Here is a 115,343-nt window from a genome sequence, read left to right as displayed (position 1 = left end):
CTCCTCCGCACCTTCCTCGCCGTCGCCGAGCACGGCAGCTTCACCGCCGCCGCGCGCTCGCTCGATCTCCGCCAGTCGACGGTGAGCCAGCACATCCGTCGGCTCGAGGATCTCGCCGGGCGGCGGCTGATCGATCGTGACACGCACCGCGTCGCGCTCACCCCCGACGGCGAGGCGCTGCTCGACCAGGCCCGCGCGGTACTGGCGGCGAGCGAGCGGCTGACCCGGCACCTCGCCGCGGTGCCGCTGCGTGGGCGGCTGCGGCTCGGCGCGTCGGAGGATTTCGTGCTCTCGGCGCTGCCCGACGTGCTCGCCGGCTTCGCGCGCCGCCACCCGGAGGTCGACCTCGAACTGCGCGCCGGGCTGAGCGAGCACCTCTACGAGGCGTTCGACTCGGGGCAGCTCGACCTCATCTTCGTCAAGCGCCGCAACGGCGACCGGCGCGGCACACTGGCGTGGGAGGAGCCGATCGCCTGGGTCGGGCGCGAGGGCTGGCGCGTCGAGGCCGAGGCCCCGCTGCCGCTGCTGCTCTACCCGCCGCCGAGCGTCACCCGCGCGCGCGCGATCGCCACGCTGGAAGAGGCCGGGCGGACGTGGCGCGTCGCCTTCACCAGCGCGAGCCTCACAGGGCTGAGCGCGGCGGCGCGCGCCGGGCTCGGCGTGATGCCGCACTCGGCGCGGCTACTGCCCGCGGGGCTCGCGGTGCTGCCGCCAGGGGAGTCGCTGCCGGCGCTGCCGACGATGGAGTTCGTGGTGATCGCACCGGGGCACGACCCCGCCACGGCGGCGCTGGCGGCGGCGATGCTCGGTTGGTCGCGCGGGGTGCGGTGAGGATGGCGCGATGACGCTGGCGTCGTAGGGCTAAGCTGTTCCCCGGCGAAGGCCGGGGCCTAGTCGGGATGGCCGTTGTGAAGACACCCGACGTCTCCCACCTGGGCCCCGGCCTTCGCCGGGGAACAGGTAAGCGCACGTCGGTCGCTAGAGACACCGCCGCCGCCGTCGGCCGGGCGGCTGCGCCCTCCTCGCCGTGCGGTCAGAGACCGACGACGCCGCCGTCGGTCTTGGTGATCACGATCGTCGCCGAGCGCGGGCGCGTCGGGGTGGTCACCGCGCCGGCCTGGTTCGCCGGCCAGCTCGACGTGATGTTCGCCGGGCCGCCGTTCTCGCCCGGATGCTGAATGTTGACGAAGAGCGAGCGGCCGTCCGGCGTCGAGGTGATGCCGGTGATCTCGCACTCCTTCGGCCCGACCAGGAAGCGCTTGAGCTTGCTGCCCGGCGCCGCGCCGATGCGCGTGGTGGTCGTGCTGGTCGTGGTGGTGTTGGCCGCCGTGGTCAGCGTGTTGTTGACCACGCGCGTGCCGCCGTCGCCGACGCTGCCCGGCATCGCCGCGAGCAGCATGCAGTTGGTGACGTCGGTATAGGCGCCGTCGTCGGTCTCGATCCACAGCACCGGCGCGACCTGCCCGCTGGCGTTGCTCGGCAGGCCGAACCACAGCCCGTCGGGCGAGGAGAAGTCGTTGCTGGCGTCGAGGCCCGAGAGGTTGATGTTGGTCGGGTCGAGGTCAGCGCCCGAACCGAAGGCGTAGATGTCCCAGGTGAAGCCGGTCGCCTCGGTGGTGTCGCCGGTCTCGCGCAGGCGGATGACATGGCCGTTGGCGTTGCCGCGCGTCGCCTGCGCGCTGGTGGGCGGGTCGGCGTTGACGACGTCGCCCTGCGGCAGCTTGGGATCGGTGTAGGCGCGCGGGTTGGCGGCGTCGGTGGTCGCCGGGGTGCGCGACGAGTTGTTGGTCAGCGTGCAGTACATCTCGCCGTTGACCGGGTTGACCGCGGTCCACTCCGGCCGGTCCATCCGCGTCGCGCCGAGCACGTCGGCGGCGAGGCGCGCGTTGATCAGCACGTCGGCCTGATCGGCGAAGGCGTAGCTGGCGTTGGACGCGGTCAGGCCGTTCTGCCCGAACGTCAGCGGCAGCCAGGTGCCGCTGCCGTCGGCGTTGAAGCGGGCGACGTAGAGCGTGCCGGTGTCGAGATACTTGTCGCCGGTGGCGAGACGGTCGCTCGGCGTCGCGTCGGCCGCGACCCAGGGCGTCGCCGAGACGAACTTGTAGATATACTCATTCTGCGCGTCGTCGCCCATGTAGAAGGCGGGGCGCACGCCCGCGACGACGCGGCCGGCCATGCAGCCTTCGTGGTTCATCCGGCCGAGCGCGGTGCGCTTCCGCGGCGTGGAGGTCTGCGTGTAGGGGTCGATCTCGACGACCCAGCCGAACTGGAAGGGCTCGTTGCGGAAGTCAGCGGTGCCGTCCGCGGCGGCGCTGGCGCCGGCGGTGGCGTTCCAGCGCGCGAAGACGGTGCTCGCCGCGTCGGACGGAGTCACCGTGGTCCAGCCGTAATTGCCGGCGCGGCCCTCGCTGATGCCGTAGCGGGTGAGCGACACGTTCTGCTTGGCGTTCCCCGCGGCGGTGCGGACCGCGGCGTCGCCCGCGGTGCGGCGGAAGTAGCCCGCCCAATTCTCCTCGTTGGTGAGGTAGGTGCCCCAGGGCATGTAGCCGTTGGCGCAGTTGTTGATCGTGCCGCGCCCGGTGGTGCCGTTGGCCGAGTAGAGCGTGCGCAGCGCGGCGTTGCCGCGCACCGGCCCGTTGAACTGCACCGGCGTGTTGGGCGTGATGCGCCGGTTGAGCGCGCTGCCCTGGACGTAGCTCCACGCGCCGGTGTTGCTGGCGCGGGTGACCTCGATCACCGAGACGCCGTGCGCCTCGATCTCCTTGATCGCCTCGGCCTCGGGGCGCGGCGACGGCGACGGGCCGTTGGCGTGAAGATAGGCCTGGGTGATGTTCTCGTGGTTGAGCACCAGCACGCCGCGCGTGTTGTTGGTGGTGTCGGGCGCGTTGCCGCTCGCGGCGAGGCCGAAGAACGACATGCCGTCGTGATGGTCGCCGGCGCGCTGCGCGAAGTTGGTATCGGTGCCGTTGTTGGCATAGGCCGCGACGCCCGCCGCGATCGGGTCGCCGAGGCGGTACAGCACGGTCACCTGATAGTCCGACGGTACGGTGACGACGTCGTTGAGGTTCTTCGCCACCGCGGTGAAGGCGAGCGTCGCGGGCAGCACGGTGACGGTCGAGCGCGCGCTGCTCGAGCCGCTGCCGCCGCTGGCGGTGAACTCGAACACGAGCGCGGTCGACTGGGCGACGTTGGGCGCGGTGAAGGTGATCGAGTTGCCGCTCGCGATCACCGGTACGGTCGGGCCGCTGACCTGGGTGAACTTGGTCGTGCTGGCATTGTCGGTCGCGGTGGCGGTGAGCGTCACCACGCGGCCGCCCTGCGTCTGGACGTTGACGCCGTCGGACACGGTGATGACGTCGTTGCCATTGTCGTCGCAGCCGGCGAGCAGCGCGCCGCCGAACACCGCGGTGGTCATCGCGCTCATCCCGCCCATCATCTGGCGGCGCGAGTAGCGACGCGCGACGAGATCGGCGAGGTGCGGGTTGCGGGTCGGATTGGTGTCGACGTCACCGTCGTCATAGGACGCGGTGGCGAGGCTGAGCTGCTGGTCGGTCATGACGCTCCCTGGGCGCTGTCTGCTTGTGCCGACGCTCTTTGGCCGCGCTCCAAGGCACCGCCACGACAGTTTGATGAGAGCGAGATGACGTGGGTGTTACGCCTACGTGACAGCGGCGACGTGCTTGACTGGCGCGCGCGATCCGCTATGTGCCGCCCCGCGCGTCCCGCCCCCGGGCGATGACGCACCGTCCGAGACAGCGGGTGGCCCCAGGGCCTTAATTCCCCGCCGAGGCGGGGACAGGACCAACGCGGCCGCGGTGCGCCTCTCGAGGGCACGTGCTGCCGCTGCCCGCACGGGCTCCCATTCCCCATCGCTGGACTTTATCGCCGGGCGCCTGCGCACGGCGGTTCGTACCCGGACAGGCGGCCCCGGCCTCCTGTCCCAACGTGGAGAATGGCATGGATCGTAGTCAGAAGACCGCGGCCGTCGCCGAGCTGAACGATACCTTCTCGAAGGTCGGCGTGGTGGTCGTCACCCGCAACCTCGGGATGACGGTGGCGCAGTCGACCGACTTGCGCAACCGGATGCGGGACGCCGGCGCGAGCTACAAGGTCTCGAAGAACAAGCTTGCCAGGATCGCGCTCGACGGCACGGACTATGGCTCGCTCAGCGATATGCTGACGGGTCCGGTCGGCCTGGCCTCCTCGACCGACCCGGTCGCGGCGGCCAAGGTGGCGGTCGATTTCGCCAAGACGACCGACAAGTTCGAGATCGTCGGCGGCGCGATGGGCGCGACGGCGCTCGACCTGGCCGGTGTGCAGGCGCTGGCGACGCTCCCGTCGCTGGACGAGCTGCGCGCCAAGCTCGTCGGCCTCATCGTGGCCCCGGCCACGAAGATCGCGACGATCACCCAGGCACCGGCCGCGCAGATCGCGCGCGTCCTCTCCGCTTACGCGGAGAAGGAAGCCGCCTGATCGGGCAGCTGACCGGCATTTGTTTGTGAACATGGGGCACCTGTCCCCGCTTGATAGGAAGTATGATCATGGCAGACCTGAACGCGCTGGTTGACCAGCTGAGCGAGCTGACCGTCCTCGAGGCCGCCGAGCTCTCGAAGCTGCTCGAAGAGAAGTGGGGCGTCTCGGCCGCCGCGGCTGTGGCCGCTGCCCCGGCCGCCGGTGGCGCGGGCGCGGGTGCGCCGGCCGCCGAGGAGAAGACCGAGTTCGACGTGATCCTGACCGGCGACGGTGGCAAGAAGATCAACGTCATCAAGGAGGTCCGCGCGATCACCGGGCTCGGCCTGACGGAGGCGAAGGCGCTCGTCGAGGGCGCGCCGAAGCCGGTCAAGGAAGGCGTGAGCAAGGACGAGGCCGAGAAGGTCAAGAAGCAGCTCGAGGAAGCCGGCGCGACCGTCGAGCTCAAGTAAGCCGATACCGGATCTCGCGGGTTCGCCCGCGGGTCACGGGCTCAGCAGCAGCGGGGCGGCCTTCCTGGCGGAAGGTCGCCCCGTTCGCGTTGGTGGGGTGTCACGGGGGGACGCGCCGCCGTCCTCGTGCGGTCGAGGGGCCCTGCGCGCCGCCGTCGCGCCCCTCCCCCGTCATCCCGGACGTCGTTCGGGATCACCGGGCCGCAGGAGCAGGTCCCGCGGCGTGCGCGGAGGATGTATCCCGGATCACGTCCGGGGTGACGGCCATGGCTTGGAGGTCGCCGCGCGAGCTCGCGACCGTGGGCGCGACCGCTGCGCACGACCGCGATCAGCGTCAGCGCCGTACCGGCTCGCCGTGTGGCCGCGCGCCGAGCGTCTCGTGCATCCGCGCGGGCGCATCGAGCCAGAACGGCGCGAGCTTCGACGCGCCGTCGCGCTCGACGCCGACCGCGAACGCCGCCGCACTCTGCGCCTCCCCCGCTCCGCTGGCATAGCGCACGTCCACCACCGCGACGGGCACGAACATCGCGCGCCCGCCCATGTCGATGGGTCGGATCGCGGACCGCGGCAAGGTCAGTAGCAGCCGCAGTGCACGCGCCTCGCCTGGCGCGAGCGCGAACGGTGCCACCGCGGGGCGCACACGGGGCTCGGCGAACAGCGCGTCCAGTTCCGCCTGCTGGTCGCGGTGCGCGCTCAGCAGCCGCGCCGCGACGTGTATCGCGTCCGCCGGCGCGTCGCCGGTGTTGACGATCTCCAGCTCGGCGTCGAGCGTCGCGGTGAGCAGGTTGATCCCGCCCCGCCGCGGGCGCAGCGCCAGCGCGAGACGCGCGCGCGCCGCGGCGGACGCGGGCCGGGGGGCGCCTGACGCGGGATCGGTGGGCGATGCCCGCTCCGAGGCGGACGGCGGGTGAGCGCCGGCCTCGGCTGCCGCCGGGGCGGCGGCGACCTCGTCGGCGTCCACCTCTTCCCTGTGTGAACGGCGCCGCCGCCACAGCAGCAGCGCGACGCCGCCCAGCAGGATGAGCCCGGCCGCGATCAGCCAGTCGGCCCGCCACAACGGCGCCGGCGGGCCGGAGGCGGGAGGAGGCACTGGTACGATGCTGGTCGCCGCGGCGCTGGGCAACGCCGTCGGCGACGGTGTCGCGACGGCGGCCGCGATGGCCGGTGTCAGCGACGGACTTGGTGCGGCAACCGGCGCGGCGACGGCGCTTGGCGCACTTCCGGCCGGTGTCGCGGCGCCGCGTGGGATCGGGGTCTGGGCGGCGCGCGGGGTCGCACTCGCCCGCGGCGACGGCACGGGTGTCGCGCGGGCGGTGGGCGCCGGGCGCGGTGTCGGCGCGACTCGCACCGGCGCGACCACCGCGGGGGCGCTCGGCGTCGCACCGGGGCCCGGCGGCAGCGACCAGGTGATCGGCGGCGGTACCGCCGAGTCGGCGGGCGGGACGGTGGTGACGGGCGCCGGCGTCGCCTGCTGCGCCGACGCAGGCAGAGCGAGCGGCGCGGCCGCCAGCAGGACGAGGAGGTTACGCGTGGACATCGCCGCATGCGCTACCGCGCTCACGGGCGAGGTCAACCGCCCTGCCCCGGGCCGCCGCGCCGCCCCCGCCCGGTTGACGCTCCAACACGACGAGCCTATATCCCGCTCACTTCCTTCGATCTCGGGACATGGCACGCCGTCGCGCAGCGGGCCATACGTATGGGTCGAGGGGTTCAGGACGCTGAAGGTCGCCGTCTCCCGCTTGGCTGGGATCAGACGCGCGGCCTTTCGCCGTTCGGTTCCATGCGCCCGTATATTCTGGCTGACGAGGCACACGCTCCTATGGCAACCAAGGCGATCGACGCGGGCTCCGCGCGCTCCGACCGGCTCAGCGGCACGCGCAAGCGGCGCATCCGCAAGGTCTTCGGCAACATCCACGAAGTCGTGCAGATGCCGAACCTGATCGAGGTCCAGCGCGAGAGCTACGAGCAGTTCCTGCGCTCGGATCCCTCGATCGGCTATGTCTCGGGTCTCGAGAAGACGCTGCGCAGCGTGTTCCCGATCCGCGACTTCGCCGGCACCGCCGAGCTCGACTTCGTGACCTACGAGCTCGAGCCGCCGAAGTTCGACGTCGAGGAGTGCCGCCAGCGCGGCATCACCTATGCCGCGCCGATGCGTGTCACGCTGCGCCTGATCGTGTTCGAGGTGGATCCCGATACGGAGACCCGCTCGGTGCTCGATATCAAGGAGCAGGACGTCTACATGGGCGACATGCCGCTCATGACCGAGAACGGCACCTTCTTCATCAACGGCACCGAGCGCGTGATCGTGTCGCAGATGCACCGGTCGCCGGGCGTGCTGTTCGACCACGATCGCGGCAAGACGCACGCGAGCGGCAAGTATCTCTTCGCCGCGCGCGTCATCCCCTATCGCGGCTCGTGGCTCGACTTCGAGTTCGACGCCAAGGACATCGTCAATGTCCGCATCGACCGGAAGCGCAAGCTGCCGGTGACGGCGCTGCTGTACGCGCTCGGCCTCAACTCGGAAGAGATCCTCAACCACTTCTACAACCGCGTCACCTACGTGCGCGGCGAGGGTGGCTGGCAGATCCCGTTCGCGGCGGAGAACTGGCGCGGCGTGAAGCCGACGTTCGACCTGATCGACGCCGCCTCCGGCGAGGTGGTGTTCGCCGCGGGCACCAAGGTGACCCCGCGCGCCGCCAACAAGGCGGCCAAGGACGGGCTGCAGACGCTGCTGATCCCCACCGAGGAGATCTACGGCCGCTACTCCGCCTACGACCTGATCAACGAGAAGACCGGCGAGATCTACGTCGAGGCCGGTGACGAGATGGGGCCGGAGAGCCTCGAGAAGCTCGACAAGGCCGGGATCGACCGGATCGAGCTGCTCGACATCGACCATGTCACCACCGGTCCGTGGATCCGCAACACGCTCAAGGCCGACAAGGCCGAGGAGCGCGAGCAGGCGCTGTCCGACATCTATCGCGTGATGCGCCCCGGCGAGCCGCCGACGCTCGAGACCGCGGAGTCGCTGTTCGCCGGCCTGTTCTTCGATCCGGACCGCTACGACCTGTCGGCGGTGGGCCGCGTCAAGCTCAACATGCGCCTCGACCTCGACGCCGAGGACACGGTGACGACGCTTCGCACCGAGGACATCCTCGCTGTCGTCAAGACGCTGGTCGACCTCAAGGACGGCAAGGGCGAGATCGACGACATCGACAATCTCGGCAACCGCCGCGTCCGCTCGGTCGGCGAGCTGCTCGAGAACCAGTATCGCGTCGGCCTGCTGCGCATGGAGCGCGCGGTGAAGGAGCGCATGTCGTCGGTCGACGTGTCGACGGTGATGCCGAACGACCTGATCAACGCCAAGCCCGCGGTCGCGGCGGTGCGCGAGTTCTTCGGCTCGTCGCAGCTGTCGCAGTTCATGGACCAGACCAACCCGCTCTCCGAGGTGACGCACAAGCGTCGCGTCTCGGCGCTCGGGCCGGGCGGTCTGACGCGTGAGCGCGCCGGCTTCGAGGTCCGCGACGTCCACCCGACGCACTACGGCCGGATCTGCCCGATCGAGACGCCGGAAGGCCCGAACATCGGCCTGATCAACTCGCTCGCGAGCTTCAGCCGCGTCAACAAGTACGGCTTCATCGAGACGCCGTACCGCAAGGTCGTCGACAACAAGGTCACCGGTGAGGTGGTCTATCTGTCGGCGATGGAAGAGGCCAAGCACACGATCGCGCAGGCCTCGGCCGACCTCGACGCGGACGGCCGGCTGACCGAGGAGCTCGTCTCCGCGCGTCAGGCGGGCGAGTTCCTGATGGCGCTGCCCGAGACGATCACGCTGATGGACGTGAGCCCCAAGCAGCTCGTGTCGGTCGCGGCGTCGCTGATCCCGTTCTTGGAGAACGACGACGCCAACCGCGCGCTGATGGGCTCGAACATGCAGCGCCAGGCGGTGCCGCTGGTCAAGGCCGAGGCGCCGTTCGTCGGCACGGGCATGGAGGAGACCGTCGCGCGCGACTCGGGCGCGGCGATCGCCGCCAAGCGCGCCGGCGTGGTCGACCAGGTCGACGCCAGCCGCATCGTCATCCGAGCCACGGGTGACGTCAGCGCGACCGAGTCGGGCGTCGACATCTACACGCTGATGAAGTTCCAGCGCTCGAACCAGTCGACCTGCATCAACCAGCGCCCGCTGGTGAAGGTGGGCGACGTGGTCAACGTCGGCGACGTCATCGCGGACGGCCCGTCGACCGAGTTCGGCGAGCTGGCGCTGGGCCGCAACGCGCTCGTCGCGTTCATGCCGTGGAACGGGTATAACTACGAGGACTCGATCCTCATCTCCGAGCGGATCGTGAAGGACGACGTGTTCACGTCGATCCACATCGACGAGTTCGAGGTGATGGCGCGCGACACCAAGCTCGGGCCCGAGGACATCACCCGCGACATCCCCAACGTCGGCGAGGAGGCGCTGCGCAACCTCGACGAGGCGGGCATCGTCTACATCGGCGCCGAGGTGGAACCGGGCGACATCCTGGTCGGCAAGATCACGCCCAAGGGCGAGAGCCCGATGACGCCGGAGGAGAAGCTGCTCCGCGCCATCTTCGGCGAGAAGGCCAGCGACGTGCGCGACACCTCGCTGCGCCTGCCGCCGGGCGTCGCCGGGACGATCGTCGACGTGCGCGTGTTCAATCGCCACGGCATCGACAAGGACGAGCGCGCGATGGCGATCGAGCGCGAGGAGATCGAGCGCCTGAAGAAGGACTCGGACGACGAGCGCACCATCCTCAACCGCGCCACCTGGTCGCGCCTGCGCGAGATGCTGCTCGACCAGGTCGCGACGGCGGTGCCGAAGGGCCTGAAGAAGGGCGCCACGATCGACATGGACCTGCTGGACAGCGTCGACCGCCACGAGTGGTGGAAGTTCGCGGTGCAGGACGACGCGGTCCAGGCCAACCTGGAAGCGGTCAAGGCGCAGTATGACGAGGCCGCCAAGAAGATCCGCGACAAGTTCGAGGATCGGCGCGAGAAGCTGGAGCGCGGCGACGAGCTGCCGCCGGGCGTGCTCAAGATGGTCAAGGTGTTCGTCGCGGTGAAGCGCAAGCTTCAGCCGGGCGACAAGATGGCCGGCCGCCACGGCAACAAGGGCGTGATCAGCCGCATCCTGCCGGTGGAGGACATGCCGTTCCTCGCCGACGGGACGCCGGTGGACCTCGTGCTCAACCCGCTGGGCGTGCCGTCGCGCATGAACGTCGGGCAGATCTTCGAGACCCACCTGGGCTGGGCCGCGCGCGGCCTGGGCCAGCAGATCTCGCACGCGCTCGAGGACTGGCGCGAGGCCAACCCCGACGCCACCGCGGGCGAGATGCCCGCGGCGGTGAAGGAGCGGCTCGAGACGGTCTACGGCGAGCATTATCTCGACGACATCCGCGCCCGCGACGGCAACGAGATCGTCGAGCTGGCGCAGAACCTGAAGGCGGGCGTGCCGATGGCGACGCCGGTGTTCGACGGCGCGGTGGAAGCCGATGTCGCCGAGATGCTGGAGCTCGCCGGGCTCGATCGTTCGGGCCAGTCGGACCTGTTCGACGGGCGCACCGGTGATCAGTTCGACCGCAAGGTGACCGTGGGCATCATCTACATGCTCAAGCTGCACCACCTCGTCGACGACAAGATCCACGCACGCTCGATCGGGCCCTACTCGCTCGTCACCCAGCAGCCGCTGGGCGGCAAGGCGCAGTTCGGCGGCCAGCGCTTCGGCGAGATGGAGGTGTGGGCGCTCCAGGCCTATGGCGCCGCCTACACGCTGCAGGAGATGCTGACGGTGAAGTCCGACGACGTCGTCGGCCGCACCAAGGTCTACGAGGCGATCGTCAAGGGCGACGACACGTTCGAGGCCGGCATCCCCGAGAGCTTCAACGTACTCGTCAAGGAGATGCGCTCGCTGGGTCTCAACGTCGATCTCAAGACGATGGACCTGGGCGTGGACGAGGACGGCGTCGCGATCGCGGCGGAGTAACGCTTCCTGTCCCCCTCTCCTTCGGGAGAGGGGCTAGGGGTGGGCCGTGCCGCGCACGCCCGCCCGCCGACGGCCCCCACCCCAACCCCTCCCCTGAAGGCGGAGGGGCTAAGGAGTGAAGAGATGAACGAACTGACCAATTTCGCCAATCCGCTCGCCAAGCCGGAGACGTTCGACCAGATCCAGATCGGGATCGCCTCGCCGGATAAGATCCGCAGCTGGTCGTTCGGCGAGATCAAGAAGCCCGAGACGATCAACTATCGCACATTCAAGCCCGAGCGTGACGGCCTGTTCTGCGCGCGCATCTTCGGTCCGATCAAGGACTATGAGTGCCTGTGCGGCAAGTACAAGCGCATGAAGTACAAGGGCATCGTCTGCGAGAAGTGCGGCGTCGAGGTGACCGTCTCGAAGGTCCGCCGCGAGCGCATGGGCCATATCGAGCTGGCCGCCCCGGTCGCGCACATCTGGTTCCTGAAGTCGCTGCCGTCGCGCATCGGCCTGTTGCTCGACATGCAGCTCAAGCAGCTCGAGCGCGTGCTGTACTTCGAGGCGTATATCGTGATCGAGCCGGGCCTGACCCCGCTCGAGAAGTACCAGCTGCTCACCGAGGACGAGCTGCTCGAGGCGCAGGACGAGTATGGCGAGGACGCCTTCTCGGCCGGCATCGGCGCCGAGGCCGTCCGCATCATGCTCGAGAGCCTCGACCTCGAGGGTGAGAAGGTCGCGCTGCTCGAAGAGCTGGCGACCACCAAGTCCGAGCTGAAGCCCAAGAAGATCATCAAGCGGCTCAAGGTCGTCGAGAGCTTCCTCGAGTCGGGCAACCGGCCCGAGTGGATGATCCTCGAGGTGATCCCGGTGATCCCGCCCGAGCTGCGTCCGCTGGTGCCGCTCGACGGCGGCCGCTTCGCCACGTCGGACCTCAACGACCTGTACCGCCGCGTCATCAACCGCAACAACCGGCTGAAGCGGCTGATGGAGCTGCGCGCGCCCGACATCATCGTGCGCAACGAGAAGCGCATGCTGCAGGAAGCGGTCGACGCTTTGTTCGACAACGGCCGTCGCGGCCGCACGATCACGGGCGCCAACAAGCGTCCGCTGAAGTCGCTGTCCGACATGCTCAAGGGCAAGCAGGGTCGCTTCCGCCAGAACCTGCTCGGCAAGCGCGTCGACTATTCGGGCCGCTCGGTGATCGTGACCGGTCCGGAGCTGAAGCTGCACCAGTGCGGCCTGCCCAAGAAGATGGCGCTCGAGCTGTTCAAGCCGTTCATCTACGCGCGCCTCGACGCCAAGGGTCTGTCCATGACCCTGAAGCAGGCGAAGAAGTGGGTCGAGAAGGAGCGCAAGGAAGTCTGGGATATCCTGGACGAGGTGATCCGCGAGCATCCGGTGCTGCTCAACCGCGCGCCGACGCTCCACCGGCTCGGGATCCAGGCGTTCGAGCCGGTGCTGATCGAGGGCAAGGCGATCCAGCTCCACCCGCTGGTCTGCTCCGCGTTCAACGCCGACTTCGACGGCGACCAGATGGCCGTGCACGTCCCGCTGTCGCTCGAAGCGCAGCTGGAAGCGCGCGTGCTGATGATGTCGACCAACAACATCCTCAGCCCGGCCAACGGCAAACCGATCATCGTGCCCTCGCAGGACATGGTGCTGGGCCTCTATTACCTGTCGATGGAGAAGCAGGGCGAGCCCGGCGAGGGCATGCTGCTCGGCGACATGGCCGAGGTGCACCAGGCGCTCTACGCCGGCGCGGTGACGCTCCACTCGAAGATCATCAGCCGCGTGCCGCAGACCGACGAGAACGGTAAGCAGTATCTCAAGCGCTTCGAGACCACCCCGGGCCGCATGCTGCTGGGCGAGACGCTGCCGAAGAGCCACAAGGTGCCCTTCGACGTCGTCAACCGGCTGCTGACCAAGAAGGACGTCGGCGACGTCATCGACGAGGTGTACCGCCACACCGGCCAGAAGGAGACCGTGCTGTTCGCCGACGCGATCATGGCGCTCGGCTTCCGCCACGCGTTCCGCGCCGGCATCTCGTTCGGCAAGGATGACATGATCATCCCGGGCGACAAGGAGCAGCTGGTCGACGAGACGCGTGACCAGGTGAAGGACTATGAGCAGCAGTATCAGGACGGCCTAATCACGCAGCAGGAGAAGTACAACAAGGTGATCGACGCCTGGAGCCGCTGCGGCGACCAGGTGGCAGCCTCGATGATGAACGAGATCAAGGCGGTGAAGGTCGACCCGGAGACGGGCCGCGAGAAGCCGATCAACTCGATCTACATGATGGCGCACTCGGGTGCGCGTGGCTCGCAGGCGCAGATCAAGCAGCTCGCGGGTATGCGCGGCCTCATGGCCAAGCCGTCGGGCGAGATCATCGAGACGCCGATCATCTCGAACTTCAAGGAAGGCCTGACCGTCCTCGAATACTTCAACTCGACCCACGGCGCCCGTAAGGGCCTCGCGGACACCGCGTTGAAGACCGCCAACTCGGGATATCTCACCCGCCGCCTCGTCGACGTGTCGCAGGACTGCGTCATCATCGAGGAGGATTGCGGCACCGAGCGCGCGCTCGAGATGAAGGCGATCGTGCAGGGCGGCTCGACGATCGCGTCGCTCGGCGAGCGCATCCTCGGCCGCACCACGGCCGAGGACGTGGTCGACGCCAAGACGGGCAAGGTGGCGATCCCGATCGGCACGTTGCTCGACGAGCCGATGGTCGCGCAGATCGAGGCGCTGGGCATCCCGTCGATGAAGATCCGCTCGCCGCTGGTCTGCGAGAGCAAGGTCGGCGTCTGCGGCAAGTGCTACGGGCGTGACCTCGCGCGCGGCACGCCGGTCAACATCGGCGAGGCGGTCGGTGTGATCGCGGCGCAGTCGATCGGCGAGCCGGGCACGCAGCTGACGATGCGGACCTTCCACATCGGCGGCGCGGCGCAGCTCAACGAGCAGTCGAACCTCGAGGCGCCGGTCGACGGCACGGTCGAGTTCCGCGACGTGCGCGTGATCGAGGACCAGCGCGGCCGTCGCGTCGTGCTGAGCCGCTCGGCCGAGATCGCGATCGTCGACATGGACGGGCGCGAGCTGGCGGTCCACAAGATCCCGTACGGCGCGTACGTGATGTTCGACGACGGCCACATCGTCTCCAAGGGCGACCGCATGGCCGAGTGGGATCCGTTCACCATGCCGGTGATCACGGAGACCGGCGGTACCGTGAAGTTCCAGGACCTGATCGAGGGCAAGACGCTCACCGAGCAGGTCGACGAGGCGACCGGTATCGCGCAGCGCGTGGTGACCGAGTATCGCGCGACCACCAAGTCGAAGGAGGATCTGCGCCCGCGCATGACCCTGCTCGACGAGGGCTCGGGCGAGGCGGCGCGCTACCTGCTGGCGCCGGGCGCGGTGCTGTCGGTGGAGGACAATGCGACGGTGCAGGCGGGCGACGTGCTCGCCCGTGTGGCGCGCGAGTCCGCCAAGACGCGCGACATCACCGGCGGTCTGCCGCGCGTCGCCGAGCTGTTCGAGGCGCGCAAGCCCAAGGAGAACGCGATCATCGCCAAGGTCTCGGGCCGTGTCGTGTTCGGCAAGGACTACAAGGCGAAGCGCAAGATCGGCATCCAGCCCGAGGACGGCGGCGAGGTCGTCGAGTATCTCGTGCCCAAGTCGAAGGTGATCGACGTTCAGGAAGGCGACTACGTCAAGCGTGGCGACAACCTGATCGGCGGCAGCCCCGACCCGCACGACATCCTCGAGGTGCTCGGCATCGAGCCGCTGGCGGAATATCTCGTGTCGGAGATCCAGGAGGTCTATCGTCTCCAGGGCGTGAAGATCAACGACAAGCACATCGAGACGATCGTCCGCCAGATGCTCCAGAAGGTCGAGATCACCGAGAGCGGCGACACCACGCTGCTCGTCGGTGAGCAGGTCGACCGCGAGGAGATGGACGCGATCAACGAGAAGCTGGAGGACGGCCAGGCGCGCGCCGCGGGCAAGCCGATCCTGCTGGGCATCACCAAGGCGTCGCTGCAGACCCGCAGCTTCATCTCGGCGGCGTCGTTCCAGGAGACCACCCGCGTCCTCACCGAGGCGGCGGTCCAGGGCAAGCAGGACACGCTGATGGGCCTGAAGGAGAACGTGATCGTCGGCCGGCTGATCCCGGCGGGCACCGGCGCGGGCATGAACCGCCTGCGCGTGGCGGCCTCGTCGCGTGACGCCGCGCTGCGCGTCCAGCAGCGCAAGCTGCAGGAGGCGATGATCGCGGCGGGCTCGGCCGGCACCGCGTCGCAGACCCGCGCCGCCGAGGTCGCGCGCAGCCCGCGCGACGACGCCGGCACCGGCAGCGATCCGCTGGCGGCGGTGGTGCCCTCGGGCACCGGTTCCGACGCCGACGCGGGCGAGTATCTCAACGAGGAGTGAGGCGCTCAGGGCCGCGCCGCGCGTCGCCCGGTGACCTGATCAAGCCGCCGCCCGGCGTGCCGGGCGGCGGCTTCTTTTTTACGCCCCGTCGCGGCTGCCCGGCCCCGGAGCGTCCTAGGATGAGAGGGTTACCCTCGAGGAGCCCGCGCGTGACCCACCAACCGCCCCGCCCGGCGCACGCCGAGGATGTGCTCGCCGACGGCGTGGACCGCGCCGACCGGGATCGGCTCGGCGCGCGGGAGGGAACGGTCGCGGCGTTCCTCCGCGACACCCGCCGCTGGGTGGAGCCGGACATCGCGCCGGCGGAGCGCACGCTGCTGACCGGCACGATCGCCGCGGCCGTACCGGTGCTCCGCGCGCTCGGGCTGTTCGACCTATTCGAGGCGCGTGATCCGGCGCTGCGCGCGCTGATCGACGCCTGCTGATCCATGCCGGTGCGGCGCGGCCAAGCGGCACGACAGGCGCCGCCTGATCCCGACGACGAGTCACCGCCACCTGCACCGCCGACGCCGCGCCGCCGGCGCCACCGCGCGCGACGCCAGCCCGCCCGTACCAAGCGGCTCGTGCTCGCGCTGTCGACGCTGGCGGCGGCGCTGTCGATCGTGATGCTGTCGACCAGCCCGCTCGAGTGGATCGGCGGCGGTGACGATTTGGCGGCAGCACCTTCCTGTGCGGTGCTGGGAGCCCGCGACCCCGCCCGACCGCTGCTCGCCGTTCTCACGCTGGTGCCGGTGGTGGCGCTGCTGCTCTGCGCCTGGCGCCGTCCACGTTCGCGGATGAGCCTGCTGCTGAGCGGCGCCACGCTGCTGCTATGGCTCTATCGTTTCCACTTGCGCGCGGCCGCCTGCTGATCGGCGAAGGGCTTGACGGCGCGTTAACCGCTCGGCCTGCAAGGAGAGGCGGTGTCCGCCGCACCGTCACTTCCCCCCACGCCGGCACCGGCGCGCCGCGCCGTCGCGCGGCTGCTACTGGCGGCGACGTTGTCGCTCGTCGCGATCGGCCTGCTCTCCCCTGCCCCGCCCCTCCCGCGCCCCGCCGCCTCCGCGGCGCGCGGTGACGCCGCGCTGTACCGTGCGATCGACGGTCGCCTCGCCGCCGGCCAGCGCTATTACCCCGCCGCCGCCGCCGAGCATCGCGCGCGCGACTTCCCGCTCCGCCCCTTCGTGGCGGTGCGCATGCCGACGCGCGCCTGGTTCTATCGCCTGGTCGGGGCCGAGGCGGCGCTGCAGTGGCTGCGCGCGCTCGCGCTCGCCGTCGCGGTGGCCACGGCTTACCGGCTGCGCGCCGCGGTCCGCTCGCGCGCGCTCTGGGGAAGTGCGAGCGCGATCGCCGCAGCCTCGACGCTGCCGCTCGCCAACCCCGTCGTCGCGCTCTGGCCGGAGTGCTGGGCGGGGCTGCTGGTCGCGCTGTCGCTCGCGCTGCGCGACGATCGCCGCTGGCGCCTTGCCATGCTGGTCGGGCTGGCCGCCGCGCTGGTGCGCGAACTCGCCCTTCCCTATCTGGCGGCGATGGCGCTCGCCGCCGCGCTCGAGCGGCGCCGCGGCGAGGCGCTGGGCTGGACCTCCGCGATGGCCGTGGCCGCGCTCGCGCTCGCCGCGCATGCCGCCGCCGTGGCGACGGTGCTGCGCCCGGATGATCCCTCGTCGCAGGGCTGGATACGCGCGGGTGGCTGGGCATTCGACCTGGCGATGGCGCGCGCGACCACGCCGCTCGCGCTCGCCCCCGCCGCCGCCACGCTGCTGGTGCCGCTCGCCCTGTACGGCTGGGCGAGCGCACTGGGCGGCCATGCGCGGCGAGTCACGCTGGCATTGGTCGCCTGGCTGGTGCCCGCGCTGCTGGTCGGCCGGCCCGACAACGCCTATTGGGGACTGCTGCTCGCGCCCGTGTGGCTCGCCGGTCTGCCGCTCGCACTGCCGGCGCTGATGACGGCGGTTGCACGCCCTGCAACGGCGAATCAACAGCTTGCATTTGCGCGCTTACCTCTCGTTGACCAGATCACGGTTAGTGCTGCGGCGCAGCATAAGCCATGAGGGTCAGCCATGTTCTCGCTCGTCTATCTTATCCTCAGCCATCGCCGCGCCGAGCGCGCGCGCGCCGTGGTGCCGATCAGCACGCCGCTCGCTGCGCCCCGCCCGGTGAACGAGCCGTACCGTTTGGCCGCCTGAGCGGACGCGGGGACGCTGCTCGGCCCAGTAGGAGCCGAAGTGCAGGTCCCAGATGCCCGGGCGAAAGCGGTCCAGCCCGGATCCGGGATAGAGCGTGAACTCGCCGAAATACGGCTGCCCGTCGACGTCATAGAGGTCGACTCGCGCGAAATCGTGCGGCGCGCCGAGCGTCTCCGCCGCCGCGATCATCCGCTCGAGCGATGCCGGCGGCGCCACCGAACGCGGGTCGGCGGGGAACTCGAAGGCCAGGTCGAGCCGCCGCCACGCGCGATCGAACATGACTCGCCGATGGCGGTGCTCGCGGTCCAGGTCGACCTGGATGAACTCGACCCGTCCACCGAAGACGAAGAACTTATAGTCGACGGGTAGCACGCGGCCGCAGCCGATCAGCGGCTCGACCAACAGCTGCGGCGCGATCTCCGAGTAGAGCCACTCGTGGAGCAGGGGCGCATAGGGGCGGCGCAGCCAGCGCGCGGCGCGCCGACGCACCGCCGCCCAGTCGAGCGGCTCGCCGACGCGGACGAACACGCTCTGCTGGCTCGCGTGCGAGGATTTGAGCACGAAGGGGCGCGGCCAAGGCGGCGCCTCGGGCAGCGCGGTGCCGTGCCACAAAGTCGGGATCACCCACGGGTCACCGAGCACCGCGGCGACATGCGCCTTCACGGCCACCTTGTCGGCGAGCGCGGGCCAGCGCGGGTCGCGTTCGAACAGCTTGCGCGCGTAAACCAGTTCGCTGAAGCGACGCGGCGCCGCGAGATCGGGGAGCCGGCCGAAGCGCCAGAGATAGATCAGCCGCGGAAGCACATGGGCCGCGCGGTGCGGGCGTGGTGGCTCGACGGATGACACGCTCGATCCCGGACTGCGGAACTCACCCGGCGGTACTCAGCCGCGGCCGTGGGAGCAAGCGCCGAGCGACGCCACGCTGGCGCAGCCGGACGCGGCCACGGACGATCAGCCCCGACAACAAGCGCCCGGCGCGGGGACGCGCCGGGCGGAGGTTGGTCTAGGGAGCACTAGACGGTCTCGTGCGGCGCCGCGGGTCGGGCGCCGAAGCTCGGATCAGAGCGTGTTGCCTGCGGTGGCGCTCACGTTCTCGCCCGTCGCGTTGGCGGGCAGCGCACCCAGGTCGGCGCCGTTGCCGACCGAGCCGAAGTTGGCGTCCGCGGGCAGTTCCTCGTTGAGCACCGTCTCATTCGCCAGCGTGTCGTTGGCGGCGGTGTCGTTGCTGGTCTTCGAACCGCAGGCGGCGAGCGCCAGCGCCAGGCTCATCCCGGTCACACCGGCGACGATCTTCTTCATCAACTCCGATCCCCTTCAATTAGGCGGCGCCTCGCGCCGTCACCGCCAATCTACACTGCTCCGATCGGAAAACAATAGGGTAGATGCGGCGGGTGACCCACGTAGGCGAACGGCGCCGCGGCCACGCGCGGAACAGCCTTCCGCGCGGGACAGGCGGGCCACGGTCCTCATTGTAGGACGAGGTCAGGGGAGGAGGAACGTGCCCTCGATCACGGTGACGCAGTCGCCGCGCAGGATCACCCGGTCGCCGTCGAGGCGGCAGCCGACCCGCCCGCCGCGCGCGCTCGCCTGGTACGCGCCGAACGTGTCGCGGCCGAGTCGCTCGGCCCAGAAGGGCACCATCACGGCGTGCGCGGAACCGGTCACCGGGTCCTCGGGGATGTCGAAAAAGTCGGTGAAGACTCGACTTACCACGTCGGCGGTCTCGCCGCGCGCGGCGACGATATGAACGAACGGTCCGAGCGCCTTGATCGCGCGACCGTCCGGCGCAGCGGCGCGCACCGCCGCTTCGTCGGCCACGATCACGAGCGCATAGCCCTTCTCGTGCCACAGGGTCTCGACCGCATCGACGCCGAGCGCCGCGACGATCTCGGGTAGCGCGCGCGGTGCCGGCTTCCACGCCGGCAGCGCCATCGCGTAGCTCGCCCCCACCGCGCCTTCCGCGCGGGCGACCTCGAGCACGCCTGCCTGGCGCGTGCGGAAGCGCACCGAGTCGCGGTCACCGTCCGACGAGAGCACGAAATGGCCGCTCGCCAGCGTGGCATGGCCGCACAGCGCCACCTCCGCGGCCGGGGTGAACCAGCGCAGCTCGAAATCGCTGTCGCCGCTCGCGTCCGGGACGAGGAAGGCGGTCTCGCTGAGGTTGTTCTCCTCCGCGATCTGCTGGAGCAGCCGGTCCTCGGGCCAACTCGTCAGCGGCATCACCGCCGCCGGATTGCCCGCGAAGGCGGCGTCGGCGAAGGCGTCGATCTGGGCGAAGGGGATGCGCATCAATAACCTACTCGCTTGCCGAACCAGTGCGGCGTGACATCTGCCTCGACCAGCGGATTGTCGGTGTCGACGTGGCCCTCGGGGTCGAGATGGATCAGCGTCTCCACGCGCGGGAAGGTCTGGCGCAGCGCCACCTCCACCCGCTCGACGATGTCATGCGCGTCGCGCACGGTCAGGCTCGGATCGACCTCCATGTGGAACTGCGCGAAATCGTGGCTCCCGGCGCGGCGCGTGCGGAAATCGTGGATGCCGCGGATGCCGGGCTGGCGCGCGGCCACCTCCATGAAGGCGGCGCGCTGGTCCTCGGGCCATTCCTTGTCCATCAGCATGTCGATCGCCTGGCTCGACGCCTGGAACGCGCCCCAGGCGAGCCACAGCGCGATGGCGATGCCGAACACCGGGTCCGCCCCCGACAGGCCGACATATTGATCGAGCACCAGAGCGGCGATCACCGCCACGTTGAGCAGCACGTCGGACTGGTAATGGACGTTGTCCGCCAGGATCGCGACCGAGCCGGTGCGCCGGATCACGCTGCGCTGATAGGCGAGCAGCGCGAAGGTGGCGAGGATGGCGAGCACCGAGACGCCGATGCCCAGCCCCGCGTCCTCGTTGGCGGCGGGTGCGGAGAAGCGCTGGATCGCGCGCACCGCGATGCCGATCGCCGAGGCGGTGATCAGCACCACCTGGAACAGCGCCGCGAGCGCCTCGGCCTTGCCGTGACCGAAGCGGTGGTCATGATCGGCGGGCTCGGCGGCGAGCTTGACGCCGTACAAGGTGACGAGGCTGGCGAGCAGGTCGAGCCCGGTGTCCGCCAGGCTGCCCAGCATCGCGACCGAGCCGGTGTGCCAGGCGGCATAGCCCTTCACCACCAGCAGCGAGGTGGCCATCGCCACGCTGGCGAGCGCGGCGCGCATCGCCAACGGGATGGCGCGGCGGCGTTCCTCGTTGGTCATGGGAACAGCAGCCCCTCGTTCCAGCCGTCGCCCGCTCGGGTGAACAGCCGGCGCTCGTGCAGCCGGTGCGCGCGGTCCTGCCAGAACTCGATCTCCTCCGCGGCGACGCGATGGCCGCCCCAGAACGGGGGGCGCGGCACGTCCTGGCCGTCGAAGCGCGCGCGCATCGCCTCGACGCGCGCCTCGAAGGTGGCGCGTGAGTCGAGCGGGCGCGACTGGTCCGAGGCCCAGGCGCCGAGCTGCGAATCCCGGCCGCGCGTGGCGAAATAGGCGTCGCTCTCGGCGTCGCTGACGCGAGTCACCGCGCCGGTGACGCGCACCTGACGGCGCAGCGACTTCCAGTGGAAGAGCAGCGAGGCCTGTGCGTTGGCGCCGATCTCCTCCGCCTTGCGGCTGCCGCGGTTGGTGTAGAACACGAAGCCGTCGGGGCCGTGCCCCTTGAGCAGCACCATGCGCGCCGACGGTCGCCCGTCGGCGTCCGCGGTGGCGAGCGCCATCGCGTTGGGGTCGTTGGGTTCGCTCTGTTCCGCCTCGGCGAGCCAGCGGTCGAAGAGCGCGATCGGATCGTCGGCCATGCCGCGCATCTAGGCGAAATGGGCCGTGATTTCCACGCCCGATCGGGCGTGGCGCAGGATGAGGGAACCCGTCTGCCAGCAAATGATTGAATCGCCTCCGGAACAAGGGAAGCGACATGGCCGCGCGGGCATATTGGCAGGGACAGATCCGGCTCGCGCTGGTGTCGATCCCGGTGGAGATCTACTCGGCGACCAAGTCGGGCGCGCAGGTCAGCTTCCACCAGATCCATGAACCCTCGGGCAAGCGGATCAAATATGAGAAGGTGGTGCCGGGCATGGGTCCGGTCGACACCGACGAGATCGTGAAGGGCTTCGAGGTGGAGAAGGGCGAGTACGTCCTGCTGGAGCAGGACGAGATCGACGCGGTCAAGCTCGAGTCGAAGAAGACGCTGGAGCTCACCCAGTTCGTCGACGCCAGCGACATCGACGTGCTCTACTACGAGAAGCCCTATTTCGTCGTCCCCGCCGACGATCTCGCCGAGGAGGCGTTCATCGTCCTGCGCGAGGCGCTGCGGCGGACCAAGAAGGTCGGGCTGGGCCAGCTGGCGATGCGCGGGCGCGAATATGTCGTCAGCCTGAAGCCGTGCGGGCGCGGCATGGTGCTCGAAACATTGCGCTACGCCGACGAGGTCAACAAAGCGCAGGGCTATTTCCGCGACATCCCCGACGAGAAGCCCGACCCCGAGCTGCTCGACCTCGCCGAGGCACTGATCGAGAAGAAGAGCGGCGCCTTCGACCCGCAGGACTTCCACGACCGCTACGTCGACGCGCTGCGCGGACTGATCGAGCGCAAACGCAAGGCGCACGGGCGCAAGATCATCGAGGACAAGGAGGAAGGCAGCGCGCGCTCGGGCTCGAACGTGGTCGATCTCATGGCGGCGCTGAAGAAGTCGATGGAGGGCTCGCGCGGCGCGGCCAACGAGAACGCCGGCACGAGCAAGGCCGCGGCCAAGCCGGCGGCGAAGCGCGCGCCGGCGAAGAAGCCGGCGGCGCGCAAGCCCGCGGCCAAGAAAAGCGCGTGAGGGTCGCTCTACTCCTCCGTCATCCCGGACTTGGTCCGGGATTCACCCGTCCGCGCGAGCATCCCCTTCTGAGTACGCCGCGCGGTGGACCCGGGACCAGGTCCGGGCTCACGGCGGTCGTGGCGAACACGAGGGGCGACGGTGCGGAGAAGGTCGCGTGACGAGGAAGAAAGACCAGGGTACCCCAGCCGCCGCTGCCGCCTCCCCCGCCGACCCGCTCGCGCGCTACAACGCCAAGCGCGACTTCAGCCGCACAGCCGAGCCCGCCGGCACGCTGGCACCGGGTAACGGCAACAGCTTCATGGTGCAGAAGCACGACGCCACGCGCCTGCACTGGGACTTCCGCCTCGAGCTCGACGGCGTGCTCAAGAGCTGGGCGGTCACGCGCGGCCCGAGCCTCGATCCCGACGAGAAAAGGCTCGCGGTGCGCACCGAGGATCATCCGCTCTCCTATGCCACGTTCGAGGGGACGATCCCGAAGGGCGAATATGGCGGCGGCACGGTGATGCTGTGGGACCGCGGCACCTGGTCGCCGATCGCGGGCAAGAGCGCGCGCGACCTCGACAAGGGCCACCTCCACTTCGTGCTCGACGGCGAGCGGATGAAGGGCGAGTGGCTGCTCATCCGGCTGCGCCCGCGTGGCAAGGAGAAGAACGAGAACTGGCTGCTGCGCAAGATCGACGACGCTCATGCCGGCGGTACCGACACGCTGGTCGAGACCGCGCTGACCAGCGTCGCCACCGGCCGCACGATGCAGGAGATCGCCGAGGGCGCGCCGCCGCACGAGGACGCCGCGGCGACAGCGAAGCCTGTCAGGGCGAAGCCGGCCAGACGCACGCGCAAGGCAGCCCTGCCCGCTTATGAGCCGCCGCAACTCTGTACCTTGGTCGACTCGGTGCCGAGCGGCAGCGACTGGATCCACGAGGTGAAATACGACGGCTATCGCGCGCTGGTCGCGGTCGCCGACGGGCAGGCCAAGGTCTACACGCGCAACGGCCTGGACTGGACCGACAAGTTCGCCGGCGTCGCCGCGGCCGCGGGCGCGCTCCCGGTGGGCAGCGCGCTGATCGACGGCGAGATCGTCGCCTTCAAGGACGGCCGTCCCGATTTCTCGACGCTCAAGGACGCGATCTCGGGCGGCGGCGCGATGACCTTCTTCGCCTTCGACCTGCTCGAACAGGACGGCGAGGACCTGCGCGGACTCGCCAACGTCCAGCGCAAGGAGCGGCTGCGCGCGCTGGTCGGCGCGGGCGAGGCGCGGCTCCAGTTCGCCGAGCACGTCACCGGGGCGGGCGAACAGTTGTTCGAGACGATGTGCCGCGAGGGTTTCGAGGGTGTCGTCTCGAAGAAGGCCGACGCGCCCTATCGCGGCAAGCGCACGCAGGCGTGGCTCAAGGTGAAATGCACGCGCCGGCAGGAGTTCGTCATCGTCGGCTGGACGCCCTCGGAAAAGCGCCGTGGCTTCCGCTCGCTGCTGCTCGGGGTCAACGAGGGCGGCGCGTTGCGCTACGCCGGCAAGGTCGGCACCGGCTTCTCGGGCGCGCTGATCGAGGAGCTGACCGCCAAGCTAGAGACGCTCGAGCGCAAGACGCCGACGGTCGCGGCGCCGCGCGCGGCGGTACGCGGCGCGCGCTGGGTCAGCCCGAAGCTCGTCGCCGAGATCGCCTTCACCGAGACCACCCCCGAGGGCGTGCTGCGCCACCCCAGCTTCCTCGGGCTGCGCGGCGACAAGAGCGCCGCCGAGGTGGTGGTGGAGCGGCCCGCGCCCGCGCCGAAGGTCGCCGCGGCGCCGACCACGTCGATCAAGGTCTCCAGCCGCGACCGCGTCATCTTTCCCGAGAGCGACGTGACCAAGGGCGACCTCGCCGACTACTATCTCGCCGTCGCCGGCATCATGTTGCCCTGGGTCGGCCATCGCCCGGTCAGCCTCGTGCGCTGCCCGCAGGGTCGCGCCAAACACTGTTTCTTCCAGAAGCACGACGCGGGCTCGTTCGGCGACACCGTCCACCAGGTGCCGATCCGCGAGAAGGACGGTTCGACCGAGAACTACCTCTACGTCGACTCGGCCGACGGCCTCGTCGCCTGCGTCCAGATGGGCACGATCGAGTTCCACGGCTGGGGCTCCTCCGTCGCGGCGCTGGAGCGGCCCGACCGCATGGTGTTCGACCTCGACCCCGACGAGGACCTCGACTTCGCCGACACCAAGCGTGCCGCCGAGCACCTCAAGGAGCAGCTCGCCGAGCTCGGCCTGACGAGCTTCCCGCTGCTGTCGGGCGGCAAGGGCGTCCACGTCGTGGTGCCGCTGACGCCCGCGGCGGAATGGCCCGCGGTGCGCGACTTCGCCGAGCGGTTCGCGCGCGCGCTGGCGCAGGCAGAGCCCGAGCGCTTCGTCGCCAACATGAGCAAGGCAAAGCGCAAAGGCCGGATTTTCATCGACTATCTGCGCAACCAGCGCGGCGCGACGGCGATCATGCCCTATGCCGCGCGCGCGCGCGCCGGCGCGCCCGTGGCCGCGCCGGTATCCTGGACCGAGCTGCGCGACCTCGACACCGCGGCGCGCTGGCACGTCGGCGATGCGGCCGAACTGATCGCGCGCGCCAACGGCCGCTCGCTCAAGGGCTGGGGGGTGGCGGACCAGGTACTGCCCGAGGTGTGAGGAGGTGGCGGCTGACTTCTCCCCGACACGGGGGGATCGGAGACCCTGACGGGTTCTCGCGCCGCCGCTACAATGACGCCATGTCGCTTCTCGCTCCCCTCCCCCCCGACGCGTCCGCTGCCGCCGCGACGCTCCCGCCCAGCTGGGTCGGCACGGTGCAGGGACGGCTCGCCGCCGACGCCGCGCTCCACGCGCTGAGCGACCGGCTCGCGTCCAGCGACAGCGCCACGTCGGTGCTCGACGATTGGTGCGCCGAGCATCGGATGGCCGCCGATCCCAAGATCAGAGCCGAGCGGATCCGCGGCGACGAGCGCCCCGCCCCGCCCGAGATCCGCGCCCTGCTCAAGGTCTCCGCCACCGAGCGGGTCGGCTACCGCCACGTCCGGCTGCGCTGCGGGCAGCACGTCCTGTCCGACGCCGACAACTGGTACGTTCCGGCGCGGCTCACGCCCGACATCAACCGCCAGCTCGACACCGGCGACACGCCGTTCGGCCGCGCCGCGCAGCCGCTCCGTTTCCGGCGCTACACGCTGTCGAGCCGGCACCTGTGGTCACCGCTGCCGCGACGCTGGGAGGCGCTACCCTCCTGGCGCTGGCCGCGCCGCGCCGAGATCGACGTCGCCGACACGGTGATCGAGAACCGCGCCGTGCTGCTCCTCCCCGACGGCGCGCCGATCAGCGCGGTGGTGGAGCGCTATACCGGCGCGGTGCTTGCTTATGCCGCGCCGCCGGTCGCGCGCTGAATCATCGCGCCGCGGCTTTGCACTGCACCGCGGCATCGCCTAGGGTCGCCCCTGCCCGCGCACGGAGGACCGAGTGGCGACCCAGCCTGCCCTGTTCGATGCCGGGACCAACGCCCGCCGCTGGCTCGACGATTACGCCGGCGGCGCGGACGACGCGATGCGCGCGGGCGATGCCGCCGCGGCGCTGGCGATGCTCGAGGAACTCGCCGCCCTCGCGGGCGACGACCTCGGCCACGCGCGCGAGCGCGTGCAGCGCCACGCCGCCGACATCGGCACCGGCTTCCGCATCATCGGCGAGGACAGCGAGCGGCCCTGGCCGGTCAGCCCGATCCCGCTGCTGCTCGACGCCGGGGAGTGGACGCGGATCGAGCGCGGCGTCGCCCAGCGCGCCGACCTGCTCGAGACGATCCTCCAGGACCTGTACGGCGCGGCGCAGCTGGTCGAGCGCGGCCACCTGCCCGCCACGCTCGTCACCGGCAGCCCCTATTTCCTCCGCCCGCTCGTCGGCCTGGCGCCGCCGGGCGGCTATCACCTCCGCTTCGTCGCGGTCGACCTCGGGCGTGGGCCGTCGGGCGAGTGGCGCGTGCTCGCCGACCAGCTGCGCGCGCCCACCGGCGCGGGCTATGCGCTGGAGAACCGGCTCGCGGTGAGCCGCACGCTCGGCGGATTGCAGGGCCGGCTCAACGTGCGCCGCCACGCGCCCTTCTTCGCCGCCTTCCGCGACGGGCTCGCCGCCGCGTGCCGACGCAGCGACCCGCGGATCGGTCTGCTCACCCCCGGCCGCTACAATCCCAGCTACCCCGAGCAGGCGCATCTCGCGCGCTACCTCGGGCTGCTGCTGGTCGAGGGCGACGATCTGGCCGCGCTCGAGGACCGGCTCTACGTCCGCACGATCGGCGGGCTCAAGCGGGTCGACGCGTTGTGGCGGCGGCTCGATCCGCGGCTGCTCGACCCGCTCGCCTTCGACTCGCACTCGCGCATCGGCGTGCCCGGCCTCATCGACTCCTGGGCGGCGGGCAACGTGGTGCTCGCCAACGCGCCCGGCGCCGGCGTGCTGGAGAGCGCCGCGTTCGGCGCTTTCCTGCCCCAGCTCGCCACCCGCCTCACCGGCGCTGACCTGATCCTGCCCAACATCGCCACCTGGTGGTGCGGCCAGGATCGCGAGGCGCAGCACGTCGCCGCCGAGTTGCCCTCGCTGCTGCTCTCCTCCGCCTTCGGCGCGCGCACGCTCGGCCTGCCCGGCGAGGCGCCGGTGGCGGGCGCCGACCTCTCCGAGGCGCAGCGTGCCGCGCTGCTGCGGGCGATGGCGGCGCGGCCGCAGGACTATGTCGGGCAGGAGATCGTCCGCCTCTCGACCATGCCGGTGGTGATCGCCGACCGGATGGAGCCGCGCCCCTTCACGCTGCGCGTCTTCGCCGCGCGCGACCGCGACGGGCGCTGGCAGGTGATGCCCGGCGGCTTCGCCCGGATCGGCGCCCACCCGGACCCGCGCGCGGCGGTGATGGGCGAGGGCAGCTGGTCCGCCGACGTCTGCGTCCACGGCCGCGATCCGGTCGCGAAGGTGTCGCTGCTGCCCGCGATCGACACGCTCCACGTGCGCCGCAACCCGGGCACGCTGCCGAGCCGGGTCGCGGACAATTTCTTCTGGCTCGGCCGCTACCTCGAGCGCGGCGAGGCGATGCTCGCGGTGATCCGCGTCATGCTGGGCAACTCGATCGACGCCGACGCCGGCGCCGCGCTCGGCACCGCGACGGTCGGCAAATTGGTCAACGAGCTGGTCGGCGCGGGCGCCGCCCCCGCGCCGCCGTCGCTGCGCCGCGCCGACCTCACCCAGTTCGCGCGCACCGCGATGGAGGCGCGCGCCGACGGGTGGCAGTCGGTCGCCGCGATCAACGCGCACGCGCAGCGGATCGCGGGCGGCTCGCGCGACCGGCTCTCCGCGGACATGATCCGGCTGCTCGACGCCCCCTTCCCCACCCACCGCGGGCTGCTCGACCGCGCCGGCTCGCTCCAGCGCCGCTACGCCGCGATCGCGGGGCTCTCGGCCGAGCATATGGGGCGGACCGCGGCGTGGCGCTTCCACGACCTCGGGCGTCGCATCGAACGCGCGCAGGCGATCGCGCGCGCCGCGCGCGTGTTCGGCGCGACCGGCGCCTCGCTCGACGACCTCTCGACGCTGCTCGACCTCGGCGACAGCCAGATCAGCTACCGCCAGCGCTATCTCACCGGGATCGCGCGCGTGCCCGTGCTCGACCTGGTGGTGCTCGACCCCGGCAACCCGCGCGCGCTCGCTTTCCAGGTGGAGGCGATCCGCGACCATCTCGCGCGGCTGCCGGTGCTGGAGGACGACGGCATGGCCGAGGCGCAGCAGATCGAGGCGACCGAGCTCTACGCGATGGTCGCGCCCGAGCAGGCCGCGACGCTGACGGGCGAGTTGCTGCTCGCGGTCGAGCAGCGGCTCGGGCGGCTGTCCGACGCGGTGGCGCGCCGCTACTTCCTGCAGGGCGCCGAGCCGCTGCGCGCGGGCGGGCTGACGCTGGCATGAGCGACGTGCTCGCGCCCGCGCCGCTCGCCGCCGACGCGGGACACGCCATGCGCTACGACATCGTCCACGTCACCCGCTTCGACTATGGCAACGCGGTCAAGTTCGCGCGCTGCAACCTGCGGCTGCGCCCGATCGACTGGCCGGGGCAGCGGGTCGAATCCTACGCGCTGACGGTCGCGCCGGCCGGGCGTGTCCAGCCGGCGCGCGCCGAGGCGGGGCTGGCGCATGTCGCGCGGCTGGTGATCGAGGAGCCGGTGCGCTCGCTGACGATCGAGAGCCGCGCGCGCGTGACGATCGATCGCACCGTGCCCGTGCCGCAGGCGGACGACCCGTCGCTCGCCGAGGTGGCGGCGCTGGCGCGCGCCTCGAACGACCTCTCCGCGGCCGGGCCGGCGGCCTATCTCTTCCCCTCGCCGCTGATCCCGCTCGATCCCGCCATCGCGGATTATTGCCGCGCCGATCTCGCACCCGGGCGCAACGCGCTGGAGGCCGGGATCGCGCTGGCGCGGCGGATCCAGCGCGACTTCGTCTTCGATCCCGCCGCCACCTTGGTCGACACGCCCCCGCACGAGGCGTTCCGCCAGCGCCGCGGCGTGTGCCAGGATTTCGCGCAGGTGATGATCACCGGACTGCGCGCCGCCGGTCTGCCCGCGGCCTATGCCTCGGGCTACATCCGCACGCTGCCCCCGCCCGGGCAGGAGCGGCTGGTCGGCGCCGACGCCACGCACGCCTGGGTGTTGCTGTGGTGCGGCCCCGCGCGCGGCTGGATCGGGCTCGATCCCACCAACGGCATCTGGATGGCGAGCGACCATGTCGTGGTCGCGATCGGGCGCGACTACGCCGAGATCGCGCCGGTGGACGGCGTCGTGCTCGGCTCGGGCGCGCAGGCGATGGACGTCAGCGTCGACGTCGCGCCGCTGGCGGACTGAGACCCGGGCGCGGTGCCGGGCGAGCGCCGCGCCCTTCGACCCGACGTGGCGATTCGCGCGGGTCGGCGCGCCGCTCAGCGGTCGAGCGTCGCCTCGAGCCGCGCGATCGCGCCGGCGAGCTGCCGAACGCTGAGCGGCGCGGCGAACTCGATCGCGAAGGCCCCTTCACCGGTCCAGGCGAGCTTGCCGCGCACCACCAGTTCGGCGTCGATCACCACCTCGATCGCGCTGCCGGCATCGGGCGGCGGCGCACCGGCGATGCGCACGCCGCCGAGCCCCAGATCGATCGCACGATGCTCGGTGAGCCGCGCGCCGCTGACGAGCTCGACCGGACCGTCGTAGCCGAAGCGCGGGCTTCGCGGCGTGGCGGCGACCGCGCGCAGCGTCTCGTCGCCGAGCGGCTCGTCGAAGGTGAGCCCCACCATCGGCTCGCGCACCCATCGCACCGTGGCGGCGCGCGCGATCAGCCCGCGCGTCTCGATCGTGACCGCGGTGCCGAGCGCGGGCGGGGTGTCCAGCTCGATCCCGGCGCCGCCCGGCCCGAGGTTGCGCACGGTGCAGACGTGCTGCTGCCCCGCGACGATGAGGCGACCGAGCGCGTAGAGCGTGCGTTCGCGCGGTGCGGCGCGCTGCTCCTCGCCTTCGCGCGACGGCACCTGATCGGCCCCCTGGGTCATCCTGTCCTCCGTCGTGCGCCAGTGCGTCGCGTGATTGGTCATCCTGCCCGCCCATCAAGGATCCGACGCTGTCGCGACCGAACGTCAGTCGCGGCGTCAGCTACGGCCCCCGCCCCGTGTCACGTTCCTGACCGATGGTCCGGTCACGACCGCCGCCAACGTTATAGCCCGCGCTGCTGCACAGGTCACGTGTCAGTGTCACGCCTCGGCGCGGCGCCCGCCACGATCCACTCGCCGGGGAGGCAGGATCGGTTCGCCTCGGCTCGCCACCTCCCACAGGCGTACGACGGGCCCGATCGACCGGAGCTGGCGTCCACGCCACCGGATCGTCGGACGCGGCGGCGGCGCGCGCCGCTTCCACCTTGCCTCGCGCGAGCGGCGCGTCCAGCATCCCGCCCGATGGATGCGTCCGTTCGGGGGCGTCACCGGGGGTGAGATGATGACCGATGCGCCCGCGATCCTGGTCGGTTGGAAACGTGACCGCACGCGTCACGGCTTCGTGGTGACGCTCCAGCTGGCGCACTCGGCCGAGGCCGTGCGGCGTCAGGACTACGAGCGGGTCAGCCTGGTGGTGAACGAACGCCAGCTGCGCTCGCTCACCCGCGACCTCGTCCGCGCGCTCGACGACCGCGGGCTCGACACCTTCCACCGCCCGACCGGCTGGCGCCGCTGGGCGGCGCTGCTACGCAAGAGCGGACGCCGCTGACGCCGTCGGCGGAGACTCTCTCCTCGTGGAGAAGGATCTCAGCCCTATTTCCCCGATCCCGGCGCGGCGTCGTGCAGCGGCGCGTGAATGCGCGCGAACGTGGCCGGCGGCAGCTTGCTCTCGGCGCGATCGTAGGTGAGCAGGCCGTTGATCTCGCCTTCGACGTCGGTGGTCTGGGTGTAGACCGCCGCGCTCAGCCCGAGCTCGCGCGCCTGGCGGATCACCTCGTCGTACTTGCGCTGGTAGCGCGCCTGATAGTCGGCCTTGTCCTTCGCGGTCTGATAGCCCCAGTTGTTGCGCGCGGGGAACCACAGATGCCCCGGCACGGGCAGGCCGATGCCACCGAACTCTCCGATGACGATCGCGCGGTGCGTCTGGTGCGTCGGCGCCTTGGGCACGTCCTCGTAGGTGTGGATGTCGTACAGGTCGGAGCCCGCGTCGCCGGTGTCGAGCCAGCCCGATACCTTGTTGACGAGCCGGCTGGGATCGAGCTCGTGGACCATCTTGGCGAGCCGCGTCGAGGCATACTGTCCCCAGCCCTCGTTGTTGACCACCCAGGTCACGATCGAGGGATGGTTGCGCAGGTCGCTGATCATCCGCGTGAGCTCATATTCGAACGCGTCGGTGGTCTCCTGCGGCATCAGCGCCTCGCCCTGCGACGAGGGGCGGACGAACTGATCGAGGCTCTCGTCTTCCTCGCCCGAGGGCATGTCCTGCCAGATCAGGATGCCCATCCGATCGGCCTCGTAGTAATATTGCGCCGGCTCGACCTTGATGTGCTTGCGCAGCATGTTGAAGCCCGACTTCTTGAGATAGTCGATCTCGAACCGGATCGCCTCCTCCGATGGCGGTGTGAGCAGCCCGTCGGGCCACCAGCCCTGGTCGAGCGTGCCGTTCTGGAAGAGCGGCCTGTTGTTGAGCATCATCACCGGCTGGCCAGGTAGGGCGCCCGCACCGATCGAGCTCTTGCGCATCGCGAAATAGCCGTCGACCGTGTCGCGCGCGCCGCCCTGCACCGCCGCGCTGCGATAGAGCGCCGCCTCCTGCGCGGTGAGGATCGAGTCACCGCGCTGGCGATGCGGGCTGTTGTCTGGCCCGGTGTACGGGCTGCGCACCTTCACCAGCTCGACCTTGAGATCGTAGAGGAACGGATCGTCGGGCGACCACAGATGCGCGTCGGGGATCGCCAGCGTGGCGGGGCGATTGCCGCGCACCAACGCGGACGCCACCGTGCGGCCCTTCTGCGAGGCGGTGATCCGCACCGCGTCATCGTCCGCGGCGCTATGGTTGAGCGCGACGTCGACCGAGAGCGTGCCGCGGTCGATGTCGGGGGTGATCTTCATGTCCTCGACGTGGAGCGCGGGCACGGGCTCGAGCCACACGGTCTGCCAGATGCCGGTGACGGGCGTGTACCAGATGCTGTTGGGCTTGAGCACCTGCTTGCCGCGCGGCTGCGCGCCGGTCGAGGTCGGATCGGTGACCTGCACCACCAATTCGTTGTCGCCGGGCTTGAGATAGTCGGTGACGTCGAGGCTGAAGGCGTCCGATCCGCCGCGATGTGAGCCGACGAGGCTGCCGTTGACCATGATGCTGGCCTCATAGTCGACCGCGCCGAAGTGGAGCAGCACGCGCTGTCCCTGCCAATCGGCGGGCACCGCGAAGCGACGTTTGTACCACAGCCGGTCGTCGGGCGTGACTGAACGCGCCACGCCCGACAGGCGCGACTCGACCGCGAACGGGACGAGGATCTTGCCGTCCATCTTCGCCGGCTGCGGCGCCGCCTTGGGGCGAACCGCATAGTCCCACTGTCCGTTGAGGTTGAGCCATTTGGCGCGCTTCATCTGCGGGCGCGGATAGCTGCGCCAGGCGTTGTCCGGGGTGACGGCGCGGCCCCAGCGCGTGACGAGATCGCTGGTGTAGACCTTGCCCGCGGGTGCGGCGGGAGCGGTCTGTGCCGCCGCCAGCGGGCAGGTCGCCGCGCCAGCGAGCGCCGCGACGATGATGGCCAGCTTGCTCATGTCTCTCTCCCTGCAGGGCGTTCCGCCCGTCTTGTCAGAGCGATGGCACAGGCGATCCGATAAAGGAAAGCGAATTGTCAGATTATAGGCGCCGTGCTCCTGCGTCGGCGCAACCTCGGGACGCGGTCAGAACAATTTGATCTCTGCCAGTCGCATCGTATGGGCCGCCGGCACGTCGAACAGCACGCGGACGCGGCTGGTGGTCAGCGGCTGCCATATCGCGTGGGTGATGCCGTTCGCCAGCGGCGCGGTGCCGCGCACCGCCACGTCGCGCCAGCGCGCGCCATCCCAGGCCTGCACCTTGTAGCTGCGCGGCGCGGCGACCTGCGCACCGTCGGCGAAGAAGGCGAGCTCGGCCCGCTCGAGTCGGGTCGGCCGACCGAGATCGACCGCGAACCACTGCGCGCCGCCGCCGTCGGAGGACCAGCCGTTGGGCAGTTCGGGGAAGAACCACACGCGCCCGTCGACCGCGTCGTGGAGGTTCTCCGCCGCGGTGCCGCTCGACGCCGAGGGCCTGGGGAACTGCCCTCGGACGAGCTGAACCGCTCGGTCGATCGGGCGCGCGACCGGCGCGGGCGCGGCGCGCGATACCGCCACCGTCAGCCGTCCGGCCGAGGCGCGATGCGCCACGCGGCGGCCGTCGAGCTCCACCGTCAACCCGCGCTCGCCGTAGTGGCGCCCGTCGACGTCCCACGTCACGCTCAGGCGGTGGCCGTGGTAGGGCACGTCCTGCGCGCGGAACCAGGCAAGCGCCTGCGGGTCGCCGACGGCGGGCAGCAGCGGGTTGACGACGACCGTGTCGTCCGCCTGCGCACGGATCCCGACCAGACCGCCGAGCACGAGGTCGACGAAGCCCGAGTGGAAATAATGATGGCTGCGCGCGAGCCCGACGATCGGCCGCCCGGTGTCGGGATGATAGTCCTCCTCCAGGTCGAGCCGGTCACCCTGGTAGTGCAGCGCGGCATATTGCCGGAGGAGCCGCAGATAGTCCGAGCGGGTCACCACCGTCTGGTCGTAATGGTCGAGCAGGTTGGCCATGCCGAGCAGCAGCTGCGTCGTCTGGAACGGCCAGCTCGGCCCGTTCCACTGACACTCGGGCGCGTTCCCCTCGTAGCGATACTGGCGCATATAATGAGCGTAGCTCGGCTCGACGGTGCGCGGTCCCGCGGCGCCGCCGAGCTCGTCGGGTGACAGGACGTGGCGCCAGGCGGCGGCGAAGCGCGCACTGTCGTCGGGTAGGTCGAACGTCCACGGCACGTAGCCGACCAGTTCGCGCCCGCGGACCGGCGCCCAGTAGCGGACGTAGCGATTGCTGACCTTGTAGCGGTCGACGAAGTGGCCGAGCGTGGGGCTCCACAGGTCACGCTGCACCAACGCCTTGATCGTCGCGGCGCGCGCGGCGAAGTCGGCGCTGGCGGTCCGGTCGCCCGCCAGCGCGTACAGCTGCGACAGGGCGCGCGCGTTGGCGAACATATAGCTGTTGATCGAGGGACGGAACGCATCGCCGCCGCGGAACCCGTCCGTGCCGCCCGAGGCGTCGATCGAGGCGATCGTGTACTCGGTCGCGTCGAGCAGCGGCTCTACCCAGTAGAGCCGCCTGGCCCGGTCGCGGTGATCGTCCCAGGCGTCGTACAGCCGTCGCATCGCCGCGAGATGACGCGTCGCCGCCGCGCGATCGCCGTCGACGAGATACCGGCGCCACACGGCGTCGGCCATGTAATCGGTGAAGTGGCGGTCGTTCCCGCCGGTGTACATGTGCGCGATATAATCGTCGGCGTAGCGCCGGTCGTGCAGCCAGCGCCCCTCGCCGAGGTGGAAGCCGGTGGCGTCGTTGAGGCTGGCCCAGGGCTCGAGCTGCCACGGCACATCGTCGAGGAACTCGGTCGAGATGTAGCCGCGCTCGCCGAGGTCACGCTGGTGCGCGCGGTACAGCTGCCAGCGGTAGTAGTAGACCGAGTCGAGCCGGGAGTCCGCCGACTCGAAGAGGGGAATGCGCTGCTGGTACCAGGGCGCGTCGTTGCCGTAGCGCTCGCGCGCGACCCGCTCGGCGTCGATCGCCTGCGCCGGTGCGGCGAACAGCAGCGCGGCGGCAGCGAGCCGGCGTGCGGTGCGGATCATTCCCTCTCCCCTGTCCCTGCGACCGTGATGACAGCGGCTCACCGCGGTGCGCAAGGCGCTGATGTCGCGAAATCGACAGGAACCCACGCAGATCAACGCACGGACGCGGTGCGCATGTCAGGTTGCGCGCATGTTTCCGGACGCTTCCCCGCCCGCGCGGCCGCTGATCCTGCTCGCCGAGGCCGAGCCCTTCCGCGCCGATTACCTGCGCCACGCGCTGCACGACGCCGGGGCACAGCTGCTCGGACCGGTGCGCGCGGTGGTCGAGGGACTGGCGTTGCTCGCCAACCTCCGCGAGCGACCCGCCGCGGCGATCGTCAACCTGCGGCTGGGGGATGGTGCCGCGCTACCGCTGCTCGACTCGCTGGAGGATATGGCGGTGCCGCTGCTGCTGATCGGCGAGGCCGGGATGACGCCGCCGCCGCATCTGGCCGCGCGGCCGTGCCTGCTCTCGCCCTTCGCCTCGTACCAGATCGTCGCGGCGGTGCGCGCGCTCTCGGTCCCGCTGGCGCCGCCGCTGCGCGTCAGCCCAGCGCTGGCCGAGGGAGTCCGGCATGGCTGACGCCACCGAGCCGACGCCGGGCGCCTCGGCGCTGCTGATCATCGACATGATCAACGACCTCGATTTCGACGGCGGCGAACAGCTCGCGCCAGCGGCCGAGGCGGCCGCGCAGCGCATCCGCACGCTGCGCGACCGTGCCGACGCGGCCGAGGTACCGGTGATCTACGTCAACGACAATTTCGGCCAGTGGCATTCGGAGCGGTCGAGCATCGTCGACCATTGCCGCCGCGCGGGGAGCCGCGGCACCGCGCTGATCGACGCGCTGCGCCCACGCGACCGCGACTATTTCGTGGTGAAGCCCCAGTTCTCCGGCTTCTACGCGACCAACCTGCCTGTGCTGCTGCCGCAACTCGGGGTGCGCCGGCTGATCCTCACCGGGGTCGCCGCCGACATCTGCGTGCTCTTCACCGCCGCCGACGCGCATATGCGCGACTACGACCTGTGGGTACCCGAGGATGCGGTGGCGAGCGAGCGGACCGAGCATCTCGACTGGGCGCTCGAGCTGATGCGCAAGAGCATGTGCGCCGAGACCGCGGCGAGCGGCGCGCTGAGTCTGGCCGCGTGGCTGGCGCGAGCCGACGAGTGACACGCCCCCCAAAGGGGGGACCGCTGCGCAACGATCCACCGGGCCCGTTCCCTGTCCGTGTGCCGGCAGAGGCCGGAACCCCGCGCTGAGCAGAGCCGCGCCTCGTCGTGCGCCGCGCCGGGCTCCTGCCGGCGCGCGAGCGCCCAGAACAGTCCCGCGACCTTCCCCGAATGCCGGGGCATCGCGGCTCAATAGTTCGGCCACAGCCCTGGCGTCGCGATCTCCAGCACATGCCCGTCGGGATCGTTGAAGTAGACGCTGCGGCCACCGGCCGGCCAATGGATCTCGCTGAGCTCCCGCACGCCCCGCTCGCGCAAGTGATCGCGCCACGCGTCATAGTCCGGCGCCGCGGTCTTGAACGCCATATGGAGCGGGCCGGCCCCGTCGTGCCCGGGGATATGGCCCTGCGGTGTGTCCTCGCCCGCGGTGGACTGACCGCGCGCGAAGATCAGCAGCACGCTGCCGCCGCCGGCGTCGAACGCGGTGAGCCGCTCCTCGTCGCGCAGGATCGCCAGCCCCATGACGTCGCGGAAGAAGGCGATCGAGCGCGCCTTGTCGTCGACATAGAGTGCGGTCTCCAGCACCCCGTTGAGCTGCGGCATGGTCGTCTCCCGTGGCGCGGCGCTCAGGCGCCGCCGGTCCGCTCAACGACCAGCCCCACGGCGGCGATCCGCTCGACCTGCTCATAGCCGGGCTGGTCGAGATCCTCGCTGAAAATGTCGGGGTCGAGCTCGCGATAGTCGAGCCGCACGCCGATCGCGGGCAGGCGCTCGCGCAGCGCGTCGCGGAGCACGTCCCGTCCGTCGACGATCGACACACCGGTGTGGAGGATCAGCCGCCCGCCCGGTGCGAGCAGCGCGAGCCCCTGCACCACCCATTCGAGCGACAGCCGCGCGCCGTACAGGTCGCCGCCGTCGCGGTAGGCGCGTCTGCCCGAGTCGATCATGAACGGGGGATGGGTCACGATCAGGTCGAAGCCGCCGGTCAGTTCGCTCGGCGTCTGCACCTGCTCGGTCGCGTGGGTGACCTGGGCATGTTCGGCGTTGACGCTGGCGAGCGCGAGCGCGCGCGGGTTGACGTCGGCGAGCGTCAGATGCGCGCGGTCGAGCAGCGAGGCCGCGACGATGCCGCCCACGCCCGCGCCCGCGCCATAGTCGAGCACGCGGGTGGCGCCCGGATCGAGCCGTGCCGCGATCAGCTGCGCGAAGCGATGGCTGTCGGGGCCGAGAAAGACCGAGTCGGGTGCGTCGGTGGGAAAGGCCGAGTGGAGGAACAACCGCCCTTCCACGCGCGACACCCGCAGCAGAGGACGCAGGCGCCCGTCGGGCTCGATCGCCACCGCACCGGCGGCGCGCAGACCGGCGAGCAGCTCGGGATCGAGGGCGTCGCGCTCGAAGCGCCGGCTCCAGCCGAGCACGTCGCGGGCGTCGCGACCGAGCCGCTCGGGATCGCGCATGAGTACACGCGCGTGGGTCCCCGGTGTGGCGGTGACATGATCATAACCGCGGGCGTCGAGCAACCGCAGCAGCGCCAGCAACGCGGGACGACGCTCGGCCGCGGCCCAGGGCGCGGCGGGCCGCTGATCGAGTTCGCTTACTTCGTTTAACATGTTGAGTTCTCCCGGTTTTCTGATGCCGAGAGAACGAGCGCACACCGACCGATGTCCGCCCGTCTTCACTTGAGTGAGCCTGTTTTCCCGCGCGCGCTCAGGCCGCGCGCGTGAGCGTCGCTGCGCGCGCGTCGGCCTGCTCGGCGAGTGCCTGCTTGAGCGGGCGCAGCAGCAGCAGCCGGCGCACCCGCGGCTCCTGGCCCGCGTGACCATGCCGCACGCGCCACTCGCCGGTGGCGCGGTCGATCAGCAGGTCCAGCGCGGCACGGACCAGGTCGGGCGCGTAGGTAAGCGTCGTCGCGTCGCGCGACGGCGGCCGGTCGGCCGCGAACAGGTCGTCGGCGACGACCACCAGGGTCGCGGGGGCGCGGCCCGGCGGGCGCGGTGGCGCGTCGCTCCACGATGCCTGGAGCCGCAATCGCGGGCGCGTGGGTGCCGAGCCGTTGCGGCGCGGATCGCCGTCGAGGTCGATCACCGCCCAGGCCTCCGGCGAGTCGGTGTCGCGCTCGCCGAAGACCAGCGGGATCGCGCGCTGCGCACAGGCCATGGCGAGATGCGGCGCGAGCGCGTTGTCGCGGCCGAGCACCAGCAGCGGCGGCACCGCGACCTCGCTGGCGTCACGATATGGTCGCTGCGCGGTCATCGCGGCGGGGCGCGGCACCGCGGCGTAAGCGAGCCGGTCCGCGCGCCGCCACCAACCCGGCACGTGCACCAGCGGGTCGCGCTCACCGCCCGACACCAGCGCGCGCAGCAGCGGCACCATCGCCGTCGCGCGCGGCACCCCATCCGAGACGTCGTAGACGCCCGGCTCGTACAGCCCGCTCCCGGTCAGCAACGTGTTCCAGCCCTGGCTCCCGAGCAGCGACCAGCACGTCACAGCGCGCAGATCGACGCCGTCCCGGCGCAGCGCCAGCGCATCGTCCCAGGCCTCCGCCATCCAGCGCATCTGCTCCTCGCGCGTGCAGCCGTTGTGCACTTCAGTCACCGCCAGCGGCAGGCGGTAGCGAGCCCAGGCCTCCCGCAGCACCCCGGCCAGCCCCGGCGCCCCGGGCTCAAGCACACGCACCGCCTCGACGTCGGCGAACCGCTGGCGATCGTTGCCGCCATGCGTGTGCGCCGGGTAGCGCTCGACGCGATGGTCGAGGAAACGGTCGCTGGTGAGATAATGATTCACCCCGATCACGTCGGGGGGGCACGGCGCCGCGGCGAGCGCGTCGAGTCGCGCGGCGAGACCGGAGTCGCTCAATCGAGCGTAGAGCGGGTGCGCCGGCCCGACCCGTCCACACAGCAGATCCCACGTCGCCCAGCGCCGGACGTTGTCGAAGGCGACCTGGTCGCGTGTCGCCACGGTGCCGAAGCTGCGCCCGAGATCCTCGGTCTGGATCAGCTGCGCGCGCGGGTTGACCGAACGGATCGCCGCCATCGCGCGCGCGGTGCCTTCGACCTGGTTGACGAGCGCGCGCCAGAAGTCGCCCTCGTCGCGGCGATGCGGGTACCAGTGGCCGTAGAGCGCCGCGAAGCGCGCGGTGGTGAGCGGCTCGTTCACCGGGGTCCATCGCTCGATCCAGGGATAACGCGCGGCCGTGGCGCCCGCATAGTCCGCGAGCAGCCTGGGAAAATCCTCGTCGAGCAGATCGGTGTAGCGCGGCCCGGAACCGTGATGAACCAGCCCCGCGATCACGCCGACGCCGCGCGCGCGGCACCGCTCCAGCCGCTGGTCATACCAGGCATAGTCGCGCGATCCCGGCCTCTCGGGCGCGACGGTCTCCCAATGGATAGGGTAGCGGAGGGCGCGGACGCCGAGATCGGCGACGAGGTCGACGTCGTCGGGACGGTCGCGATGGCCGAGCAGCGCGAATTGATCGACGTAATGGTCGCCGACGCGATTCACGGTACACTCCAGGCCGCCCCATAGCTCGAGTTCGCGCACGCTCCGCTCCTCTGCCCGATCGTGCCGCCAACGTCCGGCTCCGCGCGCCGTTGCCTCGCCGATGCAAAATCCTTGCCGCGGGTCCAAAGCTAAACTTAGGTTTGTCAGATACTTACACTGGAACATGCGGCTATGTTGCTGAGTTTCCCAATGTGTCCGCAACACCGGGAGACTCCTCCGTGACCCTGCCCTCGTCCCCCCTGCCGCACCAGGACAGCCGTGCGACCGCCAGCGACGACAAGGGCACGCTGATCTGCTTCAGCCACCTGCGCTGGGATTTCGTCCTCCAGCGGCCGCAGCACCTGATGAACCGCTTCGCGCGCGCGCGACGGGTATTGTTCTGGGAGGAGCCGATCGTCGCCGCGGCGGATGCCGCGCCGCGCGTCGAGCAGCGCCGCTGCGCCGACACGGGCGTGACCGTGTGCACCCCGCACCTTCCCGCCGGGCTGGACGGCGACGCGGTGTGCACCACGCTGCGCGGCCTGCTCGATGCCCTGATGGCGTCGCCGCGCGGGCCGGTGGTGCGCTGGTATTACACCCCGATGATGCTGCCGTTCTCGGAGCATCTCGCCGCCGATTGCGTCGTCTACGACTGTATGGACGAGCTGTCGCAGTTCAAGAACGCGCCGCACGACCTGCTGCCACTCGAGCAACGGCTGCTCGACCAGGCCGATCTGGTCTTCACCGGCGGGCACAGCCTCTACGAGGCGAAGCGCGCGCGCCATGCCGCGGTACATGCTTTCCCCTCCAGCGTCGACGTCGCGCATTTCGCCGCCGCGCGCTCGCCCGGCACGGTGCCCGCCGACCAGAGCGACCTGCCCGCGCCGCGGCTCGGATTCTACGGCGTGATCGACGAGCGGATGGACCTGGACCTGCTCGCCGCGCTCGCCGACGCGCGCCCCGACTATCAGATCGTGATCCTCGGGCCGGTGGTGAAGATCTCACCCGACGATCTGCCGCGGCGAGCCAACCTCCATTATCCCGGCGGTCGCGGCTATGCCGAGCTGCCCGACTACCTGCGCGGCTGGGACGTGGCGCTGATGCCCTTCGCGATCAACGAGGCCACGCGCTTCATCAGCCCGACCAAGACACCCGAATATCTCGCCGCCGGTCGTCCGGTGGTGTCCACCCCGGTGACCGACGTGGTGCGCAGCTACGGCGACGTGCCGGGCGTGTTCGTCGCGGCCGACGCGGCGGAGTTCGCGGCGATGTGCGACGCCGCGCTCGAGCTGGCGCGTGCGCCCGAGCGATGGCTGCCCGAGGTCGACGCCCTGCTGGCACGCGGTTCGTGGGACCAGGTGCAGCGCGACATGGCGGCGCTGATCGACGAAGCAGTCGCGCGCGGCAGCCATGTCCAGCCGATCGTCTCGCCGCTGGCCTGGCCCGTGACGACGCGCGAGCGCTACGACGTGATGGTGGTCGGCGCGGGGTTCGCCGGCGCGGTGATGGCCGAGCGGCTCGCCGCCGGTTCGGGCAAGCGCGTGCTGGTGGTCGATCGCCGGCCGCACGTCGCCGGCAACGCCTATGACCATCTCGACGCCGGCGGCGTGCTGATGCATCAATATGGCCCGCACATCTTCCACACCAACTCGGGCGAGATCGTCGACTATCTGTCGCGCTTCACCGACTGGCGGCCGTACGAGCATCGCGTCCTCGCCGACGTGCGCGGCACATTGGTGCCGATGCCGATCAACCGGACCACGCTCAACGCGCTCTACGGGCTGGAGCTGGAGACCGAGGCGGAGGCCGCCGCTTTCCTCGCCAGCCGCGCCGAGCCGGTCGATGTCGTGCGCACCTCGGCCGACGTGGTGATCTCCGCCGTCGGTCGCGACCTCTACGAGACCTTCTTCCAGGGCTACACGCGCAAGCAATGGGGGCTCGACCCGTCCGAGCTCGACAAATCCGTTACCGCGCGCGTGCCGACGCGCACCAACACCGACGACCGCTATTTCACCGACAGCTTCCAGGCGATGCCGCTCGACGGCTACACTCGCATGTTCGAGCGGATGCTCGATCATCCGAACATCGACGTGCTGCTGGGCGTCGATTACCACGAGGCGCGCGACGCCTACCCACACGACCACCTCGTCTTCACCGGGCCGATCGACGAATATTTCGGCTACCGCTACGGCAAGCTGCCGTACCGCTCGCTGCGTTTCCAGCACGAGACGCTGGCACAGGAGTGGCACCAGCCGGTGGCGGTGGTGAACTATCCCTCGCCCGACGTGCCGTACACGCGCGTGACCGAGTACAAGCACCTCACCGGGCAGCAGGCGCCGAACACCAGCATCACCTACGAATATCCCAGCGCCACCGGTGACCCCTATTATCCGATCCCGCGCGCGGAGAACCAGGAGCTGTTCAAGAGGTACGAGGCACTCGCCATCGCCGAGGCCGGGGTGAGCTTCGTCGGGCGGCTCGCGACCTATCGCTACTACAACATGGATCAGGTCGTCGGGCAGGCGCTCGCCACCTATCGCCGGCTGGCGGAGCGCTGGCGCGAGCCCGACGCGCCGCGGGTGGAGCCGCTGCTCCGCCCCGCGGCGGCCTGATCGGCTAGCTCAGAGCAGCAGGCGCAGCGCCAGCGAGGTGGTGCGCCCGTTGACCGAGCGGGCGCGGACGATGCCGCCGGCCGGGATCGTCCCGTTCTCGGACTCGGTGAAGCCGAGCTGGTCGAGCAGGTTGTTGCTGTTGACCCACAGCTGCAACCGCTCGCCGAGGTGCCAGGTGGCGAACGCACCGACCGTGGCGAACCCGGGCAGCTTCAGCCGGTTCTCGTCCTGCGCGAAGCTGCTGGTCGTGCCGACGACGTTGGCGCCGAGCTCGATCGGGCCCAGCGTCAGCTCGGGGGTGGTCTGGAAGATGAAGCGCGCCTGCCGCCGTGGCACGTGACCGACCGTGCTCGGGTCGATCTGGTCGATCGCGATCCTGCTATCGGTGAGGGTCGCGCCGGCGGTCAGGCTGAACACCCAACCGGTGAGCGCCCCCTCCGCCTCGACCCCGTGTGCACGATAGACCCGGTCGATGAACGAGCCGGGGGTGGTGATCTGCGCGTTCTGCTCGCCGGTTCGTGCCCAGAAGCCGGTGAGATCGAGTCGCACGCCGTCGTCGCGGTACTTCAGCCCTCCCTCGACCTGCTCGACCCGGTCGACCGCGGCGCGGCGGTTGGTCAGCGCGCCGGTGGCGACGTCCAGCCCTGGGCCGAACAGCAGCCGGTCCGAGTTGGTGCGGGCGCCGCGGCTGTAGCGCGCGAACAGCGCGAAGGGCTCGGCGACGCGCCAGTTGATGCCGGTCGAGTAGGACAAATAGCGCCAGCCGTAGAAGACCGGCGCCGGGCTGCCGAGCGGCAGCACCGCGACGCGCCGTTCCGCCGCCGCGATCGTGCCGTCGCCGTTCATGTCGCGCGCGGTGAGCGTGGGCCGTCCCCCGCCCAGGTCCGATCCGTAGATCAGTCCGGCGGCGTCGCCGAAATCGTAGCGCAGGCTGCCGCCCAGCGAGACGCCACCCAGCCTGTAGTTGAGCGAGCCGAACGGCGCATTGGTGTGATAGTCGACGCGGTGGCGGCGGCGACAGCAGTCACCGAAGAAGCTCGCGCCGTAACCGTAGAAGCCGTCCTGCGTCACCGCCACGCTCCGCGAGTCATACAGGTCGATCATCGTCGCCGTGCCGCGGCCGCGCAGCTCGAGCAGGTCCGACGTCCACAGCCAATCGGTGTGGACGTCCTGGCGCGAACGGTAGAAGCCCAGCGTGCTGGTCAGCTCGCCGCCTCCGACCGGATCGACGCGGCTCGCGCGCAGATCGTTGAACAGATTGCCGAAGCTGTTGATCTTGGCGTCGAAGACGATGTTCTCGACGAGCAGGCCGTTGCCGGCACCGAGCTGGCCGCGCCGGGTGATCTTCTGGCCGGGCTGCGCCCCCGTGGCGTAGCGCAGCGTCGCGCCGGCGCCGCCGAGCGCCGCGGCGACGTCGCTCGCGGCGGCGATCGCGGCGGGGAAGTTGGCGATGAAGCGGCCCGCGATGCGGGTGAAGCGGAAGCGGTCGATCACCGTCCAGCCGGCGAGCGTCGCCTGCGCCTCGAGCCCGATCGCGCCGACCACCGGGTGCATGCCGTCGCGCAGGTCGTGGACGCTGCGGCGGTTGGCGCCGTCCAGCGTGACGTTGCGGAGCGCGTAGCGCGACGAGAGCGCGTCACGGCCGATGTCGAAGCCCGGCAGGCTCTCGTAGTGCGGGTCGGCGTCGCTGCCCGTCACGCGCACCGGGTTGGGCATGTAGCTCACGGCGCGGTCGTCGAGCGATTTGCCGTAGAGGCGCACGTAGCCGCCGTCGAACTCCTTGGTGAGGTTCAGCTTGATCTGGCCGCCGCGGTTGCCGTCATAGCCGATCCGCCGCGGCCCCTCGCCCCGGCGGACGAAACCGCCGACGTGGAAGCGCCAGCCGCGGCCGAGCCGCCCGCCATAGTCCATGTCGAGGCGATGCTCGCCATAGTCGAGCCCGGTGAGCAGCTGCACCGCGCCCCCCTCGGTCTCGCCGGTCTTGGAGATCAGGTTGATCACGCCGCCGGGCGAGTTGGACGCGAAGGTCGAGGCCGAGCCGCCGCGCACTGAGTCGACGCTGGCGACGCCCAGATCGGCGCGCAGGAAGATGTCGGCATTGCCGAAGACCAGGTCGCCGTATTCGACGACCGGCAGACCGTCCTCCTGGAGCTGCAGGTATTTGCCCCCGCCGGTCGCCATCGGCAGGCCGCGGATCGAGAGATTGGCGTTGCCCTCGCCGCCCGAGCTCTCCGACCGGATGCCGGGGATGTTGCGGAAGATCTCGGCGATCGAGCGTGGCGCGATCTTGTCGATGTCGCTGGCGAGCAGCTGGCTGGTCGAGACCGCGGTGTCGAGCCGGTCGCGGCCGCGCGCCACCGCGGTGACGACCACGTCGCGCCGCGGCGGCGCCTCGGCGGGAGTCGTAGCGGCCTCGTCACGGCCGCCCGTCGCGGGCGCCTGCTGCGCGGCGGCGAGCTGCGGCGCTGTTGATCCCAGCGGCACGCAGGTGAACAGAAGCAAGGTCTTGATATGCACGAAGCGCCCCTTTTTATCTGGCGCCCCTATGATAAGTCGGATCCCTGGTGGTGCTGCGGCAGCGAAGATCGCACCAGATCAGATCAAAAAACGAAGGCTTTGATTATCGGGCCATTTATTTCCTCCAACGCCACGATGAATCGCCGATCTGCGCCAGCACTGGCTCTGCGAACACGGATACTGCGCCATTAACGCCCTGCTGCCGGCGTCGTCAGCCCCTGACCCACGTCGAGCGATCCAGGCCTCTGCGTCCGCAGAGGCACGCCGCTGGTTCACCAGCCGAACTACGCGCAGCCGACGCGACGGGGCGCGATCACTCCTCGCCGGTCGCGCTCGCCGCCCGGGCACGGTCGGGCGTGGTGCCCTCGCCCGCGAACGGAGTCAGGCGGAAGGTCACGCGCGTCGGCTCCAACCGCGTCAGATACTGCGGCATCGGCAGCCCCGCCTGGCTCCACTCGGTGTTGCCGCCGACGCCCCATTGCGCGGAGTCGATCAGCAGCGTCACCTGCCCGTGCGGCACCACGTCGGTCGACTTCCACGTGCCCGGTGTGTGGCGGTCGAGATCGGCATAGGGGAAGGCCAGCGCGTTCATCATCAGCGGCTGGTCACCCTGGACGCGCACGCCGCGCCCGCCGCCCGACAGCTCCATCCAGCGCACGTCGACCTTGTTGCCGGTCTCCTGCGGGCGGATGAAGTCGTGGTTCTGCTCGGCGATCCTGCCGCGCCAGAGCCCGATCGGCGCCGAGGTCTTGCGGTCGACATAGCTCTCGTGCGGCCCGCGGCCGTACCACTCCACCTCGGTCACGTCGGTCGGCATCGCGAAGGCGAGCCCGACGCGGAACGGCGCGGGCAGGTCGGCCTTCACCGGCGTGAACCGCCCGTCGACCGCGACGCTGCCGTCGGCCGCCATGGCGTAGCGCGTGGTGAAGGTCGCGGCGCCGTCGCCGAGCGCATAGTCGACCGTGACCTCGGCGCCGGCGTCGGTGCGCGCGCTGCGCACCGCGGTGACCCGCCGCGTGTCGCTCATCGCCTTCCACATGGCGAGCTTGCGATCGGTGCCGATGCCGATGTCATTGTCGGTCACCGCGCGCCAGAAATGCGGCGCGCCGCCGCTCGCGAGCGTGCGCCCGCCCTGCGCATAGTCGCGCACCAGCCCGGTCGCGCGATCGATCGTGAGCGTCGCGCCGTTCGCCGACAGCGTCACCGCGCCGCCCGCCTGCTTGAGCGCCACCGCCCCCGCGGCCGCCGCCGGCGCGCTGGCCGCGCCCGGCTGGACCTGGAACTGCTCGAAACCGAGCAAGGTACCGCCTCCCACGCCGGGGATCGCCCCCTCCCTGGCGCGGACGTTGACCGTGACGAAATACTCGGCGCCCGCACGGCGCTGGTAGCCCGTGAGCGGCAGCGTGATCGTCTCCGCGCCCCGCGCAGGGGTGGCGAGCGGCGCCAGCACGCCCTTCGCGACCGGCACCCCGTCCTCCTCCAGCTCCCAGTCGAAGCTGAAGCCCGACAGGTCACGGAAGTCGTGGCGGTTCCGGACCGTCACGCGCCCGCTCGCCGCGTCGAAGCCGTCGAACTGCGCCGGCGCATAGACCTTGCGCAGCTCGTACAGCTGCGGGTTGGGCGTGCGGTCGGACTGGAGCAGGCCGTCGCCGAACTCGATGTCGCCACCCGGGTTGGGGCCGTACTCGCCGCCGTCGCCCCAGTAACGCCGTCCGTCCTTGGTGTAGCGGTACATCGACTGGTCGACCCAGTCCCACACGAAGCCGCCCTGCAGCTTGTCGGGGTGGGCGTAGATCGTGTCCCAATATTCCTTCAGGTTGCCACCGGTCTGGCCCATCATGTGCGCGTACTCGCACTGGATCATCGGCTGCTTGAAGCGCCAGTTGACGGCATAGTCGCGCATCTTCTCGACCGTGTCGTACATCGGCGCGTAGATGTCGGCGAAGTAATTGGGGCGATGGTCGTGGACGCCCTCCCACGTGCCCCAGCCGAGATAGCTGAGCAGCCGCGACGGGTCGCGCTGCTTGGCCGCGGCGGCGCCCGCCTCGAAGTTCGGCCCGATCCCGGCCTCGTTGCCGAGCGACCAGAAGATCACCGAGGCGTGGTTCTTGTCGCGCTCGATCATGTTGGTGACGCGGCTGACATGCGCGTCCTTCCACGCCGGGTCGAAGCCGATCTGGAGTTTGGCGCGATCGTCGGGGTGGTTGTTGCCGGCCTCCATGTAGGCGTGGCTCTCGACGTTGGCCTCGTCCATCACATAGAGCCCGTAGCGGTCGGCGAGCTCGTACATATACGGGTCGTTGGGATAGTGCGACATGCGCAGCGCGTTGACGTTGTTGCGCTTCATCAGCTGAACGTCGCGCTCCATCGAGGCGCGCGTGATCGTGTGGAAGGTCTCGGGGTCGTGCTCGTGGCGGTTGACGCCGCGGATCGTGATCGGCCTGCCGTTGACCGTCACGCGCCCGTCGATGATGGCGACGGTGCGGAAGCCGATCTGGCGCGCGCTCGACTCGATCAGCGCGCCCTTGACGTCGTACAGTTCGACCAGCAGGGTGTAGAGGTTCGGCGTCTCCGCGGTCCACGGCCGCACGTTCGCCACGGTGCCGCTCAGCGTCGCCTTGCGCTCGCCCGTGCCCCCCGCCACCGCGGCGCGCGCCTGTTGGAGCACGCGGTCGCCCTCCATCAGCACGTAGCGCGCGCTCGTCGCGGCGGCGCCGGTGACCGCCACCTCGACCGCGAGCGTGCCGTCGCGATAGGCGTCGTCGAGCCCGGCGTGGACGAACACGTCGCGCACGCGCGTCTTCGGCGCGGCGAGCAGGTAGACCGAGCGCTCGATCCCCGAGACGCGCCAGAAATCCTGGTCCTCGAGGTAGCTGCCGTCGGACCAGCGGTGGATCTGGATCGCCACCGTATTGCGCCCCGGCTTCACGAAGCGGGTGACGTCGAACTCGCTCGGCAGCTTCGAATCCTCGGAATAGCCGACCTTCTCGCCGTTGACCCAGATCTCGTAGGCGGAGCCCGCCGCGCCGATGTGGAGGATCACGTCGCTGCCCTGCCAGCTCGCGGGCAGCTCGACGTCGCGGCGGTACGAGCCGACCGGGTTGGTCGCGTGCGGGATCAGCGGGCGGTTGGCGGGAAAGGGATAGGTGACGTTGTTGTAGCGCGGCTGGTCGAAGCCCTGCGCCTGCCAGTCGCCGGGGACCTTGATGTCCTTCCACCCCGCCACGTCATAGCTCGGTTGCTCGAACCCCGCCGGCAGGTCGTCCGAGCTGGGCGACAGCGCGAACTTCCACGTGCCATCGAGCGCGACATAGCGCGCGGAGCGCGCCTCCGCGCCCGCCAGCGCGAGCGCGCGCGTCTCAAACGGGAAGCCGGTCGCGTGCGCGGGCATCTTGTCGCGCGCGTTGACCGCGGGGTTCTCCCAATCGGGGCGGGACGGATCGACCTGTACCGGCTGCACCTGCGGCAACCCCTGCGCCGCGGCCCCCGATCCGAGCGGCATGAGCAGCGACGCGGCGGCGACGCCGGCGAGCAACAGCGAGCGCATTCCCTCTTTCCTCCCCTGCGGGCAGCCTTCCGCCACCCTGCTATTGTCTGACGATAATACCACCCGACGCGGGCACAAGCGCTCTCGCGCAAGTCGCTGATGTTCAGCGCAAACCATTGCTGCTGGCAGGAAGGACTCGGACGGCGGGAGAGAGTGTCACGCCAGTTTCACGCGCGCTTCCTAGGGCCGCGCGCATGATCCGTCTCGTCCGCGCGCTCGCGCTCGCCGCTGTCCTTTCCGCCCCCGCCGCCGCGCGCGACGCCGCGCCGCTGCGGCTCAACGACCTGCAGGTGATCGGCACGCACAACAGCTACAAGCGCGCGATGCCCGCCGCGACGATGGCGCGGCTGCGCGCCGCCGACCCGAAGCTCGCCGACGCGCTCGACTATGCACACCGCGACCTCGGCGAGCAGCTCGACAAGGGCGCGCGCCAGCTCGAGATCGACGTCAACTACGACCCGCAGGGCGGCCATTATGCGCGCGGCTCGGACGATCCCGCGCTGCGCCGGCCGGGGTACAAGGTGCTCCACATCCCCGGCATCGACAATTCGTCGAGCTGCGTGCTGCTGACCGACTGCCTGACGATCATCCGCCGCTGGTCCGACGCGCACCCGCGCCACGTACCGATCATGCTGATGTTCAACATCAAGGACGAGCAGAACGCGGCGCGGGGCGGGATCGACTCGGTCGTGCCCGACGCCGCGGGCTATGACGCCCTCGACGCCGAGGTCCGCGCAGTGCTGCCGCCGGCCAAGCTGATCACCCCCGACGACGTCCAGGGCCGCTTCCCGACGCTGCGCGAGGCGGTGCGGGCGAACAATTGGCCGACGCTCGAGCAGGCACGCGGCAAGATCCTGTTCGCGATGGATGAGACACCCGCCAAGGTGGCGCTGTATCGCGGCGGACGGCGGTCGCTGGAGGGACGCGTGTTCTTCATCAACACCGACGAGAACTCGCCCGCGGCGGCCTATCTGACGCTCAACGAGACGATGGCGGACGCCGCGCGGATCCGTCGCGACGTCGCGGCGAACTATCTGGTGCGCACCCGCGCCGACGCCGAGACGCGCGAGGCGCGGACCGACGACACGCGCCGCCGCGATGCCGCGCTGGCGAGCGGGGCGCACTATGTATCGACCGATTATCTCTGGCCCGACCCGCGCTTCACCGGCGGCTATCACGTGGCGCTGCCGGGCGGCGGTGTGGCGCGCTGCAACGCGGTGCGCCGGCCGAGAGGGTGCACGATCGACGAGCGGTGAGCATCGAGCCGGACGCGCCAGCGGCGGCAGCTTTCCGGCCACAACCTTAACTCATTTCACGCATCCACGGTGCGGCGCACTCAGGCGCGGGGGGTCCGCGGGCCGGTAAATCCTGAAACAAGGTCAGGATGACGCTCGCCCTTGGCCGGTGTTTCGTTCACCCTCTCGTGCGACTAACGCAACCTTCACCAATCCTTGGCTATGCCACGCGGCGATGACCGCGCATTTCCTCATCCAGGTCGACGTGCCGCGCGCGCTGGTGCGCATCACCATGTCGGGCTTCTTCGACGCCGCCGCGATCGCCCGCTTCGTCGCCGCGCGTGACGCCGCCCACGCGCTGCTCACCTGCGGCGCCAACGCGCACGTCACCCTCGTCGACATCCGGGACATGGATATCCAGGCACAGGGCAGCGTCGCCGAGTTCCGCGCCGTGCTCGCCGACCCGCGTCACGCCTCGCGGCGCCTCGCCTTCGTGGTCGCCCGCTCGCTCGCGCGATCGCAGATCCGCCGCGCCGCGGCCGAGCGCGCGGCCTGCTATTTCGAGACGGTCGAGCAGGCCGAGGCGTGGCTGCTCGGCGCGGAGTCGGCGGCAGCGTAGCGGCGGGCGCCGGCCCGACTCACATGCCAGCGCCGCGGCGCAGCGCCAGCGCCATCGCGGACCAGTCGATGTCCTCGCCCTCCGCCGCGATCGTGCCGCGCAGATGGTCGCGCACGATCCCCAGCAGCGGCATCGGCACGCGGTAGGCGGTCGCCGCGGCGTCGGCGAGCGTCATGTCCTTCAGCCCGAGTGGTGCCGGGAAACCGGCGGGGCGGAACTCGTCCCGCACCAGCAACTCGCCGTAGGTGCGATAGACCGGCGCGCCGAACAGCGTCTCGGTCAGGATCTCGAGCAGCGCGGCGCGCGCCACGCCGCCGCGCTCGGCCAGCGTCATCGCCTCGGCCATCGCCTCGACGGCGGCCATGATCATGAAATTGCCGCTGAGCTTGACGAGGTTGGCGGCAGGGGCGCGCTCGCCGACGCGGAAGGTGCGCTGCCCGATCGCGTCGAACAGCGGCTGCGCGCGGTCGATCGCGGCGTCCTCGCCGGCCGCCACGACGAACAGCTTGCCCGCCTCGGCTGCCGGTGGTCGCCCGAACACCGGCGCCGAGACATAGCCCCCAGCCCTGGACTCGGCGGCGAGCCGCTCCGCCAGCGCGACCCCGATCGTGCTGTGCGAGACGTGGAGCGCGGGCGCCGCGGCGATCCCGTCCTCGCCCCACACGACCGCCTCGACCGCGCGATCGTCGGCCAGCATCGTCATCACCACCTCGCCCTGCGCGGCGTCGGCGGGCGAGCTGGCGGCACGCGCCCCCGCCTCGGTCAGCGGCGCCGCCTTGTCGGCGGAGCGGTTCCACACGCTGACCTCATGCCCCGCCTTCAGCAGGTTGCGCGCCATCGCGCCGCCCATCTGACCCAGACCGATGAACCCGACCTTCATGCGCTGACTCCCTCGCTCGGCACCGGCGCCGCGTCGGGGATCAGCCCGTCCGCGCGCAATTCACTCCACAGCGCCGCCGGCAGCGGCGTCGTCATGAGCCGCGCATTCTCGCGCACCTTCTCGGCGCGCTTGGCGCCCGGGATCACCGCGGCCACAACGTTGGGAGCGGCGCAGAACTGGAGCGCGACGGCGCGTAGGTCGGCGCCGTGACGCGCGCACACCGCCGCGATCCGGTCGCGCCGCTCGATCATCTCGCGCGGCGCCTCGGCATATTCGAAGGTGGTACCGCCCGCGAGCAGCCCCGAATTGTACGGGCCGCCGATCACCACCGCGGCGTCGCGCTCCTCGCACAGCGGGAAGAAGCGGTCGAGCGCCGGCTGGTTGAGCAGGCTGTAGCGCCCCGCCAGCAGGAAGACGTCGGGGTCGGCCCGTTCCAGCGCACGCAGGCACGGCTCGACGAGGTTGACGCCCAGCCCCCAGCCGCGGATCACGCCCTGGTCGCGCAACGCGGCGAGCGCGCGGAAGGCGCCGCGCTCGGCGAGCGCGAACTGCTCCTCCCAGGCGTCGCCGAGATGGTCGGCGGCGAGGTCGTGGACGAAGGCGACGTCGATCCGCGCCAGCCCGAGCCGCTGCAGGCTGTCCTCGATCGAGCGCAAGGTGGCGTCATAGCCGTAATCGGGCTCGACGCGGAACGGCAGGCCGTGCCGGAACGGCGGGTTCTCGGGCCGGCTAGAGTCGGGGCGGAGCAGCCGACCGACCTTGGTGGACAGGACGAACTCATCGCGCGGATAGTCGCGCAGCACCGCGCCGAAGCGGTGCTCGGACAGGCCGCTGCCGTAATGCGGCGCGGTGTCGAAATAGCGCACGCCGCTGTCCCAGGCGGCGCGCAGCGCATCGGTCGCGATCGCCTCGTCGACGACCTCATACATATTGCCGAGCGGCGCGCCGCCGAAACCGAGGGGACCGGGTGGGTGGAAAGGCATGGCGGCTCCTGCGAATCGCTGGGAGAGTACATGACCAACCACCACCCTGGCGTCCGCCGAGGTGGGTGCGGGAGGTCGGGTACCAGCTCCGAGACTGTCCAAGCGCGACGCATCCCGACGCGTTCCGCCGTCCACCGCTGCTCGCCATCGTCCCGCCGCGCCTTTTCCGCCGCGACCCACCGCTTTGCGCTGTCCTACATGGAACAGGCATGGAACATGGGATCGGCGACGTGACCCGATTCGGTGATCTCGCCCGCTGAGATGGAGGTAAGCCGCCCGCCATGCGCCGACCCGTCCCGCCCACCGCCGCGCTCGCCGCCGCGCTGCTGCTCACCGGCTGCGCGACCAACGCCCTGCGCGCCCAGGCGGCGACCGATGTCGCCGCGCGCGGGCGCGAGGCGCTCACCGCCACCGCCGCCTATCTCGACTCGGTCGAGCAGCGCCGGCGCGAAGCCGCCGCGGCGCTGGTCGCCAGCGACCCCAGCTGCCTGCCCGCCACGCCGCTGCGCCTCCAGGTGCCGACCGGCGCCGGTGCGTCGCCGGCGCCGCTCTGCCCCGAGGGCGACACGCCAGCGCCCGGCTATGCCGCGCTCAGCATCGACGTCGGCACCAGCCCGCGCGCGCTGCTCGAACCGCGCGTCGCGCTGCTCGCCGCGGTGGGCGACTATGTCGAGGCGCTGGCGACGGTCGTCGCCGCCCCCACGACCGACGTCTCCGCCGAGCTGACCGCCTTCGCCGAGCGGGTCGGCCGCGTCGCGGCCGCGGCGGGCGTGGCCGACGCCGATCCGGCGGCACCGCGCGGCCAGGGGCTAGTCGCGCTCGCCGCCTTCGCCGCCGAGCTCGCGCGCGAGGCGCGCACCGCCGGCAAGGTCCGCGCGCTGGTGGAGGAGCGCGGCGATGCGGTCGACCGCGCGTTGGCCGAGCTGCGCGGCGAGGTCGAGGGTTGGGGCCGTACCGCCGCCCGCAGCGCCGACGACCTCTACGGTAACGCCTTGTTCCGCACCTATCTGCGCCACCGCGCCGACCTCACCGCCGAACAGCGCGAGCAGCTCGCCGCGCGCGTGTTCGCCGCACGCGAGGCGGCGCGCACCGGCCCGGCGCGCGCCGCGGCGGTGGCGGACGCGCTGGCGCTGGCGTCCACCGCCCAGGCCGATCTCCGCGCGGCGCTGTCGGGGCGACTGACCCCCGCGCAGCGCAGCGCCGCGGCCAAACTCAACCTCGACCGGATCGCGCGCGCGCTCGCACTGGTCGCCACCGTCGCGCGCCCGCTGTGAGGAGGACGGCATGACCCGCTATGCCGAGGCGCTCGCCGCCACCGACGCGCTCGCCGAGCAGGTGCAATCCTACGTCGCCGACGGGCGCTTCCTGCCGCGCTATTTCGACCGGCTGTTCGGGCTGCGCACCGCCTTGGGCGACGCGCTCGACCATTTCGCGGCGACACTGATCACCGTGCCGGGCGACGCCGCGGTGTTCGCCGCGGTGCTCGACCGCTCGATCGAGGCGCGGCGCGAGGGCGAGCGGCTGATGCCCACCGACGTCGCGGTGGAGCGCTACGCCGCCGCGGTATCGCGCGCGACCGCCGCGCTGCGCGCCGAGCCGCCCGGGATCGCCGCCCCCGCCCGATCCGCCGCCCTCTTGCGCGGGGCACTGCGGCTCGACCGCGCCCGCGACGAGCCGACGCGGCAGGTTCTCGCGCCGCTCCCCACGGCGGCGCCGATCGAGCCATATTACACCAGCGTGGCCAAGCTCTTCCCGGTCGAGGCGGTGGCGCTCTACCCGCTCGCCACGGGCATCGCGGGCGAGGACCGATCGGTGCGGCTGATCCTGATCGCGGTGATCGGCGTCTTCGTCGTCGCGCTGCGCTGGTTCGGCACGCAGGACAGCGGCGGCCAGCCCGACGCCGCCGCGATCGCGGTCGCGCTGGCCTCCTTCCTGCTCTACGCCGCCGCGCTCGGCGGGTTCGGCTACCTGCCCGGTGGCGCCGAACAGACGCGCCAGCTGCTCGCGTTCGTCACCATCATCTGGGTCGCGCTCGCGCCGCTGTGGCTGCGCCGCGCCCGCCGCTGATCTGCCAAGGAGAGACGCCGATGTGCACGCTCACCCACCGCCACTCGCTCCACTGCATCCTTCCCCCCTACATCCTCTCGCGCATCGCCGAGCACGGTCCGCCCGAACTGCGCGGCACGGCGATCCGCGCGCTGCTGGTCGATCCCTCGATCCGCATCGTCCGCGCCACCACCGCGGGGCCGGTGCTGGGCAGCGTCGCGCGGCTGCGCAGCGCTGCCGGCAACATCCTCACCCCCAGCCCGCTCCGCACGATCCGGGACGCCCAGCACAGGCCCGAGGCACCCGGCGCCACCGTCGTTCGCCGCGAGGGCGACGCGCCCACCGGCGACCCCGCCGCGGACGAGGCCTATGACGGGCTCGGCGCCACCTTCGCGCTCTATTGGGAGGCCTATCAGCGCAACTCGATCGACGACGCCGGCCTGCCGCTCGACGCCACCGTCCACTATGACCAGGACTATGACAACGCCTTCTGGGACGGCACGCAGATGGTGTTCGGCGACGGCGACGGGGAGCTGTTCAACCGCTTCACGCTCGCGCTCGACGTGATCGGCCACGAGTTGACCCACGGCGTCACCGAGAAGGAGGCGGGGCTCGCCTATTTCAACCAGTCGGGCGCGCTCAACGAGAGCATCTCGGACGTGTTCGGCTCGCTGGTCAAGCAGAAGGCGCTCGGCCAGGACGCGGCCGCGGCCGACTGGCTGATCGGCGAGGGGCTGTTCACGCCCAAGGTGAAGGGCAGCGCGCTGCGCTCGATGAAGGCGCCGGGCACGGCCTACGACGATCCCGTGCTCGGCAAGGATCCTCAGCCCGCGCACATGGACGACTTCGTCCGCACCAACCAGGACAATGGCGGAGTCCACATCAACTCGGGCATCCCCAACCGTGCCTTCTACCTCGCCGCGTCGGCGATCGGCGGCAATGCCTGGGACCGCGCCGGCACGATCTGGTATAATGCGCTGCTCGACCCCAATGTCAGGGCCAACACCGACTTCGCCGCGTTCGCGCGGGTGACGGTGGACGTGGCCGGGCGATTGTACGGCGCGGGCAGTGCCGAGGCGAGCGCGGTCGGTACGGCGTGGAGCGATGTCGGGGTGAGCTGATGGCGGACGGGTCGGGGTGCGGCGGCGAGGCGCGGATGCGGGTGGAGGGCGGCTTCGCGCATCTACCGGGCCGCGCCACCGACTCGTGCGTGCCGCTCGAGCGGCTGCCCGGTGACGAGCGCGCCGCGTTGGCGCGGCTCGCCGACGAGGCTGCCTTCTTCGACTGCACGCCCCAACCCGCCGCACCGCGCCCGGACGCGCGCACCTATACGATCGGGCTGACGATCGACGGGCGCAGCCGCGAGTTGCGGGTGGCGGAGCCGATCCGCGACCCGAAGCTCGCCGAGCTCGTCTCGACGGTGCGTCGTCTCACGCGCGAGCGCGGCGGCGCCTGATCGCGCCGCCTAGGCGACGGTCGCGACCCGCTCGTCGCGCGCTCTCTCCGAGCGGCGGCTGCGCGACGCCATCGCGACCCAGGCGGCCTCGGCACGCAGGCAGCGGTCGCGCACGTTGTCGAGCGTCGCCGCGTCCGCTTCCTCGCGGCAGCGCGCGGCATTGGCGGTGAAGGTCTCGCTGTCGCGCATGATCGGCTCCTCCTCGCCGGTGCGGGAGAAGCCCCGTGCCGGGGCGGATGCGTCGGCCGCGACCACCGGCAGCGAACACACGCTGGCCCATCGTCGTGACTGTCGTTCGCGTCCGCTCGACCCATCAACGCGCCAGCGCTGGATCCGGGCGCATCGGCACGGAGATAAGTCACCCGCCGCGGCGCCCCTCACCTGCCGCGCTGCTGCGCCGCCTGCTCCACCGCCGCCAGCAGCGTGGCGCCGCGATAGGGCTTGCGCAGCAGCTCGACGCCATCGGGCAGCGCGCCATCGTCCTCGACGTGACCGGTCACCATCAGCACCGCCGCGCGCGGCCATTCGGCGCGCACCTGCTCGACCAGCTCGGCACCCGAGCGACCGGGCATGATATAGTCGGTCACGACCACGTCGACCGCCCCGCGCGTGGCCAGCAGCGCCAACGCCGCGTCCACGTCCGCCGCCTCGAGCACCGCGTGACCGGCCTCGGCGAGCACCTCGGCGCTGGCGCGGCGCACGCGGTGGTCGTCGTCGACCAGCAGGATCGTCAGCGTACCTTCTTGCGTCACCGCGGCGGCGGTCGGCGGCGTGACCGGCGCGCGCGCGCTGCACGGCAGCAGGATGCGCGCGCTCGTCCCGCGGCCCGGCGCGCTCTCGAGCACGAAGGCGCCGCCCGACTGCGAGGCGAAGCCGTCGACCATCGACAGGCCCAGGCCGGTGCCCTTGCCGATCGGCTTGGTGGTGAAGAAGGGATCGATCGCGCGCGCGATCGTCGCCGCGTCCATGCCGCTGCCCGTATCGGAGACGGTGATCGCGACATAGTCACCCGCGGCCAGGCCCGCGGTGTGGCGCGGCTCCGCGCGCGCGACGGAGAGGCGCAGCTCGCCGCCGTCGGGCATGGCGTCGCGCGCGTTGATCACGAGGTTGAGGATGGCGAGTTCGAGCTGCCCGCGATCGGCCTCGGCGGCGCAGCGCTCGGGCGCGACCGCGACCGTCATCGTGATGGCGGAAGGCAGCGATTTCTCGATCAGGTCCATGAGCCCGTCGACCAGCGCGGCGAGCTCGACCGGCTCGGGCGACAGCTGCTGCTGGCGCGAGAAAGCGAGCAGCCGGCTGACCAGCAGGCGCGCGCGCTCGGCGCCGGCCATGGCGACGTCGACGTGGCGCGTCGACGCGGCGTCGGCGGCGTGGCGCCGCAGCTGCTCCAGGCTGATCATGATCGGCGTTAGCAGGTTGTTGAAGTCGTGCGCGACGCCGCCGGTCAGCCGGCCGAGCGTCTCCATGCGCTGGCGCTGCAGCTCGGAGGCGTCGCGACTGCGCTGCTGGCGCAGCTCGACCGCGAGCAGCCGCGCGAGCAGCCCCAGCAGCAGGATGCACAGCGCCGCCGCGGCGAGCAGCAGCAGCACGGCACGCCGGACCGGGACGAGGAACGCCTGCGCCGGCGCGGTGATGCGGATCGACCAGCGTGCGCCGCTCACCGGCATCCACAGCTCGACCGGGCGCGGGTCGATGTGGATGAGCGGCGCGGCGCCGCGCGGCACCAGCAGCGCGGGGCCGGCGGCGGTGATGACCGAGGCGGTCCAGCCCGGCGCGAGCGGCTCGACGCGGAGCAGCCGCTCGAGCCGCGCCGCGGGTACCAGCGCCGCCACGACGTAGCGCACGTGCCCGGCCCGGCCGACCGGCGCGGCGACCGGGAAGGCTCGCACGCCGTCGGGGGCGGTGAAGAAGGTGCCGACCTGCGGTTCGCCCTGGTCGCGCAGCCGCCGCAGCGCCGCGGCGTCGAAGGCGTCGAGCGGTGACGCCGCGCCATCGGCGCGCAGGGTGCTGAACAGCACGCGCCCGGTCGCGTCGGTCAGCGCGATCGCGTGCCAGTCGCGCTGGTTCGCCAAGATGCGGTGCGCCAATGTCGCGAACCGCGCCACATCCGGCGCGCCGCCGTCGAGCGCGGGCGATTGCGCCACCATCTCGACCGCGGCGAGGTTGCTGCGCAGCGTCTGCGACACCAACGCGGCGGCGAGGTTGGCGTCGGTGCGGCCGCGCGCCGCGACCGCCTCGCGCTCGCTGCGCAGCGTCAGCGCGCCGAAGGTGCCCCCCAGCGCCACGATCGGGATCACGCCCGCGAGCACGAGTAGAGCGAGCGAGCGCCTCATGCGTCGATCCTCCCCACGCGCGCTCGGCCCCCTGTCTCGCACGGGCGCGCCCGATCGCACCCGCTTCTTTCTAGGCTACTGACTTATCCGAGGAAGAACCAGCGATGATGATGGCGATGGGCACCTGCGATCGCGGCGTTGCCAGCGCCGGCGACGCGGCTATCCTCGGGCCGGTGAGCGCTCTCCCTCCCCGGCCCTGCCGATCGCCCCTCCCGCGGTTCGCCGCGTTCGTCGCGCTGCTCGCGCTCGTCGCGCCGGCCGATGCCGCCGGGCCCGACGCCGCGCGCTGGCGCCGCCATGCCGGTGCGGCGACGATCACGCGCGACGACTGGGGCATCCCGCACGTCCATGGCCGCAGCGACGCCGACGCGGTGTTCGCGCTGAGCTACGCCCAGGCCGAGGACGATCTCACGCGCGTCGAAGCCAATTATCTCACCGCGCTCGGCCGCACCGCCGAGGCCGAGGGCGAGTCCGCGCTCTGGGCCGACCTGCGCCAGCGGCTGTTCGTCGACGAGGCCGAGCTGCGCGCGGACTATGCCGCCTGCCCGCCGTGGCTGCGCGCGTTGGCCCAGGCCTGGGCGGACGGGCTCAACTTCTATCTCGCCACCCATCCCGCGGTGCGGCCGCGCGTGCTCACCCGCTACGAGCCGTGGATGGTGCTGAGCTTCACCGAGGGCAGCATCGGCGGCGACGTCGAGCGTATCCCGCTGAGTGCCCTGCGCAGCTTCTACGATCGCCCGACCCCGCCCACGCCGGAGGAGCGCGGCGTGGTACCGCGCGAGCCGTCGGGCTCGAACGGCATCGCGATCGCGCCGCGGCTCACCCGCGACGGCCACGCCCTGCTGCTGATCAACCCGCACACCAGCTTCTACTTCCGCTCCGAGGCGCAGCTGAGCAGCGACACCGGGCTGGATGTCTATGGTGCGAGCACCTGGGGCCAGTTCTTCGTCTACCAGGGCTTCAACGCGCACGCCGGCTGGATGCACACCTCGTCGACCGTGGACAACGTCGACGAGTTCGCGGAGCGGGTGGAGCGCCGCGGCGCCGGCTGGGCGTACCGCTATGGCACGGCCCGGCGACCGGTCACGGCGCGACCGGTCACGCTGCGCTACCGTCGCGCGGACGGGACGATGGCGGAGCGGCGCTTCACGACGTGGCGGACGCATCACGGCCCGATCACCGCGGCGCGCGACGGTCGCTGGATCGCGACCGCGCTGATGTGGCGACCGCGCCCCGCGCTCGAGCAGAGCTGGCTGCGCACCCGCGCCACCGACCTCGCCGCCTACCTTCAGGTCGCCGAGCGCAAGGCCAACTCCTCGAACGACACGATCTTCGCCGACGACAAGGGCGAGATCGCCTTCCTGATGCCGCAGTTCATGCCGCGCCGCGACGACCGTTTCGATTACACCCGCCCGGTCGACGGCAGCGACCCGCGGACCGACTGGCACGGCCTGCACGCGCTCGCCACGCTGCCGAGTGTTCTCCGCCCGCGCACCGGGTGGGTCCACAACACCAACGACTGGCCGTGGAGCGCGGCGGGCGCCGACAGCCCGCGCGCGGCCGACTATCCGCGCTACATGGACCAGACCGGCGGCAACGCGCGCGGCGAGCACGCCGACCTGCTGCTCGAGGGCAAGAGCGGCTGGACGCCCGAGACGCTGCGCGCCGCGGCCTACGACTCCTACCTGCCCGCGTTCGCGCGGCTGCTACCGCCGCTGGCGGCGGCATGGCGGGCGCTGCCGGCGACCGATCCGCGGCGCGCGGCACTGGCCGCGCCCGTCGCCGAGCTGGCGCGCTGGGACCATCGCTGGGCGGCGGGGTCGGTCGCGACCAGCCTCGCGGTGTTCTGGGGTGACCAGCTGTGGCGCGACGTGGGCGACGTCGCGCAGGCCGAGCGACTCAACGTCCCCGACTATATCGCGACGCGAGTCACTCCGGCGGCCAAGCTCGCCGCGCTGGAGGCGGCGGTGGCGCGGCTCACGCGCGACTTCGGCACGTGGCGCACAGCCTGGGGGCAGATCAACCGCTTCCAACGGCTCGACGACTCGATCGTGCCGCACTTCGACGACGCGCGCGCCTCCGTGCCGGTGCCCTTCACCTCGGCGCAGTGGGGCAGCCTCGCCTCGTTCGGCGCGAAGAGCTGGCCGAAGACGCGGCGCTACTACGGGACCAGCGGCAACAGCTTCGTGGCGGTGGTCGCGTTCGGGCCGCGGGTGCGCGCGGCGGCGGTGATGGCGGGCGGGCAGAGCGGCGACCCGGCGTCGCGTCACTTCGCCGACCAGGTGGAGCGGTACGCGAGCGGAGCGCTGCGGCCGATCTACTTCTACCCCGACGAGCTCGCCGGCCATGTCGAGCGCCGCTATCGGCCGGGGGAGTGAGGGGCCGCGCCCCGCGTCCTCACGCCGCTTCCCGCCGCCATCCTGGATCCGTTCCAGGATCCAGCTCGTCGCGCATCCGAGGCGTGGCGCGCTGGCGGGACAGTGGATCCCGAAACGAGTTCAGGATGTGGCCAGTAATGGAGGCCGGACAGCGGGCGGCGAGCGCCTACTCCCTGACCTCCAGCCGCGGCACCAGCAGGTGGACCAGCAGCAGCGCCAGCAGGTAGGCGCTGCCCGCCCAGACGAACACCGGCAGGTAGCTCCCCGCCCGCTCCAGCACCTCGCCGACGTAGCGCGCCATGATCATGCCACCCACCGCGCCGGCCGCGCCGCCGATCCCCATCACCGAGGCGACCGAGCGCGACGAGAAGGTGTCCGACACCATCGTGTAGAGGTTGCTCGACCAGCCCTGGTGCGCCGCCGCCGCCACACCGATGATCGCCACCGCCGCCCACAGGCTGGACACGGTGGTGGCGAAGAAGATCGGCAGCACCAGGATCGCGCTCGCCAGCAGCGCCAGCTTGCGCCCGGCGTTGACGCTATAGCCGCGCTTGATCAGCCAGGACGAGAGCCAGCCGCCGCCGATGCTGCCGACGTCGGCGAGCAGGTAGACCGCGATCAGCGGCGGGCCGAAGGTCTTGAGGTCGAGCCCGTGGCGCTTGGCGAAGAAATCGGGCAGCCAGAACAGGAACAGGTACCAGACCGGGTCGGTCATGAACTTGGCGACGACGAAGGCCCAGGTGCCGCGGTGACGGAACAGCGCCGCCCAGGACGGGCGCGGCGCCGCGGCATTGCGCTCGTCGGCGTGCTGATCGGAGATGATATAGGCCAGTTCCGCGGACGAGACGCGCGGGTGCTGCGCCGGCGCGCGATAGAAAGCGAGCCACGCCGCCAGCCAGGCGAAACCCAGCAGCCCCGTGATGATGAAGGCCGCCTGCCAGCCATAGCTGAGCGCGATGACCGGCACGACGATCGGCGTCGCGATCGCGCCGACGTTGGCGCCGGCGTTGAGGATGCCCGCGGCGAGCGCGCGCTCTCTCTTCGGGAACCACTCGGCGACCGACTTGATCGCGGCGGGAAAGTTGGCGGATTCGCCCAGCCCGAGCGCGAACCGCGCGAGCGCGAACCCGCCCGGACTACGCACCAGCGCGTGGCCCAAGGCGGCGAGGCTCCACACCGTGATCGCAGCGGCGTAGCCGATCTTCGAGCCGACCCGATCGATGATCACGCCGGACGCGAGCAGCCCGATCGCATAGGCCGCCTGGAACCAGGAGACGATCATGCCGTAATCGACCTCGGTCCAGCCGAGCTCGGACTGCAGCGTCGGCTTCAGGATGCCGATGATCTGGCGGTCGATGTAATTGATCGTCGTGGCGAAGAACAGCAGCGCGCAGATCACCCAACGCACCCGCCCGCGCGGCGCCACTGCCGGCGGACTCACCTCAGCTGCTGCCCTCACTCGACCCTCCCGCGGCGGCACGAGCCGCCCTCTCGTTTCAACCTTCGCGCAGTCTCGCGTCGAGTGCCGCGCGGTCTTCCGCGTCGGCGTGCCAGTGATCGGCGAACAGCCCGCGCTCGCCGAACAGCGCGGCGACGATCCCATCCGCGCCGACCTCGCGCCACAGCGCCGCCAACTGCTCCGCCATCGGATCGTTGACCGGCGCGCCGTCGCCGCGGACATGCCGCAGCCACGCCGCCAGCGCGGTCAGTGTCGCGGGGCAGCGTCGGTCCCTCGTGGCACTGGCGCGCAGGGTCGCGAGCCAGCGCTGCGGGATCTTCTGCGAGCCGTCCATCGCGATCTGGATCAGCGCGTGCGGCAGCGCCGGGTTGGCGAACCGGGCGAACAGCGCGTCGGCGTAGGCGTCGAGGTCCTGCTCGGGCGCCGGGGTGAGGCTGGCGGCGGCCTCGTCGCGCATGAGCGGCTCGACCGTCGCGCGAACCGCCGGGTCAGCGACCGCCTGATGGACGAACTGATGCCCGCGCTCCAGCCCGAGATAAGCGAGCGCGGAGTGCGCGCCGTTGAGCATGCGCAGCTTGGCGAACTCATAGGGTGCGACGTCGGCGACCAGCTGCGCGCCGGCTACTTCCCAGCGCGGGCGGCGCGTCGCGAATCGGTCCTCGATCACCCATTGCATGAAGGGCTCGGTGGTCACCGCGGCGGCGTCGTACAGGCCGATCGCGGCGGCGGTGCGCTCCAGGTCGGCATCGCGCGCGGCGGGGACGATGCGGTCGACCATCGTCGACGGACAGGCGCATTCCGCCTCGAACCAGCCGCGCAGGCCCGCGTCGGTGCGATCGAGCCAGGCGCCGAGCGAGGCCGCGAGCGCGGCGCCGTTGTGCGCGAGATTGTCGCAGCTCACCAGCGTGAGGCCGCCGGCGCCGGCGGCGCGGCGATCCGCGAGCGCGCGCGCCAGATGATGGTAGATCGTGCCCCCCGCCGCCTCGACCGAGGCGACGTCGAGCGCGCCGTCGGGGCCGCGGTGGTAGCCTTTCTCGGTGACGGTCAGCGTGACGATCGAGGTGGTCGGCGCGGCGAGCGCCGCGCGCAGCCGCTCGCCCTCGCGCGGCGCCACCAGCATCGCGCGCAGCGCGCCGACCAGCGCGATCCGCTCGCCCGCGGCGGAGCGCTGCGTCACGGTGTAGAGTCCGTCCTGCGGCAGCAGCGCCTCGGCCACCGCGGGCGAGCGCAGCGACACGCCGGTGATCGCGAAGTCGCGGTCGCCCGCCGACATCGCCGCGTCGGTGTACACCGCCTGATGCGCGCGGTGGAAGGCACCGAGCCCGAGATGGACGATCCCGGTCTGCTGCGCCGCGCGATCGTAGTCGGGCCGCTCGACGCCCGCGGGAAGCCGATCGACGGTGGCGGGCGACAGCCGCTGCGCGCCGCTCACAGCTTGTACGCCTTGCGCACGAGCCCGACGGTGAGATCGCGGGCGAGCTCGGCCGCCTCCCAGTCCTCGAGCCGATGCTCGGCGACGAGTCGCGCGAGATAATGGCAGTCGATCCGTCGCGCGACGTCGTGCCGCGCCGGGATCGAGAGGAAGGCGCGGGTGTCGTCGTTGAACCCGACGGTGTTGTAGAAGCCCGCGGTCTCGGTGGTCATCTCGCGGTAGCGCATCATGCCTTCCGGCGAGTCGTGGAACCACCACGCCGGCCCGAGCCGCAGGCAGGGGTAATGGCCCGCGAGCGGGGCCAGCTCGCGCGCGTAGGTGGTCTCGTCGAGCGTGAAGAGGATCAGCGTGAAGCGCGGATCGTTGCCGACAGCGTCGAGCAGCGGCCTGAGCGCTTCCACGAACTCGATCCGCAGCGGGATGTCGGCGCCCTTGTCGCGACCGTGGCTCTCGAACAGCCGGCGATTGTGGTTGCGGTACGAGCCGGGATGTAGCTGCATCACCATCCCGTCGTCCACGCTCATCTTCGCCATCTCGGTGAGCATCTGCGCGCGGAACAGCTCGGCGTCCGCCGCGTCCCAGCCGCCGCTCGCGATGCGGCCGAACAGCGCCTCGGCCTCGCCGCCGGAGAGGTTGGCGGTGCGCGCGCTGGGATGGCCGTGATCGGTCGCGGTGGCGCCCGCGGCGCGGAAGTCGGCGCGGCGCCGGCGGTGCGCCGCGAGATAGCCCTGCCAGCTCCACACGTCCTCGCCGGTCAGCTCGGCGAAGCGCGCCATCGCGGGCTTGAACTGCTCGTGCTCGACGTCGATCACGCCGTCGGGGCGATAGGTCGTGACGACGCGCCCGCCCCAGCCCGACTCGCGGATCTGACGGTGCGAGTCGAGCGGATCGTCCGCGCCCTCGGTGGTGGCGAGGAACTCGATCCCGAACCGATCGAACAGCGCGCGCGCGCGGAAGGCGGGCGTGGCCAGCTGCTCCTCGATGCGGTCGTAGTAGAGGTCGGCGGTGCCAGCCTCCAGCGCGACGTCGAAGCCGAACACCTCGGCGAAGACGTGGTCGAGCCACAGCCGCGACGGCGTGCCGCGGAAGAGGTGGTAATGGTCCGCGAAGACGCGCCACGCCGCCCGCGGCTCGGTGGCGGGCGTGCCGGCGCGCGACGGGATGGCGAGATCGTCGAGCGCGACGCCCTGCGAGTAGAGCATGCGGAAGACGTAGTGATCGGGCGCGAGCAGCAGCTCGGTCGCGTTCTGCCAGCGCGAGTCCGCGGCGAACCAGCGCGGATCGGTGTGGCCGTGCGGGCTGACGATCGGCAGCCCGCCGACCTCGGCATAGAGCGCGCGCGCGATGTCGCGTTGCGTCGGGTCGCTCGGGAACAGCCGGTCGGGGTGGAGGCGGAGCGCGCGCGTCATGCCAGCGCCTCCGCGCGCGCGCCGGCGGTGGCATGGGCGACGCCGCGCTCGACGCCGCGCAGCTCGGCGAGCCCGCGCATCCGGCCGAGCAGCGAGTAGCCGGGATTGGTCACGCGTGAGAGGTCGTCGAGCATCTGATGTCCGTGATCGGGGCGCATCGGGATCGAGCGATCCTCGCGCTGCTGGAGACGGTGGACCGCGGCGACGATCGCGGTCATCCCCGCGTCGCCCTCGAGGTGCGCCGCCTCATGGAACGTTCCCCCGCGGGCGTCGCCGCCCTCGCGCTGGACCGAGCGGAGGTGGAGGAAGCCGATCCGATCGCCCAGCCGGTCGACCATGCCCGGCAGGTCGTTGTCGGGCCGCGCGCCGAACGAGCCGGCGCAGAAGCACAGGCCGTTGGCGCGGCTCGGCACGCGCGCGAACAGGTCGGCGACGTCGGCCTCGGTGCTGACCACGCGCGGCAGGCCGAACAGCGCGAAGGGCGGGTCGTCGGGGTGAACCACCAGATGCACGCCGAGCTCCTCCGCCACCGGGCAGACCGCCTCCAGGAAGGCGACGTGATGGGCGTGGAGCGCGGCGGCATCCACCCCATCATAGGTGGCGAGCGCGGCGCGGAAGTCCTCGATCGAGAAGCTCTCCTCGCTGCCCGGCAGGCCGGCGATGATGTTGCGCGTCAGCCGGCGTCGCGCGTCCTCGTCCATGCCGGCGAGGCGGCGCTCGGCGCGCTCGATCAGGTCGGCGGCATAGTCGCGCTCGGCGCCGGCGCGGCGCAGCAGGAAGAGGTCGAAGGCGGCGGCCGCGTCATGCTCGTAGCGCAGCGCGCGCGCCCCGTCGGGCAGTTCCCAGCCGAGATCGGTGCGGGTCCAGTCGAGCACCGGCATGAAATTGTAGGTGACGACCCGGATGCCCGCGGCGGCGAGATGGCGCAGGCTCTCGCGATAGGCGTCGACCAGCTCGTCCCAGCGCGGCCCGCGGGTCTTGATCTCCTCGTGGACCGGCAGGCTCTCCACCACGGTCCAGCCGAGCCCCGCCGCGGCGATGGTCGCGCGCCGCTCGGCGATCGCCGCCGCGCTCCACACGGCGCCGTTGGGCACCTCGTGGAGCGCGGTGACCACCTCGGTCGCGCCGGTCTGGCGGATGTCGCGCAGCGCGACCGGGTCGGACGGGCCGAACCAGCGCATCGTCTGCGTCATCCATCGCACCCGCCCGTCCTGTCGCGCCATCCGCCCGTCCTCGCTGTCGCCCCGAAACATCATTCGCGGCTCAGAACACGAAATTCACCGCCAGCGCAAAGGTGCGGCCGAAATAGGCGGTGTAGAGCGGGTCCTTGCGCACCGTGTCGACGGTGAGCCGGTTGGTCTCGTTGGTGATGTTCTGCACCTCCGCGATGAGCTTCACGTTCTCGGTCAGGTTGTACGAGGCCGAGGCGTCGACGAAGATCGAGCTGGCGTTCGAGGTGGAGTCGGCGTCGACCGAGCCGCTCGGCACCGCGGTGAGGAACGAGGCGCGGTAGTTCACGGTCGAGCGAATGCTGAAGCGGCTGTCCTCATAGTAGAGCGTGCCGCTCGCGGTCTCGGGCGACAGGCCGACCAGCGGCGCGGTGCGCGAGAGCGTCGGTGAGATGATATAGTTGATGTTCGAGCGCACCCGCGTGAAGTTGCCCAGCGCGCCGAAGTTCTTGAGGAAGCCCGGCAGGAAGGTGAAAGGCAGCTGCACGTTCGCCTCGAAGCCGCGCAGTGGACCGCCCGGCGTGTTGTTGCTGCGCTGGACGGTGAACTGATCGCCGGGGCGCAGCTGCGTGCCGTTGAGCAGCGACAGCGGCAGACCGATGTCCTGGAAGGCGACGCTGGCGCTGGTCGTCTGGATGTAGGTCTCGATGTTCTTGTAGAAATACGCCACCGACAGCAGCGAGCCCGGGCGGAAATACCATTCCAGCGCGGCGTCGAACGTGTTGGCGCGGATGGGGTCGAGGAACGGGTTGCTGAACGAGGCGGTCTGGATCACCAGATTCGCCGAGCCCGAGGGGATCAGCTGCCCGTAGGACGGCCGCGACATCACGCGCGCCGCGGAGAGGCGTGCGATCAGGTCGGGCGTGACGTCCAGCGCCAGGTTCATCGACGGCAGCCAGTCCTCGTAGGAGCGGCCCACCTCGGAGATCACGTAGCGCGACGGGTAGGCTGACCCCGCCGGCGCGGCGGTGGTGATGGGGCCGTAGGTGTCGAGGCTGGTGTGGACGTAGCGCACGCCCGCGTCACCGCGCAGCGTCAACGGCAGGATGTCCTGCGTGTCGAACTTCACCATGAAATAGCCCGACTTGTATTTCTCGTCGACGCCGCCGTAGGTGCCCTTGGCGCACTCGATGCTGCAATAGACGTAGCTGTCGAGCCCGACCGCGTCGCGGAACTTGTCCGGATCGATCGAGACGAAGTCCTGCAACTGCCCGTCGAGATTCTTGCCGATGCCGGTGGTGGTGAAGGTGATGTCGGCGAGCGAGACGCCGGTCGGAAGCGCCAGCGGGTTGTTGGTGGCAAGCTGGCGCTCGCGCGCGGTATATTTGTTCGTGCGATACTGCCCGCCGAACTGGACGGTGAAGCCCTCGGCAGGCTTCCAGTCGCCGTTGAGCTCGAAGGTCTTGCTGACGATCGTGTTGCGGCGGATGAAATTGGAGAGCTGGCCGCGCTGGTCGCCGTTGGCGAGCGGCGGGCCGTATTGGAACAAGGTCGGGTCGGTCGTGTCGATGCCGTAGCCGATCTTGGGAATGTCGGGATTGTCGCGGAAGTCGATCGACCAGTCGCGGCTGTCGTTCGAGTCGATCGCCACCTGCAGGCGGTTCACGTCGAGCCGCGACTCGTTGATGCCGGCGAGACCGAAGACGCGGAAGCTATCCGAGAAGCGATGGTCGAAGTTGAGGTTCGCCTGCTTATACTCGGAGGTGAAGCGCTCGCTCTGCATCTCCGAGCGCAGGTCGACGCCATCGAACAGGCCGTGGATCAGCGAGCCGTTGTCGTCGACCTCGATCTCGCGCACCGAGGTGAGCGGCTGGCCATTGTTCGAGATCGCGCGGCCGAACGAGCGCGCGTCGAAATATGTGTCGAGCCGGTCGACCTTGAAGCGGGAGTAGAGCCCGTCGAGCGAGATGTCGGTATTGTCGCTCGGCTTCCACTGGAAGGTCAGCGAACCGGCGAGACGCTGTTGGTCCTGGCTGCTGCGCACCGGGCGCGGCAGGCGCGGCAGGTAGACGCCGCCGCCCGGGCGGCCGTTCACGCCGGTGCGGCTCATGATATAATCATAGGCCGCCTGGGTGCCGGTGCGCGGGTTGTTGGTGCTGCAATTGTTGGCGTCCGAGCCGATCGAGGCGCCGCTCGGCTGGGTATAGCCCACGCCGGGACTGGTCACCGCGCCGCCGTTATAGGTGTAGCCGACAGGGGTGCAGAAGGGGAAGATCACGCCCGCGTTGGCGCTGCCGGTCGGCTGGGCGAGGCCGTAGACCGTGGTCGGCACGACATCGACCGCCGAATAGGCATATTCGTCGATGCGGCGCTTCGAATAGGCGACGCTGGCGAGCACGCCGAACGTGTCGCCGAACTGCTTGGAGACGAGCGCGGACAGGCGCGGGTCGACGTCCTTCTTGATGTCGTTGTAGATCCCGCGCGCGGTGCCGGAGAAGACGAACGACTTCTTCTGGTCGAACGGCTTAGGCGCGCGCAGGTCGACGGTGGCGCCGAGCGAGCCCTCCTCGACGTCGGCCGAGGTGGTCTTGCGCACCGACAGCGCCGAGAAGATCTCGGTCGGGAAGGTGACGAAGTCGAACGAGCGGCCGGTGGCGACGCCGCCGCGGATGTCGCTGCCGCTGACCTGCGACACGCCCTCCATGCCGTTGATGCGGACGCGCGTGAACTGCGCGCCGAGGCCGCGCACCGAGATGTTGCGGCCCTCGCCGCCGTCGCCGCGCGACAGCGCCACGCCGGGGATGCGCTGCATCGACTCGGCGAGGTTGGAATCGGGGAACTTGCCGATATCCTCGGCGACGATGCTGTCCACCGCCGCGGTCTCGGCGCGCTTCTGATTGAGCGCGCTGTTGAGCGAGGCGCGGAAGCCGGTGACGACGATGTCGTTGATCTGCGCCTCGCCGCCTTCCTGCACGGGCGACTGCGTGCCCTGCGCGTCGGTGGCGGGCGGCGCGGCGGGGGCGCCGGCGGAGACGACGTCGCCGGTGGCGGAGGGCGACGGCTGGTCCTGCGGCGCGGTCTGCGCGGCGGGGGCGCCGGCGGAGACGACGTCGCCGGTGGCGGAGGGCGACGGCTGGTCCTGCGGCGCGGTCTGCGCGGCGGCGGCGCCCGCGATCAGCGCGGCGAGCGCGCTCGACGATACGAACAGAGCGCATTTGTGGCGACGATAGATGCCCACATCCCCTCTCCCAATAGGCGCACGCTCGTCTCAGGCTCGCTGTGCGCTGGTGGCGCCGCCGCCGTCTGTGCGGCGTGCGGTCGATGCGGAAGAGCTAACAGCTGCGAACCTGTCTGGCAACTGGCCTGACCAGATTATAGGAAAAGGAGTGCCAAGCTCCTCCCCGCTCGCGGGGAGGGGGACCGCGCCCGCAGGGCGTGGTGAAGGGGGCTTCCGCATACGATATAGCCCGTAGGTGGAGCGCCCCCTCCACCACCGCGCTGGCGCGCGGCGGTCCCCCTCCCCGTGCCGCGGAGGATCTTTTTACACCGTCCGTCTTGCCAGAGCGCGGCGGCGCTGGTCGGTCTCCTTGCGCGCGCGCTCCACCGCCTCGGTCTCGGTGACGTCGAGCAGATAGTCGATCACGCGGCTGAGATGGTCGCGCATGGCGTTGCGCGCGTCGATCGGCGAGCGCGCCTCCAGCGCGGCGAGGATGCGGCCGTGCTCGGCGAGCCGGCTCTCGGTGCCGAGACTCCCCGCCTTGAGCAGCACCTCGCGCGCCAGCGGCGAGCGGAAGCGCATGTCCCAGAAGTCGGTCACCGCCGAGATGATCACGGCGTTGCCCGTCGCCTCGGCGATGGCGATATGGAAGCGGCGGTCGGCGTCTTCCGCCACCTCGTCGCGCGCCATGTCGCCCAGCAGGCCGCGCAACTCGGCGAGCTGCTCGGCGTCGATCTCGGTCGCCGCCACCGCCGCCACCTCGCCCTCGAGCAGACGCCGCGCCTCGGTGATCTCGAACGCGCCGATGTCGAGTTCCTGCTCGACGTGCGGCGTCGCGGCGGCGAGCACGAACACGCCCGAGCCCTTGCGTGCCTCGACCAGCCCCTGCATCTCCAGCGCGATCATCGCCTCGCGGATCGTCGGCCGGCTCACGCCGAAGCGCTCGGTCAGGTCGCGCTCGGCGGGCAGTCGCGCACCGACGGGGTAGACGCCGGCGGTGATGTCAGCGACGATCGACTGCACGATCCTGCGGTACAATTTGCCGCCATGCTCGGCCACGCGCGTCAGCTCCTCGGCGTCGCGGCGCGCCCCGTTGCGCCGCGCCCGCACACCCTGTTCCTCGTCCTCACCGGCCAGCACGTCAAGCCTTCTCAGCGCGTCCCCGCGGCAAAATGTCTGACACCGGTCTTGCATGTGGTCCGACCACGATCTACGCCTAGCCCCGAGAGCGTCGCCCCCGAGAACCGGGAGAGTGGACGCCCGGGACATGATCGAGGGGAGAGACGGTGGTTCGCACACTCGCGTTGCTGGCGCTGACGGCCTGGTCGTCCGGCACTCTCCCCGCCGTGGCGGCGGCCCAATCGGCGCCGACGCGCAGCGCCGCCGCACCCTGGCAGGACCTCATGCCCAAGCCCGGTCTCGCCGGCTGGCACCGGACCGGCGGCAACGCCACCTATGAAGTGGTCGGCGACGAGTTGGTCGGCCGCGCGGTGGTCGGCAAGGGCAACAGCTGGCTCGTCTCGGACCGGCTCTACGGCGACTTCATCGTCGAGTTCGACGCCAAGACCGACCCCACGCTCAACTCGGGCATGATGATCCGCGGCCAGAGCCGCCCCGACTACCGCAACGGCGTGGTCTTCGGCTATCAGGCCGAGATCGACCCCTCGTCGCGCGCGTGGAGCGCGGGCCTGTACGACGAGCAGCGCCGCCAGTGGCTCTACACGCTCGGGCGCAACGAGGCGGCGCGCAAGGCTTTCCGCTCGGGCGACTGGAACCACTATCGTGTGGAGGCGATCGGCAACCGGCTGCGCACCTTCATCAACGGCGTGCCCGCCGCCGACATCGTCGACGACACCGACTCGCGCGGCTTCCTCGCCTTCCAGGTCCACGCGCTGCCCGACGACGTCGCCGCCAAGGGGCCCGAGGTGCGCTTCAAGGGCCTGCGCATCATCACGCAGGACCCGAAGCGCTACGCCATGCCCGAGAACCGGCTCGAGCAGCAGGGCTGGCAGTCGAACGCGCTCACCGCGGCCGAGCGCCGCGCCGGCTGGACCCTGCTGTGGGACGGGCGCTCGTCGAAGGGCTGGCGCGCCGCCAAGGGCGGTGGTTTCCCCTCGCACGGCTGGACCATGGCCGACGGCGTGCTGACGGTGGAGAAGAGCGCGAGCGAGGCGGCCCGCGGCGGGGACATCGCCACCGCGGCGACCTATCGGGATTTCGAGCTGTCGGTCGACTTCCGCCTCTCCGAGGGCGCCAACAGCGGGATCAAGTATCTGCTGCCGCCGGGGCCGAACGGCGGCGTGTCGAGCGTCGGCTTCGAGTATCAGCTGCTCGACGACGCGCGCCACCCCGACGCCAAGATGGGGCGCGACGGCAACCGCACGCTCGCCTCGCTGTACGACCTCATCCCGGCGCGCAACCTCTCGGACCCGGACAGCCCGGGCAAGCGCGCCAACCCGCCGGGCGAGTGGAACCGCGCCACCGTGCTGGTGCGCGGCAACCACGTCGAGCATTGGCTCAACGGCTTCAAGGTGGTCGAGTATGAGCGCGGCTCGGCCGAGCTGAAGGCGCTGATCGCACAGAGCAAGTTCGCGCAGGCGGCAGGCTTCGGCGAGACCGCGGACGGCGCCATCCTGCTGCAGGACCACGGTGATAAGGTCGACTTCCGCTCGATCAAGCTGCGGACGTTCTGATGATCGATCGATGACTTCTACGAACACCACCACCCCGGCGTACGCCGGGGTCCAGGTGGGAGACGACGGTGAGTCTCACCATGGCTTTCCCAACTGGGCCCCGGCGTTCGCCGGGGCGGCGACCAAGCGCTAGGAACACCATCACCCCAGGGGAGGCACCACGATGTTCGACCGTCGAACGATGATCAAGGGCGGCGCCGCGACGATCGGCGCGCTGGCGTTCACCGCCAAGAGCTACGCGCAGATCAAGGGCGCCAACGAGCGCATCCGCGTCGGCATCGTCGGCGTCAACGGCCGCGGCCAGGCGCATATGAGCGCCTTCTCGAAACAGCCCAACGTCCAGGTGACGCATTTCGCCGACGTCGACTCGACCGTGCTCGCCAAGCGCGCCGCCGAGTTCGCCGAACGCTCCGGCACCAAGGTGAAGACCGTCGGCGATTACCGCAAGCTGCTCGACCGCAAGACCGTCGACGTCGTCACCGTCGCGACGCCGGACCACTGGCACGCCAAGGTCGCGATCGACGGCATGGACGCGGGGCGCAACGTCTATATCGAGAAGCCGATCGGCATCGCCCCCGCCGAGGGCGAGGCGCTGATCGCGACGCAGCAGCGCACCGGGCGCGTGCTCCAGGTCGGCAACCAGCAGCGCTCCAGCATCGAGACGCGCCAGCTGCTCGACCTGATCCGCGCCGGCGAGCTGGGCGACGTCTACGAGGCGCAGACCTGGTATGCCAACAACCGCAAGTCGATCGGCAAGGGCGAGGAGATCGCGCCGCCGCCCAACCTCGACTGGAACATGTGGCAGGGGCCGCGCCCGCGCGGGCCGTATCGCTCCAACCTGGTCCACTACAATTGGCACTGGTTCTGGAAGTACGGCACGGGCGAGATCTGCAACAACGCGATGCACGAGCTGGACGTCGCGCGCTGGCTGATGGGCGTCACCTATCCCAAGACGGTGACCGCGCGCGGCGACCGCCGCTTCTTCCGCGGCGACGACTGGGAGATGTACGACACGCTCGCCCTCACGCTCGGCTACGACGACGGGCGCGTGATCCGCTGGGACGGCGAGAGCTGCAACGGCATGCTGCGCTACGGCCGCGGGCGCGGTACCTTGCTGCTCGGCACCAAGGGCTCGGCCGTGGTCGATCGCAACGGCTTCGAGCTGTACGACCTCGCCGGCAAGATGCTGCGCGAGGTGAAGGCGGCGTCCTCGTCCGAGACCACTGGCACGGTCGGCGAGGGCGCGCTCGACGTGCTCCACGCCGCCAATTTTCTCGCGGTGGTGCGCGGGCAGGAGCAGGCGCTCCACTCGCCGATCCAGGAGGGGCATATCAGCACGACATTGTGCCACCTCGGCAACATGGCCTATCGCACCGGCGGGTCGCTCACGGTCGACCCGGCGACCGGCAGAACCAGCGAGGCGGCGGCGCAGAAGCTCTGGTCGGTCGACTATGAGCCCGGCTGGGAGGTGCGCGCCTGAGGTGAGCGAGGTGGAGGCGAGCGTCGCGCGGTTCGCCGCGATGGGCACGCGGGTCGAGCTGCACCTGTTCGGCCGCGCCGCCCCCGACGCGCTCGCCGCCGCGCGCGCCGCGGTGGAGTCGGTGGAGGACTCGCTGACGGTGCGGCGCGAGTCGCCCGCGGTGGCGCTCAACCGGGCGCTGGCGCGCGGGGGTGAGACGGTGGTCGCGGACCCGCTGCTGTGGGAGACGCTGCTCGCGGTCGACGCGATGTGGCGCGCGACGGGTGGGCTGTTCGACCCGGGCGTGGGGGGTGATGTGTCTGCGCGCGGGTTGCGCGATGCCGCTGCCAATCCCTTCAAGCCTGTTCCCCGGCGGACGCCGGGGCCCAGTTGGGAAGGCTTCGGTGGCTCTTGCGAGGCGTTCCCCACCTGGACCCCGGCGTCCGCCGGGGTGGAGCGTGAGGGGGAGGAGACGATCTCCCGCCAGCGTTTCTCCAGCGGGGACGGGGCCGGCGTCGCGTCATCATCACGGCCGCCTTCCCAACTGGGCCCCGGCCTGCGCCGGGGCACGAGCGCGCCTAGCCGCGACCACATCACCCTCTCCCGCTGGTCCGCGCTCCGCGTCGATCGCGCCACGCGCCGCGTCGGCGCCACCCGCCCCCTCGCGCTCGACTTCGGCGGCTTCGGCAAGGGCTACGCGCTAGATCGCGCCGCCGCCGTCCTGCGCGCCGCGGGCGTCACCTCGGCCTTCCTCTCCGCCGGCGAGAGCTCGATCGCGGTGATCGGCGAGCACCCGCTCGGCGGCGGCTGGCCGCTCGCGATCCCGCACCCGGAGATCGACGGCGTCTGGCTGACCGAGCTCGAGCTCACCGACGCGTCGCTGTCGGTCTCGTCCACGGTCGGCGCCGGCGCGGCGAAACCCGGCCGCGCCGCGATGGTGCGCCCCACCGACGGCGCGATCGTCACCCGGCGCGCCACCGCCGTCGCCGTCGCCGCGACCGGTGCCGAGGCCGAGGCGCTCAGCACCGCGCTGCTCGTCGCCGACGCGCCCGCGCTCGCCCGGCTCCGCGCGGACGCGCCCGATCGCCGCTTCCTCTTCTCCCATGACGCGCCGACGCGCGCCGACCGACCGATGGAACTCACCGCATGACCGACGACGATTTCGCGCTCTCGCGCCGCACCTTCCTCGATCGCGTGCTGGTCGCCTCGGCGGGCGTCGGCATGAGCGTCGCCGCGCCCTGGACCGCGCTCGCCGCGGCCGAGCCGGCGAGCGGCCCGCGCGTGCGGCTCGGCGTGATCGGCACCGGCGACCGCGGCCGCGCGCTGATCCAGAACATCAACAAGACGCGCAACTGCACCGTCGCCGCGCTCTGCGACCCGTTCGCGCCGCACATGGCCAAGGCGCGCGCGCTGGTGCCCGCCAACACGCCCGTCTTCACCGACCACCGCGCGCTGCTCGACGCCAAGGGGATCGACGCGGTGGTGATCGCCACCCCGCTCGACCTGCACGCGCGCCACACGATGGACGCGCTCGACGCGGGCTATCCGGTGTTCTGCGAGAAGGCGATGGCGCGCACGATCGCCGACTGCGGCGCGATGGTCACGCGCGCGCGCCAGCGCGGCAAGGTGCTCCAGATCGGTCACCAGCGGCTGTTCAACCCGACCTATCTCAACGCGCTCAAGCGCGCCAAGTCGGGCGAGATCGGCACGATCACGCAGATCCGCGCGAGCTGGCACCGCAACCGTAGCTGGCGCCGCGACATCCCGGCCGGCGGGCAGGAGCGCGAGATCAACTGGCGGCTGTACCGCGCGCGCTCGGCCGGGCTGATGACCGAGCTGGCGACGCACCAGCTCCAGGTCGCCAACTGGTTCATGGACGGGCTGCCGACGCGCGTGATGGGTTCGGGCAGCATCTGCTTCTGGAAAGACGGACGCGAGGTCTACGATCAGGTCGCGCTGATCTACGACTACTCGGACGGGCGGAAGGTGATCTACACCTCGATGCTCAACAACGCGCGCTACGGCTGCGAGGAGCAGATCCAGGGCAGCAAGGGCACGATCGAGCCCGAGCTCGGCCGCATCTACCAGGAGGTCCAGCCCGCCGCCGTCCCCGCGCTCGCCAAGATGCGCAAGGACGTGCAGGCCGGGCGCAAGAACACCGTGCCGATCGGTGGCGCCACCTGGTTCCCCGAGCTGCCCGTCACCACGCCGGGCGACTCGCTCGGCTGGGGCGAGTATGACGAGACGATGCTCCAGTTCGAGGGCTTCGGCGAGGCGGTGCGCAGCGGCAAGGAAGTGCCCGGGCTGCTCGCCCAGGCCTATTACGCCAGCGTCGCCTCGCTGCTCGGCGAGCAGGCGATCGACACCGGCCGCGCGCTCGACTGGCCGACCGACCTCGTCACCGTCTGACCTTCCTTCTCCTGAGGACCTGTTGCCATGGACATGATCGATCGCCGCCTCCTGCTCGCCGGTGCCGGGCTCGTCGGCGCCGGGCTCGCCAGCGCGGCGGGGGCGCAGTCGACTTCGGCGGGCAACGGCGTCTCCGCCGAGGGCGCGCCGACCGGCCCCGATCCGAGCGCGAAGAACCGCCTGCGCTTTGCGGTGATCGGGCTCGACCACTCGCACATCTACGCCATCACCGACGCGCTGATCCGCGGCGGCGGCACGCTGGTGGCGGTGCACGCGGGCGACCCCAAGCAGCTCGTCCCCTTCCGCAAGCGGTACGGCGACGTGAAGGTGGCGCGCACCGAGGAGGAGATCCTCGCCGACAAGACGATCCAGGTCGTCGCCAGCGCGTCGATCCCGAACCTGCGCGCGCCGCTGGGCGTGCGCGTGATGCGCGCGGGCAAGGACTTCCTGTCGGACAAGCCGGGCATCACCAGCCTGGACCAGCTCGCCGAGGTGCGCCGCACGATCGCGCAGACCAGGCGCAAGTTCGCGATCATGTATTCCGAGCGGCTCGAGGTGCGCGCCGCGGTCAAGGCGGGCGAATTGGTCCATGCCGGCGCGATCGGCCGCGTGGTACAGACGATCAACATCGCGCCGCACCGCGTCAGCGCGCCGAGCCGCCCCGAGTGGTTCTGGGACGTCAAATATTATGGCGGGATCCTCACCGACATCGGCAGCCACCAGGCCGACCAGTTCGTCTTCTACACCGGCTCGACCGAGGCCTCGGTGGTGGCGTCGCAGGTCGGCAATTTCGCCACGCCGCAGCATCCCCGGTTCCAGGATTTCGGCGACATGATGCTGACCGGCAACGGCGGCGCGGGCTATGTCCGGGTCGACTGGTACACGCCCGACGGGCTGCCGACCTGGGGCGACGGGCGCGTCTTCATCCTCGGCACCGAGGGCTATATCGAGCTGCGCAAATACGTCGACATCGAGGGCCGGCCCGGCGGCAACCACCTGTTCCTCGCGGACAAGAAGGGCACGCGCTACATGGACTGCAGCAAGGTGCCGCTGCCGTTCGGGCCGCAGTTCGTCACCGACGTGGTGGAGCGCACCGAGGTCGCGCAGAACCAGGCGCAGGCGCTGCTCGCCGCCGAGCTGGTGCTGAGCGCGCAGGATAAGGCGCGCACGCTCTCGGGCGCGCGGCCGCCGGTGCAGGGCGGCTGAGCGGGGGCGGCGCCAAGGACAACGTCACTCCTCCCCGGCACGGGGAGGATCTAGCTCGCCACCTCACGCCGCCTTGGACAGCGCCGCGGGCAACAGCGCGGGCTCACCCGCCGGCACCGCCACCGGCGCCGCGCCGGCGTCGACGCTGCCGGTGCGCTCCAGCTTGCCCCAGCCCACCCTCGGCCCGGTCATCGCGGCATAGGCCGCGCGCAGCACCACCGCGTAGAGGATCTGACGGTAGCCGAAGCGCTGCAGCAGCAGCCGCAGCGCGGGGAAGCGCGCCTCACGGCCGTCCAGCCGGAACGCGATCCAGCCGCAGGCGAGGTCGATCGCGGTGAAGGCGAGCCAGAAGGCCGCCACCGTGGTCGCATCGCCCCCCGCCGCGTCCCAGCCGCGGTCATACACCCGCCACGCGGTGCCGCCGACGCCGGCGACCAGCCCGAGGTCGATCAGCGGCGCCACCAGCGTGAAGCCGAACTGGAACAGCAGCGCCTGCGGCAGGCCGACCCAGGCGAGCCCGCGCGGCCGCCCGCGCCCGATCAGCGCGCGATGCTTCCACAGGCATTGCAGCGTGCCGAACGCCCAGCGAAAGCGCTGCTTGAACAGGGCGCGCACCGTCTCGGGCGCCTCGGTCCACGCCACCGCGTCATTGTCGCAGGCGACGCGCCAGCCGGCGCGCTGCACCGCGATGGTGAGGTCCTGGTCCTCCGCCAGCGTGTCCTCGGGATAGCCGCCGACCGCGTCCAGCGCGACGCGCCGCCACGCCCCGACCGCGCCCGGCACCACCGTCACCGCGCCCAGCGCGGCGAGCGCGCGCCGCTCGAGCTGCTGCGCGGTGACATATTCCAGCGCCTGCCAGCGCGTGATCAGGTTGATGCGATTGCCGACCTTGGCGCAGCCCGCCACCGCACCGATCAGCGGGTCCGCGAACCAGCGCGTCAGCTTCGCGATCGTGTCGGGCTCGAACTGGGTGTCGGCGTCGAGCGCGATCACGACATCGCCGCGCGCCTGCGCCAGCGCGGTGTTGAGCGCACGCGCCTTGCCGCCGTTGCTCAGCGTCAGCAGTCGAACGCGCGGGTCGATCGCGAAGGCCGCACGCACCACGTCGGAGGTGCCGTCGGTCGAGCCGTCGTCGATCACGATCACCTCGACGCGCACGCCCTCGCTGGCGAGGATGCGGCGCACCGACGATCCGATCACGCGCGCCTCGTTGAAGGCGGGGATCAGGACCGAGACGAAGCCGGGCACGCGGTGCGGCGTTGCGGTCGGCGCGGCATCGCGGCGGCGCCACAGCGCGAGCGCGGTGAGCGACAGCGAGCGCGCCATGCCCAGCGCGATCGCGACCGCGAACAGCCAGCCGAGCGAGTCGCGCAGCCAGGCCGCACCGTCGAACAGCGTCCGCGCGCCCGCGGCGCGCACGCCGGTGCCGGCGGCGAGCCGCGGCATCACCGCCTCGCGCGAGAGTCCGGCGAGCCTCGAGACGGGCACCAGCTCATAGCCGCGCGCGCGCAGCCCGCGGATGATCGCCGGCAGCGCCGCCAGCGTCTGGGTGCGGTCGCCACCCGAGTCGTGCAGCAGGACGATCTGGGCGGGATGGTCCGCGGTGCCCACCGCGACGCCGGCGATGACGCGGCGAGCGATCGTGGCGGCGTCGGGCTTCTCCCAGTCGAGCGGATCGACGTTGAGACCGACGGTGAGATAGCCGAGTCGCGACGCGACGCGGCTGGCGTGCAGCTCGTCGCGCCGGTCCGGGTCGGCGTCGCCGAGGAAGGGCGGGCGGAACAGCGTCATCGCGCGCCCGGTATAGGCCTCGACCAGCCGCTCGGTGGCGCGCAGCTCGAGCGCGATGTCGGCCTCCGAGCGGCGCCCGAGATCGGCGTGGGTGGTGGAGTGGTTGCCCAGCTCGCTCCCCTCGGCGACGATGCGGCGCAGCAGCGGCCCCTGCCCCAGCGCGTTGGCGCCGGTGACGAAGAAGGTCGCGGACGCGCGCTCGCGCCGAAGCACGTCGAGCAGCCGCGGGGTCCAGCGCGGGTCGGGGCCGTCGTCGAAGGTCAGCGCGACCAGCCGGCGGCGCGCGCCGGTGCGCTCGACCACGTCGGGGCCGGGCAGCCGCCCCCAGCGCTCGTCGCGGATCAGCCCGTCGCGCGCGACGAAGCCGCGCTGACCCGGAGTTGCCGCGGCGGCGAGGCGGAGCAGCTCGCCCTTGCCCTCCACCGCGACCGTGTTTTCCGCCGGCAGCGTCTGGCGCGCGGGCAGCGCGCGGCCGGCGAGCAGCGGCCACACGCCGGGATCCTCGCTACCGAGCCGCCACAGCGCCACGCCCGCGGCGCCAATGCGGCGCACCGCGGCGAGCTGGTTGGCCGCACTGGCGGCGTCGAGCAGCCACACGTCGTGCCGCGCCGCGCCGAGCTGATAGGAGAAATGGCTGTTGCCGCTGGCGCGATCGAAGACCGGCGCGGTGCCGGCGCGCCGCGCGATCGCCCAGGCATCGGCGACCGAGCGCGGCTCGGTGCTGCGCCCCGCCCAGTCGTAGGCGTAGCTGCCGATCGCGACGATCGCCTTGTTCGCGCCCGCGCGCGCGACCGCCTGCGCGACGACGCGCGCGAACCACGGCTGCGACGCGATCGGCCCGGCCTCGCCGCCCATCCAATGCTCGTCATAGGCCATCAGCACGACCCGGTCGGCGGCGCGCGCGTAGGCGGCGAGGTCCCAGTCCGGGTCGGCGACCGGCGCGGCGAGCATCACCACCCAGCCGCGCGGGTTGAAGCGCGCGCGCAGCTCGCCGAGGAAGCGAAGATAGTCGCGGTGCGCCGAGGCGGGCAGACTCTCGAGATCGAGCATGACACCCGCGCCGCGCTGCTGCGCGACCAACGACTCCAGCCGCGCGGCGAAGGCGCGGCGCGCGCCGGCGTCGGCGAGCAGCGCGGCGGTGGCGGCACCGTCCCACTGCCCGTCGGCGCGTGCGTTCTGCACCATCGGCAGCAGCCGCGGCCGGCGCGACGCCGCGGCGAGCAGCGGCGCGAGCGTCGCGTCGTCCTCGACGATGAGGCGGTGGTCCGCGCCGGTGACGGTCGCGACGCCGGGGACGAGCCAGTCGAGCTCGCCCAGGTGCGCCCCGAGCGAGGCGCGCGAGGGCGCGTCCCACGGCATGTAGAAGCCCATCGTCTCGCGTTTCAGCGCGGCGCCGGTGGCGGCGGGCAGCCACGCGCCGGGGGCGCTCGCTACGCTTGCCGGAGCGAGCGCGCGCGGCGTCGCGCCGGCGTCGGCGAAGCGCGGCGCTATGCGGTCGAGCGGCTGCAGCAGCAGCGCGATCAGCAGCGCGAGCGCGGCGAGCGGCACCAACGCCGCGAGCGCCAGGGTCGCGCGAACGCGGCGCCCGCGTCGCCCGCTGGCATCGTAGAAGATGGACACGCTCGCTGTGGCTCCCGGTAGATCGGGGCGGCGCCTAGCGAATTAGGGTAAACAATGGGTTGCGGCGCGGAGGCGGGTTGGCCCGATCGGGTGAGCGCCGCGCTGGGAGAGCGCGACGGCCTCCTACCTCGGCTTGATCAGGATCGCCCGCACGTCGTCCCGGACGCGGTGCGAGATGCGCGAGTACGAGCCGACATGCTCCTCGTCGCGGAAGCGGCTCGCCCGCGCGTCGACCCGGGCTCGATGCGGGATGACGATGAGAGCTCAGCGAAGGGAGGATGTGACTCGACTATCCCCGCCCCGCCTCGACCGTGCTGCTGATCGATCGCTCGGGCTGCGGCGAGAGCGTGCGCACGATCGTCTCGAAGCGCCCCCCCGAGACGCGGATCTCGTTGAAGGCCGGCGGCGTCGCGCGCGTGCGCTTGGACAGCGTGCCCGCGCCGATCAGCCGCAGCGTCCAGCCACCGCGCTCGTACGGCACGTCGAACGGATCGTGGACGTGCCCCGACAGCACGGCATGCACCCCCGCCTCGGCGAGCGCCTCCAGCGCGGCGTCGCCGTTCCTGGTCTTGGCGGTCCCCTTGGTGCCGCCCTCGATCAGCGGATGGTGGCCGGCGACGAAGATGAGATGATCCTTGGGCGCCTCCCGCACCAGCGCGAGCGCACGGCGCAGCGAGCCGCGGCTCACCCGTCCCTTGGACCAGTTCCAGCGCCACTGCGCGCGCGCGGTGGTCTTGAGCGGCACGACGGTGATCCCCGCGACGTCGAGCGGCTTCTCGATCATCCGCTCCACCGCGGCGTAGCGCGAGTAAGGCGAGAACAGTCGGCGGATCGGATCCCAATAATAGGGCAGGTCGTGGTTGCCGACCTCGAGCGTCACCGGCACGCCGAGGCTGCGCAACCACGCGCCGCCGGCCTCGAACTCCTTCGGCGTGGCGCGCATCGTCAGGTCCCCGGTCATGATCACCGCGTCGGGCTTCTCCGCGGCGACGAGGTCGCGGAACCACGCCACCGCCTCCGGGTCCTCCGCACCGAAATGGACGTCGCTCACGTGAAACAGCTTGGTCATGCGTCGCCCTTGTTCGTCAGAGGGATAGGACGCGAGCACGCGCGCCGGGTTCCCGCCGCGCTCACACCTCCACCGGTTGGGTGATCCGCCCGCCGGCACCGAACACGCGCAGGTAGCGCTCGATCTCGGCCGGCGCGCCGGTCGCCTTGGCGGGATTGTCGCTCAGCTTCACCGCGGGATGGCCGTCCGCCTCCGTCACCTTGCACACCAGCGAGATCGGCTCGAGCCCGCCCGCACCGTCCGGATCGCAGCCGCGAAAGTCGTTGGTGAGATTCGTGCCCCAGCCGAAGCTCATCCGGGCCCGGCCGTGGAAGTGGCGGTAGACGCGCTCGATCGAGTCGACGTCCATGCCGTCCGAGAAGATCAGCAGCTTGGTGCGCGGGTCGCGGCCGTGCTGCTGCCACCAGCGGATGATCTGCTCGCCCGCCTCGATCGGCGGCGCGCTGTCGGGGCGGAAGCCGGTCCAGTCCGCCACCCAGTCGGGCGCGGCGCGCAGGAACGCCGCGGTGCCATAGGCGTCGGGCAGCGCGATCAGCAGGTTGCCGCCGTAATGCTGGCGCCACTGCTCGAGCACGCGATAGGGCGCGCCCGCCAGCTCCGCGTCGTCGCGCGACAGCGCGGCCTCCACCATCGGCAGCTCGTGCGCGTTGGTGCCGATCGCCTCGAGGTCGGCGTCCATCGCCAGCAGCACGTTCGAGGTGCCGATGAAGCGACCGCCCAGCCCTTCCTTGAGCGCCTCGACGCACCAGCGCTGCCACAGGAAGCCGTGGCGGCGGCGCGTGCCGAAGTCCGAGATGACGAGGTCGGGCAGCTGGCGCAGCCGCTCAACCTTCTCCCACAATTTCGCCTTGCCGCGCGCGTAGAGTACGTCGAGCGCGAACCGATCGTGGTCGCGCGTCGCGGCGCGCGAGCGCAATTCGTTGATGATCGCGAGTGCGGGGATCTCCCACATCGTCGTCTCGCACCACAGGCCGGCGAAGGTCAGCTCATATTGGCCGTCGACCCGGCGCAGCTCGTATTCGGGCAGGCGAAAGTCGGCGAGCCAGGCGAGGAAGTCGGGCGCGAACATCCGCGCCTCGCCGTAGAAGCTGTTGCCCGCCAGCCAGATCAGCTCCTTCTTGGCGAAGCGCACCGTCCGCGCGTGATCGAGCTGGGCGCGCAGCTCGGCCTCATCGATCACCTCGGCGAGGCGCACCGCCCTGGTGCGGTTGATCAGCGCGAAGGTCGCGCGCGTTTCCGGGTGGAGGCGGCGAATCATCTGCAGCATCAGCAGCTTGTAGAAGTCGGTGTCGAGCAGGCTGCGGACGATCGGGTCGAGCCGGAAGCTGTGGTTGTAGGTCCGCGAGGCGATGTCGGTGACGGTGGTCATGCTGGGGGCATAAGCGGTGCGCGCGCGCGGATGAAGGGGTGGCGAAGGCGCGCTCGTCGAGGCGAGAGTCGCGGGACGCCCGATCTCCCCCGCGTCATGCCGGATTTGATGCGGGAGTCACTCCTCCGCGAGAGCAACGGCGGTGCGGCTCGTGGCACCATGGACCCGGGTCACGCCCGGGATGACGGGAGGGCAGGGCGCGCTCCCCCCGCCCGCCTATCCGCCGAACGAGCGTCCCCCGCCCCAGCCGCCACTCGACCGCGCCGAGACGCGCCCGCCGAAGCCGCCGCGCGACACCACCGAGCTGCGCGTCTGGATCCGCTGCGTCGTCACCGGTGCGGTCACCGCGCGCGAGCCGACCTGGTAGGAATAGCCGCGCCCGCCGTAGCCGCCGCCGTACAGCCAGGCGCCACCCGGCGTGTAATAGCGGTCGTCGCGCCCGCTGCGGTACAGGCCCGAGTAGCGGTAGCCCGGCCCGTTGAGCAGGCGACCGATCATGAAGCCGGTCAGCAGCGGCACGAAGAAGCTCTGCCCGCCCTCGTTGCGGACGAGGCAGTTGCCCGCGCCGAACTGGTCCTCGCACACGTCGCAGTCGGCGAAGCGCGGCGCGGTCTTGCTGTCCTCGGCCGCGGCGTTGCGGGCTGCCTCCTCGCACGTCACCTGCGCGAAGGCGCCGCTGGCCTTGCACTCGTCGACGTTGTTGAAGGCGGCGACCTCGGTGGGCGCGCCGTAGCGCTCGCGCGAGACCTGCTCGTCGCTCGGCTGCGGGTCGCAGGCGGAGAGCATCGCCAGCGCGCTCGCGGCGGAGAGACCCGCGGCGGCGGAGCGCAGGCGGCGGCGCGGGGCGGTCGAGTCGGTCATGGCGACCTCAATAGGTCATGCTGGCGGCGTTGAGCAGCCCGACCGAGATCGACGTCGCCGCGGCATAGACGCCGCTGGCGACATTGCCCTCCTCGAGCCGCCGCGCCATGTCGCGCACCACCACGCGGCGCACCACCAGGCTGGCGAGCACCTGGATCGCGCCGGCGAGCACCGCCCAGGCGACGAACTCGACCGGGTCGGTGGTCTCGCTCAGCGCCGAGGCGAGCGGCAGCGCGAAGCCGACGATCGCGCCGCCGAAGGCGAGCGCGGCGGCGACATTGCCCTGCGCCACCAGCGCGCGCTCGTCATAGGGGGTCGATTTCTGGTAGATCGCCTTGAACAGCGCAAGCAGCACGCAGGCCAGCCCGAAGGCGAGCAGGAAATGGCTCACGCCGGCGAGATAGGCGGGAAGGTCGAGCGTCACGATGGCGTCTCCCGGGTCAGTGGCGGGGCGGATGAACGCTGGAGGATCGGAGAGCGCGGCAGGCCGGCGAGCCGACTGATCGTCCCCCATCCTCCTTCGTCATTCCCGCGCAGGCGGGAATCCAGACACGCTGACCTCCGCGATGGAGCCGCCATGTCAGCGCGTCTGGATCCCCGCCGCCGCGGGGATGACGGGGAAGAGAGGAGGAAATTCGGGAGTGAAGAGCGAAGGAGCCGCCCGCCCCCCGCTCACGCGCTGAACTCCGCCGGCGACAGCGGCAGCCCCACCATCAGGTCGTGCGTCGTGTCGCCGCCCTCGGGGCTGGTCGCCACCGCGAGCAACAGCTCCTGCCCCTCGGGCGCGAGGTCGCGCGCGTAGAGCATGCATTGCTGGCGGATATGCTTCACCGGCGCGCCGTCGCGCTCGTAGTAGAGCGCCTCCCACAATTGCACCGGCGGCTGGACGCGGTCGTCGCCCTCGTACCAGTAACGGCGGAACGGCGGCAGCCCGCCCTCCACCCACTCGGGCCTGGTCATCCGCTCGCGGAACGCGGCATCGTCCCAGCCGCCGCTCGCGTAGGTCGACGACCACGGGCGGAACAGCGTGAAATCGTCGGCATTGCTGCCGTCCGCCTGCTGGCTCACCGCCTGGAGCATCAGCTCGTCGTCGGTGTAGAAGCGGTGGACATAGCCCCCGTCGTCCAGCTTGATCAGCCCCTGCGCGGTGATCTCCAGCGTGTCGCGGTCGAGCGTGAACACGCCGCCGCTCAGTCGCCGCCACGCCAGCGGATCGAGCCGCACCATCCGCCCGATCGTGATGTCGCGCACCACCGCCACGCTGGGTCGCGTCGCCTCGTCGCGCCCGCCGCCGAAGAGGCTGCCGAAGATCATGCCGTCACCCGTCGCGCCTTTCCTTGCCCACGGGTGCGGGCTAATGCGGGGGGTGTCAACAGGCGTGAACGGCAGGAGCAGCGATCGGTGAGCGACACGGCGCGGGTATGGACGATCGGTCGGCTGGCGGACGCGCTCGGCGCGCACCGCGAGGAGCTGAGCGTCGAGCGGATCGAGTCGGCCGAGCCGGTGCTGCGCGTGACGATGCACGAGCACGGCGACCTCGCGGTGTTCGTCAGCTGCGCGGGCGAGCAGATCGTCGTCTCCACCCTGCTGTGGCCGGTCGACGAGCAGCCCGAGGCGGAGAAGTTCAACCGCTTCCTGCTCAAGGCGCAGAAGCTGGTGCCTTTGTCCAACTTCGCGATCACCGAGCTGGACGGGCGCGAGTATTACGAGCTGATCGGCGAGCTCTCGATCGAGTCGAGCGAGCGCGAGATCCTGACCGAGCTGCGCGTGCTGGCGCAGAACGCGCTGGACGCCGCGGCCGACCTGCGCGACGCCTTCGCCGCCGCCTGACCCTCATTCCCTCAAGGACCGATACGTCATGTCGATGTGGAAGCAGTTCGTCACCCTGGTACGCGGCACCGCGCACGAGGCGGGGCAGTCGGTGGTCGACGCGCGCGCGCTGACGATCCTCGACCAGCAGATCCGCGACGCCGGCGCGGCGCAGGCCAAGGCGCGCGACGACCTCGCCACGCTCACCGCCAAGCGCCGGCTGATCGAGAAGGACATCGAGGCGCTCGCCGCGCAGCAGGAGAAATATGAGGCGTCGGCGCGCGCGGCGATGGCGCGCGGCGACATGGACCTGGCGCGCGAGGTGGCGCAGCGGCTGGCGACGATCGAGCAGGAGCTCGGCGGCAAGCGCCCGCAGGTGGAGGAGATGCGCACCGCCGAGGACCGGATGCGCGGCATCATCAAGTCGGGCGACGGCAAGATCGAGTCGCTCCGCCGCGAGGTCGACGTGGTGCGCGCCAACGAGAGCGTGCAGCAGGCGCAGGCGCAGATCGCGGCCAATACCAGCGGCGCCTCGTCGCAGCTCGGCTCGGCGGCGGACAGCCTCAAGCGGCTCAAGGAGCGCCAGGCGGTGCGCGAGGAGAAGTTCCGCGCCGCGGCCGAGCTGGAGGACATGCGCACCGGCGCCGACCTCGACGCCAAGCTCCAGGCCGCGGGGCTGCTGCCGGGCTCGAGCAGCGCGGACGACATCCTCGCGCGGCTCGCGGCGCCGAAGGACGGCGGCGCGCCGCTGCGGCTCGACGACCGCAGCCGCGACACGTCGCGCGACTGAGCGGGCAGCGGCGGGTGGAGCGGATCGTCAGCGGCGAGCGTCCCGGATGGGAGGAGACCGCGCGCGCGATGGGCTTCACCTTCCACCATCTCGACGGCCAGCATTACTGGGACGAGCGCGCTTACTACCGTTTCTCGCTCGACGAGATCGAGGAGCGGATCGAGGCGCCCTCGGGCGAGCTGCACCAGCTCTGCCTCGACCTGGTCGAGGAGGTGGTGGCGAGCGACTCGCTGATGCAGCGGCTCGCCATCCCGGCCGAGATGCGCGACGTGGTGGCGGCGTCGTGGCGCGCGCGGGCGCCGTCGCTCTACGGCCGGTTCGACTTCGCCTATGACGGCACCGGCCCGGCCAAGCTGCTCGAGTATAACGCCGACACGCCGACCAGCCTGTACGAGACCGCGCTGTTCCAGTGGCAGTGGCTGGAGGATCGCGTCGCCGACGGCACGCTGCCGGCCGACGCCGACCAGTATAACCGCCTCCACGACGCGCTGCTGGAACGGTTCGCGACCCTGTTCACGCCGCGCAGCCTGGTCCATTTCAGCAGCGTGCCGGACTCGATCGAGGACCGGCAGACGGTGCGTTATCTCGAGGAGGTCGCGCGCCAGGCCGGGCTCGACCCGCAGTTCGTCGCGATCGACCGGATCGGGGTCGACGCCGAGGGCGCCTTCGTCGACGACGAGTCGCTGCTGATCGGCGCGCTGTTCAAGCTCTACCCGTGGGAGGACATGTTGCGCGAGCCCTATGCCGCGCAGCTTCCGACGACGAAGACCTTGTTCCTCGAGCCGGCGTGGAAGGCTTTACTGTCGAACAAGGGCATTTTGCCGCTGCTGTGGGAGCGCCACCGCGGCCACCCCAACCTGCTCCCCGCCGCCTTCGCCGACGATTCGGAGGGCGTCGCCGCGATCGGCCCGCGCCACGTCCGCAAGCCGTTGTTCTCGCGCGAGGGCTGGGACATCGCTCTCGTCGACGCGGGCGCTGGCGACGATGCCGCGCCGCTGGCCGGCGGCTATGGCGCGGAGGGGCATATCGTCCAGGCCTATCAGCCGCTGCCTGTGTTCGACGGCCAGCACGCGGTCGTGGGCTCGTGGATCGTCGGCGACGAGCCGGTCGCGCTGTCCATGCGCGAGGACGACGGCCCGATCACGCGCGACCTCGCGCGCTACGTGCCCCACGCGATCGTGTGACGCGGTCGGGCGGCGCGGGTGCGGGTACCTGTGGGTGCGCGGCTCTACCCTCCCACATCGTCATCCTGAACTCGTCTCAGGATCCACCGTGCCGCACCTCCGCAGCGGGAGGCGCTCGCGGGACCGTGGATCCTGATACGAGTGCAGGATGACGGAAATGGCGGGGCGGCCTCTGCACGCGGGGCAGTCGAGTGCCATTACTCGATCCTCCGCCTGTCGATCGCGCGTGAGTTTCGCCTTCTCGCCGCCTAAGAGGACGGGCGGAGCAACGAGGACCCGATGAAGCTGCTGATCGTCGAGGACGACTCTGACTATGCCGCGTCGCTGCGCGAGGACCTCGCCGCGCTCGACCATGAGGTGACCGTCACCGACAACGGCCGCGACGCGCTGCTGGCGCTCGAGCGCGACCGCTATGACGCGGTGATCCTGGATCGCATGCTGCCGCAGATGGACGGCGCCGCCGTCGTGCGCCACGCGCGCGAGCGCGGCCAGACCGTGCCCGTGCTGATCCTCTCCGCGCTCGGCCGCTCGGCAGAGAAGGTCGACGGGCTGGAGGCCGGGGCGGACGATTATGTCGTCAAGCCGACGCCCGCGAGCGAGATCGAGGCACGGCTGCGTGCCCTGATACGCGCGCGCGGCTGGCAGCAGCAGGGCGCCGAGAGTGACACGCTGCGCGCCGGCGACATCGTCGTCAGCCCGGGCCAGCACCGCGCCTGGCGCAACGGCCGCGCGCTCGATCTCGCCAAGCTGGAGTTCGGCGTGCTCGCCGAGCTCGCGCGCCACGCCGGCAGCTATCTCACCCGCGCGATGCTGATCGAACGGGTGTGGGGCTATGACTTCGAGCCCAGCACCAACATCGTCGACGTCCAGGTGCGCTCGCTGCGGCGCAAGCTGTGCGCTCCCGGCGAGATCGATCCGATCGTCACCAAGCGCAGCGTCGGCTACATGCTGCGCGCCTGACCGTGTCATCGCTGCGCGCGCTGACCTTGTTCTTCCTCGCGGCCTTCGCCGGGGCGGCGGTACTCGCGGGCTATCTCACCTATGCCGCGTCGCGGGCCGCGGTGGTGAGCGCGGTCGACCGGCGGATCGGCGAGGTCGGCGACGCGATGCTGAGCGCGGTGGCGCCGGGTGACTCGCGCGCGATCCTGCGCCGGATCGACGCCTTCTCGCGCCGCCGCGACACCGGCGACATCGGCTTCGAGCTGGAGGACACACGCGGGCGCCGGATCGGCGGCAACGTCGTGCTGGAACGCGCCGTGCCGCTCGGCTTCACCACGCTGCGGCGACGCGACGGCATCGTCGGGCTGAGCGCCGGCCGCGCGCAGGCGCGCGACACGGGCGGCGGTCTGCGCCTGATCACGATCGCCGAGACCGAGCCGATCGACGGCTACGATGCCACGCGGGTGCAGCTCTATCTGATCGGCTTCGGCGCGTTGCTCGCGGTGGTGCTCGCGGGCACCGCCAGCTTCGGCTGGATCGTCCGCCGCCGCATCGGCGAGGTGCGCGCCACCGCCGCGGCGATCATCGACGGCGATCTCAGTCGGCGCGTCCCCGTGCCGCCGCGCGGCGGGGCCTTCGCCGACCAGGCCGAAGCGTTCAACCGCGCGCTCGACCGCATCGCCGCGCTGGTCGAGCAGCTGCGCGGCGTCAGCAGCGACGTGGCGCACGACCTCCGCACCCCACTGGCGCGGCTGCGCGCGCGGCTGGCGCGCCTGGCGGAGCGGCCGGCGGTGTCGGGCGAGGAGCTGGAGGCGGCGCTGGCCGAGTGCGACGACCTGCTCGCGCTCTTCGCCGCGATCCTCCGCATCGCCGAGGTGACCGCGGGGGAGCGCCGCGCCGGCTTTCGCGCGGTCGATCTCGCCGCGTTGGCGGAGCAGGCGTGCGACACGCTGGTCGGCGACGCTGACGCGCGCGATCAGCGACTGACCGGCGGGCCATTCGCGCCATTGACGGTGCGCGGCGACCCGCAGCTGCTGAGCCAGGCCTTGATCAACCTGATCGAGAACGCGCTCCACCACACGCCGGCGCGCACGCGTGTGACGGTGACGCTGGCGCGTGAGGGGGTGGCGGCGGTGCTGCGCGTGCGCGACGATGGGCCGGGCATACCGATCGAGGCGCGCGCGCTGGCGTTGCGCCGCTTCGGTCGACTCGAGGCGAGTCGCCATCGCCCGGGCCACGGCCTGGGGCTGCCGCTGGTCGAGGCCATCGCGCGGCTGCACGGCGGGACGCTCACGCTCGCCGACGCGAGGCCGGGGCTGGACGCGGTGATGACCCTGCGGATCGAGGAGGCCTAGCCGCGAGGGCGGCGCTGACCGTGTGGCGCCGGTCGACCGCCCGCACGTCGCCGCCTCGCTTCTTGAGGGTGCTCCCTCGACCGGCGTCATCCTGAACTCGTCTCAGGAGCCATGGCGCCGCACACGCGAACCGTGGCGCGCTCGCGGGACGACCGGCCCTGAGACAAGGTCAGGATGACGGGAGTGAGCCGGGGACGGTGTCGCACGGCCGTGACCCAGCCGCGCTCCCTCCCCTCCCCTCAGAAGTTCAGCAGCGCCTCCAGCCCGAACGTCCGCGGCGCGTTGAAATTGCCGTAGTCGCCGAGCACGTTGTTGATGCTCCCGGCGCTGACGCTGCTGGTCGGCGCCGCGGGCAGGCTGTTCGAGGGATCGCGGCGATAGACATACTGCTCGTCGAACAGGTTGCGGCCCCACAGCGCGACCTCGAGCTTCTGCTTGCCCTCGCCCAGCGCGATGTCCGCCAGTGCGATCCGCCCGTTGAAGATCAGCGAGGCGTCGGCTCGGGTCGCGAACTGGTCGAACGCCTGGGTCGACTGCGCGTAATTGCCGTCGACGTGAACCCGGAAGGTGGTGCTGCCCTCGCCGACGGGCACGCGATAGTCGATCGAACCGCTGGCGGCATTGCGCGGCGTGAAGACGATATAGAAGTTCTGCTCGACGCTGCTCGTCGCGCCGCCCGCGGTATAGTTGATCTGCACCGGCGGGATCTTGGTATAGGTATAAGCGTAGGATCCGTTGAGCGTCAGCCCCTCGACCGGGTTGAGCGTGAGATCGGCCTCGATCCCCCTGATCTTGGTCGTACCCGGCGCGTTGATCGTCACCAGATTGTTGAAGTTGCTGCCGTTGAACGGCTGGATCGAGCTGATGTCGACCTGGCTGTTCTTGCGGTCCATGATGTAGCCAGCGAGATTGAGCCGTGCGCGGTGGTCCCAGAAGTCCGACTTGAGCCCGATCTCGTAGGACTTGATATCCTCCGGCCCGAACGACTGGTAATTGGCCGTGCGCGAGCTGGCGCCGCCGGCGCGATAGCCGGTAGCGTATTTGGCATAGGCGTGGACGTCCTGGGTCACGTCGAACGCGACGGTGAGCGCCGGGTTGAAGCGGTCCCAGCTGCGATCGAGCGGCTGATAGCCCGCCGCGGTCGCCGCCGCAGTGTTCACGTCATAGTTCACGTTGCGCGACGTGTGCAGCACGCCGCGCTTGGTGTCGTGCGTGTAGCGGCCGCCCGCGGTGAGGTGGAGCACGTCGAGCGGGTTCCAGGTGATCTGGCCGTAGCCGGCGTAGCTCTTCGACCAGACCTCCGAGGCGCGGTCGATCGAGCGGCAGCCCGGCTGCGAGCCGAAACCGCTCGAGCCGCGGCAGGGATCGAGGATGACGTAGTTGGCGCCGGTCACCTGGCCGGCGGCGTTGAGCACCGCGACCGCACCGTTCGAGTTGGGCGTCGCGGCGTCGTCGGTCACGTGCTCGTTGAAATAGTAGAGGCCGGCGACATAGTCGAACCGGTCGATCGTGCCGACCGCCTGGAACTCCTGGCTGAACTGGTTCTGATGGAGGTCGGCGAGGCTGTACCGGCTGAAGCCGCACGGCGCCGCGGCGGTGCAGGCGGCGGTGAGGTTCACCACCGGCACACGGTGCGCGCCGCCCGAATTATCCCACTGCGTCGCGTTGACCCCGCGCCACGCCGTGATCGAGCGCAGCTCCACCTCGGGCGATGCCTTGTACTTGAGCAGGTTGGTGAAACCATGCGTCTGGTCGACGCTGGGCTGCTGCGGCACGCCGATGTCCGCCACCTTCATCCGGCTGGTGCCGTTGACCACCACGCCCGGCAGCAGCGGCTTCACCGTGCCGGTGAGCGTGCTGTAGCTGGTGCCCGGCAGCACGCAGTTGGGCGCGTTGCTCACCGGGCCGGCGGTGCAGCTGTTGGGATTGTAGTTGAGCAGCTGGCTGTAGAAGGGCGAGTTCTTGTCGAGCCCATAGTCGTAGGAGAAGTCGTCGGTCAGCCCCTCGAACGGCTTCCAGCGCGCGGCGATGCGACCGCCGCGCCGATCGTAATAGTTGAAGCCGGTCTGGCCAGCGAGCGGGTTCTTGGTGGTCGGCCCCTGGTACTGGACGACGCCGTCCACCTTGACGCTGACGTTGTGATACTCGGGAAGGTCGAGGTGGAGCTCGCCATTATAGGCGCCGTAATTGCCGATGCCGGCACGAATGCGGCCCTCGAACTCGCCCGAGGGCGCGCGGGTGACGATGTTGAGCGCGCCGCCCTCGGTGTTGCGCCCGAACAACGTGCCCTGCGGGCCCTTCAGCACCTCGACCCGCTCGACGTCGAACAATGCGGCGTTGAGGCCGTGCTGACGGCCGAGATAGACGCCGTCGATGTAGATGCCGACCCCCTGCTCGCGCGCGGGCTGGTTGGCATCGAGCGGGACGATGCCGCGGATGCCCACGGTCAGCGCCGACTGACGCGCCTCGAAGGTGGCGACGCGCAGGCTGGGCACCGCGCCGTCGGCGAGGTCATACAGGCTCTGCACGTGGCGGTCCTGCAGCGCCTGCGTGCTCAGCACGTTGATCGCGACCGGGGTCGATTGCAGGTTGGTCTCACGCCGCGTCGCCGTGACCACCACCTCGTCGAGCCCGCCGGGCTGTGCCGCGTCGGGCGCGGCGGCGTCAGGCGTGGCGGTCGGGTCGGCGGCGGTGGCCGGCGCGACGCCACCGGGAGCAGCGAGCGCGTGGCTCGGCACCGTCAGGACGGCAATGCCAGCGAGCAACTGCAGGCGGCGACGCGAGATGTACGACATGAACTCCAACCCCTCTATGGCCCTTGGCCTTGCGAGGGGCCGATAGGGAGGTTGCGCGGCGCTAGCGTGACAATGCGATGACGGAGGTCGACTTGCTCACACCATTCTATTTTCATCATTCTCTATTTAGAACAAGTGCCGCCCCACTTTCAGCCCGGTTGGTTATAGTGTGATCGGCGGCGCCGCGCGCACGCGTCGCCGTCGGCTTAGCCCCGCTCCGCCGCGGCTCGCCGCCGCCCCGGGTCGCGACCTGACGACCGTCGCAGCAGCGGCTCCCCGTCGGGCGGTCAGGCCGCGACGGCATCGTCGCGCGCGTCCGGCCGCCGAGGATCACGCCGGCCACCTCCGCCCGCGTCGCCTAAGCCGACGATGTCCGGCGCGGACACGATCGAGTCGCCGCACGGCAGCTGCGGCTTCCGCGTGGCCCGGTCGTGTCGCACGCGCGCGAGGGGCAACGTCAGCGGCTCAGATCGCCGCCAGCGCCTGCTCCATGTCGGCGATCAGATCGTCGGCGTCCTCCACGCCGATCGAGATCCGCACCAGATTGTCGGTGATCCCCAGCGCCTGCTTGCGCGCGTCGGGCACCGACAGATGGGTCATCGCCGCGGGATGGCTCGCGAGCGTCTCGGTGCCGCCGAGGCTGACCGCCAGCTTGGCGATCTTGAGCGAGTCAAGGAAACGGAACGCCTCCGCCTCGCCGCCTTTGAGGTACAGAGAGAAGGTCGAGCCGCCGCCGGTGCAATGGCGCCGGTAGATGTCGGCCTGTCGCCCCTCCGCCTCGGCGAGGAAGCCGAGATAGCCGACATGCTCCACCTTGGGATGGTCGCGCAGGAAGGCGCACACCTTCGCGGCGTTCTCGCCGGCGCGGCTCATCCGCAGCTCGAGTGTCTCGAGGCTGCGCAGCAGCATCCAGGCGGTGTTGGGATCGCAGATCGTGCCGATCGTGTTGCGCATCGCGCGGATCGTGTCGATCACCGCCTTGGACCCGAGCACCCCGCCCGCGACCAGGTCGGAGTGGCCGCCGGCATATTTGGTGAGGCTGTACACCACCACGTCGGCGCCGTGCTGGAGCGGCTGCGACCAGAGCGGCCCGAGGAAGGTGTTGTCGATGGCGATCGGCGGCTTCTCGGCGGCATCGCCCCAGATCGCGTCGCGGCTCGCGGCGACCGCCTGGACGTCGACCAAGGCGTTGGTCGGATTGGCCGGGCTCTCGAGATAGATCAGCGCGACCCGGCCCGAGGCGGCCTTCGAGAGCACGGTGTCGATCTCCTCGCGCGTCGCGCCCGCGGGGAAGTCGAGCCAGTGGACCCCGAAGCGGCCGAGCACGCGCGCGATCAGCGTCTCGGTCGCGGCGTAGAGCGGGCCCGAGTGGACGATCGTGTCGCCCGGCCGCACCAGTGACAGGAACAGGGTGGCGATCGCGGCCATGCCGCTGGAGAAGGTCAGCGCGTCCTCGGCGCCTTCCCAGATCCCGAGCCGGTCCTCGAGGATCTCCTGGTTGGGCCCGTTGAAGCGCGAGTAGACCAGCCCCGCCGCGCCGCCGGGTCGCTTGCCCGTGACGCCCTCGAAATGGCGCTTGCCCGCCGCCGCGTTGGGGAAGACGAAGGTGGAGGTGAGGAACACCGGCGGCTTGAGCGCGCCTTCCGAGAGCGTCGGGTCATAGCCGTGGCCCATCATCAGCGTCGCCGGCTTGAGCTTGCGCCCGCCGATCGCGTCGACCTCGGGCTTGGGCGAGACGCGGGTCTCGACCCCGGTCAGCTCCTGCTCATTGGGTTCGTCGGCCATGCGATCGTTTCTCCTGATACTTACGGCGCCCGGTAGGGCACGAAAGCGCCCAGCGCGCAACTGCCCGTCGGGATTCGCGCGGGCAGATCGACCGTCTGCGCGATGTCGCCACGGCACAGCCGAGTCTGGAACTGGCGCGTGACCAGCGCGTCGCCGCGGCGTACCCGCTCGCACCCGCCGCCGGTCTCGCTGACATAAACCAGCTTGTTGCTCACCCGGTAGACCAGCTTGGTGCCGTAGGCGGAGAGATCCGGGCGGGTGAAGCGCGTGTCGATACACTCCTGCGGCTTGCCCGCGGTCTTCCCCGCGATCAGCTTCTGATAGTCGGCGTCGGGCGCACGGTCGCGCGGGGCGGCGGCGATCGCGCCCGCGCTCAGCAGCGCCGCCGCGGCGAAGGTGGGGAGGAAACGCATGACCTTACCTCGTTCGTCTCGATAGCCCCCCGTCGGCGTTCTAACGCACGAGGCGGCGAGTCGGGAACAGCGACGGCATGGCGCCGACCCCGACGATGGCGAGTGCTTGCTCGATCACCTCGCGCCGCATCGTGCTCCGGCGAACGCCCGGAGCGCAACGCCGCGACGGCTGGTGCTTGTCGCTCTGGGCTCCTGCATGCGCAGGAGCACGCGGGCGGACGGAGCGAATTGGATCACACGGGCGTGGAGCGACCGCGGTCACGCCGCCCGCCTCGCCGAGAAATAGACCGCAACATTTCACGATCCCGACACAATCGCGTCCTAGCGCGTGCGCCGCGGGGGGAGCCGCATGGATCGAGGGGCCGCCAGGGGGCCTCGTGCGACGGTGAACCGGTGCGCTGACCGCGCCGCGGCGTCGCCCCATGCCTCTTGCCGCGTACAGACAAGAGGACATCATGCGCTCACCCAAGTCGATCCTGCTCGCCACCGCCGCCACGGGCCTCGTCGCGCTCGCTCAGCCCGCGCTGGCGCAGAACGTGCCCGCCGCCGCGACCGACGCCGCCGCGGCCGGCACCACCACCGCGGACGACGGACTGGGCGACGTGGTCGTCACCGCCGAGCGCCGCAGCGAGAACATCCAACGCGTGCCTGTCTCGGTGGCGGTGGTCGACGGCGACTCGCTGCGCACCTTCCAGGCGGGCGGCGAGGACGCGCTCGCGCTCGCCGGACGCGTCCCCGGCCTCTACGCCGAGACCACGACGGGGCGCATCTTCCCGCGCTTCTACATCCGCGGCCTGGGCAACATCGATTTCTACCTCGGCGCGTCGCAGCCGGTGTCGATCATCCAGGACGACATCGTGCTCGAGCACGTCGTGCTGAAGTCCAACCCGGTCTATGACGTCGCCAACGTCGAGGTGCTGCGCGGCCCGCAGGGCTCGCTGTTCGGGCGCAACACCACCGCCGGCATCATCAAGTTCGACACCATCCGCCCGGGCCAGAGCTGGACCAGCCGCTTCAACGCCTCCTACGGCAGCTACAACACCGTCACCTTCGACGGCGGCGTCGGCGGCCCGATCGTGCAGGACAAGATCGCGATCCGCCTCTCCGGCCTGTACCAGCACCGCGACGACTGGGTCGACAACACGTTCACCGGCACCGGCGCCGACGGCACGCGCGGCGGGCGCGACCAGCTCGGCGGCTTCGACGAGCGCGACGCGCGGCTCCAGCTGCTGTTCACCCCGACCGAGGACCTGTCGGTCAACGTCTCGGGGCATGTCCGCTCCTACGAGGGCACCTCGACGATCTTCCACCGCGGCGCGCTGCTGCGCGGGCAGAACAACATCAACCGCGAGCCGCGCGACCAGGTCGCGCTCGACGAGGCCGCCGGCAATCCCCAGGCGTACAAGACCTATGGCGGCTCAGTGAACGCCGCCTGGGATTTCGGCGCGGCGACGCTGACCTCGATCACCGGCTATGAGACCACCTCGGGCTACAGCCGCGGCGACACCGACGGCGGCGCCGCGGTGAACTTCGGCGGCGTCGGCTTCGGCGAGAGCGAGGGGCGGATCCGCGACCTCGACCAGTGGACGCAGGAACTGCGCCTGGCCAGTAACGGCGACGGCGCGTTCAAGTGGCAGTTCGGCGGCTTCTACTTCGACAGCCGCGACGTCACCGACTTCTACCAGCGCGGCTACTTCCTGCGCCCGGGCACGACGGGCTACAACCCCAACAACTGGGTACGGCTGCACGACGTGAACACCAGCTGGGCGGTGTTCGGCCAGGCGAGCTATCGCCTCGCCGACCGGCTGACGCTGACCGCCGGGGTGCGCTACACCGAGGACGACAAGCGCACCGAGCTGGTCCGCTCGGGCCGCAATGCCGCCGGCACCGCCGAGACCTTCCCGGCGGGCGCGGCGCGCAGCGTGAAGCTCTCCGGCAAGGAGCCGAGCTGGGACGTCTCGGCGCTGTATGAGCTGGACGACGCCACCAGCGTCTACGCCCGCGTCGCGCGCGGCTTCCGCGGCCCGACGATCCAGGGCCGCTCGGCGGTGTTCAACACGCCCTTCACCACCGCCGACTCCGAGACGATCATGTCGTACGAGGCGGGCGTGAAGTCGCGGCCGACCTCCAACCTGCGCCTCAACGCGACCGCCTTCACCTATCGGGTCGACGACATCCAGCTCAACGGCAACGACGCCAACGGCAACGGCGTGCTGTTCAACGCCGATCACGCCAACGCCTATGGCATGGAGGCCGAGCTGGAGTGGCGGCCGATCCGCAACATCACCTTCTCGCTCGGCGGCAGCGCGATCCACACCGAGATCAAGGACAAGCGCGTCTACGCGCAAGTCTGCGCCTTCGGCGGCGTGGTCACCTGCACGGTGCAGGACCCGACGATCACGCGCACCATCTTCGGCGCGCCCGCGGTGCTGGCCCAGATCGACGGCAACCCGCTGCCCAACGCCCCGCGCTGGCAGCTCGACGCCGCGGTCCGCTACGACATCCCGCTGACGAACGAGGGCAACCTGTTCGTCTCGAGCGATCTCAACGTGCAGGGCTACACCAACCTGGTGCTGTACAAGACGCGCGAATTCTACGCCGACGGCAACCTCGAGCTGGGCCTCAAGGTCGGCTACACCACCGCGGACGGCAAGTATGAGATCGCCGCCTTCGCGCGCAACATCACCGACGAGAAGAACCTCAAGGGCGTGATCGAGAACTACAACGCCGCGGTGTTCAACGAGCCGCGCGTGGTCGGCGTCTCGCTCGCGGGCCGCTTCAACTGACGTGATGGCGGGAGGGGGTGGCGGCTCCCTCCCGTCTCGGCGTCGGTGTGTCTGCTCGCCGCTGCGTCACTCCGGCCGCCACCCCGGCGCGCGCCGGGGTCCAGGTGGGAAGGCCGTCCTGCGACTCGCTCACGTCGCCCGACTGGACCCCGGCGTTCGCCGGGATGGCGGCGCGCTTGGAGGTGAGGCGTTCGTAGGCCTGACGCTTCACTGACAGGACCCCGCTCCCCTCACAGCGTCGCGATCCACTCCGGCAGCTCGCCCAGCCGCGCCAGCTGGCGGAAGCGCGGGTGCGCCGCTGGCGTCGCCGCCGCCTCGTGGCTCCACGCCAACGGCTGCGGGATGTACGCGCCCCACGCCCCCGCCTCCAGCGCGGGCAGCACGTCGGAGCGCATCGAGTCGCCCGCCATCACCGCGCGCTCGGGCGCGCAGCCGTAGCGGTGGAACACCCGCACGAAGGTGTCGGCGCGCTTGTCGCTGACGATCTCCACGCCGGCGAACAGCTGCCCCAGCCCGGAGGCGGCGAGCTTGACCTCCTGGTGGAGCAGGTCGCCCTTCGTGACCAGCACCAGCCGAGCGGTCGCGGCGAGCCGCTCCAGCGTGGCGGCGACGTCGTCGAGCAACTCCACCGGGTGGTCGAGCAAGGTCCGGCCGATCTCGAGCAGCTGCCGCACGCTCGCGGCGGGCAGGTCGTCGCCGGCGAGCTCCAGCGCGGTCTCGATCATCGAGAGCGTGAAGCTCTTCGCGCCATAGCCGTAGCGCCTGAGGTTGCGCACCTCGATCGACTCCATGCGCGCGCGCGCCGCGGGCGCGTCGGCGAACGGCGCGACCAGTTCGGCGAACGCCTGCTCGGCGGCGGCGAAGAAGCGCATGTTGTGCCACAAGGTGTCATCGGCATCGAGGCACACGAGGTCGATGGTCATGGCGCGAGGATCATGGCGACGGGTCTCCGCCCGCGCGCTTAGGGCAGCGCGGCGCGCGAGTCAGCCGGGTTCGGCGAGCAAGGTGCGCGTGCGCCGCTCGGCCGCGGTCCGGTCGGGCGCGACCGGGGCGAAGCAGGCGTCGCTCATGCCAGCGCCGCCATCACCCGCGCCGAGCGCAACGCGCCCGCGAACAGCTCGCGCCGCTCGCGCCAGCGGCGGTCAGGACAGAAGCGGCAGTGCGGCAATCGGTCAAGACGCGCCGGGTCGGCGAGCAGCGCGCACAGCAGCGCCTCGTCACCGTCGCGGCTGAGCGCGCAGCAGCCAAAGAGCTGACGCCCGAGGCAGACCTCGCCCAGCGTCATCACGCTGTCGATCACCGGCGCCATCATCCCGTAGCCGAGCGGGGCCAGCAAGGCGTACAGCCGCTGCTGCGCCGGCGCGTGCGAGTCGCGCGCCCGCCGCCAGCAGCGCGCCGCGCGCGCGAGCAGCGCGGCGGGAAGCGGCGCGGTCACGATCACGGGCGTCGCCATGATCCCGACACCCGAGCGGGCTCAGAGACGTAACTGGTGTCGACCTGATCACCCAGGTGCCTCGTCGTGCGTACGTCTTCTCTACCCATCACATCGCCCCATAACGCTAATGCGAGGCTCTAGCACATCGACGGCGTGGCGACCAGCGAAGGCTTCCACCTTCGTGCCAGCGCGATGGCGGTCCAGCGTCGCGGATCGCGGACCCGAAAGGTGCGTTGAGGTGGGATGACTGACGATCGCCACCGCACCGCTGACCCCGAACACCACCGCCGGCCCGCGTTCGACAAGGACGACGGGACGTTCGGCCAGGGCTACAGCCGAGAGGACGAGCACAAGCTCGGTGAGCAGATGCCGGCAGGTTCGGTCGCGCCCGCCGGCTCGCGGGTGGGCGCGGGAGACCCCGCGCTGCCGCCGGAGAATGGCCGGCGCGCGTCGTTCGATCCGGCAAGCGGCGAGGTCCACGGCAGCGGCTCGGGCGCGGGCGGTGGGAACCCCGGAGAGGATCTCGAGGAGGATCGCAGCGGCGGCGACGGCCCGCCGCTCACCGGCAAGGCCGACGGCGAACGCTAGCGCCGACCCGGAGCGGCGCGCGCGCCGCTCCGTTCACGCCGGCGGGGCGCACTTTTTGCGACAAAAGTGAGCTACGGTGCACTCCAGGCGGATGGCTCACGCGGCGTCGCGCAACTCTCTCACGGCGGCGCGCAGCTCCTCGTCTGGTAGCGCCTCGCGCGTCAGCCGGTCCTCCAGCGCGGCGGCGAGCTCGCCCAGCCGCTCGCGGTCGAACAGCCGGGCCGTGCCGGCCAATTTGTGCAGGCCGTCGAGCGCCTCCTCCCTCACCGACGTGCCGTCCGCCAGTGCCTGCAAGGCCGCGAGGGCAGCGTCGGTGCGTGCTTCGAAGCGCGCCCGCAGCGAGGGGCTGATCGCCGCGCGCGACGGGGTCGCCGCGGGCGCGGATGCGACCACGAAGCGTCCCACCGCCTCGGCCAGCTCCGCGGCACGCAGCGGTTTGGCGACATGCGCCTGCATCCCTGCGGCGCGGCAGGCCGCGATGTCGTCGGCGAAGGCATTGGCGGTCAGCGCCACCACCGGCAGCGTCGCGGCGTCGTAGCCGGCGGCGCGCAGCCCGCGCGTCGCCTCGATCCCGTCCATGCGCGGCATCTGCATGTCCATCAGAACGAGCGCATACGGCTTACCCGCCGCGACCGCCGCGGTGACCGCCGGCAGTACCTCGTCGCCGTCGCTCACCAGCGTCGCCTCGAGACCGATCTGGCGCGCGACCGCGACCACGAGCTCCTGGTTGATGTCGTGATCCTCGGCGATCAGGACGCGCGCCGCACCGCCCGGCGCCGTGGCGGTCGATGGCGTCGGCACAGGCACGTTCTCTTCCGTCGCCTCGGCGGCGCGCAGTGGGACGTCGAGCGTGAAGGTCGCGCCCTGCCCCGGCGCACTCGCGACACCGAGTGAGCCGTCCATCAGCCCCGCCAGCTTCGCGCTCACCGCCAATCCCAGGCCGGTGCCGCCATATTGCCGCTCGGTCGTGCGGTCCGCCTGCGCGAACTCCTCGAAGATCGCGTCGAGCCGCTCGGGCGCGATGCCGATGCCGCTGTCGGCGACGCTGACGCGCAAGCGCCCGCCGCCGACCTCGGCGCGCACCACCACCTCGCCCGCGGGGGTGAACTTGATCGCGTTGCCGAGCAGGTTGAGCACGATCTGGCGGTAGCGCAGCGGGTCGCCGAGCAGGCGCGCCGGTAGCTCGGGTGCCAGTTCGAGCCGCAGCGACAATCCCTTCTGCTCGGCCACCGCGGTCATCAGACCGACGCATCGCCGCAGCACGTGGCGCAGATCGAGCGGCTCCTCGCTCAGCCGCATCTCGCCCGCCTCGACCTTGGCGAGATCGAGGATGTCGTTGAGCAGCCGCATCATCGCTCGACCGGAATCGGCCATCAGCTCGAGGTAGCGGCGCTGCTCCTCGGTCGGCGAGGCGGCGAGCAGCAGGTCGGTGAAGCCGAGCACGCCGTTCATCGGCGTGCGGATCTCATGGCTCATGTTGGCGAGGAAGCTCGACTTGGCCTGGGTCGCCACCTCGGCACTGGCGCGCGCGCCCTCCAGCGCCAGTTCGAGCCGCTTGCGCGCGGTGATGTCGCGCACCGCCGCGATGACGCCGCGCGGCGGCCGGCCCGGCACGTCGACGATCGCGCGCACGCTCGCCTCGAGCCAGCGCGTCGTCTCCTCGCTCTCAGCCCCCTCGTCGAGCTCGCGCGGCGCCTGACGACAGGTCACCACGTCGCGCAGCGCCTCGCCCGCGATCAGTCGCGCGAAGCTGGCGGAGACCGCGGCGCGGTCGTCACGATGGACGAAGCGGTGGAGCGGCTCGCCGATCAGCGCCGCCGGCGGCGCGCCGAACGTCTCCTGCGCCGACGGTGAGGCATAGAGGCAGACGCCGTCGCGCCCGAGCCGGATCACCGCGTCGGTGGCGTTGGCGGCGAGCAGCGCCAGTTCGGCCTCGGCACGCTCGCGTAGCTGCATGTCCTGCGCGAGCCGCGCGTGCGCGCGCTCAAGGTCGGCGAATTGGCGGCGGCGCTCGCGGTGGACGAAGGCGGCGAGCGCGAGCAGCAGCGTCGCGCTGGCGAGCCCGGTCGCGATCCCGAGCCGTTCCAGCCGAGCGATGCGTGCCTTGCGTGCGACGAGCAGGCGTTGCTCGGCGTCGCGCACGCGGGCCAGCGCCGCCACCACGGCCGCTGTGCCCTGCTTGCCGGCCGCCGATCCGGTGAGCGCGACCGCGGCGGCGGTGCGCCCCTCGTCGCGCCAGCGCACGGCCAGCGCCATCTCGTCGAACCGGCCGCTCAGCCGACCGCGCAGCCCCGCCACGTTGGCGCGCTGCGCTGGATTGTCCGCCACCATCTGCTCGAGCCGCGTCAGCGCGGGGCGCGCGCGCGCGACCGAGCGCGCGTAGGTGGCGCGCTGCACGGTGTCGCCGGTCATGACATAGCCGCGCCGGTTGATCTCGGCCCGCATCGCCTGGATCTGCACCGCGTCGAGCGCGGCGCCGACCTCGAACGTGTGCTGCACCCAGGCGAACGCCGAGCGGCTCTGCGCCGCCAGTAGTGCGGCGCTGCCGCCGCAGCTCACCAGCAAGGTGAAACCGGCGATCAGCGAGGGGCCGGAGCCCATCAAGGACGTGAGTGCGGGCGAACGGCGCATGCCCGACGAGCTAGCGTCTCGTGGTTAATTTCCTGACAGCGTGAGCGGAACGGCTTGTTCACGCCGTGGCGCTAGGAGGAACATGCCCTCGATCGACGAGTCACCATGCGTCTCTGGTCCAGCCCGCGTGCCCCCGCCCCCCGCCCCTCGCCCCTCGCACGGGCGCGGCGCGCCGACTGGGAAAGCCTCGCCGAGGAGCTCGACGAGATCGCCGCCGCTGCGGCCGGTCTGGTCGGCACACCCGCCGCGCTGATCACGATCGTCGACGAGCGGCTGTGGGTCGCCGGACGCTTCAACTCGCGGCTGCACGGGCTCGAGCGCCACGAGTGCGTCTGTGCGCACGGTATGACCGAGCCGGACCGCGTGCTGTGCATCCCTGATCTCCACGCCGACGCGCGGTTCGCGCGCCTGCCGATCGCGCAGGGGCCCGAGGCGGTGCGGTTCTACGTCGGCGCCGCGCTGGTCGACGTGAACGGCGCTGCCCTCGGCATGCTGTGCGCGGTGGACCAGCGCCCACGCGCCGCGCCGCCTGAGCCGCAGTGCCGCGCGCTGGAGCGGCTCGCCCGCGTCGCGGCGGTTCGGCTGGGTGCGTAGCGGCGTCGGTGCGGGAAGGTCTTCAAACCATCGCTGCTCGTCCCTGCGCACGCAGGAACCCGGGGCCGCGGCCGAACGAGCATGGCTCTGGCCTCCTGCGCGAGCCGGAGCACCCCCCAACGGGAGCCAGATGCCGCTCACGCCACCTCGGCCGGCACCTCCGGATAGGCCGCGACCACCTCCCCCAACGCCGCCTCTAGCGGGCCGAGATGCTCGGCGAACGGGCGCCAGGCGCGGTCGCCGCCGCGGAAGAGCGGCTGTCGCACCTGCTCGGACGAGGCGGTCCGCACCGCGCGCTCGGTCGCGTGAAAGCTGAGGCACGCGTCCTCGTAGTCGAGCCCGCACGCCGTGAGCAGCGCACGGATCACCGGCTCGGGCGAGTCGACCAGCTCCTCGTGGATCACGCGGTGCACCGCACCCGGCTGCACCGCGTCGACGCGTGCCATCAGCCGCACATAGTCGCGATAGTAGCGCCCCATGTCGGCGAGATCGTAGCTGAACCCCTGCCCGCGCGCGAAATGCTGCTTGTAGTTGGAGAAGCAGCAGGCGCGCGGCTCGCGGCGCGCGTCGATGATCGTGGCGTTCGGCAGGATCAGCCGGATCAGCGGCACGTGCGCCCAGTTGTTGGGTAGCTTGTCGACGAAGAACGGCCGGTCGGTGCGCCGCTGCACCGCCGCGCGGCGCAGATAGTCCTCGCCCAGCTCGCGCGCGCGCTCGGCGGTGAGCGAGCTCAGGCCGCCGGGGTAATCGTCGAGGCGACGCGCCATCGCCGGCAGATCGGGGAGCTCGGTCGTCCCCTCGACCTGGCTGTGCGAGGCGAGGATCTGCTCCACCAGGGTGGAGCCGGCGCGCGGCATGCCGAGCACGAAGATCGGGTCGCGCGCCGGGCAGCCCCAGCCGCTGCGCGTGGCGAAGAAGTCGGGCGTGGCGAGCGCGACGCTGGCGTCGACGAACGCCGCCGTCGCGTCCGCGTCGTAGACGATGCCGCGCCGCCGCAGCGCGTTGCCCGCGACATAGTGGGCGAAGGCGCGATCGGCCTCGCCGCGCTCCTCCCACGCCTTGCCGAGCGCGAAGTCGAGGTGGAAGCGGTCCTCGTCCTCACCCGCCTCGGCCAGCGCGCGCTCCATCGCCGCGACGTCGCCATCGTCGAAGCGCACCGTCTTGAGATTGGCGAGGCTCCACCACGCCTCGCCGAGCACCGGACGCAGCGCGATCGCGCGGCGATAGGCGGCGACCCCCTCGGCCTGGCGCCCGACCGTCTTGAGCATATGGCCTAAGCTCATCCACACCTTGGGCTGTGCCGGGGCGGCGGCGAGCACGCGCTCGTACAGGGCGATCGCCTCGTCGAACCCGCCGAGCCGCCCCAGCGCCGCGGCCTTGAGGTTGGCGTGGCCGAGATGCCCGGGCTCGATCGCGAGCAGCGCGTCGAGCTCGGCCAGCGCCTCGGTCGGCCGGTTCTGGCGATAGAGCACGATCGCGAGATTGGCGCGCGCCGCGGTGAAGCCGGGTGCCAGCTCGAGCGCGCGGCGCAGCAGCGTCTCGGCGTCGCGGTTGCGCCCGAGCCGCCCCGCCAGCTCGGCGAGCATTCGGATCGCGCGCGCGTCGAACGGATCCCGCTTAAGGTAGTCGCGGAGCAGCGGCTCGGCGACGTCCAGGCGATTGTCGTGGAGCGCCAGCGCCGCGTCGACTAGCAGGGGCGGCAGACGCCGGGGTTCGCGGACAGACACGAGGGACATGGAAGACCGAGACAATCACGCCGAGGCCGCGCGATCAAGCCGCGCGCTCACCTTCTGGGGCCTGCTGGCGCTGGTGATGGGCAATCTGATCGGCTCGGGCATCTACCTGCTGCCCGCGACGCTGGCGCCGCTGGGGGCCAACGCCACGCTCGGCTGGGTGGTGACGATCGCGGGGGCGATGACGCTGTCGTTCGTGTTCGCGCGGCTCGCCGCCGCGATCCCGCGCGCGGGCGGGCCCTATGCCTATGCCGACGCCGCGTTCGGGCCGGTGATCGGCTTCGCCACGGCGTGGAGCTACTGGACGCTGGTCTGGGCGGGCAACGGCGCGGTGGCGGTGGCGGTGGTGAGCGCGCTCAGCCTCGCCTTCCCCGCGCTGGCGCCGCACGCCGCGATCGCCGCGGTGGTGCTGGTGTGGCTGGCGGTGCTGGTCAACATCCGCGGCGTCGATCTCGCGGTGAAGCTGCAGATGACGACGATGGTGATCAAGCTGGTGCCGCTCGCCGCGGTGGTGCTGCTCGCCGCGTGGCTGCTGCTGACGCGCGGTGCCGCGGTGTCGCACGAGGTCGCGGTGCCGCTGACGGTGACGGGCACCGCCGGCGCGGCGGCGCTGACCTTCTGGGGCTTCCTCGGCGTCGAGTCGGCGACGGTACCGGCCGACCGCGTCGCCGATGCACGGCGGATCGTCCCTCGCGCCACGTTGGTCGGCACCGCCGCCGTTGGCGTCATCTACCTGATCGTGTCGAGCGCGATCACCGCGCTCATGCCGCGGGCCACCGTCGCCGCCTCGCCCGCGCCGATCGCGGCGTTCCTCGGCCTCGGCTTCGGCGGCGGCGTCGCGCAGGTGGTCGCGCTGTTCGCCGCGATCAGCGCGCTGGGCACGCTCAACGGCTTCGTGCTGCTCCAGGGCGAGGTGCCGCGCGCGATGGCGCAGGGCGGCGTCTTCCCGCGCTGGTTCGCGCGCGAGACCGCGCAGGGCACGCCGGCGCGCGCGCATGTCGTCGCGGGGTTGCTCGTCACCGCGGTGACCCTCGCCAATTTCACGCGCGGCATGGGCGACCTGTTCGCCTTCGTCGCCTCGGTGTCGCTCGCCGCGGGCATGCTGGCCTATCTCGCCAGCGCGCTCGCCGCGGTGAAGCTGCTGCGCGACGACCCCGCCGCGCGCGTCGTCAGCGTGATCGCGGCGGTGTTCGTCGGCTGGTTGTCCTACGGGCTGGGCGCGGAGGCGAACGGCTGGGCGCTGGTGCTGCTGCTCGCCGGCGTGCCGGTCTACCTCGCGGTCAGGCGCGGCGGCGCCAGCGCGCGCTGAGCCGCCGGTCGGCGAGGATGGCGTGCGCGGCATTGTGGCCGGGCGCACCGGTCACGCCGCCGCCCGGATGCGCGCCCGAGCCGCACATGTACAGTCCGCGGATCGGCGCACGATAGTCGCCGTGGCCGAGCACCGGGCGCGCCGACCAGAGCTGGTCGAGGCTCATGCGCCCGTGGAAGATGTCGCCGCCGATCAGCCCGAACTTGCGCTCCAGGTCGAGCGGCGAGTGGATCTGGCGCGCGATCACGCTCGCCTTGAAGTTGGGCGCATGGGCGGTGACGGTGTCGATGATGTGATCGGCGACCTCCTCGCGCACCTCGTCCCAGCTCCGCGCTTCGCCGTCAGGACCGGGCGGCAGCTCGGGCGCGAACTGCTGGCAGAACAGGCTGGCGACGTGCTGCCCCGGCGGGGCGAGGCTGTCGTCGACCGTGCTGGGGATCTTCATCTCGACGATCGGCTGGCGCGACCAGCCGTGGACGCGCGCGTCGTCATAGGCGCGGTCCATATAGTCCATGCCCGGCGCGATGATGATACCGGCGGTATGGTGCTCGGCGCGCTCGCGCCCGGGCAGCACGGTGAAGTCGGGCAGCTCGCTCAGCGCCACGTTCATCCGGAACGTGCCCGAGCCGGTCTTGAACCCGGCGACGCGGCGGCGGAAATCGTCGGGCAGCTCGTGGCCCGCGATCATCTGGCGGTACAGCATCGCCGGGCCGACGTTGGCGGCGACGATCGGCGCGACGATCTCCTCGCCGCTCTCCAGCACCACGCCCGCGGCGCGTCCGCCGTCGACCAGCACGCGCGCGACCGGCGCGTCCACGCTGATCTCGACGCCCTCGGCGAGGCAGGCCGCGGCCATCGCCTGGGTGATCGCCCCCATGCCGCCGACCGAATGGCCCCATGCGCCGTACTTGCCGTTCACCTCGCCGAAGACGTGGTGGAGCAGCACATAGGCCGAGCCCGGCGTCGACACGCCGGCGTAATTGCCCACCACCGCGTCGAAGGCGAAGGCGGTCTTGACGTGATCGTCCTCGTACCAGCCGTCGAGGAAGTCGCGCGCCGACTTCGTGAAGACGTCGAGCAGGTCGCGCTGCGCGGCGATGTCGAGCTTGGCGAGCGGCCAGGCCTGGCGCGCCGCGCTGACCAGCTCGAGCAGCCCGCCGCCGGCGTTGGGCGGGATCTCGAGCGCGAGGTCGCGCAGCACCTGCGCGACACGCTCCAGCGCGGCATCATAGGCGGGGTAGGCGTCGGCGTCGCGCTGGCTGAAGCGCGCGAACTGCGCCTGGGTGCGCTGCGTGCCCCCGCCGAGCGTGAGATAGGTGTCCGGGAAGGGGAAGAAGTTGCTGATCGTGCGCTCGATGATGCGATAGCCGCGATCGTGCAGCTTCATGTCCGCGATCACCTTGGGGCGCAGCAGGCTGACGGTGTAGCTGGCAGTGGAGTTGCGGAAGCCGGGGTGGAACTCCTCGGTCACCGCCGCGCCACCGACGACGTGGCGCCGCTCGAGCACGCGCACCTTGAGGCCCGCGCGCGCGAGGTAGAAGGCGCAGACCAGGCCGTTGTGCCCCCCGCCGATGATGATCGCGTCGTAGCGCTGTGTCATGGTGCCCCCTTGTTCGTGTCCTCGGACGTATTCGCCCCGCTCCGTCACCATCCCACCGGCGTCACCCCGAACTTGTTGCGGGGTCCAGCGCCCCGAACGCTCGGCTGTTTCGGCTCTCGCGGCATGGTGGATCCCGAAGCAAGTTCAGGATGACGGCAGTCGGTGGGCGAGAGCGCCCGCCCCGACCTGCCGCCCCCCGTCCCTCACACCCCGCGCACGCGCCGCGACCAGCCCGGCGGCGGGGCGCGGTGCTGGCGCGCCTCGGGGATGCGCTCGCGGATCTTGGCGGCGAAGCTGCGCAGGCACACCTCGCTCGCGCCGATCGGCCCGGCGGTGTAGCTCGACGACGCCATCCCCTCCTGCACGCGCTCGATCAGCCAGGTGTCCTCGGCGTTGACGGTGCGGTTGATCCGCCAGTTGGCATAACGCACCAGCCGCATCTCGCGCCGCTCGTCCGGCAGCGCGAAGCTCATCTCGCGCAGCAGGCTGGTGGTCGGCGTCAGCGGCAGCCACTGCATGAAGTCGATCTGGTCGGCGTAGAGGTCGAACGCCATGTTGGGCCACAGCTTGTAGTAGAGCCAGCGCCGCTGGTTCGCCTCGGGCAGGTGGTCGACGCGCGGCAGATGCGTCTGGTAGAAGCGCTCCCACCAGTCGCTCGAGGGCCGGTCGACCAGCTCGCCGGACATGCGATCGACCCAGCCCGCCGCCTCGATCGCGTAGCTCTTGCCGAACAGCCGCGTCAGCCCGTCGTGCGCGACCGGGATGTGGAGGTTGTCCGAGTAATTGTCGCCGACGTTCTTCCAGTTCACCCGCCGCTCGCGCTCGCGCACGTCGGAGAGGCGGCGCATCTCCTCGAAGCGATAGGGCGCGACCTCCTCGTCATAGGGCGCCATCATCGCCGCGACGCTCGGGCCGCCATCATCCTCCAGCCGCACGAAGACGAAGCCGCGCCACGTCTCGACCTCGACCGCGGCGAGCCCGTTCTCCTCGAGCCGCAGCGCGGGATAGTCGCGCTTCATCGGCACGCCCGTCAGGCGACCGTCGAGCTCGTACACCCACGCGTGGTACGGGCAGACCAGCTTCCTGGCGCAGCCGCTCGCCCCCTCCACCAGCCGCATCGCGCGGTGGCGGCAGACGTTGTGGAAGCCGCGGATCACGCCGTCGCCGCCGCGGACGGCGACGAGCTGCTCACCGAGATAGGAGAGCGTTCGCCACGCGCCCGGCTCGGCGAGGTCGCTCTCGTGGCAGACGATCTGCCACGAGGGGCGGATCACGCGCGCGCACTCGAGCTCGAAATATTCCGCGTCGGTGTAGAGCCAGCCGGGCAGGCTCCAATCCGCGTCGGGATCGGCGTAAGGCAGATCGGTCGAGCGATGCATGGAGGCCCCCGCGTGATTGTTGCACGAACGTATAACAACGCCGCGGCGTGAGCAAGCGCGCCGCTCCCGAGGCGCGCCGCGCCGAGCTGATCGCGGCGACCGCGCGCGTGCTGGCGGCGCGCGGCGCGGCGGGCGCCTCGGTGCGCGTGATCGCGGCGGAGGCGGGCGTGTCGCCGGGCCTGGTGACGCACCATTTCGGCGGGGTCGAGCGGCTGGTCGAGGCGACCTACGACCATGTCGCCGCGCAGGTGGGCGAGGCGCTGGAGGCGGCGGTGGCGGCGGCGGGCGAGTCGCCGCGCGCGCGGCTGGCGGCCTATCTCGACGCCAGCTTCGCGCCCCCGATCGCCGACCCCGCGCTGCTCGCGACCTGGATCGCCTTCTGGAGCCTCGCGCAGGGCGGCGCGACGATGCAGGCGAGCCACGCGCGGCACTACGCCGACTATCGCGCGCGGCTCGAGGTGTTGCTGGACGAGGCCGGCGTGGCGGCGGAGCGGCGTCGGCTGCTGGCCGTGGGGCTCACCGCACTGGTCGACGGGCTGTGGCTGGAGCTGTGCCTGTCGCCGGGGGCGTTCTCGGCGGCGGAGGCGCGGGCGGTGGTGGCAGGGTATGTGGAGGCGATGTGAGGAAGCGACCATCGTGCTCCCGCGAACGCGGGAGCCCAGCCTGGCTCAGCAGTGACGTTCACGACCCTGCATTCTCGCGTGCGTGGGAACACGGCGCTGTCCTCATTCCGCCGCCGCCCGCGAACACGCCGGTGGTGCCGGCGGTACACCCGATCCCATCATGATCCCCGGCGAAGGCCGGGGCCCAGTTGGGAAAGCGGGTGTGAGCCTCATCGGCGGCCCCCAACTGGACCCCGGCCTGCGCCGGGGAACGAACGGTCATCGAACCGCTCCGCCCTGAACCGCCTATGCGGCCGAGCTTCGACCTCACTTCGCGAGATCGCCGAACAGCGACACGTAATAGCGGATCCCCGGCGCGATGTTGCGCACCTCGGTGCGCTCGTTGAGGCCGTGGCTGAAATCGTCCGACTCCTTGATGAAGGTCGGGCTCGCGCCGTAGCTCGGCACATGGTGGTAGCGGAACCACATGCTGTCGCTCGCCCCCGCCGACATGCTCGGGAAGACCGGCACGCCGGGCCACGCCTTGCCCACCGCCCTGGTCACCGCCGCGACGAAGTCCGGGCGCATCGGCGAGGCGTCGTTGGCCACCGATCCCTCGCTCACGTCGCGGATCGTCAGCGCCGGCTCGGCCGCGACCTGCTTGAGCGTGGCCATGACGTCGGCGGGCTTCACGCCGGGGAAGATGCGGCAGTTGATGTTGGCGGTGGCGCGCTGCGGCAGCGCGTTGAGCGCGTGCCCGCCCGATACCATCGTCGACACGCAGGTGGTGCCGATCTGCCCGACATAGGCCGGGTCGGCGGCGAGGACCGCGATCGCTTTCTCGTCCTTGGGGTTCTCGGCGAAGGCGCGCATCGCGGCGGCGAGTTCGCCGGTCTTCTGCTTCGCCGCCTCGCGGAAGAACGTGCGGGTCACGTCAGAGAGCTGCGGCGTGAAGCGATACTGCCCGATCCGCACCAGGGCGGCGGAGAGCTGGTTGATCGCGTTCTGCGGGCGCGGCGCCGAGCTGTGCCCGCCCGGGTTGGTGACGGTCAGCTCGAAATCGGCGTAGGTCTTCTCCGCGCCGTTCCAGGTGAAGAACTGCGGCCTGCCGTCCTCGGCGAAGCGCCCGCCGCCGCCGTCGATGTTGATCACCAGCTCGGCGTCCTTGAGCTGCTCGGCGATGAGCGCGCTGGTCTTCATCCGCGTCTCCTCGTCGCCGGAGAACTCGAGCACGATGTCGCGGCGCGGCTTGAAGCCCGCGCGCTTCATCCGCAGCAGCGCGGTCATCGCCACCGCCGCGTCCAGCTTCATGTCGGTCGCACCGCGGCCGTAGAGATAGCCGTTCTCGACCACGGGGGTGAAGGGATCGCGCTGCCAGTCGGCGGGCTTGGCCTCGACCACGTCGATATGGCCGGAGACGACCAGCGGCTTGGCCGACGGGTCGCTGCCGCGCCAGCGCGCGACCAGATAGGCGGTGCCGTCGACCGGGGTGATCGTCACGTCCGAGTCGGCGAAGCCGCCAGCGACGAGCACCGACTTGAGATAGGCGGCGAGCTGCGGCGTCTGGTTGCCCTGCCCCGCGACGCTGCGGAAGGCGATCGCGCGTTTGGCGATGTCGAGCGCCTGCGCGTCGGAGCCGATCGCGGCGGTGTCCGATGAAGGAGTCTGCGCCAGACCGGGCGCCGTGATCAGCGCGAGCGCCGCGCCGAGAAGGAAGAGATTGCGCCCGATCGCCATGCACGATGCCCCTTTGTCGTTGGAGGACAAAGCGTATCGCACGGCCCCGCGGACGCAAGCGGGATCGCTGCGCCGGGCCGCGTCACTTGCGCGACGCGCGTCCCGGCGCCCGCCTAGGTCAGGCCTTCTTGGCGCTCAGGTGCGCGCTGAGGTGCTTGTTCATCTCGAACATGCTGGCCGACTTCTTGCCGAAGATCTTCTCCAGCTTGGCGTCGGCGTTGATCTGGCGCTTGTCCTTCTCGTCCTGAAGGTTGTTCTTCTTGATGTACTCCCAGACCTTGCTGACGACCTCGCTGCGCGGCAGGTCGTTCTTGCCGACGATCTCGGCCAGCTCGGGCGACGGGGTGACCGGGGCGGTGATGCCGCCGCGTGCGCCACCCGCGGCCTTGCCGGTCGACTTGACCTTCTTCTCGGCCGCGGCGGTCTCATCCTTGCCGCGCTTCTCCGCTGATCGTGCCATCACACTCTCCTCTTTCCGCAGAAATGGTCCCCACGGCGCATCGGCCGATGCTCTGCCGTCCCACTCTGCCCACGGAGCGAACGCCGCTGCAAGTGAAACGATGCGTCTCTGCCGCCTTCCTAACGGCTCGACGCGATAATCGCTCGCTATGCCGCCCGAGCGACGACGCCTGGCGCCGCCGCTCCGTCGCTCAGAAGCGCGTGCGCACGCTGACCGCGTAGAGGCTGTCGTCGGTGCGGGTGTCGCGCCACAGATAGTCCTCGTTGAAATAGCTGCGGTAGCGCGAGCGCAGGATGTTGCTGCCCTCGACCGTGACGGTGACGTTCCTGGTCACGTCATAGCCCAGGCTGAAGTCGAGCCGGCCGTTGGGGCGGACATAGTTGAGCCACGCCGGCGAGCCGACCGGGCGGACGTCCTGCGTGCCCGAGCGGTCCTCGTCGAAATAGCTCGACCGGTAGGTATAGACCACGCGCGCCGAGATACCGCGGCGATCGTAGAGCAGGCCCGCGTTGAAATTATACTTGGAGACGCCCTGCAGCGGGTAGCCGGACAGCGGGTCGTCGCCGCCCACCTCCGAGTCAGCCAGTGTGAAATTGCCGAACGCACCCAGTCCGGCGAGGTCGCCGGGCAGGAAGGAGAAGAAGGTCTGCGCGCTGGCCTCGATCCCCTTCAGCTTGGCGGTGCCGACGTTGCGCGGGCGCGAGATGTTGTAGGTGATGCCGTCGATCAGCTCGGCGGTGCTGGCGGTGATCACGCGGTCGCTGATGTCGCGGTAATAGCCCGCGAGCGCGACATAGCCGTCCTTCCAGTAATATTCGATCGTCGCGTCGTAGCTGTCCGACTTCTGCGGGCGCAGCTGCGGGTTGCCGCCCGAGCCGCTGTTGAGGATGTTGGGGTTGGTCGAGACGATATAGTTCAGCCCCGGGTTGAGCGAGCCGAACCCCGGCCGCGCCAGCGTCTTGGCGTAGGTGGCGCGGAGCTGGAGCCCGCCGCCGAGCTGGAGCCGCGCGCTCGCATTGGGCAGCCAGTCGGTGTCGCTCGTCTTGGACGTGGTCGTCACGGGCGTGCCGCTGACCAGGCCGGTGCCGCTGATCTCGCGGTCGGTCTTGCTGAGGCGGACGCCGAGGCGGCCGTCGAGCACCACCGGTCCGCTGCCGAACGGCACCTCATAGCCCGCCTGGGCGTAGGCGGCGTAGCTCTTCTCGGCGACGTCGAAGCGGCGGGTCGGATCGAACGGCGGCTGCCCGTCCGGGGCGCGGAAGAAGGCGCGCAGCGACTGCTGCCCCGCCCCGGACAGCAGATAGTCGGTCGATGGTAGCACGAACGGCGCGCCGTTGTTGATCTGCGGGATGCCGGGCGCGCGCTCGAGCGGCAGCTCGGTCGCGGTGATCGGCGTCGCGAACGAGCCTCCCGGCGGGTTCACGCCGAGCTGGACCTGCTGGAAATTGGCGGTGCGATCGGCGTAGCGGCCGCCCACCTCGATCGTCTTCAGGATCGTGTCGAAGTCGTAGCTCGCATCCGCCTTGGCCGCGAACAGCCCGCCGCTCGCGCGCGAATAATCCTGGAACAGCGCGTTGATGAAGGTGAAGCCGGCCGGGTCCGCCATCGGGTTGTTGGGCGCGGTGATCGCGGCGGTTTGGTTCGGGTCGGTCAGCCCCAACGTGACGCTCGGCACGCGCTTGCCGATGTCCACGATGAAATTGGCGTTGTTGGTGATCGAGCGCTCGTAGCTGACGTCGAGATTGGCCTTGGCCGGGCCCTGGTCGAAGCGGAAACCGCCGGCGGCGAGCCAGGTGTCGGTGCGATTGTCGTGCGCCTGGGTCGAGGTGAAGGCCTCGAGGTCGTTGAAGGTCGCCGCGTTGAACGAGCAGAGGTTCTGCTGCGTGATCGTCGCCGGATCGGTGGTGGGATCGGGGTTGCCGCGATTGGGGGCGATCGCCGCGGTGAAGCAATCGTTCGAGCGGTCGACGCCGCTCACGCTGCGCGCGGTGCTCAGCCGATATTCGTAGAAGCCGGTGGTGAACTTGCTGCGATAGGCCGAGTAGAGGCCGTCGACATAGATCTCCAGCGCGGGGCTGGCCTGCCACTGCAGCGAGGCATTGGCCTGGGGGCGCTGGTAGCGGCCATATTCGTTGAGGCCGCCGGTGGAGATCGGCAGGATCAGCCCCTCGGCGCCTTCGGGCCCGCCGTTGCCCGAGCGGCGGTCGGCGACATAGTTGCTCGGCCGGTTGTAGGGCATGTCGTACCAGGAGACGTTGATCAGCGCGCCGATCTCGCCGATCCCGGTGTCCCAGCGATCGGTCGCGAGGAAGCTCACCTGCGGGCCGAGCTTCTCGGCGTTCGACGGATAGTTGAGCTTGCCGCTCAGCGCGATCGTCGGCTGGGTATAGTTGAACGCCTTGTTGAGCCGCAGGTCGATCGTTCCCGCCACGCCGCCCTCGATCAGATTGGCGGTGTTCGACTTGAACACGTCGACCCGCGCCACCGCCTCGGCCGGCAGGTCCTGGAACGCGAAGCCGCGCCCCTCGGCGGTGAAGATCTCGCGGCCGTCGAGCGTGGTGAGGATGTCGGGCAGGCCGCGGACGAGCGGGTTGACGATCTCGTTGTTGCCGCCGACCGTCACCTGCACGCCGGGCACGCGCTGGAGCGCGGCGGCGGTGGTGGGATCGGGGAACTTGCCGATGTCCTGCGCCACGATCGAGTCGACCACCTGCGGCGCCGAGCGCTTGATCTCGGCCGCGCGCGCGAGACTGGCGCGGATGCCGGTGACGACGATCTCGTCGCCGCTCGTCGCCGCGTCGGGCGCGCTGGTCGGAGGGGCAGCCACGTCGGCACCGGGAAGGTGGGCGCTGTCGCTGCCCGCGGGCGCGCCGGCGTCGGTCGGCGGCGGGGTCTGCAGCGCGTTGGGCGGCGTGCTGCCCTGCTGCGCGAGCGCGGGTAGGGCGGCGGTCAGTGCCACCGACGATACGGACAGCGCGAGCATGTGGCGCATGGAACCTCTCCTGACATGGTCGTCGGGCCGTCCGCGTTCCCGCGCGACGGTCCGCTATGTCAGAGACTTATCAGATAAATAGACGGTACGTAGCGACAACCTTGCTGACCTGAAGCAAGAATACGCTCAGTCGTGGAGCGCCGCGGGGAGCGCCGCGTCGGTGAGCGGCACCTCGGGCACACCGGCCGCGTTCCATCGGACCCGCGCGACATGGGGCGCGCGGCGCGCGGTACAGCCCTGCCCCGCCGCCCGGTTGGCATGGTAGACGATCCATGTCTCGCCGCGCCGAGGCTGGAAGAAAGCGTTGTGCCCCGGCGCGAAGACGTGCGCGACGGGACTTGACGCGAGGATCGGGCGTGCCGCCTTGCTCCAGCTGCGGGGGTCGAGCAGGTCGGCGTCGCCGCGCGCGCGGAGCAGGCCCACCGCATAGCCGTCCGACCAGCAGGCGCTGCCCGAGTAGCTGAGGAAGAGGTCGCCGCGCGGGCCGCGGACGAAGGCGGGGCCCTCGAGGATCTGCCGGCCGCCCTGCCGCTCCCACGCCCGGTCGGGCCGGGCGATGACCCGCTCGGGTCCGGTCAGCGTCCAGGGGTCGCGCATCGCGGCGATCGCGAGGACGCTGTCGGGCCCGTCATAGGCGGAGTAGACGAACCAGGAACGGCCTCGTGCGGTGAAGACGGTACCGTCGAGCCCCGGCAGGCGCGTGTTGACCCGGCCGCGATCGATCCAGCGGCCGGCGAGCGGGTCGGCGGCGCGGTTCTCGAGCACGAAGACGCCCCGATGCGAGTCGTCGTCGTGCTCGGCGTCGGCCGCGGTATAGTAGATATACCAGCGACCGTTGAGGCGGTGGAGCTCGGGCGCCCAGATCGACCGCGCGTTGGCGCCGGCGGCGGGCGGCTGCCAGACGGTTCTCTCGGTGGCGTCGGCGAGGCGCGCGAGATCGCGCGTGCGGCGGATCGCGAGGCGGTCGCCACGGGTCGCCATCAGATAGTACCAGCCGCCATGGACCACGACATAGGGATCGGGCGCGGAGTCGAGGAGCGGACGCTGCTCGACATCCCTCGTGGGCGCGGCCGCGAGCAGAGCAGCGGCGACGGCGAGAGAGCGGAGCGCATGGGACATGCCTTGTCCTTGACGCTGGGATCTCTGGCTTTGCAAGGAGTTCGATACGCGCGCGGGCGGATTGGCCGTCGGCGGCGGAGACGTCGTGAATGGGTTCTTGTGTGATGGGTATGCAACGCGCGGGCTGCAATGCCTGGCGGCGACCTACTCTTCCACTGCTTAGGCAGTAGTACCATTGGC

The 115,343-nt window shown here is 71.1% G+C and carries 83 protein-coding genes (1 of these 83 running past the window's edge); 39 read left to right on the top strand and 44 right to left on the bottom strand.

What is annotated here, in order from left to right; all coding sequences use genetic code 11:
• A protein-coding gene (locus FHY05_RS09360; RefSeq protein ID WP_183944128.1) for a LysR substrate-binding domain-containing protein crosses the window boundary here: on the top strand, positions 1-831 show its 3' portion. It extends 27 nt beyond the left edge of the window; the window shows 831 of its 858 coding nt (coding positions 28-858); its start codon lies off the left edge, out of view; its stop codon occupies positions 829-831.
• Positions 832-1,033: 202 nt separating this feature from the next.
• On the opposite strand, the gene FHY05_RS09355 is transcribed toward FHY05_RS09360, so the two are convergent.
• A complete protein-coding gene (locus FHY05_RS09355) occupies positions 1,034-3,556 on the bottom strand; it encodes a PhoX family phosphatase (RefSeq protein ID WP_183944127.1) in 2,523 nt (840 codons plus the stop codon).
• Between the two features lie 401 nt (positions 3,557-3,957).
• On the opposite strand from FHY05_RS09355, the gene rplJ reads away from it, so the two are divergent.
• Together rplJ and rplL are read left to right on the top strand one after the other, a co-directional pair.
• Positions 3,958-4,473, top strand: coding sequence for a 50S ribosomal protein L10 (gene rplJ / locus FHY05_RS09350; RefSeq protein WP_183923716.1), 516 nt, complete (start codon positions 3,958-3,960; stop codon positions 4,471-4,473).
• A 68-nt stretch (positions 4,474-4,541) separates the two neighbouring features.
• Positions 4,542-4,922: a 50S ribosomal protein L7/L12 gene (gene rplL, locus FHY05_RS09345; RefSeq protein WP_132909894.1), complete on the top strand. Its 381-nt coding sequence runs from the start codon at positions 4,542-4,544 to the stop codon at positions 4,920-4,922.
• A 334-nt stretch (positions 4,923-5,256) separates the two neighbouring features.
• On the opposite strand, the gene FHY05_RS09340 is transcribed toward rplL, so the two are convergent.
• Positions 5,257-6,459 (bottom strand): LPXTG cell wall anchor domain-containing protein, encoded by a 1,203-nt coding sequence (locus tag FHY05_RS09340; RefSeq protein ID WP_183944126.1) that lies wholly within the window; start codon positions 6,457-6,459, stop codon positions 5,257-5,259.
• A 282-nt stretch (positions 6,460-6,741) separates the two neighbouring features.
• On the opposite strand from FHY05_RS09340, the gene rpoB reads away from it, so the two are divergent.
• From rpoB to FHY05_RS09315, 5 genes are all read left to right on the top strand, one after another.
• Positions 6,742-10,923: a DNA-directed RNA polymerase subunit beta gene (rpoB, locus tag FHY05_RS09335; RefSeq protein WP_183944125.1), complete on the top strand. Its 4,182-nt coding sequence runs from the start codon at positions 6,742-6,744 to the stop codon at positions 10,921-10,923.
• Positions 10,924-11,046: 123 nt separating this feature from the next.
• Positions 11,047-15,336, top strand: coding sequence for a DNA-directed RNA polymerase subunit beta' (rpoC, locus tag FHY05_RS09330; protein WP_183944124.1), 4,290 nt, complete (start codon positions 11,047-11,049; stop codon positions 15,334-15,336).
• A gap of 149 nt (positions 15,337-15,485) precedes the next feature.
• The gene (locus FHY05_RS09325; RefSeq protein WP_183944123.1) at positions 15,486-15,761 is read left to right on the top strand and encodes a hypothetical protein; all 276 of its coding nucleotides are present in this window, start codon (positions 15,486-15,488) and stop codon (positions 15,759-15,761) included.
• A gap of 138 nt (positions 15,762-15,899) precedes the next feature.
• Entirely contained in the window at positions 15,900-16,187 is a 288-nt protein-coding gene (locus FHY05_RS09320; RefSeq protein ID WP_183944122.1) for a hypothetical protein, read from the top strand.
• A 51-nt stretch (positions 16,188-16,238) separates the two neighbouring features.
• Positions 16,239-17,366, top strand: coding sequence for a hypothetical protein (locus FHY05_RS09315; RefSeq protein WP_183944121.1), 1,128 nt, complete (start codon positions 16,239-16,241; stop codon positions 17,364-17,366).
• Positions 17,367-17,369: 3 nt separating this feature from the next.
• Here FHY05_RS09315 and FHY05_RS09310 read toward each other — a convergent pair whose 3' ends face one another.
• The 5 genes from FHY05_RS09310 to pdxH all read right to left on the bottom strand — a co-directional run bounded on the left by FHY05_RS09310 (position 17,370) and on the right by pdxH (position 21,318).
• Entirely contained in the window at positions 17,370-18,305 is a 936-nt protein-coding gene (locus tag FHY05_RS09310) for an ATP-grasp fold amidoligase family protein (RefSeq protein WP_183944120.1), read from the bottom strand.
• A gap of 255 nt (positions 18,306-18,560) precedes the next feature.
• Positions 18,561-18,800, bottom strand: coding sequence for a hypothetical protein (locus FHY05_RS09305; RefSeq protein ID WP_183944119.1), 240 nt, complete (start codon positions 18,798-18,800; stop codon positions 18,561-18,563).
• Between the two features lie 183 nt (positions 18,801-18,983).
• Positions 18,984-19,790 (bottom strand): PhzF family phenazine biosynthesis protein, encoded by an 807-nt coding sequence (locus tag FHY05_RS09300; protein ID WP_183944118.1) that lies wholly within the window; start codon positions 19,788-19,790, stop codon positions 18,984-18,986.
• Complete coding sequence (locus FHY05_RS09295) at positions 19,790-20,743, bottom strand: cation diffusion facilitator family transporter (protein ID WP_183944117.1); 954 nt, start codon at positions 20,741-20,743, stop codon at positions 19,790-19,792. The genes FHY05_RS09300 and FHY05_RS09295 overlap by 1 nt, the downstream gene beginning before the upstream one ends.
• Positions 20,740-21,318: a pyridoxamine 5'-phosphate oxidase gene (gene pdxH / locus FHY05_RS09290; RefSeq protein ID WP_183944116.1), complete on the bottom strand. Its 579-nt coding sequence runs from the start codon at positions 21,316-21,318 to the stop codon at positions 20,740-20,742. The genes FHY05_RS09295 and pdxH overlap by 4 nt, the downstream gene beginning before the upstream one ends.
• Before the next feature lie 116 nt (positions 21,319-21,434).
• Here pdxH and FHY05_RS09285 point away from each other — a divergent pair, with 116 nt between their 5' ends.
• From FHY05_RS09285 to FHY05_RS09265, 5 genes are all read left to right on the top strand, one after another.
• Positions 21,435-22,340 carry a Ku protein gene (locus tag FHY05_RS09285; protein WP_183944115.1) on the top strand — a complete coding sequence of 302 codons (906 nt, stop codon included), beginning with the start codon at positions 21,435-21,437 and terminating at the stop codon, positions 22,338-22,340.
• 157 nt (positions 22,341-22,497) lie between these two features.
• Positions 22,498-24,996 (top strand): DNA ligase D, encoded by a 2,499-nt coding sequence (gene ligD, locus FHY05_RS09280; protein ID WP_183944114.1) that lies wholly within the window; start codon positions 22,498-22,500, stop codon positions 24,994-24,996.
• An 80-nt stretch (positions 24,997-25,076) separates the two neighbouring features.
• A complete protein-coding gene (locus tag FHY05_RS09275; RefSeq protein WP_183944113.1) occupies positions 25,077-25,739 on the top strand; it encodes a hypothetical protein in 663 nt (220 codons plus the stop codon).
• Between the two features lie 73 nt (positions 25,740-25,812).
• Positions 25,813-28,284: a circularly permuted type 2 ATP-grasp protein gene (locus FHY05_RS09270; protein WP_311732427.1), complete on the top strand. Its 2,472-nt coding sequence runs from the start codon at positions 25,813-25,815 to the stop codon at positions 28,282-28,284.
• Positions 28,285-28,331: 47 nt separating this feature from the next.
• Positions 28,332-29,213, top strand: a complete 882-nt coding sequence (locus FHY05_RS09265) for a transglutaminase family protein (RefSeq protein ID WP_183944334.1) — start codon at positions 28,332-28,334, stop codon at positions 29,211-29,213.
• Between the two features lie 74 nt (positions 29,214-29,287).
• Here FHY05_RS09265 and FHY05_RS09260 read toward each other — a convergent pair whose 3' ends face one another.
• Positions 29,288-29,890 (bottom strand): PilZ domain-containing protein, encoded by a 603-nt coding sequence (locus FHY05_RS09260; RefSeq protein ID WP_183944112.1) that lies wholly within the window; start codon positions 29,888-29,890, stop codon positions 29,288-29,290.
• A gap of 403 nt (positions 29,891-30,293) precedes the next feature.
• Here FHY05_RS09260 and FHY05_RS09255 point away from each other — a divergent pair, with 403 nt between their 5' ends.
• Positions 30,294-30,596 carry a hypothetical protein gene (locus FHY05_RS09255; RefSeq protein WP_183944111.1) on the top strand — a complete coding sequence of 101 codons (303 nt, stop codon included), beginning with the start codon at positions 30,294-30,296 and terminating at the stop codon, positions 30,594-30,596.
• Positions 30,597-30,640: 44 nt separating this feature from the next.
• Here the strand turns inward: FHY05_RS09255 and FHY05_RS09250 are convergent, their stop codons facing one another.
• Together FHY05_RS09250 and FHY05_RS09245 are read right to left on the bottom strand one after the other, a co-directional pair.
• Positions 30,641-32,614 carry a glycoside hydrolase family 2 protein gene (locus FHY05_RS09250; RefSeq protein ID WP_183944110.1) on the bottom strand — a complete coding sequence of 658 codons (1,974 nt, stop codon included), beginning with the start codon at positions 32,612-32,614 and terminating at the stop codon, positions 30,641-30,643.
• Positions 32,615-32,740: 126 nt separating this feature from the next.
• Positions 32,741-34,732, bottom strand: a complete 1,992-nt coding sequence (locus FHY05_RS09245) for an MGH1-like glycoside hydrolase domain-containing protein (RefSeq protein ID WP_183944109.1) — start codon at positions 34,730-34,732, stop codon at positions 32,741-32,743.
• A 130-nt stretch (positions 34,733-34,862) separates the two neighbouring features.
• Here FHY05_RS09245 and FHY05_RS09240 point away from each other — a divergent pair, with 130 nt between their 5' ends.
• Complete coding sequence (locus FHY05_RS09240; RefSeq protein WP_183944108.1) at positions 34,863-35,294, top strand: hypothetical protein; 432 nt, start codon at positions 34,863-34,865, stop codon at positions 35,292-35,294.
• Positions 35,287-35,880: a cysteine hydrolase family protein gene (locus tag FHY05_RS09235; RefSeq protein WP_183944107.1), complete on the top strand. Its 594-nt coding sequence runs from the start codon at positions 35,287-35,289 to the stop codon at positions 35,878-35,880. The genes FHY05_RS09240 and FHY05_RS09235 overlap by 8 nt, the downstream gene beginning before the upstream one ends.
• Positions 35,881-36,068: 188 nt before the next feature.
• Here FHY05_RS09235 and FHY05_RS09230 read toward each other — a convergent pair whose 3' ends face one another.
• The 3 genes from FHY05_RS09230 to FHY05_RS09220 all read right to left on the bottom strand — a co-directional run bounded on the left by FHY05_RS09230 (position 36,069) and on the right by FHY05_RS09220 (position 39,419).
• Positions 36,069-36,482 carry a VOC family protein gene (locus FHY05_RS09230; protein WP_183944106.1) on the bottom strand — a complete coding sequence of 138 codons (414 nt, stop codon included), beginning with the start codon at positions 36,480-36,482 and terminating at the stop codon, positions 36,069-36,071.
• A 23-nt stretch (positions 36,483-36,505) separates the two neighbouring features.
• The gene (locus FHY05_RS09225) at positions 36,506-37,489 is read right to left on the bottom strand and encodes a methyltransferase (RefSeq protein WP_183944105.1); all 984 of its coding nucleotides are present in this window, start codon (positions 37,487-37,489) and stop codon (positions 36,506-36,508) included.
• A 97-nt stretch (positions 37,490-37,586) separates the two neighbouring features.
• Complete coding sequence (locus FHY05_RS09220) at positions 37,587-39,419, bottom strand: family 1 glycosylhydrolase (RefSeq protein ID WP_311732426.1); 1,833 nt, start codon at positions 39,417-39,419, stop codon at positions 37,587-37,589.
• Positions 39,420-39,598: 179 nt separating this feature from the next.
• Between FHY05_RS09220 and glf the strand changes: the two genes are divergently transcribed.
• The gene (gene glf, locus FHY05_RS09215) at positions 39,599-41,971 is read left to right on the top strand and encodes a UDP-galactopyranose mutase (protein WP_311732425.1); all 2,373 of its coding nucleotides are present in this window, start codon (positions 39,599-39,601) and stop codon (positions 41,969-41,971) included.
• A 9-nt stretch (positions 41,972-41,980) separates the two neighbouring features.
• Here glf and FHY05_RS09210 read toward each other — a convergent pair whose 3' ends face one another.
• Both FHY05_RS09210 and FHY05_RS09205 read right to left on the bottom strand, forming a co-directional pair.
• On the bottom strand, positions 41,981-44,488 hold the full coding sequence (locus FHY05_RS09210; protein ID WP_311732424.1) for a TonB-dependent receptor domain-containing protein: 2,508 nt from the start codon (positions 44,486-44,488) through the stop codon (positions 41,981-41,983).
• A 313-nt stretch (positions 44,489-44,801) separates the two neighbouring features.
• On the bottom strand, positions 44,802-48,035 hold the full coding sequence (locus tag FHY05_RS09205; RefSeq protein ID WP_183944103.1) for a glycoside hydrolase family 2 TIM barrel-domain containing protein: 3,234 nt from the start codon (positions 48,033-48,035) through the stop codon (positions 44,802-44,804).
• Positions 48,036-48,229: 194 nt separating this feature from the next.
• Here FHY05_RS09205 and FHY05_RS09200 point away from each other — a divergent pair, with 194 nt between their 5' ends.
• Both FHY05_RS09200 and FHY05_RS09195 read left to right on the top strand, forming a co-directional pair.
• A complete protein-coding gene (locus FHY05_RS09200) occupies positions 48,230-49,291 on the top strand; it encodes a phosphatidylinositol-specific phospholipase C1-like protein (RefSeq protein WP_183944102.1) in 1,062 nt (353 codons plus the stop codon).
• Between the two features lie 214 nt (positions 49,292-49,505).
• A complete protein-coding gene (locus tag FHY05_RS09195) occupies positions 49,506-49,889 on the top strand; it encodes a hypothetical protein (RefSeq protein WP_183944101.1) in 384 nt (127 codons plus the stop codon).
• A gap of 19 nt (positions 49,890-49,908) precedes the next feature.
• Here the strand turns inward: FHY05_RS09195 and FHY05_RS09190 are convergent, their stop codons facing one another.
• Together FHY05_RS09190 and FHY05_RS09185 are read right to left on the bottom strand one after the other, a co-directional pair.
• Positions 49,909-50,769 (bottom strand): NAD(P)-dependent oxidoreductase, encoded by an 861-nt coding sequence (locus FHY05_RS09190; RefSeq protein ID WP_183944100.1) that lies wholly within the window; start codon positions 50,767-50,769, stop codon positions 49,909-49,911.
• Positions 50,766-51,752: an aldo/keto reductase gene (locus FHY05_RS09185; RefSeq protein ID WP_183944099.1), complete on the bottom strand. Its 987-nt coding sequence runs from the start codon at positions 51,750-51,752 to the stop codon at positions 50,766-50,768. Before FHY05_RS09185 ends, FHY05_RS09190 begins: the two co-directional genes overlap by 4 nt.
• Before the next feature lie 281 nt (positions 51,753-52,033).
• On the opposite strand from FHY05_RS09185, the gene FHY05_RS09180 reads away from it, so the two are divergent.
• From FHY05_RS09180 to FHY05_RS09165, 4 genes are read left to right on the top strand one after another with little or no spacing between them, the layout of a single operon-like run.
• Positions 52,034-53,026, top strand: coding sequence for a hypothetical protein (locus FHY05_RS09180; RefSeq protein WP_183944098.1), 993 nt, complete (start codon positions 52,034-52,036; stop codon positions 53,024-53,026).
• Positions 53,027-53,036: 10 nt separating this feature from the next.
• Positions 53,037-53,819: a hypothetical protein gene (locus FHY05_RS09175; RefSeq protein ID WP_183944097.1), complete on the top strand. Its 783-nt coding sequence runs from the start codon at positions 53,037-53,039 to the stop codon at positions 53,817-53,819.
• A gap of 20 nt (positions 53,820-53,839) precedes the next feature.
• A complete protein-coding gene (locus tag FHY05_RS09170) occupies positions 53,840-54,919 on the top strand; it encodes a M4 family metallopeptidase (RefSeq protein WP_183944096.1) in 1,080 nt (359 codons plus the stop codon).
• The gene (locus FHY05_RS09165; RefSeq protein ID WP_183944095.1) at positions 54,919-55,254 is read left to right on the top strand and encodes a protealysin inhibitor emfourin; all 336 of its coding nucleotides are present in this window, start codon (positions 54,919-54,921) and stop codon (positions 55,252-55,254) included. The genes FHY05_RS09170 and FHY05_RS09165 overlap by 1 nt, the downstream gene beginning before the upstream one ends.
• 9 nt (positions 55,255-55,263) lie before the next feature.
• On the opposite strand, the gene FHY05_RS09160 is transcribed toward FHY05_RS09165, so the two are convergent.
• Positions 55,264-55,443, bottom strand: coding sequence for a hypothetical protein (locus tag FHY05_RS09160; protein WP_183944094.1), 180 nt, complete (start codon positions 55,441-55,443; stop codon positions 55,264-55,266).
• Positions 55,444-55,631: 188 nt separating this feature from the next.
• Positions 55,632-57,587, bottom strand: a complete 1,956-nt coding sequence (locus FHY05_RS09155; RefSeq protein ID WP_183944093.1) for an ATP-binding protein — start codon at positions 57,585-57,587, stop codon at positions 55,632-55,634.
• A gap of 104 nt (positions 57,588-57,691) precedes the next feature.
• On the opposite strand from FHY05_RS09155, the gene FHY05_RS09150 reads away from it, so the two are divergent.
• On the top strand, positions 57,692-59,965 hold the full coding sequence (locus FHY05_RS09150) for a penicillin acylase family protein (protein ID WP_260181438.1): 2,274 nt from the start codon (positions 57,692-57,694) through the stop codon (positions 59,963-59,965).
• A gap of 166 nt (positions 59,966-60,131) precedes the next feature.
• Here FHY05_RS09150 and FHY05_RS09145 read toward each other — a convergent pair whose 3' ends face one another.
• The 6 genes from FHY05_RS09145 to FHY05_RS09120 all read right to left on the bottom strand — a co-directional run bounded on the left by FHY05_RS09145 (position 60,132) and on the right by FHY05_RS09120 (position 69,791).
• Positions 60,132-61,424 carry an MFS transporter gene (locus FHY05_RS09145; RefSeq protein ID WP_311732423.1) on the bottom strand — a complete coding sequence of 431 codons (1,293 nt, stop codon included), beginning with the start codon at positions 61,422-61,424 and terminating at the stop codon, positions 60,132-60,134.
• Between the two features lie 37 nt (positions 61,425-61,461).
• Positions 61,462-62,856, bottom strand: coding sequence for a mannitol dehydrogenase family protein (locus tag FHY05_RS09140; RefSeq protein WP_183944091.1), 1,395 nt, complete (start codon positions 62,854-62,856; stop codon positions 61,462-61,464).
• A complete protein-coding gene (gene uxaC, locus FHY05_RS09135) occupies positions 62,853-64,265 on the bottom strand; it encodes a glucuronate isomerase (protein WP_183944090.1) in 1,413 nt (470 codons plus the stop codon). The genes FHY05_RS09140 and uxaC overlap by 4 nt, the downstream gene beginning before the upstream one ends.
• A complete protein-coding gene (uxuA, locus tag FHY05_RS09130; RefSeq protein ID WP_260181437.1) occupies positions 64,262-65,488 on the bottom strand; it encodes a mannonate dehydratase in 1,227 nt (408 codons plus the stop codon). Before uxuA ends, uxaC begins: the two co-directional genes overlap by 4 nt.
• 40 nt (positions 65,489-65,528) lie before the next feature.
• Positions 65,529-68,672 (bottom strand): TonB-dependent receptor, encoded by a 3,144-nt coding sequence (locus tag FHY05_RS09125; protein WP_183944089.1) that lies wholly within the window; start codon positions 68,670-68,672, stop codon positions 65,529-65,531.
• A 303-nt stretch (positions 68,673-68,975) separates the two neighbouring features.
• Complete coding sequence (locus tag FHY05_RS09120; RefSeq protein ID WP_311732422.1) at positions 68,976-69,791, bottom strand: FadR/GntR family transcriptional regulator; 816 nt, start codon at positions 69,789-69,791, stop codon at positions 68,976-68,978.
• Between the two features lie 146 nt (positions 69,792-69,937).
• Between FHY05_RS09120 and FHY05_RS09115 the strand changes: the two genes are divergently transcribed.
• The 5 genes from FHY05_RS09115 (at position 69,938) to FHY05_RS09095 (ending at position 76,418) form a co-directional block, all read left to right on the top strand.
• Complete coding sequence (locus FHY05_RS09115; protein WP_311732421.1) at positions 69,938-71,344, top strand: DUF1080 domain-containing protein; 1,407 nt, start codon at positions 69,938-69,940, stop codon at positions 71,342-71,344.
• Positions 71,345-71,507: 163 nt separating this feature from the next.
• Positions 71,508-72,824 carry a Gfo/Idh/MocA family protein gene (locus FHY05_RS09110; RefSeq protein WP_183944087.1) on the top strand — a complete coding sequence of 439 codons (1,317 nt, stop codon included), beginning with the start codon at positions 71,508-71,510 and terminating at the stop codon, positions 72,822-72,824.
• Between the two features lies 1 nt (position 72,825).
• Entirely contained in the window at positions 72,826-73,953 is a 1,128-nt protein-coding gene (locus FHY05_RS09105) for an FAD:protein FMN transferase (protein WP_183944086.1), read from the top strand.
• On the top strand, positions 73,950-75,212 hold the full coding sequence (locus tag FHY05_RS09100; protein ID WP_183944085.1) for a Gfo/Idh/MocA family protein: 1,263 nt from the start codon (positions 73,950-73,952) through the stop codon (positions 75,210-75,212). The genes FHY05_RS09105 and FHY05_RS09100 overlap by 4 nt, the downstream gene beginning before the upstream one ends.
• A gap of 27 nt (positions 75,213-75,239) precedes the next feature.
• The gene (locus FHY05_RS09095) at positions 75,240-76,418 is read left to right on the top strand and encodes a Gfo/Idh/MocA family protein (RefSeq protein ID WP_183944084.1); all 1,179 of its coding nucleotides are present in this window, start codon (positions 75,240-75,242) and stop codon (positions 76,416-76,418) included.
• Between the two features lie 63 nt (positions 76,419-76,481).
• Here FHY05_RS09095 and FHY05_RS09090 read toward each other — a convergent pair whose 3' ends face one another.
• From FHY05_RS09090 to FHY05_RS09065, 6 genes are all read right to left on the bottom strand, one after another.
• Complete coding sequence (locus tag FHY05_RS09090; protein WP_183944083.1) at positions 76,482-79,829, bottom strand: glycosyltransferase; 3,348 nt, start codon at positions 79,827-79,829, stop codon at positions 76,482-76,484.
• A gap of 289 nt (positions 79,830-80,118) precedes the next feature.
• Positions 80,119-80,898: a metallophosphoesterase gene (locus FHY05_RS09085; RefSeq protein WP_183944082.1), complete on the bottom strand. Its 780-nt coding sequence runs from the start codon at positions 80,896-80,898 to the stop codon at positions 80,119-80,121.
• Positions 80,899-80,959: 61 nt separating this feature from the next.
• Positions 80,960-82,267, bottom strand: a complete 1,308-nt coding sequence (gene pncB / locus FHY05_RS09080) for a nicotinate phosphoribosyltransferase (protein ID WP_183944081.1) — start codon at positions 82,265-82,267, stop codon at positions 80,960-80,962.
• Between the two features lie 216 nt (positions 82,268-82,483).
• Complete coding sequence (locus FHY05_RS09075) at positions 82,484-83,128, bottom strand: DUF1190 domain-containing protein (RefSeq protein WP_183944080.1); 645 nt, start codon at positions 83,126-83,128, stop codon at positions 82,484-82,486.
• A 7-nt stretch (positions 83,129-83,135) separates the two neighbouring features.
• Positions 83,136-83,552, bottom strand: coding sequence for a DUF350 domain-containing protein (locus FHY05_RS09070; RefSeq protein ID WP_311732420.1), 417 nt, complete (start codon positions 83,550-83,552; stop codon positions 83,136-83,138).
• 248 nt (positions 83,553-83,800) lie between these two features.
• Entirely contained in the window at positions 83,801-84,442 is a 642-nt protein-coding gene (locus tag FHY05_RS09065; RefSeq protein ID WP_183944078.1) for a DUF2491 family protein, read from the bottom strand.
• Positions 84,443-84,529: 87 nt separating this feature from the next.
• Here FHY05_RS09065 and FHY05_RS09060 point away from each other — a divergent pair, with 87 nt between their 5' ends.
• The 5 genes from FHY05_RS09060 (at position 84,530) to FHY05_RS09040 (ending at position 89,205) form a co-directional block, all read left to right on the top strand.
• Positions 84,530-84,958, top strand: coding sequence for a YjfI family protein (locus FHY05_RS09060; RefSeq protein WP_221191101.1), 429 nt, complete (start codon positions 84,530-84,532; stop codon positions 84,956-84,958).
• Positions 84,959-84,986: 28 nt separating this feature from the next.
• On the top strand, positions 84,987-85,727 hold the full coding sequence (locus FHY05_RS09055; protein ID WP_183944077.1) for a PspA/IM30 family protein: 741 nt from the start codon (positions 84,987-84,989) through the stop codon (positions 85,725-85,727).
• Between the two features lie 14 nt (positions 85,728-85,741).
• Positions 85,742-86,911, top strand: coding sequence for a glutathionylspermidine synthase family protein (locus FHY05_RS09050; RefSeq protein ID WP_183944076.1), 1,170 nt, complete (start codon positions 85,742-85,744; stop codon positions 86,909-86,911).
• Positions 86,912-87,190: 279 nt separating this feature from the next.
• Positions 87,191-87,871: a response regulator transcription factor gene (locus FHY05_RS09045; RefSeq protein ID WP_183944075.1), complete on the top strand. Its 681-nt coding sequence runs from the start codon at positions 87,191-87,193 to the stop codon at positions 87,869-87,871.
• Between the two features lie 2 nt (positions 87,872-87,873).
• A complete protein-coding gene (locus FHY05_RS09040) occupies positions 87,874-89,205 on the top strand; it encodes an ATP-binding protein (protein WP_311732419.1) in 1,332 nt (443 codons plus the stop codon).
• 239 nt (positions 89,206-89,444) lie between these two features.
• Here FHY05_RS09040 and FHY05_RS09035 read toward each other — a convergent pair whose 3' ends face one another.
• The 3 genes from FHY05_RS09035 to FHY05_RS09025 all read right to left on the bottom strand — a co-directional run bounded on the left by FHY05_RS09035 (position 89,445) and on the right by FHY05_RS09025 (position 94,198).
• The gene (locus FHY05_RS09035; protein ID WP_183944074.1) at positions 89,445-92,000 is read right to left on the bottom strand and encodes a TonB-dependent receptor; all 2,556 of its coding nucleotides are present in this window, start codon (positions 91,998-92,000) and stop codon (positions 89,445-89,447) included.
• A gap of 465 nt (positions 92,001-92,465) precedes the next feature.
• A complete protein-coding gene (locus FHY05_RS09030) occupies positions 92,466-93,785 on the bottom strand; it encodes a cystathionine gamma-synthase family protein (protein ID WP_183944073.1) in 1,320 nt (439 codons plus the stop codon).
• Positions 93,786-93,805: 20 nt separating this feature from the next.
• On the bottom strand, positions 93,806-94,198 hold the full coding sequence (locus FHY05_RS09025; RefSeq protein ID WP_183944072.1) for a hypothetical protein: 393 nt from the start codon (positions 94,196-94,198) through the stop codon (positions 93,806-93,808).
• A 455-nt stretch (positions 94,199-94,653) separates the two neighbouring features.
• Here FHY05_RS09025 and FHY05_RS09020 point away from each other — a divergent pair, with 455 nt between their 5' ends.
• Complete coding sequence (locus FHY05_RS09020) at positions 94,654-96,984, top strand: TonB-dependent receptor (protein ID WP_183944071.1); 2,331 nt, start codon at positions 94,654-94,656, stop codon at positions 96,982-96,984.
• A gap of 230 nt (positions 96,985-97,214) precedes the next feature.
• Here FHY05_RS09020 and FHY05_RS09015 read toward each other — a convergent pair whose 3' ends face one another.
• Entirely contained in the window at positions 97,215-97,907 is a 693-nt protein-coding gene (locus FHY05_RS09015; protein ID WP_183944070.1) for an HAD family hydrolase, read from the bottom strand.
• A 143-nt stretch (positions 97,908-98,050) separates the two neighbouring features.
• On the bottom strand, positions 98,051-98,437 hold the full coding sequence (locus FHY05_RS09010) for a hypothetical protein (protein ID WP_183944069.1): 387 nt from the start codon (positions 98,435-98,437) through the stop codon (positions 98,051-98,053).
• Positions 98,438-98,662: 225 nt separating this feature from the next.
• Between FHY05_RS09010 and FHY05_RS09005 the strand changes: the two genes are divergently transcribed.
• Positions 98,663-99,007, top strand: coding sequence for a hypothetical protein (locus FHY05_RS09005; protein ID WP_183944068.1), 345 nt, complete (start codon positions 98,663-98,665; stop codon positions 99,005-99,007).
• A gap of 96 nt (positions 99,008-99,103) precedes the next feature.
• Here FHY05_RS09005 and FHY05_RS09000 read toward each other — a convergent pair whose 3' ends face one another.
• Positions 99,104-101,638 carry an ATP-binding protein gene (locus FHY05_RS09000; protein ID WP_183944067.1) on the bottom strand — a complete coding sequence of 845 codons (2,535 nt, stop codon included), beginning with the start codon at positions 101,636-101,638 and terminating at the stop codon, positions 99,104-99,106.
• Between the two features lie 105 nt (positions 101,639-101,743).
• Between FHY05_RS09000 and FHY05_RS08995 the strand changes: the two genes are divergently transcribed.
• Positions 101,744-102,232 (top strand): GAF domain-containing protein, encoded by a 489-nt coding sequence (locus tag FHY05_RS08995; RefSeq protein WP_183944066.1) that lies wholly within the window; start codon positions 101,744-101,746, stop codon positions 102,230-102,232.
• Positions 102,233-102,369: 137 nt separating this feature from the next.
• Here the strand turns inward: FHY05_RS08995 and FHY05_RS08990 are convergent, their stop codons facing one another.
• Positions 102,370-103,968 carry a sulfotransferase gene (locus FHY05_RS08990; protein WP_183944065.1) on the bottom strand — a complete coding sequence of 533 codons (1,599 nt, stop codon included), beginning with the start codon at positions 103,966-103,968 and terminating at the stop codon, positions 102,370-102,372.
• Here FHY05_RS08990 and FHY05_RS08985 point away from each other — a divergent pair.
• Positions 103,967-105,274: an amino acid permease gene (locus FHY05_RS08985; RefSeq protein WP_183944064.1), complete on the top strand. Its 1,308-nt coding sequence runs from the start codon at positions 103,967-103,969 to the stop codon at positions 105,272-105,274. The genes FHY05_RS08990 and FHY05_RS08985 overlap by 2 nt on opposite strands.
• On the opposite strand, the gene FHY05_RS08980 is transcribed toward FHY05_RS08985, so the two are convergent.
• Positions 105,246-106,874: an NAD(P)/FAD-dependent oxidoreductase gene (locus FHY05_RS08980; RefSeq protein WP_183944063.1), complete on the bottom strand. Its 1,629-nt coding sequence runs from the start codon at positions 106,872-106,874 to the stop codon at positions 105,246-105,248. The genes FHY05_RS08985 and FHY05_RS08980 overlap by 29 nt on opposite strands.
• 203 nt (positions 106,875-107,077) lie before the next feature.
• On the bottom strand, positions 107,078-108,253 hold the full coding sequence (locus FHY05_RS08975) for an aromatic ring-hydroxylating dioxygenase subunit alpha (RefSeq protein ID WP_183944062.1): 1,176 nt from the start codon (positions 108,251-108,253) through the stop codon (positions 107,078-107,080).
• A 47-nt stretch (positions 108,254-108,300) separates the two neighbouring features.
• Between FHY05_RS08975 and FHY05_RS08970 the strand changes: the two genes are divergently transcribed.
• On the top strand, positions 108,301-108,876 hold the full coding sequence (locus FHY05_RS08970; RefSeq protein WP_183944061.1) for a TetR family transcriptional regulator C-terminal domain-containing protein: 576 nt from the start codon (positions 108,301-108,303) through the stop codon (positions 108,874-108,876).
• Between the two features lie 306 nt (positions 108,877-109,182).
• On the opposite strand, the gene FHY05_RS08965 is transcribed toward FHY05_RS08970, so the two are convergent.
• From FHY05_RS08965 to FHY05_RS08950, 4 genes are all read right to left on the bottom strand, one after another.
• Positions 109,183-110,592 (bottom strand): M20/M25/M40 family metallo-hydrolase, encoded by a 1,410-nt coding sequence (locus tag FHY05_RS08965; RefSeq protein ID WP_183944060.1) that lies wholly within the window; start codon positions 110,590-110,592, stop codon positions 109,183-109,185.
• A 118-nt stretch (positions 110,593-110,710) separates the two neighbouring features.
• Entirely contained in the window at positions 110,711-111,052 is a 342-nt protein-coding gene (locus FHY05_RS08960) for an SWIB/MDM2 domain-containing protein (RefSeq protein ID WP_183924416.1), read from the bottom strand.
• Positions 111,053-111,242: 190 nt separating this feature from the next.
• Positions 111,243-114,044, bottom strand: a complete 2,802-nt coding sequence (locus FHY05_RS08955; protein ID WP_183944059.1) for a TonB-dependent receptor — start codon at positions 114,042-114,044, stop codon at positions 111,243-111,245.
• Between the two features lie 126 nt (positions 114,045-114,170).
• Positions 114,171-115,163, bottom strand: coding sequence for a family 43 glycosylhydrolase (locus FHY05_RS08950; RefSeq protein WP_183944058.1), 993 nt, complete (start codon positions 115,161-115,163; stop codon positions 114,171-114,173).
• Between the last annotated feature and the right edge of the window lie 180 nt (positions 115,164-115,343).

Source organism: Sphingomonas sp. BK580 (assembly GCF_014194975.1).
Classification (GTDB): Bacteria; Pseudomonadota; Alphaproteobacteria; order Sphingomonadales; family Sphingomonadaceae; genus Sphingomonas.
The sequence above is the reverse complement of the archived record's forward strand: the minus strand, read 5'-3'. Positions and strand labels throughout refer to the sequence as shown.

Excerpts from the sequence above, each read along its gene's own strand:
- FHY05_RS09200 (WP_183944102.1), top strand. The coding sequence starts at position 48,230 with ATGATCCGTCTCGTCCGCGCGCTCGCGCTCGCCGCTGTCCTTTCCGCC.
- FHY05_RS09195 (WP_183944101.1), top strand. The coding sequence starts at position 49,506 with ATGACCGCGCATTTCCTCATCCAGGTCGACGTGCCGCGCGCGCTGGTG.
- FHY05_RS09010 (WP_183944069.1), bottom strand. The coding sequence starts at position 98,437 with ATGGCGACGCCCGTGATCGTGACCGCGCCGCTTCCCGCCGCGCTGCTC.
- FHY05_RS09035 (WP_183944074.1), bottom strand. The coding sequence starts at position 92,000 with ATGTCGTACATCTCGCGTCGCCGCCTGCAGTTGCTCGCTGGCATTGCC.
- FHY05_RS09075 (WP_183944080.1), bottom strand. The coding sequence starts at position 83,128 with ATGACCGACTCGACCGCCCCGCGCCGCCGCCTGCGCTCCGCCGCCGCG.
- FHY05_RS09235 (WP_183944107.1), top strand. The coding sequence starts at position 35,287 with ATGGCTGACGCCACCGAGCCGACGCCGGGCGCCTCGGCGCTGCTGATC.
- FHY05_RS09230 (WP_183944106.1), bottom strand. The coding sequence starts at position 36,482 with ATGCCGCAGCTCAACGGGGTGCTGGAGACCGCACTCTATGTCGACGAC.
- FHY05_RS09155 (WP_183944093.1), bottom strand. The coding sequence starts at position 57,587 with ATGAGGCGCTCGCTCGCTCTACTCGTGCTCGCGGGCGTGATCCCGATC.
- rplJ (WP_183923716.1), top strand. The coding sequence starts at position 3,958 with ATGGATCGTAGTCAGAAGACCGCGGCCGTCGCCGAGCTGAACGATACC.
- FHY05_RS09055 (WP_183944077.1), top strand. The coding sequence starts at position 84,987 with ATGTCGATGTGGAAGCAGTTCGTCACCCTGGTACGCGGCACCGCGCAC.
- FHY05_RS08950 (WP_183944058.1), bottom strand. The coding sequence starts at position 115,163 with ATGTCCCATGCGCTCCGCTCTCTCGCCGTCGCCGCTGCTCTGCTCGCG.
- FHY05_RS09160 (WP_183944094.1), bottom strand. The coding sequence starts at position 55,443 with ATGCGCGACAGCGAGACCTTCACCGCCAATGCCGCGCGCTGCCGCGAG.
- FHY05_RS09185 (WP_183944099.1), bottom strand. The coding sequence starts at position 51,752 with ATGCCTTTCCACCCACCCGGTCCCCTCGGTTTCGGCGGCGCGCCGCTC.
- FHY05_RS08980 (WP_183944063.1), bottom strand. The coding sequence starts at position 106,874 with ATGACACAGCGCTACGACGCGATCATCATCGGCGGGGGGCACAACGGC.
- FHY05_RS09170 (WP_183944096.1), top strand. The coding sequence starts at position 53,840 with ATGTGCACGCTCACCCACCGCCACTCGCTCCACTGCATCCTTCCCCCC.
- FHY05_RS09030 (WP_183944073.1), bottom strand. The coding sequence starts at position 93,785 with ATGGCCGACGAACCCAATGAGCAGGAGCTGACCGGGGTCGAGACCCGC.
- FHY05_RS09045 (WP_183944075.1), top strand. The coding sequence starts at position 87,191 with ATGAAGCTGCTGATCGTCGAGGACGACTCTGACTATGCCGCGTCGCTG.
- FHY05_RS09340 (WP_183944126.1), bottom strand. The coding sequence starts at position 6,459 with ATGTCCACGCGTAACCTCCTCGTCCTGCTGGCGGCCGCGCCGCTCGCT.
- FHY05_RS09150 (WP_260181438.1), top strand. The coding sequence starts at position 57,692 with ATGATGATGGCGATGGGCACCTGCGATCGCGGCGTTGCCAGCGCCGGC.
- FHY05_RS09225 (WP_183944105.1), bottom strand. The coding sequence starts at position 37,489 with ATGTTAAACGAAGTAAGCGAACTCGATCAGCGGCCCGCCGCGCCCTGG.
- uxaC (WP_183944090.1), bottom strand. The coding sequence starts at position 64,265 with ATGACGCGCGCGCTCCGCCTCCACCCCGACCGGCTGTTCCCGAGCGAC.
- FHY05_RS09255 (WP_183944111.1), top strand. The coding sequence starts at position 30,294 with ATGCGTCCGTTCGGGGGCGTCACCGGGGGTGAGATGATGACCGATGCG.
- pdxH (WP_183944116.1), bottom strand. The coding sequence starts at position 21,318 with ATGGCCGACGATCCGATCGCGCTCTTCGACCGCTGGCTCGCCGAGGCG.
- FHY05_RS09285 (WP_183944115.1), top strand. The coding sequence starts at position 21,435 with ATGGCCGCGCGGGCATATTGGCAGGGACAGATCCGGCTCGCGCTGGTG.
- FHY05_RS09190 (WP_183944100.1), bottom strand. The coding sequence starts at position 50,769 with ATGAAGGTCGGGTTCATCGGTCTGGGTCAGATGGGCGGCGCGATGGCG.
- FHY05_RS09305 (WP_183944119.1), bottom strand. The coding sequence starts at position 18,800 with ATGAAGAAGATCGTCGCCGGTGTGACCGGGATGAGCCTGGCGCTGGCG.
- FHY05_RS09260 (WP_183944112.1), bottom strand. The coding sequence starts at position 29,890 with ATGACCCAGGGGGCCGATCAGGTGCCGTCGCGCGAAGGCGAGGAGCAG.
- pncB (WP_183944081.1), bottom strand. The coding sequence starts at position 82,267 with ATGACCACCGTCACCGACATCGCCTCGCGGACCTACAACCACAGCTTC.
- FHY05_RS09100 (WP_183944085.1), top strand. The coding sequence starts at position 73,950 with ATGACCGACGACGATTTCGCGCTCTCGCGCCGCACCTTCCTCGATCGC.
- FHY05_RS09020 (WP_183944071.1), top strand. The coding sequence starts at position 94,654 with ATGCGCTCACCCAAGTCGATCCTGCTCGCCACCGCCGCCACGGGCCTC.
- FHY05_RS09295 (WP_183944117.1), bottom strand. The coding sequence starts at position 20,743 with ATGACCAACGAGGAACGCCGCCGCGCCATCCCGTTGGCGATGCGCGCC.
- uxuA (WP_260181437.1), bottom strand. The coding sequence starts at position 65,488 with ATGGCGCGACAGGACGGGCGGGTGCGATGGATGACGCAGACGATGCGC.
- FHY05_RS09025 (WP_183944072.1), bottom strand. The coding sequence starts at position 94,198 with ATGCGTTTCCTCCCCACCTTCGCCGCGGCGGCGCTGCTGAGCGCGGGC.
- rplL (WP_132909894.1), top strand. The coding sequence starts at position 4,542 with ATGGCAGACCTGAACGCGCTGGTTGACCAGCTGAGCGAGCTGACCGTC.
- FHY05_RS09275 (WP_183944113.1), top strand. The coding sequence starts at position 25,077 with ATGTCGCTTCTCGCTCCCCTCCCCCCCGACGCGTCCGCTGCCGCCGCG.
- FHY05_RS08965 (WP_183944060.1), bottom strand. The coding sequence starts at position 110,592 with ATGGCGATCGGGCGCAATCTCTTCCTTCTCGGCGCGGCGCTCGCGCTG.
- FHY05_RS09065 (WP_183944078.1), bottom strand. The coding sequence starts at position 84,442 with ATGATCTTCGGCAGCCTCTTCGGCGGCGGGCGCGACGAGGCGACGCGA.
- FHY05_RS08995 (WP_183944066.1), top strand. The coding sequence starts at position 101,744 with ATGCGTCTCTGGTCCAGCCCGCGTGCCCCCGCCCCCCGCCCCTCGCCC.
- FHY05_RS09015 (WP_183944070.1), bottom strand. The coding sequence starts at position 97,907 with ATGACCATCGACCTCGTGTGCCTCGATGCCGATGACACCTTGTGGCAC.
- FHY05_RS09175 (WP_183944097.1), top strand. The coding sequence starts at position 53,037 with ATGACCCGCTATGCCGAGGCGCTCGCCGCCACCGACGCGCTCGCCGAG.
- FHY05_RS08990 (WP_183944065.1), bottom strand. The coding sequence starts at position 103,968 with ATGTCCCTCGTGTCTGTCCGCGAACCCCGGCGTCTGCCGCCCCTGCTA.
- FHY05_RS09245 (WP_183944109.1), bottom strand. The coding sequence starts at position 34,732 with ATGATCCGCACCGCACGCCGGCTCGCTGCCGCCGCGCTGCTGTTCGCC.
- FHY05_RS09110 (WP_183944087.1), top strand. The coding sequence starts at position 71,508 with ATGTTCGACCGTCGAACGATGATCAAGGGCGGCGCCGCGACGATCGGC.
- FHY05_RS09165 (WP_183944095.1), top strand. The coding sequence starts at position 54,919 with ATGGCGGACGGGTCGGGGTGCGGCGGCGAGGCGCGGATGCGGGTGGAG.
- FHY05_RS09005 (WP_183944068.1), top strand. The coding sequence starts at position 98,663 with ATGACTGACGATCGCCACCGCACCGCTGACCCCGAACACCACCGCCGG.
- FHY05_RS09205 (WP_183944103.1), bottom strand. The coding sequence starts at position 48,035 with ATGCGCTCGCTGTTGCTCGCCGGCGTCGCCGCCGCGTCGCTGCTCATG.
- FHY05_RS09000 (WP_183944067.1), bottom strand. The coding sequence starts at position 101,638 with ATGCGCCGTTCGCCCGCACTCACGTCCTTGATGGGCTCCGGCCCCTCG.
- FHY05_RS08960 (WP_183924416.1), bottom strand. The coding sequence starts at position 111,052 with ATGGCACGATCAGCGGAGAAGCGCGGCAAGGATGAGACCGCCGCGGCC.
- FHY05_RS08975 (WP_183944062.1), bottom strand. The coding sequence starts at position 108,253 with ATGCATCGCTCGACCGATCTGCCTTACGCCGATCCCGACGCGGATTGG.
- FHY05_RS09095 (WP_183944084.1), top strand. The coding sequence starts at position 75,240 with ATGGACATGATCGATCGCCGCCTCCTGCTCGCCGGTGCCGGGCTCGTC.
- FHY05_RS09300 (WP_183944118.1), bottom strand. The coding sequence starts at position 19,790 with ATGCGCATCCCCTTCGCCCAGATCGACGCCTTCGCCGACGCCGCCTTC.
- FHY05_RS09355 (WP_183944127.1), bottom strand. The coding sequence starts at position 3,556 with ATGACCGACCAGCAGCTCAGCCTCGCCACCGCGTCCTATGACGACGGT.
- FHY05_RS08955 (WP_183944059.1), bottom strand. The coding sequence starts at position 114,044 with ATGCGCCACATGCTCGCGCTGTCCGTATCGTCGGTGGCACTGACCGCC.
- FHY05_RS09240 (WP_183944108.1), top strand. The coding sequence starts at position 34,863 with ATGTTTCCGGACGCTTCCCCGCCCGCGCGGCCGCTGATCCTGCTCGCC.
- FHY05_RS09265 (WP_183944334.1), top strand. The coding sequence starts at position 28,332 with ATGCGCTACGACATCGTCCACGTCACCCGCTTCGACTATGGCAACGCG.
- FHY05_RS09250 (WP_183944110.1), bottom strand. The coding sequence starts at position 32,614 with ATGAGCAAGCTGGCCATCATCGTCGCGGCGCTCGCTGGCGCGGCGACC.
- FHY05_RS09180 (WP_183944098.1), top strand. The coding sequence starts at position 52,034 with ATGCGCCGACCCGTCCCGCCCACCGCCGCGCTCGCCGCCGCGCTGCTG.
- FHY05_RS09085 (WP_183944082.1), bottom strand. The coding sequence starts at position 80,898 with ATGACCAAGCTGTTTCACGTGAGCGACGTCCATTTCGGTGCGGAGGAC.
- rpoB (WP_183944125.1), top strand. The coding sequence starts at position 6,742 with ATGGCAACCAAGGCGATCGACGCGGGCTCCGCGCGCTCCGACCGGCTC.
- FHY05_RS08985 (WP_183944064.1), top strand. The coding sequence starts at position 103,967 with ATGGAAGACCGAGACAATCACGCCGAGGCCGCGCGATCAAGCCGCGCG.
- rpoC (WP_183944124.1), top strand. The coding sequence starts at position 11,047 with ATGAACGAACTGACCAATTTCGCCAATCCGCTCGCCAAGCCGGAGACG.